The following is a 110,323-nucleotide window of genomic DNA, read 5'->3' on the forward strand; positions in this document are numbered from 1 at the left end:
GCCAAGATCGCGCTCGACCGCGGCCTTTCCGGCGTCATCGACCCGGCCAGCGCCTATTTCTGCAAGCATCCGCGCGAGCAGATGACCGACGATCTGGCCAAGGCCGCGGTCGAGCGGTTCATCGAGGCAGCCTGAGGTGATCCGCACCGCGGTGATCCTGGCCGCAGGGGAGGGGAGCCGCCTTCGTCCGGCGGCGCGCTCCAAGCCACTTTGCCCCGTCGCCGGCCGTCCGCTGATCGACCACGCGCTCGCGGGGCTCGCCACGGCGGGGTTCGAGCGTGCGATCGTCGTGCTCGGCTATCGCGGGGACGAGGTGGCGCAGCATCTCGCCGCACGGCCACAGCCGCTGGCGGTCGAGATCGCGTGGTCCGACTCGTGCTTGCCGAACGGCGCGTCGGTTCTGGCGGCGGCGCCGCTGCTCGGCGAGGACGACGCGGTCCTGACGATGTGCGACCATCTGGTCGATCCGGCGCTCTATCGGCGCGTCGCGGATTGTGGGGCCGGGCGCGGCCTGGTGCTCGCGATCGACCGCAGGATCGGGCATCCGTGGATCGATCCGCTCGACGTCACGCGTGTCGAGACGTGCGGCGACCGCATCGTCGCGATCGGCAAGGAACTGGTGCCGTACGACGCCTATGACACCGGCGTGTTCGCGATCGGCGGAAAGCTGGTCGCCGCGCTGCGGTCGGACCGCCCGCTCAGCCTGAGCGAGGGTGTCCGCGTACTCGCCGATCGCGGGGAAGCGGGCGTGATCGACGTCAGCGATCTCGACTGGATCGATGTCGACGATCCGCGCGCGCTCGACCTGGCCGAAGCGGCGTGGCGAGCCCGCGTCAGGCCGGCGCCGGCGATCCGTCTGGGTGGGCCCACAACCGCGCCAGCACGCGCCGGAAGCGATCGAGCTGTGCTGCCGATCGCTCGGTCTTCATCCGCAACAGCGTACCGTGCCACGCCGCCAGGATAAACGCCGCGTCGTCGGCGGCGGTCGCGTCGTCGGGCGCGATCAGGCGCAACACCGCCTCGAACCGTTCGGTATGCGCCGCGAGTAGCCGGCACAGGCACTCGCGGATCAGGTCGCTGTGCATCGGCGCCTCGGCGGTCAGGTCGACGATCAGGCAACCCTGTTCCCAGCGGCCGGCCTCGACCAGGACATGGATGCGATCGAAATAGCGGGACAGGCGGTCGCGCGGCGCCAGCGCCTCGTTCCCCAGCGTTTCGTGCATGATCTCGTCGAGTGCCTCGGCATAACGCTCGAGCACCAGCACGCCGAACGCGTCCTTCGACCGGAAATGGTTGGTGAACGACCCCTGCGGCACCCCCGCGCTGGCGGCGATCTCTCGGACCCCGGTGGCGCCAAACCCGCGGCGGTGGACGATGGTGACGCCCGCATTCAGCAGGGCTTCGCGTTGATCTTCGGACATCGTCATCACTTAATACAACCGTATTGAACCCGCAAGATTGATGGCGTAGGAGCGTCTTCAGGCCGGCAGGAGCGATCGATCGATGATGAGCCGACGTGCGGTCGTGCAAGCGTTGGTCATCGCGGCGACCGTCGCCGGTCCCGCGATCGCCCAGGCCAGGAGGGACTCCGACGTGCCAGCATTCTTCGTCCACGGCGTGCCCGCGACGCATCATCTCTGGTCGCCGGTCATCGATCGGCTGAAGCGCAAGGACGTGATCGCGATCGACCTGCCCGGCTTTGGCATGCCCGTGCCGGCCGGGTTCGATGCGACCAAGGAAGCCTATGTCGCGTGGCTGATCGACCGGATCGAGGCGGTGGGGACTCCTGTCGACCTCGTCGCACACGATTGGGGATGCACGCTGGCACTCCGTGCCGCCTCGCTACGACCCGATCTCGTGCGGACCTGGGCGGCAGGCGGCGGCGCGATCGACGCCAGCTACGAGTGGCACGCGCTTGCCAGGGTCTGGCAGACGCCGGGGGCAGGGGAGGCGTTCTTCGCGGATCTCGACCGCGAGGCGATCCTGACGCGCTGGCAGGCGGAGGGGATGTCGGCCGAGCTCGCCGGCGCGATGGTGGCGCGGATCGACGCCACGATGGGCGAGTGCATCCTGCGCCTCTATCGCTCGGCGATCGAGGTCGGCCGCGAGTGGCAACCCGATCTTGCCAAGGTCAATGCGCCAGGCCTCGTCCTCCACGGCGCCGATGATCAGGCCGTCCCGATCGCCTTTGCCGAGCAGTTGCAGGCCGACACGCGGGCGCGCAAGCTGATCCGCCTCGACTGCGGGCACTGGTTCCCGGTCCTTCGTCCCGACGCGGTCGCGGCGGCGCTCGAGGCGCATTGGGCGGCCTAAAACACGCTGGAAAGGCGCTGAACCATGAAGCGAGTGACCTTCAAGAACCGCTCGGTCGACATCGTCGGCAACCTCCACCTTCCGGCCGGCTTCGACGAAGGCCGCCCCTATCCCACGCTCCTCCTGTCGACGCCGGGAAGCAGCGTGAAGGAACAGATCGGCGGCATCTATGCCAGCAGGCTGGCCGAACGCGGCTTCGTTGCGCTGACCTTCGACCCGTCGTTCCAGGGGGAGAGCGGCGGCGAGCCTCGCGATCTCGAAGACCCCGCCGTCCGGATCGAGGATATCCGCTGCGCCGTCGACTTCCTGATGACGCAGCCGTTCGTCGATGAGGAACGGCTCGGCATGCTCGGCCTGTGCGCCGGCGGTGGCTATGCGATCCATGCCGCGCTGACCGAGTATCGCTTCAAGGCGGTGGGCACGGTTGTCGCCAACGACCTCGGCGCGGCGTTCCGCGGCGCGCAGCCGCATGCGGAGCTCCTCGACAAGATCAGGGAGATCGGCCGCCAGCGCACGGCCGAAGCGCGCGGCGCCGCGCATCGGCGCGACCCCTGGATCCCCGACGGCATGAGCGAGGCCAAGGCGGCCGGCATCACCGATCCCGCGGTGCTGGAGGCGGTCGAGTTCTACCGCGAGAGCGAGTATCGCCACCCCAACTCGACCAACCGGCTGCTCTTCTCGAGCTGGGCACGCATCCTCAGCTTCGACGCCTTCGGCCTCGTCCCCGACCTGCTGATCCAGCCGCTACAGGTCGTGGTCGGCGGCCGGCGCGGCAGCACCGGGCAATATGAGGCGGGCGAACGCCTGTTCGAGCGCTCGCCCGCCACCGAGAAGGACTTCTTCGTCGTCGAGGGCGCGGGCCATTACGACCTCTACTACAAGCCCGAATATGTCGACCCGGCGGTCGAACGGCTCGCCGCCTTCTACCGACGCCACCTCGGCTGAAGGCGGCGTCGGCCAGGCTGAACGCTGCTTAGCGATCCCAACCCGGGTGCGGACCGACGATCGCCCGCCGGTCCTGGTCAGTTCGCCGGGAAGCCCCGCTTGCGCAGCAGCTCCGTCACGTCCGGATCGCGCCCACGGAACGCGCGGTACGCCTCCGCCCGATCCGTCTCGTTCCCGGTGGACAAGAGCGTGGTGCGGAAGCGATCCGCCGTCGCCTTGTCGAACGGGTTCCCGGTTTGCTCGAACGCGGCCCAGGTGTCGGCATCCATCGTTTCGGACCAGAGATACGAATAGTATCCAGCCGAATACGCGTCCGAGGAGAACAGGTGATTGAACTGCGGCAGGCGGTGCCGCATCACGATCTCCTTCGGCATGCCCAGGCGCGCCAGCGTCTCACGCTCGAACTTGTCGGGATCGATCACCCCGGTCGGCTCGGTGTGGAGCGCCATGTCGACCAGCGCGGACGACAGATATTCGACCGTCGCAAAGCCCTGGTTGAACTTCGACGACGCCTCGATCTTGTCGAGCAGCGCCTTGGGCATCGGTTCGCCGGTCTTGTAGTGCTTGGCGAAACGCGAAAGCACCTGCGGCGTCAGCAGCCAGTTCTCGTTGACCTGGCTCGGATACTCCACGAAGTCGCGCGGCGTTCCGCCCAGGCTCGGATAATAGACGTCCGACAGGAAGTAATGGATGGCGTGGCCAAATTCGTGGAACAGCGTCTCGGCATCGTCCAGGCTGATGAGCACGGGCTCGCCCGGTGCCGGCTTGACGAAGTTGTTGTTGTTCGAGCCGAGCACGATCCGGTCCTTGGTCAGCCCGGCGCGGCTGCGATACGTCGTCGCCCAGGCACCCGATCGCTTGCCCGTGCGGGCATAATCGTCGCGGTAGAAGACGCCGACCTGGCGCCCGTCCTTGCGATCGGTGACGCTATAGACGCGGATGTCCGGGTGCCACGTCGGCACGGTCCCCGTGACCTCCTTGAAGTCGAGCCCGTAGAGCTCGCCCGCGGCCCAGTAAGAAGCGGCGATGATATTATCGAGCTCGAAGTAAGGCTTCACCTCTTCCTGGCTCAGATTGTAGCGCTGCCGCCGGACCTTTTCCTGATAGTAGCGATAGTCCCAGGGCTCGATGGTGAGGGACGATCCGGCAATCGCCTGCTGGTCGCGAACCTCCTCCTTCACGCGGGCGACGGCGGCGGGCCAGACGCGCATCATCAGGTCCTGCGCTTTGGCCGGGGTTTTGGCCATCGTGTCCTGCATCCGCCACTCGGCGTGGCTGGCGAAGCCGAGCAGCTTGGCCCGGTCCGCCCGCAGCTTCAGGATCTCGGCGATCGTCGCGTTGGTGTCGTTCGCGTCGCCATTGTCGCCGCGATTGACGAATGCCCGCCACAGCTTCTCGCGAAGCGCACGATTGTCGCCATAGGTGAGGATCGGGTCGACCGCCGAGCGCGTGTTGACGATTGCGTAGCTGCCGGCGGGCAGGTTCCGGCTCTTGGCCGCGGCGGCGGCCGCTGCCTTGACGTCTGCGGGGACGCCGGCAAGCTCCGCTTCGGTCGCGGTGATGAACGTGCTCTCGTCGGCCAGCACCTTTTCGCTGAACACCGCGAACTTGCCGGCAAGCTGGGAATTATAGGTGGCGAGCTGCTGCTTCTGCTCGGGCGTCAGATTGGCGCCGCGACGCACATAACCCTCGTACAGCCGCGTCACGACGCGCTGCTGCTTGGCGTCCAGCCCGCTGCTGGTCCGCTTGTCGTAAACGGCCTTGATGCGGGCGAACAGGCGCGGGTCCAGCGTGATCGCGTCGGACGCAGCCGACAGCTTCGGCGACCATTCGCGCGACAGCGCCTGATAGGTCGGCGTCGCCATGTTGCTGGTCATGACGCTGAAGACGCTCAGCACGCGGCCCAGCCGGCGACCGGAGCGCTCCAGCGGCTCGACGGTGTTGGCGAAGGTTGGCTGGGCGGGGTTGTCACGGATCGCCGCGATCTCCCGGCGCTGCTCGTCGATGCCGAACTGGATCGCCGCCGGGAACAGCTCGGGCTTCACCTGATCGAACGGCGGCAGGCCGTCATAGGCGCCTTGCCAGTCGGCCAGCAGGACGTTGTCGGGGGTCACCGAATTCACGCCCGAGTTGCCGTTCGTTGCCGCCGCCGGCGGCTGCTGCGCAACGGCGGTACCCGCAAGAGCGATTGCCGAGGTGTACGCAAAAAACACAATTTTCATCGATCCTCCAGTCTGCCGCACCCACGTAATTGCCCCACTGGCGAGCGCAACCCGTCGAGTGTGCGTCCGTGGAGCTGGGCGTCCGGCGATCGCCGCTACCGGCGACTACGTCCGGGCGTCGGCGCGATTACACGCTTCCAGGATCAGCCGGCTGATCGCGGCCGGCTGAGAGATCATCGACACATGGCTGGCCGCCAGCTCAATCGTTGTGGCCTTCATCCGCTTGGCCATGAAGCGCTGGAGATCCGGATCGATCGTGCGATCGTTCGCCGGAATCGCGTAGAAGCTCGGCTTCGTGCGCCAGGCGGCTTGCGTGGTTCGGCCCGTCAAGAGCGACCGGTGAAACGGCTGCTGCACGGCGAACAGCGCCCGCGCCTCGTCACGAGGCAGGTCGCCGGCGAAATCGCGCAGGAAGGCCTCCTCGGACAGCTGGCCTTGATCGCCGTCGAAGATGATGCCCGACGCGGCAGGCGATTTCGGAAATCGAGCGGCGAGCGCCGGATAGTCCTCGCCTGCGTCCGGCGCGCGAGCGGCCACGTAGACGAGCGCAGCGACTTTCGGATCAACGCCGACCTCCGACACGATCGTCCCGGCGAAGGAGTGGCCGACGAGCACCGTGGGCCCTGCTTGCCGGATCAGAACCCGGCGAGTTGCCTCGATCGACTCCGGCAGGGTCGTCAGCGGGTTCTGGACGGAGACGACGTTGAGCCCGGCCTTTTGCAGCAGCGGGATCACCCCCGACCAACATGACCCATCGGCGTAGAGGCCGTGCACCAGAACGACGTTGCGCACAGAACCGATCAGCGTTCCGGCGCGGGCGCCTGTCGGTGCGATCGCAAAGGCTCCACCCGCGAGCGTGATCCCCATGAACCGTCGACGCGCTAACCCACTCTGGTAGAAGTGCATCGCTGATTTTCCTGCGGTTCGAGTTCAGCCATCCGTGTTGCGTACGGCGCGGTGGGCATCTGGCCCATGCCTATTCCCGGAAAACTGACGGCGCGACCTGAGCATCGCTTTCCTCTGGCGCGAGGTTGAGGTTCGCGCGAATCAGCGTAACCGATTGCCGGGCACAAGAAGGGGGCGGGCATGACATCCGAACGCAAGCGGCGGTACGCGGCGCCCGCGCTCGATAAGGCGTTCATGATTATCGAGCTGCTGGCGACCGCGCCCGGCGGCCTGCTCGCCAGCGAGATGGCGGCGGCGCTCGGCCAGTCCCTCGGCGGGCTGTTCCGGATCATCGTGGTGATGGAGGCGGCGGGCTATCTTCAGAAGTCGCCGATCACCGATCGCTATACCGTCACCTACAAGTTCCTCGACATCGCCTATCGCGCCACGCCGGCGCGCGAGCTGGTGCTGGCCACGCAGCCGGAGATGCAGCGGCTGGCGCTCGCCACCGGCCAATCCTGTCACCTGGTCGTGCCGAGCGGGGGCGAGGGACTGGTGATCGCGCGCGAGGAGAATCCCGGCGTGCGCGGTTTCGCGGTGCGCGTCGGTTCGTCGATCGACCTCACTCGAAGCTGCTCGGGCGGCGTGATCCTCGCCTTTTCGGCCCCACAGGCGGCCGACCGCATGCTCGACCGCGCAGAGGCGCTCGCCGCGTCACCGATCGGCCGCCAGGCGCTGGTCGAGCGCATGGAGACGATCCGCCGCGACGGCTTTCATGTCCGCCAGAGCCCGATCACCCGCGGCGTTACCGACATCAGCGCGCCGATCATCGGCTTCGGCGACACGTTCCTCGCGGCGCTGACGATCCCTTATCTCGAACTGATCGACGGCTCGCAGCTCGTCTCCATCGACGAGGCGCGCGTGTTGCTCATCGCCGCTGCTCGACGCATCTCCGCCACGCTGGGCGACCTCAACGATCACTTGCACGGATGAGAGCCGGGTTTTAGGTTTGCCGCCGTTCCAAGATCGCCTGTCCGGGTGATCCATGCCCAAGGCGTCTTTCATGTTAGCAGTCGAATGCACCCGGCCCTTGTCGTTGACGTTGATCGAACGTCCGGCGCCGGTCCGCGCCGCTGACGAGGTGCTCGTCCGCATCCGCCGCGTCGGTCTTTGCGGCACCGACTATCACATCTACGCCGGCAACCAGCCGTTCCTGAGCTATCCCCGGATCATGGGCCACGAACTCGCCGCGGAAGTCGTCGACGCGCCCGATGGGTCGAGCCTTCGCCCCGGCCAGGTCGTCACCATCAATCCCTATCTTGCCTGCGGAACGTGCATCGCCTGTCGGCGGGGCAAGCCGAACTGCTGCACGCGGATCACCGTGCTGGGCGTCCATGTCGATGGCGGCATGCAGGAGCTGATCGCCGTGCCCGAGCGCGCGATCGTACCCGTCGACGGGCTGACGCTGGACCAGGCGGCGATGGTCGAGTTCCTGGCGATCGGCGCTCATGCCGTCGCGCGCGCGCGGCTCAGCCCCGGCGACCGGGTGCTCGTCGTCGGCGCCGGGCCGATCGGCGTCGCGACCGCGATGTTCGCGCGCCAGGACGGCGCCGCGGTCACGCTGATCGACACCCGCGCGGCGCGCCTGGCCTACGCGCGCGACCGCCTCGGCATCGCCGGCACCGTCGCCGTCGACGACGACCTCGCGGCGGCACTCGCTGCGCGCACCGATGGCGAGATGTTCGACGCCGTGTTCGATGCGACCGGCAACATCCACGCGATGCGCGGCGGCCTTGCCTATGTCGCGCATGGCGGCACCTATGTGCTGGTCAGCGTGGTGCCGGGCGATCTCGTCTTCGCCGATCCCGAGTTTCACAAGCGCGAGACGACGTTGCTCGCCAGCCGCAACGCGCTGTCGACCGATTTTGACCGGGTGATCGCCGCGCTCAAGGACGGCACGATCCCCAGCGACGCAATCCGCACCCAGGCGCTGTCAGCGGTCGACGTCCCCGCGCGGGTGCCGGAATTGATCGCACAGGCGGATCACGTGCTGAAAGCGATCATCACCTTCTAGACGCCAACAGGCGCGAGGTTCCGACGAGAGAGGATAGAGCGGATGGCGACCCACGGCATGCTCAACGACGATCCGGTCGAAGCGGATCGCCACCGCGCGCCGTTCGATCGGCGGCTCCTGCCGGCGCTCGTCATCACCGTCTCGCTGTTCTTCCTCTGGGGCATGGCGAACAACCTCAACGACATCCTGATCGCGCAGTTCAAGAAGGCGTTCGCGCTTTCGGACTTCGGCACCAGCTTCGTCCAGCAGGTCTTCTATCTCGGCTATTTCGTGTTCGCACTGCCCGCCGCGGCGGTGCTCGGCCGGTTCGGGTACAAGGCGGGGATCGTCCTCGGCCTGGTCCTGTACGGCATCGGCGCGATCCTTTTCTATCCGGCGGCGCTGATCGGCACCTATCAGCTGTTCCTGTTCGCGCTGTTCGTGATCGCAGCGGGCCTCGCGTTTCTGGAGACCTCCGCCAATCCGCTGATGACCGAGCTCGGCGACCCGGCGACCGCGGCGCGCCGGCTGAACTGGGCACAGGCGGCCAATCCGTTCGGCGCGATCACCGGCATCCTGATCGGCCGCAACTTCATCCTGTCCGGCATCGAGCATGACGAGCAGGCGCTCCAGACCATGGATGCGGCTCAGAAAGCGGCCTTCTACCAATCGGAGGTGCAGGCGGTCGCCGCGCCCTATCTGGTGATCGCCGCGCTGGTGCTCGCCTTCGCGCTCGCCGCTGCCTTCTCGCGCTTCCCGCGCGCGCGGCAGGTCGCGGGAGCCGAGCGATCCGCACCGCTGGGGGAGGTGCTCGGCGACAAGCGGCTGCTCGGCGCCGTCTTCGCGCAGTTCTGCTATGTCGGCGCACAGGTGGGACTGTGGAGCTACACGATCCGCTACGCTGGCGGGGCGCTGGGCCTGTCCGAGCGAGCGGGCGCCGATATGCTGTTCACCTCGCTGGTGCTGTTCGCGATCGGGCGGTTCGTCGGATCCACGCTGATGGGCTGGATGGCGCCGGCACGCGTGTTGAGTGCGTTCGCGGCGGCGGCCGCGCTGCTGACCGCGGTGGCGGCGACGGTGGGCGGGTCGATCGGCCTCTACGCGCTGGTCGCGACGAGCTTCTTCATGTCGATCCAGTTCCCAACGATCTTTGCGCTCGGCGTCGAGCGGCTGGAGCAGGGGCGGGGCACCGGCTCGTCGCTCATCATCATGGCGATCATCGGCGGTGCGGTGTTCACCGGTCTGATCGGCTGGGCATCCGATCGCGTCGGAATCGCCGCCGCGATGCTGATCCCGGCGGCCTGCTTCGTCGTGGTGCTCGCCTTCGCCTGGCGGGTGGCACGACGTTAATCGAGCGCGTCGATCGCCGCCCAGAAGCCGGGCGGAATCGGCAGCCGGCAGCCCTCGATCGCGGCCTCCACCTGTCGTGGATCGCGCAGGCCCAGCAGCGTCTGCGTGACAGCAGGCGAGGTTCGGACGAAGCGGTGGGCAGCGACCGCCAGCGGAACGCCATGCGCCGCGCAGATCGCCTCGATCGCGGCGACCCGGCCCCTGATCTCTGGCGCGGCCTCGTCGTAGTCGAAGCGCGCCGGGCCGGCGCCGCTCGTGCCCGTCGCCAGGATGCCCGAGTTGAACACGCCTGCCGCCAGGATGCCGATGCCCGCCGCGGAGCATCGCTCGAAGAATGCCGCACCCTCGCGTTCGAGCAGCGTATAGCGCCCGGCGATCAGGAACAGATTCGGGTCGAACCGTTCGATCGCCGCCTCACAGACCGCCAGTTCGTTGACGCCCAGGCCGACGCCCCCGACCACGCCCTGATCGCGGAGCGCCGCAAGCGCGCGAAAGCCGCCATCGACCGCATCGCGCCAGTGCCGCTCATGCTCGCTCCGGTGCGTCGCCCGACCAATGTCGTGCATTAGAAGGAAGTCGATCCGGTCGACGCCGAGCCGCTCCAGGCTCGCCTCGAACGACCGCATCACCCCGTCATAGCCATAGTCGAAGACGGGCCTGAACGGCCGGGCGTCGCGAAAGCCATGGGCCGTGCCGCCGCCCTCGTCGGGCACGAGCAGCCGGCCGACCTTGGTCGAAAGCAGGTACGCGTCGCGCGGGCGGGAGGACAATGCGAGCCCCAGCCGATGCTCGCTGAGGCCGAAGCCATAGAAGGGGGCGGTGTCGAACAGGCGCACCCCGCCGTCCCACGCCGCGGCAACCGTCTCGAGCGCCTGTTCCTCGCTCATCGGCTCATAGAGGTTGCCGAGCGAGGAGGCGCCAAAGCCAAACGGCCCGCTGTCGCGAAGCCGCTGGAGCAGCGCACCGCGGCGTGCCGCGGGATCGGCGGGAACCGGGATCATCGTCATCTCTCCAGTCTCACCGCCCTTCACCAGCGGTATGCGCGGTTTGCATATGTGCAACCAAGCTCTCATACGCTAGGCCTCTGGCATGCGGATCGATGCTCATCATCACCTATGGACCTATGATCGACAGGCGTTCGGGTGGATTGACCCGAATGCCGCGATCGCGCACGATTACGACACCGATGATCTGACCGCAGCGCTCGCCGAACGCCAGATTGACGCCGCTATCGCGGTTCAGGCGCGTCAGACGCCGCTCGAAACCCAGGCGCTGCTCGCCGCAGCGGCCGATTGCCCCGGGATCATCGCGGTGGTCGGCTGGATCGACCTCAAGGCGCCCGACGTGGCCGAGCACATCGATGCGGAACGCACCCCCCGCCTCGTCGGCTATCGCCATGTCGTCCAGGACGAGCCCGATGCCGAGTTCCTGCTGGACGCCGACTTCATTCGCGGCGTTCGCGCGGTGGCGGCTGCGGGCCTCAGCTACGACCTGCTCGTTGATCATCGGCAATTGGCGCATGTGCCGGCGTTTCTCGATCGGGTAGGCGAGGGGCAATTCATCCTCGACCACGCCGCAAAGCCGTCGATCGCGGCCGGCGGCTGGCAGCCCTGGGCGGACCGGCTTGCCGCTGCCGCCGCCTGTCCCGACCTCTACTGCAAGGTCTCGGGCCTGGTGACGGAGGCCGATCACCGCAACTGGCGCGCCGATCAGGTCGAGCGCTATCTCGACCATGTCTTTGCGCTGTTCGGTCCCGATCGGCTGATCTGGGGATCGGACTGGCCCGTCTGCCTGCTCGCGGCCGGATATGGCGCGGTTTACGATCTCGTTGCCGACTATGTCGCACGCCATTGCCCAGACCAGGCAGCCGCGATCTTCGGCGGCAATGCGCTGAGCGCCTATGCGATCGGCGAGGTCGCGCCATGATCGTCCAGTTCGGCACCAGCCGCTTTCTCCAGGCGCATGTCGACCTGTTCGCGTCGGAGGCCCGCGCGGAGGGACAGGCGGTCCTGCCCATCACCATCGTCCAGACGACAGCGGATCCCGAACGCGCCCGGCGCCTCGCCGCCTTTTCGGACCCTGCCGGCTTCCCGGTGATCGTCCGCGGGCTGGCCAACGGGCAACCCGTCGATCGCACGACGATCGTCCAAAGCGTGTTCGGCGGGCTTCAGGCGGCGAGCGACTGGGACACGCTGGTCGAACTGCTCCGTGATGAGGCGAGCTACCTCGTCTCGAACACCGGCGATCTCGGCTACCGCGTCGACGCTGAGGATGCCGACATCGCGAACGACGATGTCGCACCGCGCTCGTTCGTGCCGATGCTCGTCGCATTGTTGCACGCGCGTTGGCAGGCGGGTCGACCGGGCCTGATCCTGCTGCCCTGCGAACTCGTCCAGCGAAACGGCGACACCCTCCGCGCCGCGGTCGTCGACCTGGCAAAACGCCAGCATCGCGACCCCGCTTACGTCGCCTGGCTGGTCGAAACCTGCACCTGGGCGAACACGCTTGTCGACCGTATCGTCAGCGAACCCCTAAACCCCGCCGGCGCGATCGCCGAGCCTTACGCGTTGTGGGCAGTGGAGCGGACGGCGGGTCTGGTTCTGCCGTTCACGCACCCGGCTGTCCGGCTGGTCGACGATCTCGAACCCTATGAAAGGCTGAAGTTGCACATCCTCAATCTCGGCCACAGCTGGCTCGCCGATCGCTGGGCGCGTGGCGATCAGGACGCGGCGGCAACCGTGCGGGCTGCAATCGCCGAGCCGACGACGCGGGCGGCGTTCGACCGCCTGTTCGCCGAGGAAGTCGTCCCCGGCTTCGGCGCGCACGGCCTTGCCGATGCCGCCACGACCTATGTCGAGCAGACGGTCGAGCGCTTCGCCAACCCGTTTCTCGACCACCGCATCGCCGACATCCACCAGAACCACGCCGCCAAGGTGGCGAGGCGCGTCGGCGGCTTCATCCAGTGGGTTGAGAATGCCCAAGGGCCGGTGCCGCTCATGCCCGAACTGCGCGCGCTGGCAGGAGAGGCCGCATGATCCCGGCGATCCGGCTGTCACCCGATGATGACGTCGCCGTACTCGTCGCCGCTGCCGGTGCGGGCGATCCGGTGCTCGACGTCGTGGCGCTGGGCCCGATCGCGGCCGGGCACAAGATCGCGGTCCGGCCGGTCGACGCAGGCTCGGTCGTCCACAAATATGGTGAGCCGATCGGCATCGCGACACAGGCGATCCGGCCGGGCGAGCACGTCCACGACCATAATCTTCAGCTTCCCACCGGCGGCATCCCGCATCGCGCGGTCGGCCGCGCGCATCGCGATCTGACGCCCGGGGCAGGGGCCTTCTTCGAGGGTTATCGCCGCGGCGACGGCCGGGTCGGCACGCGCAACGCGATCGGGATCGTCGCCAGCGTCAACTGCTCGGCCACCGTCGTCCGCCGCATCGCCCGCGCGTTCGAGGATGGGCTGCCCGAGGGGATCGACGCCATCGTGCCGCTGACCCACAGCGGCGGCTGCGGCATGGCATCGTCGGGCGAGGCGTTCGACACGCTCGCCCGCACGCTCTCGGGCTTTGCACGGCACCCCAATTTCGGCGGCGTGCTGCTGATCGGCTTGGGCTGTGAGGTGGCGCAAATCGAGCGGCTGGTGGCCGACGATTATCTTGCAACGAGCGAGCGGGTGCAGACGCTCAATATCCAGACGGCCGGCGGCACTGCCGAGGCGATCGAGGCGGGCACCAGGATCGTTCGCAACCTGATCGAGGCCGCACGCCACGACCGACGCGAACGCTGTCCGGCGAGCGACCTGATCCTCGGCCTGCAATGCGGCGGGTCGGACGGTTGGTCGGGGATCACCGCCAACCCCGCACTCGGCAATGCCAGCGACCGGCTGATCGCGGCCGGCGGGACGGCGCTCCTGTCCGAAACACCGGAGATATTCGGAGCCGAGCACCTGCTCTACGCACGATCGGCGCACGACGGTATCGCGGACGCGCTGGCCGAACGCGTCGCCTGGTGGGAGGCGTATGCGGCGAGCAACGGCGCCAGCCTCGACAACAACCCGTCCCCCGGCAACAAGGCCGGCGGGCTCACCACCATCTACGAAAAATCGCTCGGCGCCATCGCCAAGGCCGGCAGCGCGCCGCTGAACGAGGTGGTGCATTACGCCCAGCGGCCGACGCGGGCGGGCCTCGTGTTCATGGACTCGCCCGGCTACGATCCCTGCTCCGCGACGGGCCAGATCGCGTCCGGTGCCAACCTGCTGGCCTTCACCACCGGACGCGGATCGATCTTCGGATCGCAGCCGACGCCCTGCCTGAAGCTCGCGTCGAACGCCGCGCTGGCGGCGCGAATGACCAACGATATTGACATCGATTGTTCACCGATCCTGACCGGCACGGCGATCGAGGACGTCGGCGCATCGATCTTCGACCTGCTGCTCCAGACGGCATCCGGCCGTCGGACCAAGTCGGAACGTAACGGCCTGGGCGATTTCGAATTCGTGCCCTGGCGCCTGGGCGCCTGGCTTTAGCCTGGACTGAGTCACGCTCTGGTGAAGGCGATTGCCTGCAGGGATGCCGGCACCGCCGCCGGCGACCCATACCTCAGAGCCAGGTGTCAACTTTCGGCTCTGCCAGCGCGGCAAGATGCCGCGCTCCAACGCTGTCAGAAAATGGTGCCCAGAAGAGGAGCGTAGCAGGTCGAGAAAGCAGGGTCGGGCTGCGAGTTCGAGTTTTCTCCTGCCTTTTCAACGGCAGGCGGTTCGAGTCCCAGAAGAGCACTCGAACCGCTGCGGTCTTCATCGACATCGAGTGCTGTGGCGCACTCTGTGATATGGTCGGCCTTGGTCATGGACGGGGGCTCGGCGATAGATCGGCACAACGAGGGATGCTCGGACGACGAGGCCGAGCCGTGCCCGATCTGCCGGGGTGAAGAACTCAACCCGGACTTCCTCGCTCGCATCGAACAGGCAGCGGCGCAGCCGGGAATAACGATGACCTTCGATGAGGCGATAGCGTGGCTTCGCGCTCGTTGATCAGGCGGCGACCGCCATCTGCTGCTTCAGCCGGTGGACGGTCCCGACACCGACCTTGAGCTTCTTGGCCGTGGCGTTGATGCTGACGCCCTTGGTGAGGGAGCGCTTGATGCGCTCAACCTTCTCGGCGTCGAGGGGCGGTCGGCCAGACCGTTTCGTGGATCGAGCCAACCCGGCCTTGATCCGTGAGATGATCATCTCACGCTCGAAGTCCGCGAACACCGACAGCATACCGAACATGGCGCGTCCGCTGGGCGTGCTGGTGTCGAGCGCCTGCTGGTGGAGATAGAGGTCCACCCCCTTGGCGTTGATCTCGGTGAGGAAGGTGACGAGGTTCTGGAGGGAGCGTCCGAGCCGGTCCACGGCCCAGCTTGCCACCATGTCGATCTCGCGCCGCGCGACAGCCTTCATCAGCGCATCGTAGCCGGGGCGCTTGTCACGTCCCTTCGACCCGCTGATACCGTGGTCGGTGAACTCGGCGACGACTTCCCAGCCAAGTCGTTCGGCGACGGCCATGAGTTCTCGACGCTGGTTCTCGGTGGTCTGGCTGTCCTGTGAGACGCGGGTGTAGAGTGCGATGCGCTTGGTCATTCCAGAACGACTCGCTCCAGTTCTGGAACGGGTCAAGCAGTTCATTTAGTTCGATTATTTCTCATTCGTGTGAGAGCCTCGACCGTCATCACCATGGGGGCGAGTATGGCGCGAACGACGATCCGGGATCAGCGTGGTTTCATCATCGGGCACATCGAGGACATGACGCAGGGGCGGCAGCGGGCCTTCAACTTCGCGGGACGCATCCTCGGCACCTACGACCCCACCACCGGCAAGACGGTCGATGATACCTTCCGCATCGTCGGGACCGGCAACCAGTTAATGGGGCTCATTGAACGGGCGAAGTGAAAAAGGAGTGGTTGTCGGCGGTTGCCCAACTTTCCATTGAGCCGTGATTCAACGAGGCGCAAAGCGGTCGGGCTTCACCCGTCCAACGGTTGAGGAAGCGGATAGGCTGGTGGTCTCGATGCGCGGCCCCCTCCACAAGGGCAGCAGCCTCACCAGCCTATCCGCGACCTTCCTATCAGATGATGTAGCGGCGCGTCACTTGCGCGGCTTGCCCGCATCGCTGCGCTTCTCGCGCCAGCGGCCATCATCGTTCTTCGCGCGCGTCAGCCCTGCGTTGGGTCCGGTCTTGACCTTCGGGCCACCCTTCGTGCGGTCGTTGCCGTTGCTGTCGAACAGTCCCATCGGCGATACCTCCTTCGTGCTTCCAAGATATGCATGCCGGATGGTGGTGCCAGCTTCCGCCGCTCCATTTTCAACCGGTTCTGGAACAGGCGAAAGCGCGGTGCCGGATCGACGGAAACCCGGGCCGTTCTAACGGGTGAAGACGGGCAGGTTTCTGGAACGCCCACCATGTCCGTTCGCCGTTCCATCGGGGCTGTTGCCCCATCATCAGGTTGCCAGCGGTCGAGCAGGCACCATCACCCGTCGAGGTGAACTTGTCGTGCTCCATGAGGAACAGTGATCCGGGTCGGCACCCCGTGGTGTCGAGCCAGTGAAGCTGTTCGCGGTGGGCGCGGACGGGACCGCCAGAGCGGGACCGGCAAGGCCGACGCCTGACTGAAAGCATGATCGCTCATGCCGAACGGTGCCGCGCCTCGCGCGTCCCCGGCCCTTGTCGCTCGCCCGCCCCTTGCTGGCGCGGCACGGGGCCGCACCATCAAGCGTCGATCCAGCACCTGCGGGCACGCTCGGCAACCGACGCACGGCGACGGCGAGGCTGTCCGTGCGGAGCGAGCGCCAGACCTCGACCCGGTTCAGTATGCCTTGAGCGTCAACCGGGATGGTGTGGCGATAGTAGAGCTTGTGCCCCCGTCGAAGCACGCCACGGGGCAAATCCCGTAGCAGCTTACCGTAGCAAACGCCGCCCTCGACAAGGACGGTTTTCCGGGACTTTTGGCCTGACGATGAGCCGTTTTTACGTAGCAGTTTGCCGTAGCAAACGCTCTCCGGGGACCGTCTTTTCGACGATCCCCGTGCATTTTCAATGCTTTGAGAGTAGCTGGTGCCCAGAAGAGGACTCGAACCTCCACGCCGTTGCCAGCGCCAGCACCTGAAGCTGGTGCGTCTACCAATTCCGCCATCTGGGCACGGGGTAGGCCGGCGCCTCTAGTGGAGGGGCGGCGGGCTTGTCAACACGGGGTTGGCGAAAATTCGGGAGCCTTGGCTTTGGCTTGCCGTTTGGACCCGGAGGCGGCATGGCGGGCGCCGATCGACCGGGTTCGGACACCGGGTTCAGGCAGGGCGTTTATGCGAGACATGCGGAACAAGCTCATCACCCTTTTTGGCGGCGGCGGGTTCGTCGGCCGCTATGTGGCGCAGGAGCTGATGGCGACGGGCGCGCGCGTGCGCATCGCCCAGCGCGACCCGCGCCGCGCCTTTTTCCTCAAGCCGCTGGGCGGCCTAGGCCAGGTGCAGTTCGTCGGCGCCGACGTGACCCGGCCGGAGACGATCGCGCGCGCGGTCGACGGCGCCGATGCGGTGGTCAACCTGGTCGGCACCTTCACCGATTATCAGCGGATCCAGGTCCAGGGCGCGAAGCTCGTCGCGGAGGCGGCTGCCGCGGCGGGGGCAGGGGCGCTGGTCCACATCTCCGCGATCGGCGCCGATCCGGCGAGCGCGTCGCGCTATGGCAAGAGCAAGGCCGAAGGCGAGGCGGCGGTGCGCGCGGCGTTCGCAAACGCCACCATCCTGCGCCCCTCGGTCGTGTTCGGGCGCGAGGATCAGTTCGTCAATCGCTTCGCCGGCCTGATCGCCGGGCCGCTGCCAGTCGTCCCGGTGCTCAAGCCCGATGCCAAGTTCCAGCCCGTCCACGTCGTCGACGTGGCGCGCGCGGTGACGGCATCAATCGCCGATCCGAATGCGCATGGCGGGCACGTGTATGAACTCGGCGGGCCGGACGTGCTGACGATGCTCGACCTGCACCGCTGGATCGCCGAGGCGACGGGTCGCAACAAGACCTTCGCGCCGCTGCCCGATTTCGCGGGCGAGGCGCTGTCGAGCCTGGGCTTCCTGCCCGGCGCGCCGATCACGCGCGACCAGTGGCTGATGCTTCAGAGCGACAATGTGGTCGCGGCCGATGCCGAGGGCTTCGAGGCGTTCGGCGTCACGCCGACGCCGCTCGCCGCGGTCGCGCCCGGCTGGCTGGTGCTCTATCGTCGCCAGGGCCGCTTCGGCCTCGCCAAGCCCGCCGCCGACCTGTGATCGACCTTCGCGAGTGGCTCGAGGCGGCGTTCCTCGGGCTGGTGCAGGGGCTGACCGAGTTCCTGCCGATCTCGTCGAGTGCGCATCTGCGGATCGTCGGCGCGTTCCTTCCTTCCGCGACAGACCCGGGCGCTGCATTCACCGCGGTGACGCAGATCGGGACCGAGGCGGCGGTCCTGCTCTATTTCCGCAAGGATATCTGGCGGATCGCCACTGCGTGGCTGCGCTGGCTGCGCACCAATCGGCCCGAGGATCGCGACGACGCGCGGATGGGCTGGCTGGTGATCGTCGGGACGGTTCCGATCGTGATCCTGGGCCTCTTGTTCAAGGACGCGATCGAGACGTCGCTGCGCAACCTGTGGATCACCGCGACGATGCTGATCGGCTTTGGCCTGCTGCTGGGGCTCGCCGATCGCGTCGGGGCCAAGCGGCTGACGCTCGACCGGCTGAGCTGGCGCGACGGCATCCTGTTCGGCTTTGCTCAGGCGATGGCGCTGATCCCCGGCGTCTCGCGGTCGGGCGGGACGATCACCGCGGGGCTGATGATGGGCTACACGCGGGAGGCGGCGGCGCGATACTCGTTCCTGCTCGCCATCCCGGCGGTGCTCGCCTCGGGCTTCTATCAGCTTCTGAAGAGCTGGGGACAGTTCGGGCCGTTCGGTCCCGGATCGACCGCGCTGGCGACGATCATCGCGTTCGTCGTCGGTTACGGCGTGATCGTCGTGTTCCTGCGCCTGGTTTCGACGCGCAGCTATATGCCGTTCGTCATCTATCGCGTGATCGCGGGCGGTGCGCTGATTGCGGCGCTATCGACCGGCCTGATCGCCGCAAGGTAGAAGGACCAGATCGGCCGTATCAGTGAGCATCCAGTTGGCGCGAGAAAGCTGAGAATGGCTCGCATGTACTTTATAGGTCAGTTAGCCTGACCTATTTGCTGTTTTGTGCGTGACTTGGGTCCGCGTTGAAATTATAGGCGCTCTCGAACCGAGAGGGACGCGCCATGACTGCCACGCTGAAGTTCGTGGGTGTCGCGCAGGATTATCCGTCCAAGCGCGCCGCCGACGACCGTAACCGCGATTTCCGCGAGATCGCCGACCGCTTTGCACCCGCCAAGGCGGACGAGCAGTCGGGGCGCTGCTCACAATGCGGCGTGCCCTATTGTTCGGTGCACTGTCCGCTGCACAACCACATTCCCGACTGGCTGCGCCTGACTGCCGAGGGGCGGCTGCGCGAGGCGTACGAGCTGTCGAACGCCACCTCGACCATGCCGGAGATCTGTGGCCGCATCTGTCCGCAGGATCGGTTGTGCGAGGGCAACTGCGTGATCGAGTTTTCGGGCCACGGATCGGTGACGATCGGCTCTGTCGAGAAGTACATCACCGACACCGCCTGGGAAGAGGGCTGGGTCGAGCCGCTGGTGCCGGGCCGCGCGCGTGGCCAGTCGGTCGGCGTGATCGGCGCGGGTCCGGCGGGGCTGACGACGGCGGAGTATCTTCGCGTCGCCGGCTATGAGGTGCACGTCTATGACCGGCACGACCGCGCCGGCGGGCTGCTGACCTATGGGATCCCCGGCTTCAAGCTGGAGAAGCACGTCGTCACCCGCCGCGTCGAGCGGCTGAAGGCCGGCGGCATCGTCTTCCATGAAGGATTCGAGGTCGGCCGCGACGCGACGCTGGACGAGCTGCGCTCGCGCCACGACGCGATCCTGATCGCCACCGGCGTGTACAAGCCGCGCGCGATCAAGGCGCCGGGCGTCGGTTCGACTGGCGTCGTCGACGCGCTAGACTATCTCATCACGTCCAACCGCAAGAGCTTCGGCGACCAGGTCGCGGCCTGGGACGACGGCAGCCTCAATGCCGCGGGCAAGGACGTCGTCGTGATCGGCGGCGGCGACACCGCGATGGATTGCGTCCGCACCGCGGTGCGTCAGGGCGCGAAGTCGGTGAAGTGCCTCTATCGCCGCGACCGCGCCAACATGCCCGGCAGCCAGCGCGAAGTTGCCAATGCCGAGGAAGAGGGCGTCGAGTTCGTCTGGCTCGCCGCCCCTGAGGCATTCGATGCCGCGGCCGAGGGCCATGTCGCGGGCGTGCGGGTGACCAAGATGCGCCTCGGCGCCCCTGACGCCAGCGGCCGCCGTGCACCCGAACCGGATCCGGGTAGCGAGGAGACGCTGAACGCCGACCTCGTCATCAAGGCGTTGGGCTTCGATCCAGAGGATCTGCCCGGCATGTTCGGCGCGCCCGAACTGGGCGTGAATCGCTGGGGCACGCTGCGCGTCGATTCCAAGTCGATGATGACCAGCCTGGACGGCGTTTTCGCCGCCGGCGACATCGTCCGCGGCGCGAGCCTGGTCGTCTGGGCCATCCGCGACGGCCGTGACGCGTCCGACCGCATGCACGCCTGGCTGCGCGCCAAGGCCAAGGCGGCGAAGGTGGCGGCGTGATCGCGCTCGCCGCGGCGCTGCTGCTTGCCCTGCCTCAGGCGACGACGGCGGCGGCGTTCGATCCCGCCCGGCTTGCCGCGGCGCGCGCCGTCGTCGAGCAGTTTTTGCCGGAGGCCGAGCGTGACCGCATGGTCGACGCGATGCTCGAACCGATCCACGCCAACACGATGGACGCGATCCTGAGCTCGGCCGAGCTGACGCCGGTGTTCGAGAAGGACCCGACGTTCAAGACGCGGTTCCGAGCGTTCATGAACGACGAGCAGAAGCGATCGATGGCGCTGCTCAAGACGAGCATGCCCGAGCTGAGCGATGCGATCGCCAAGGCCTATGCGCGCCGCTTTACCGAGGCGCAGCTCAAGGAGATCGGCGCCTTCTTCGCGACGCCGACCGGCCGCGCCTATGTCGGCCAGTCGATGACGATCATGAGCGACCCCGACGTTCAGGCGGCGCAGCGCACGATGATGACCCAATCGATGCAGGGGATGCAGACGCGCATCGCCGCCTTTGTTCGCGATGCGGCCACGGCCGCCGCCAAGGAATAAGCCGATGACCCTCGAAACCGAACGCCTCCGCCTCGCCACCCATGGCATGTACCGCCCCGAGTTCGAGGGCGATGCGTGCGGCGTCGGGCTGATCGCCGCGACCGATGGCAAGCCGTCGCGGCGCGTCGTGCAGTCGGCCGTCGATGCGCTGAAGGCCGTCTGGCACCGCGGCGCCGTCGATGCCGATGGCAAGACCGGCGACGGCGCCGGCATCCATGTCGACCTGCCGCACCGCTTCTTCGACGATGCCGTCGTCGCCAGCGGCCACCGCGCGCTGCCCAACCAGCTGGCGGTCGGCATGGTGTTCCTGCCGCGCACCGACCTTGGCGCGCAGGAGACGTGCCGCACGATCGTCGAGTCCGTCATCATCGAGGCGGGCTACACCATCTATGGCTGGCGCCAGGTGCCCGTCGACGTGTCGGTCATCGGTCAGAAGGCACAGGCGACCCGGCCCGAGATCGAGCAGATCATGATCGCCGGCCCGCTGCCCGACCAGCAGGACGAAAGCGAGTTCGAGAAGAACCTCTATCTCGTCCGCCGCCGGATCGAGAAGGCGATCATCGCCGCGCAGATCACGGGCTTCTACATCTGCTCGCTGTCGTGCCGCTCGATCATCTACAAGGGCCTGTTCCTCGCCGAGAGCCTGAGCGAATTCTATCCGGATCTCAACGACGAACGGTTCGAGAGCCGCGTCGCGATCTTTCACCAGCGCTATTCGACCAACACCTTCCCGCAATGGTGGCTGGCGCAGCCGTTCCGGTGCCTGGCGCACAATGGCGAGATCAACACGATCCGCGGCAACAAGAACTGGATGCTCAGCCATGAGATCAAGATGGCGAGCATCGCGTTCGGCGAGCATTCGGAAGACATCAAGCCGGTGATCCCGGCGGGCGCGAGCGACACCGCCGCGCTGGATGCGACGTTCGAGGCGATCTGCCGCTCGGGCCGCGACGCGCCCACCGCCAAGCTGATGCTGGTGCCGGAGGCGTGGCAGGACCGCGCCGACATGGCCCCCGCGCACAAGGCGATGTACACCTATCTCGCCAGCGTCATGGAGCCGTGGGACGGCCCCGCCGCGCTGGCGATGACCGATGGTCGGTGGGCGGTCGCCGGGCTCGACCGCAACGCGCTGCGTCCGCTTCGCTATACGCGTACCGCCGACGGGCTGCTGATCGTCGGGTCGGAGACGGGCATGGTCGTCGTGCCGGAGGCGAGCGTCGTCGAGAAGGGCCGGCTGGGGCCGGGCGAGATGATCGCGGTCGACCTGGCCGAAGGGCGCCTGTTCCACGATTCGGAGATCAAGGACCGGATCGCCGGCGAGTACGACTATGACTCGATGATCGCGGGCTATCTGTCGGTCGACGATCTGCCCCAGGCCGAGGCGGCCGAGACGCGCTACGACCGCGGCGAGCTTGCGCGGCGTCAGGTGGCGGCAGGCCAGACGCTCGAGGACATGGAGCTGATCCTGGCGCCGATGGTCGAGACGTCGAAGGAAGCCGTCGGCTCGATGGGTGACGATACGCCGCTTGCCGTCATCAGCGACAAGCCGCGCCTCATCAGCCAGTTCTTCCGCCAGAATTTCAGCCAGGTCACCAACCCGCCGATCGACCCGCTGCGCGAGCGGCATGTGATGAGCCTCAAGACGCGGTTCGGCAACCTTGCCAACATCCTGGATGTCGAAGCGGCGAAGGGCCGGGTGCTGATCCTCGAATCGCCGGTGCTGGTCGGCAGCGAATGGGCGCGGCTGAAGGCGCATTTCGGCGGCCAGGCGGCCGAGCTCGACGCGACCTTCGCGGCGGACAGCGGGCCGGAGGGGCTGCGCGCCGCGATCGCCCAGCTTCGCGCGCAGGCCGAACAGGCGGTGCGCGAGGGTCGGACGGAGCTGTTCCTGACCGACGAGCGGATCGACGAGGACCGCGTGGCGATCCCCGGCGTGCTCGCCGCGGCGGCGGTGCACACGCATCTCGTCCGGCGAGGCCTGCGCTCCTACGCCAGCGTCAACGTGCGGACGGCCGAGTGCCTGGACACGCATTATTTCGCGGTGCTGATCGGCGTCGGCGCGACGACGGTGAACGCCTACCTGGCCGAGGCGGCGATCGCCGACCGGCACGGCCGCGACCTGTTCGGCGACCTGAGCCTCACCGACTGCCTCAAGCGCTATCGCAAGGCGATCGACGAGGGGCTGCTCAAGATCATGTCGAAGATGGGGATCGCGGTGATCTCCAGCTATCGCGGCGGCTATAATTTCGAGGCGGTGGGCCTGTCGCGCGCGCTGGTCGCCGACCTGTTTCCCGGCATGCCCGCCAAGATCTCGGGCGAGGGCTATGCCTCGCTCTATGTCAACGCGACCGACCGGCATCAGGCGGCGTTCGACGCGGCGGTCGTCAATCTGCCGATCGGCGGCTTTTATCGCCAGCGCCATTCGGGCGAGACCCACGCCTATTCGGCCCAGCTGATGCACCTGCTGCAAAGCTCGGTGTCGACCGACAGCTACTCGACCTATCTGCAGTTCGCACGCGGCGTGCGCGACCTGCCGCCGGTCTATCTGCGCGACCTCCTGGAGTTCAACTACCCGCGTGAGGGCGTGAACATCGACGGCGTCGAGGCGATCACGGAGATCCGCAAGCGCTTCATCACACCAGGCATGTCGCTGGGCGCGCTCAGCCCCGAGGCGCACGAGACGCTGGCGATCGCGATGAACCGCATCGGCGCCAAGGCGGTGTCGGGCGAGGGCGGCGAGGACAAGGTCCGCTACACCCCCTATGACAATGGCGACAACGCCAACTCGGTCATCAAGCAGGTGGCATCGGGCCGCTTCGGCGTCACCGCCGAGTATCTCAACGCCTGTGACGAGATCGAGATCAAGGTCGCGCAGGGCGCCAAGCCCGGCGAAGGCGGACAGCTCCCCGGCTTCAAGGTGACCGAGTTCATCGCGCGGCTGCGTCACTCGACGCCGGGCGTGACGCTCATCAGCCCGCCGCCGCATCACGACATCTATTCGATCGAGGATCTGGCGCAGCTCATCTACGACCTGAAGCAGATCAATCCGCGCGCGCGGGTCTGCGTCAAGCTCGTCAGCTCGGCGGGTATCGGCACCGTCGCAGCGGGCGTGGCGAAGGCGCATGCCGACGTCATTCTCGTCTCCGGCCATGTCGGCGGCACCGGTGCTTCGCCGCAGACGTCGATCAAATATGCCGGCACGCCGTGGGAAATGGGCCTGTCGGAGGTCAACCAGACGCTGACGCTCAACGGCCTGCGCGGACGGGTCAAGCTGCGCACCGATGGCGGGCTCAAGACCGGCCGCGACATCGTCATCGCCGCGATCCTGGGCGCCGAGGAGTTCGGCATCGGTACGCTGAGCCTGGTCGCGATGGGCTGCATCATGGTGCGTCAGTGCCATTCGAACACCTGCCCGGTCGGCGTCTGCACGCAGGACGAGAAGCTTCGCCAGAAATTCGTCGGCACGCCGGAGAAGGTCATCAACCTGATGACCTTCATCGCCGAGGAAGTGCGCGAGATCCTCGCGCGGCTCGGCGTGCGCAGCCTGGACGAGGTGATCGGCCGCACCGAGCTGCTCCGCCAGGTCAGCCGCGGTGCCGAGCATCTCGACGACCTCGATCTCAACCCGATCCTCGCCAAGGTCGACGCGAGCGATGCCGAGCGGCGCTTCAGCCTGTCGACCTTCCGCAACGACGTGCCCGACAGCCTAGACGCGCAGATGATCAAGGATGCGGCGCCCGTGTTCGCGCGCGGTGAGAAAATGCAGCTCACCTATTCGGTGCGGAACACCCACCGCGCGGTCGGCACGCGCCTGTCGAGCGAGCTTACCCGCCGCTTCGGCATGGCGAGCCTGGCCGACGATCACGTCCATGTACGCCTGCGCGGCTCCGCCGGCCAGTCGCTGGGTGCCTTCCTGTGCAAGGGCGTGACGCTGGAGGTGTTCGGCGACGCCAACGACTATGTCGGCAAGGGGCTGTCGGGCGGCCGTATCGTCGTGCGGCCGATGGTGTCGTCGCCGCTCGCCAGCCACAAGAACACGATCATCGGCAACACCGTGCTCTACGGTGCGACGTCGGGCGAGCTTTATGCCGCGGGGCAGGCGGGCGAGCGCTTCGCGGTCCGCAACTCGGGCGCGAAGGTCGTGGTCGAGGGCTGCGGCGCCAATGGCTGCGAGTACATGACCGGCGGCATCGCCGTGGTGCTGGGCGCGACCGGCACCAATTTCGGCGCGGGCATGACCGGTGGCATGGCGTTCGTCTATGACGCGGAGGGCAAGTTCCCCGAACGCGCCAATGGCGAGAGCCTGATCTGGCAGCGGCTCGCCTCCTCCCATTGGGAAGGCGTGCTCAAGGACCTCGTTGCCGCGCATGCCGAGGCGACCGACAGCAAGTGGTCGACGGGCCTGCTCGACGATTGGGACCGCGTTCGCGGCGCCTTCTGGCAGGTCGTCCCGCGCGAGATGATCGAGCGGCTCGAAGTGCCGATCGACGACCGCACTGCGCCGGAGGTGGTCGCGGCCGAGTGAGCGGTCAGGCGGTGCGCGCGGCCTTGCGCCGGCGCACCGCCAGCCACCCGGCAAGGCCGAAGAGGGTGAGGGCGGGCCAGCCCCCATCGGTGACGAACAGATAGGCGACGGCGATCAGCGCGCATCCCGCCAGCGCCGCGAAGCGCCAACGCGGCGTTATCGGCACTGGCTGCCACAGCGCACCGATCGCCATCCCGCCGAGCGCGTTGACGGCGAGCCAGGCGTAGGAAGCATCGCTGCCGATCGACCCCGCCAGCGGCAGCTTGATCGTCGCATAGCCGCGCATCGCATTGGGGAAGCAGTCGGCGGCCAGATGGATGCCGATGCCGATCGCCAGTCCCGGCCCGATCGCCCGCCCGCCGCGCCACCAGGCAAGCAGTGCCACCGGCAACACGCTGTGCGTCAGCGCGCTGCGATGCGCGAGCCCCAGCGCGAAATCCAAGTCGGGCAGGGTGGTCCCGGCCACGCACGCCAGCAGCATCGCCCCCGCCTGAGCCCAGCCATCCGCTCGCCAGCGTGCCGTCAGCCATGCCGCCACCAGCCAGATCACGCACGCCACGCCACACGCCCCTTCCACTAACCCGGCGGCGTCGATAACAGACGGGCATGTGGCTCCTCTACCAGTTCCCGCTCTGCCCCTTTTCGCGCAAGCTTCGGCTGCTGCTCGCCGAGAAGGGCGTGGGGTATGAACCGGTCCGGGAATCACCCTGGCTGCGGCGCGACGAGTTCCTCGACATGAACCCCGCCGGCGAAACGCCGGTGATGGTGCACAGCGAACGGCCCGGTCGACCGATGATCGATTCGATGGCGATCTGCGAATATTTCGAGGAGACGGTCGAGAAGACGTCGCTCATCAACGGCACCGCCGCCGACCGCGCCGAGATCCGCCGGCTGGTCACCTGGTTCGACGTCCATTTCTATCGCGACATTACCAAGCCCCTGCTGTCCGAGCGAATGGAGAAGCGCCTCGTTCTGCGCACCGCGCCTGATGCGGGCCGGCTGCGCGAGGCGATGAAGGCGGCGGTCGCGCACCTCGATTATGTCGATTATCTCCTCGACCATCGTCAGTGGCTGGCGGGACCGACGATGAGCCTCGCCGACCTGGCCGCGGCGGCGCAGATCTCGGTCGCCGACTATCTCGGCGGAATCGACTGGAAGAGCCACGAACAGGCCAAGCGCTGGTATGTCGGCATGAAGTCGCGCCCCTCGTTCCGCCCCCTCCTTGCCGAGCGGATGGAGGTCATCGCGCCTCACGCCGACTATGAGAAACTGGATCTCTGACATGCTCGAACACATTCCAGGCTGGCTGGGCAAGGCGCTGAAGGGGGTCCGCGCGGGCGAGGAGAAGCTGGCGATCGTGCAGCCGGGACTCGGCAGCTTCGCGTCGCTCAATCTTGCGAGCCCCGCCTTCGCCAACGGTGCGCGGCTGCCGGAGCGGTTCACCGCCGATGGTGAGGGCGTTTCGCCGCCCCTGTTCTGGACCGGCGTGCCCGCCGAGGCGCGGCGGCTTGCGCTGATCGTCGAGGATGCCGATGCGCCGACGCCGTCGCCGCTCGTCCACGCGGTGATCTGGGACCTGCCGACGGGCGACGGCGAGCTCAAGGAAGGCGCGATCGTCGCCGACGAGGATCGCGAGGGCGAGGGCGGCGGCGATGTGGGTCGCAACAGCTATTTCTCCGAAGGCTGGCTGCCGCCCGATCCGCCCACCGGGCACGGCGTCCACCACTACGCCTTTCAGCTGTTCGCGCTGTCGGACGGGCCGGAGCTGAAGCGAAACCCGAGCCGCTCGGCGATGCTCAAGGCGATGAGCGGCCGCGTGCTGGCGGCGGGTGTGCTGACCGGCACCTATTCGCGCGGCGAGGAAAAGCCGGTGGGTCCCGTCGGCGCCGCGATCCCCGCCGCGGGCTGATCCACACACAACCGTCACATGCGCGTGCAAGGCTGATTCCGATGCGTTCGATTCTGATCCTGCCCGCCCTTGCGATGGCGGCGCCCGCCGCCGCGCAGATCGCGCCCGTGCCCCAGCAGCCCGCCTCCGCCGAGGCAGCGGGGCACGGGGTGACGGTGTTCTTCCCCAATGAAAGCGACGCCCCCGTCGACCCGCGCGCGCCCGACACGCTGGAGGTCACCGCCGCCGACGGCACACGGCTGACGCTGGTGCGTGACGGACCCGCCCTGCTACCCGTCGCGCCCGGTGGCTTCGGCCGCGCCCGCTATCGCGCGGCACCCGTCGATGTCGCCCGCGCCGCGCCCCCCTCCGTCGCCACGCCGGTCGAGGAAGCCGCGGAGGCGATCGCCGCCTCGCGCGAGACCGAGGTGCTGGGCTCCGCCGGCACCGCCTCCGCCATCGCGTCGCGGTTCGCGCCCTATCGTCCGACCTATGGCGCGTTCGGGCTCGACGATGCCGGCGCGAAGCTCCAGTTCAGCTTCGCGTTCCAGCCGTTCGACAGCAACGGCGCGCTCAACGGCCTGCGCTTTGCCTACACTCAGACGATGTTCTGGCGGCTCGACCTGCCCTCCGGACCGTTCCGGTCGACCAACTACAGCCCCGAAATCTATTACGAGATGCCGCTCGCGCAGGATGCGGTGGCGGCGGTCGGCTATGCGCATGATTCGAACGGGCGCGAGGAAGTAGGCTCGATCGACATCAACCGCATCTATGCCCGCCTCACGCGCCGCTTTGACCTCGGCGACCGCTGGTATGCCGAGGTCAGCCCGCAGCTCTGGTTGTTCGTCGGCAAGCAGGGAGTCGCCGACGATATCGAGCGGTACATGGGCTATGGCCAGATCGGCGGCACGATCGGCCGGACCGACGGGCTGAAGTTGCAAGCCGTCGTTCGCGGCAATCCCGGCACCGGGCGCGGTGCGGCCGAGCTGTTCGCTTCCTATCCGCTGGCGCCGATCGGCTACGGTTTCGGCATTTACGCCTTCGGCCAGCTCTTCACCGGCTATGGTGAGGCGATCGATGATTTCGACCGCCGCGACACGCACGCTCGGTTCGGGATCGCCCTAAGCCGGTAATCGACACCGGCCGCGCTTGGGCGTAGCGTCCGGCCAAAGATCCCTTGGGAGAGTTCCGATGCGCATCGTCCGCCACGCCGCCGTCCTTGCCGCCGCGCTGTTCGCGCTCCCCGCCGCCGCCGCGCTCGCGCCGGGAGTAAAGGCGCCCGACTTCACGACCCAGGGGGCGCTCGCCGGCAAGGTTTTCCGGGTCAATCTGGCGCAACAGTTGAAGAAGGGACCGGTGGTCCTTTATTTCTTCCCTGCGGCCTTTACCTCCGGCTGCAATGCCGAAGCCAAGGCCTTTGCAGAGGCGGTGCCGCAGTTCCGCGCCGCGGGCGCGCAGGTGATCGGGATGTCCGCCGATGCGGTGCCGCAGCTCCAGAAATTCTCGACCGAACATTGCGCGGGCAAGTTCCCCGTCGCCAGCGCCACGCCCGAGCTGCTCAAGCAGTATGACGTGCTGCTCAACCGGCCAGGCATGGCGCGGACGATGAGCGACCGGACGAGCTACGTCATCGCGCCCGACGGCAAAGTTGCCTTCGTTCACAGCGACATGAGCCCCGTCGATCACGTTCGCACGACGCTCGCCGCGGTGCAGGGGCTCAAGCGGCGCTGACCCGCTAGTTACGCGAGTATCGCTGACGGGTTGTTAGGCATTTCGCGCTAGCAACATGGCCATGTCGAGCCGGAGGGGCCGGATCGATGGGGGAGCCATGTCGCGCAGGATGCCGCCACTCGAGCAAGTGCCCGGGAATACCGGCGGCCATGACGCGCGAACGCTGTTCGGGCGGATCGGCGATTTCCTGTTCGCGCAGGCGCTCGCGCCGACGCCCGCCAATTTCGCGATCGCCTATGCCGTGCTCACCGACCCGTCGAGCGACGTGGCGATGGCGATCGCGCAGCGCACCGATGGCGGTGTGCGGCTGAACCAGCGGGACCTCGACGAACTCGGCCTCAGCATCGATCAGGCGGCGGCAGCGGCGACGCCCGCCGGCGCCGAGCCGCAAAAGGGCGAGACGCTCGCCGCGCGCGCACAGACGCAGATGGAGGGCTTCAACGACGTTGTCGTGCGGATGCACACGCACGCCCGCGATTTCGGCCGCGACCTGATCGCCAGCGCCGACGCGATCGAGCGTTCGCGAATCGAACAGGGCGCCTCGCGTCCCTTCGTGGACGACGTGGCGCGCATCACCGGCGCGATGATCGTCCGCGTTCGCGAGGCCGAGCAGCGGCTGGAGGCCGCTCGCGGCGAGGCCGAGGAGCTGCGCCAGGCGCTGGAGGAAGCGCGCGGCGATGCGCTCAGCGATCCGTTGACGGGCCTGCCCAATCGCCGCGCGTTCGAGGAAACCTTTGCGGCGCGAATGGCCGCTGGCGAACAGCTCTGCATCGCGGTGTGCGATGTCGACCACTTCAAGCTTGTTAACGATCGCTTTGGCCACGGTGTCGGCGATCGCGTGTTGCGGGCGATCGCGGTGGCGCTGGGCGAGGCGTGCGAGGGCCAGTTCGTCGCCCGCTATGGCGGGGAGGAGTTCGCGATCCTGTTCGACGGCGGCGTCGCCCGCGCGATCGCCACGATCGACGAGGCGCGGATCAAGATCGCGCGCAAGCGGCTGCGCGTCCGGGAAAGCGATGCGGTGATTGGGACCGTCACCTTCTCGACGGGCCTGAGCGAGGCGCATCGCGGCGAGCGGCTGGAGCAGGTGTTCGAACGTGCGGACGCGCTGCTCTATGCGGCAAAGGCGGCCGGCCGCGATTGCATTTTCTCGGATGGCGACATTCCCGCCTGATCGGCGTGTTACGCCAATCGAGTTGGCGCGGATTGCCAAGCCGGGCGACCGTGACAATGGAAACGACGGAAAAGCGCGACTTTTGCGAGTTGGCACGACCCCTGCAAAGTCCCTGGCATGGTTGGCGGAAGGGTTCGCCGACCGATCAAGGGAGATCCAGAATGTCGCTACGTCTTGCTTCGCTTCAGAACTCGGCCGTGTCGCTGGTCGGCGCGCTGTTCTTCACCGCGGTGCTCGTTGCCGCTTCCTCGCCCGCCGTGCCGCTCGCATGATCGGCACCGTCCGCACCGGCGGCAAGCCGGGGGCGATGATCGAAAGCCTCAGGATCGGTGCCGCATCGTTCGCGATGACGGCGGCGCTGATCCTCTTCCTCGGCGCCGGCGCCAGCCCGATCGGCTGACCCGGCCCGCCTCTTTCAGCCCACCGGCGCGATGTTGAGGCGCCGAAGCTCAATCGCCGGACAGCGATCCATCACGACCTTGAGGCCCGCCGCCTCGGCCCGCTCCGCCGCCGCCTCGTCGATGACGCCCAGCTGTAGCCACACCGCCTTCGCACCGATCGCGATCGCCTGATCGACGACCTCGCCCGCGGCGCTCGACCTGCGGAAGATGTCGACGATGTCGATCGAATCGCCGAGCTGGTCGAGCTCGCGGAACACGAACTCGCCATGGACGTGCTCGCCGGTGATCTGCGGATTGACCGGGATCGCGCGATAACCGTGCCGCTGAAGCGTCGCCATCACGCCATAGCTCGGCCGGTCCGGCCGGTCGCTTGCCCCCACCACCGCGATCGTGCGTGCGCTTTCCAGCAGCGCGCGGATGTCGTCGTCGGCGGTCAGCGGCATGGCCTTATCCCTGTCGGTCGATCCAGTCGGCCACACGGGCCGCGATCCCTTCGAACGCCGACCGCTCGGCCACGTTCCCCGCGTCGGAGGCTTCGCGGATCGCCATCTGAAGCGGGACGCGGCCCAGGAACGGGATGTCCATCGCCGCCGCTGCCGACTCTGCGCCGCCCGCGCCGAACGGGTCGGAGACCTCTCCGCAATGGGGGCAGGCATAACCGGCCATGTTCTCGACCAGCCCGATCACCGGCACGCCCGTCTGGCGGAACAGGTCGATCGCGCGCCGAGCATCGATCAGCGCCAGGTCCTGCGGCGTCGAGACGATGACGACACCCGCGGGCTTGTGCTTCTGGATCATCGTCAGCTGCACGTCGCCGGTGCCAGGCGGCATGTCGACGACGATCGCGTCCGTTCCTGCCCAGTCGCCATCGAGCAACTGCGTCAGCGCGTTGGTCGCCATCGGCCCGCGCCACGCCAGCGCCTTTTCGGGGCCGACCAGCTGCCCCACCGAGAGCAGCGGGACGCCGTGGGCGGTGGGGACGGGGACCAGTTTGTTGTCGCGAGCCTCGGGCTTGATGCCTTCGACACCCAGCAATCGCGGCTGCGACGGGCCATAGATGTCCGCATCGACCATCCCGACGCGGCGCCCCGCTGCAGCCAGCGCGGCGGCGAGGTTGGTCGAGACCGTCGACTTGCCGACGCCGCCCTTGCCGCTGGCAACCGCGATCAGCCGGCGGGTCGTGCGCTGGCTGGTCTGCGCGACGCGCACCGCCTTGATCCCCGGCACGCCCACGGCGGCCGCCTCGATCCCCGCCGCCAGTGCGTCGCGCGCCGCTTCCGAAAGGCCGGTCACGTCCAGGATGATGCTGGCCCGGCCACCGTCGACGCGCACCGTCGCGCGGCCGGCGGCAAGGGGGGCGAGCAGGGCGTCGAGCTGATCCTTGGGGTCCATGCGCGCCCATCTAGGGAATACGCCCTTTCGCGCCACTGTTAATCGCCGCGCGGCCCCCTATAAAGACGGTCATGATAGGATGGATGGGCCGGATCGTGCGTGCCGGCGTGCTTCGCAGCGACAACCCCAAGGGCCCATGGGGCAGCGGGACTGGCGGCAATGGCGGCGGCGGGAACGGCGGCGACGGCGGCCCGCGCAATCCCTGGGCATTCCCGCCCGAAGGTCGGCGCGGCAAGCCCAATGCGACGTCGCTGGACGAGTTCCTGAAGCGCGCGCGCGGCGGTGGCGGCGGGGGCGGTGGCTTTCCCGGCGGCAATTTCCAGATCCCCGGCGGCCAGAACATATGGTTCATCGCGATCGGTCTGCTCGTGCTCGTCTGGATCGCCTTCACCTCGATCCACTCGATCGCGCCCAACGAGAAGGGCGTGGTGTCGCTGTTCGGCAAATATTCGACGACGCTCAACCCTGGCATCCAGATGACGCTGCCCGCGCCTGTCGCGACCGTGCAGAAGGTCGACGTCCAAGAGGCGCGCGTCGAGGACTTTCCCCAGGCGGCGACCGAGAACCTGATGCTCACCGAGGATCAGAACATCGTCGATCTTGCCTATTCGGTGCGCTGGAACATCCAGAATGCCGAGGATTTCGCATTCCAGCTCGCCAACCCGCGCGATACCGTCCGCGCCGTGGCCGAAAGCGCGATGCGCGCCGCGGTCGCCAGCGCTTCGCTCAACCAGGCGATTGGCGCCGGCCGCACCAATATCGAGGCCGATGTGCAGCAGCGCATGCAGGTGATCCTCGACGAGTATAATTCGGGCGTCCGCGTGCTCGGCGTCGCGATCAAGCAGGCGGTCGCGCCGCAGGCCGTCGACGAGGATTTTAAGGCGGTCAGCGCCTCGCAGCAGCAGGCCCAGGCGAACATCAACCAGGCCCGCGCCTATGCGCAGCAGATCGTCGCGCGGGCGCAGGGTGAGGCTGCCTCGTTCGACAAGATCTACGAGCAGTATCGCCAGGCCCCCGACGTGACCCGCCGCCGCCTTTACTACGAGACGATGGAGGCGGTGCTCGCCAAGTCGAACAAGACGATCGTCGAGGCGCCGGGCGTCACGCCTTATCTGCCGCTGCCCGAAGTGAACGGCCGTCGTCGCGAGACGCCGCCTGCGGTTCAGGAGGGCACGCCCGCCCAGCCGCAAGCCACCAATCCGGCGCCGCAGGGAGGCCAGTGATGAATCTTCGCCTCTTTCGCAATCCGATGGCGATCGGCATCCTGCTGCTCGCCGCGGTCGTCCTGCTCGCCAACACGATTTCGATCGTGCCGGAGACCAAGCAGGCGGTGATCCTGCGCTTCCAGAACCCGATCCAGCTCGTCAACCAGTACCAGCGCGGCGAGCAGTTCGGTCGCACGGGCGCCGGCATCATCGCCCGCATCCCATTCGTCGATCGCATCGTCTGGATCGACAAGCGGGTGCTGGACATCGAACTCGACAACCAGCCGGTGCTGTCGACCGACCAGCTTCGTCTGGAGGTCGATGCGTTCGCGCGCTTCCGCGTCGTCAATCCGCTCCAAGCGGTGATCTCGACCGGCTCGACCGCCAACACCGAGGAGCGCGTCGCCGACCAGCTTCGCCCGCTCCTGTCTTCCGCGTTGCGCAACGAACTCGGCAAGCGCCGGTTCGCGACATTGCTCAGCCCCGAGCGCGGCCAGGTGATGGACAACATCCAGGTCGCGCTCGACCGCGTCGCCCGCCAGTACGGCGCCGAGATCGTCGACGTCCGCATCCGCAAGGCCGACCTGCCGAGCGGCAGCCCGCTCGAATCGGCACTCCGCCGGATGGCGACCGCACGCCGCCAGGAAGCGCTGACGATCGAGGCGCAGGGCCTTCGCGAGGCGCAGATCATCCGCGCCAATGCCGATGCAGAGGCCGCGCGCGTCTATGCCGCCAGCTTCGGCAAGGATGCCGAATTCTATGACTTCTACCGTGCGATGCAGTCCTATCGCTACAGCTTCGGCGCGGATGGGGATCAGGAGCGCGGCGGCACGTCGATCATCCTGTCGCCGCAGAACGACTATCTGCGCGCGTTCACCCGCGGCGGTCGCGGAAATTAAGGGACGGGAACCAAAGGGAGGGCGGGCGAGTCACGCAAGCTGACCGCTTCGTTCACATTCAAACGCAGTTCAGCATCGGTTTGCGAAAACAAATGTAAACCACAGTCTGGAAGGACCCGATTTCGTGCGTCACGCCTACGCAATCACCAGTGCGCTCCTCCTCGGCGGTGCCGCCGCCACGCTTGCCGTCCAGCCCTCGATCACCTCGGCGCAGACGGCGCAGAACGAACCCGGCTCGATCAGCGCCGCCGCGCCGCGCGCCGGCGCGCCGATGAGCTTTGCCGACATGGTCGCCAAGCTCCAGCCCGCGGTCGTCAACATCTCGACCACGCAGCGCGTGACGGTGCCGTCGAACCCGTTCGCGGGTACGCCGTTCGAGCAGTTCTTCGGCCAGCAGGGCGGCGGTGGTCGTCCTCGGACGCAGGAAGGCCAGTCGCTCGGCTCGGGCTTCATCATCTCGGCCGACGGCTATGTCGTCACCAACAACCACGTCATTTCGGCCGGCTCGCCGAACGCGACCGTCGAATCGGTGAAGGTGACGCTCGCCGACCGGCGTGAGTTTACCGCCAAGGTGGTGGGCCGCGACCCGACGTCCGACCTTGCCGTGCTCAAGATCGAAGGCGCGACCTTCCCGTTCGTGCGCTTCGGTAATTCGGCACAGGCGCGCGTCGGCGACTGGGTGGTCGCGATCGGCAATCCGTTCGGGCTCGGCGGATCGGTGACCGCGGGCATCATCTCGTCGGTCAATCGTGTGACCGGCGGCGGTCCGTTCGACCGCTTCATCCAGACCGATGCCTCGATCAATCGCGGCAACTCGGGTGGCCCGCTGTTCGACATGCAGGGCAACGTCATCGGCATCAACTCGCAGATCCTGTCGCCGACCGGCGGCAACGTCGGCATCGGCTTCGCGATCCCGGCCGAACAGGCCAAGCCGATCGTCGACACGCTGATGAAGGGCCGTGCGCCGCAGCGCGGCTATCTGGGCGTCGGCATCCAGCCGATCGACGACGATCTGGCCGGCGCGCTCGGCATCGAGCGCAACAAGGGCGAACTGATCGCCCGTGTCGAACCTGGCCAGGCGGCCGAGAAAGCGGGCATCCGCCAGGGCGACGTGATCGTCCGCGTCAACAATCGCGACGTGGATCCGGAGAATTCGCTGAGCTATCTCGTTGCGAACTCGGCGCCCGGGACGCGCATCCCGATCGAACTGATCCGCGACGGTCGCCGCGTCAACGTCACCGCGACGGTGGGCACGCGCCCGACCGACGAGGAACTCGCCGGCTTCCAGATGGACGAGCAGAACCAGGGTCAGGGCGGCGACGACGAGCGGACCCCGGCGGTGCCGTCGGCCGCGGCGGCGCTCGGCCTGACCGTCCAGCCGCTGACGCCCACGATCGCGCGATCGGTCGGTGTCGATGCGACGACCCGCGGCGTCGTCGTTGCGGCGGTCGATCCGTCGAGCGATGCGGCGCGCAAGGGCCTTCAGCGCGGCGACGTGATCCTGTCGGTCAACGGCCAGGCGGTGCTCACCGCCGCCGACATGACCCGCCAGGTCGCCGCCGCACGGTCGGCGCGTCGTCCCTCGGTCGTCGTCCAGATGCAGCGCCGGGCGGTCAACCGCTACCTCGCGCTGTCGCTCGACACGGCCAGCAACTGACCTGCTGACGCGGCCGCCATTCTCGCCTAAACCTGCGGCAGATCAGCAGGAGCGGCGGGAATGGCGGACGGGTCGATCTTCATCGGGGCGGGCGCGGGCGGTGCCGATCCACAGGCGCTGGTACTCAAGCGCGCCAACCGACACGGCCTGATCGCGGGCGCCACCGGCACCGGCAAGACCGTGACGCTGCAGGGGCTGGTCGAGGGGTTCTCCGACGCCGGCGTCCCCGTCTTCGTCGCCGACGTGAAGGGCGACCTGTCCGGCCTTGCCATGGCCGGTTCGCCGCAATCCAAGGGCCACGCGATCTTCGCCGAACGCGCGGCCGAGGTCGGCGAGACCGACTGGTCGTATCGCGAGTGCCCGGTCCAGTTCTGGGACCTGTTCGGTGAGCAAGGCCATCCGATCCGCACCACCGTCAGCGAGATGGGGCCGCTGCTGCTCGCGCGGCTGATGGGCCTCAACGAAACGCAAGAAGGCGTGTTGTCGATCGCCTTCCACCTCGCCGACGAGGAGGGGTTGCTGCTCCTTGACCTCGACGATCTTCAGGCGATGCTGGCGGAATGCGCCAACCGCGCCGACGAAATCTCCACCACCTATGGCAATGTCAGCAAGCCAAGCGTCGGCGCGATCCAGCGCCAACTGCTGCAACTGCGCGGGCAGGGCGGCGAGCATTTCTTCGGCGAGCCGGCGCTCGACATCGCCGACTTCATGAGCCTGGACGATGCGGGCCGGGGTATGGTCAACATCCTCGCCGCCGACAAGCTGATGGCGAGCCCGCGGCTCTACGCCAGCTTCCTCCTGTGGCTGCTGTCCGAATTGTTCGAGACGCTCCCGGAGGTTGGCGATCCCGATAAGCCCAAGCTCGTCTTCTTCTTCGACGAGGCGCATCTGCTGTTCGACGACGCGCCGCCTGCCTTGCTCGAGAAGGTCGAGCAGGTGGTGCGGCTGATCCGGTCAAAGGGGGTCGGCGTCTATTTCGTCACGCAGAACCCGATCGACATTCCCGAGAGCGTCGCGGGGCAGCTCGGGAATCGCGTCCAGCATGCGCTGCGTGCGTTCACCCCGCGCGACGAGAAGGCGGTGCGTGCCGCGGCAGAGACGTTCCGCGCCAATCCCGATGTCGACGTCGCGACCGCGATCACCGAGCTGAAGGTGGGCGAGGCGCTCGTGTCACTGCTCCAGCCGGATGGCGCGCCGTCGCCCGTGTCGCGCACGCTCATCAAGCCGCCGCGCAGCCGGGTGGGGCCGGTCACCGCGGTGGAACGCGGCGTGCTGATCCAGACCGACACCGTCGGCACCAAATATGATGAGCGGATCGATCGCGAGTCGGCCGAGGAACTGCTCGCCGCCAAGGCAGGCGAGGCGGCGGCCGCCGCCGCTCAGGCCAAGGCCGCGGTTGACGGCGAGAAGGCGAAGGCCGCCGAGGCGAAGGAACAGGCCCGCCTCGTCAAGGAAGCCGAGCGGACGCGCATCGCCGCGCAGAAGGACGCCGACCGCGCCGCGCGAGAGGAAGATCGCGCGCGCCGCGCTGCCGAGCGCGAAGCGGCGAACTCGCCCTGGAACAAGGCGGTGACCTCCGCCACGCGCGCGGCTTCGTCGACGGTCGGCCGGACGGTTGCCAACGAAGTGACCAAGGCGGTGTTCGGCTCCAGCCGCCGCGGCGGGGGCGGCGGCATCGGCGCGAAGATCCTGCGCGGCGTCCTTGGCGGGTTGTTCAGGGGCTAAGAAAGTTTGTACCCCGGCGAAGGAAGGAGTCCAGTCGCAGAACGTTCGAGAAGAGCGGGAGCGCGCTGCCGCTCACGAACTAAATCCGGCCTTCGCGGGACTACAAGCATCGTCATCCTGGACCAAGTCCGGGATGACGAAAGTGGAAGCTCTTAGGCCCAGCGGCGTCCATGCTCGTCGTCATGGCCCTCGCGGAGCATCGCTGCCTGCTCGCGCCACTGCTGCTGCGCGATCCGGCCGCGACCGAAGCCGAGGCGATCCTCCAGCGCCGCTTCGTCGGCGGGCGTCAGCGCCTCGATCGCGGCATAGGTCTTGATGCCTTCGTGGCGCAGCGCCTGCTCGGTGGGCTCGTCGATGCCGCGGATGCGCGACAGGTTGTCGCGGCCCCAGCCGAAGAAGCCACCACCGCGCGACGTCGAGCTGCTGGCCGCGCTCGCGGCTGCCGCGGTGCCGACTGCCGCCGTCGTCGCGGCGCCGGTGCCGCGATGGCGCAGCGCCTCGTCGCGCTCGCGCTCCAGTTCGCGGATGCGCGCGTCGCGCGTGGTCAGGCCCTCGCGAACGGTGCGATGCTCGGCCTCTTCGGCGCGGTACCGTTCCTTCCACTTCCGGCCGCCCGGATGGCTGGCAAGGCCGAACAGCCAGCCGGCAATCAGGCAGAGCGCAAGCACCGCAAACTGGGTGGGGGTGGTAAAGAGCATCACATCGCCTCCTGTTACGGAGGCAGAACGGCGCGCCCCGCACGCCGTTCCCTGAACCCGCTCAACCGGCCAAGAGGGCGTCGTTGATGTCGCAGGCCGCGGGGCCGAGGATGACGACGAACAGCGTCGGCAGGATGAACAGGATCAGCGGCACCGTCATGATCGCGGGGAGGCGGGCGGCCTTTTCCTCGGCGCGCATCATCCGCTCGTTGCGGAACTCGGCCGACAGGACGCGCAACGCGGAGGCGAGGGGGGTGCCGTATTTCTCGGTCTGGATCATCGTCGTGACCACGCCCTTCACCGCCTCCAGGTCGACACGCGTCGCGAGATTCTCGAACGCCTGACGCCGGTCGGTGAGGAAGCCCAATTCGATCGCGGTCAGCGAGAACTCCTCGCCAAGCTCGGGATAGGCGCGGCCGAGCTCGCGCGCGACGCGGTGGAAGGCGGCGTCGACGGTCAGGCCCGCCTCGGCACAGATGACGAGCAGGTCGAGCGCGTCGGGAAGCCCCTTGCGGATCGCGTCCGAACGCTTCTTGATCTTGTTCTGGAGGTAGAGGTCCGGCGCCTTGTACGCGCCGATGAAGGTCATCGCGACAAGGCCATAGGCCTTGAGCGGCGACCAGTCGGCAAAGCCGTCGGTACCATAGACCCAGTAGAGCATCGGTCCGCCGATGATGATCGGCATCACCAGCCGCCCGAAGATGACCGCGACCGCCCAATCCTTCGAGCGGATGCCCGCCTGGAGCAGCTTGCGCTGCGCGACCTTGAGCTGTTCGTCCTGAAGAACCTTGAGCGACTGGAGGAAGTCGCGGATCTTGTCCGCGGTCTCGTGCTTCTGGACGAGCTTCGCGCGGCGCTTGCTGGTGGAGGCGGTGATGCCCGCCTTGAGCTGTTCGCGGCGGTCGTTCAGTGCCTTGACGCGCTTGGCCATCGGGTCGCGGATGCTGACCGCGGCATAGATCGCCATTATCGTCGCAAGCGCGGCGACCGCGGACAGGAGCGTGGCGACGAGATAGACGTCGAAGCCGAGGAGCGTGGGGCCGGTTCCGGTTGGCATATCAGATCTCGAAATCAATCATCTTGGCCATGATGAAGGCGCCGATGCCCATCCAGCACATGCCGCCCAGACCCGCGACGATCAGCCGCTCGTCGATGAAGAAGCGCTGCATGTAGTTGCCGTTGATGAACCAGATCAGCCCGAACACGATGAACGGCAGCGACCCGACGATATAGGCCGACGCCTTGGATTCCGACGACATCGCCTTGATCTTGAGCTTCATCTGCCCACGCTTGCGCAGGACATCGGCCAGGTTGGCGAGCGTTTCGGCCAGATTGCCGCCCGTCTCGCGCTGGATCGCGATGGTGATGACAAAGAACTGGAATTCGGGCGTGCCGAGGCGATCGGCGGTTTCCTGAAGCGCGGCGTCGAGCGTGCGGCCGATCTTCATCTTGTCGGATACTGCGCGGAACTCCTCGCCGACGGGGCCGGGCACTTCCTGGCCGACGACGCCCATCGTCTCGGTGATCGGCAGGCCGGAGCGCAGGCCGCGGACGAGCAGCTCGATCGCGTCGGGGAACTTGGCGGTGAACTTGGCGATGCGGCGCTGAATTGCCTTGCCGACGATGAAGTGGGGGAGGAACGCCCCAAGGAACGCACCGAAGCAGAGCGAAAGGATGAAGGGCAGGCCCTGGAGCCAGACAAGGAACGTCACCGCGACGAACAGCCCGGCGGTGACCATGCCGTACTGACCGACGGTCCAGTCCTTGCCCGTCATCGCCAGCCGCTTGGCGAGCTGCGTGGGGTTGGGGAGGAAGCGCATGAACGCCTCGTCCATCCGCGTCGCCTTGGTGGTGGAGATGCGGCGCATCTGCGCCTCCATCACCCCGTCCAGGCCGGTGTGGCGTTCGCGGACCTGGGTCAGCCGGCGCCCGCTTGCCTTGGCCGCATTGGGTCCGGCAAAGGCAAAGGCGATCATGCCGAGGACGAGTGCCGCCCCCAGCATCAGGATCAGAACCGGCATCATCTCGGCGCCGATGGTCGCCTCCCATCCAAACATGGCTGCCCCGGCATCGCCGAGGCGGCGCGGGTTACTTCTTGCGCTTGATCGGCATCTTCGCCGTCAGCTTGGACATCAGCGAGCCGCCGCCGACAGGCTTCGCCGCCTTCTTGGGTGCGTCGCCCTCGGCGGCCGCATCGCCCGCGGCCAGCAGCGCGCGCGACAGCTCGCCGATCGGCGCGACCGTCTTCGATCCCTTACCGGCCTCGACCATCGGCTTGCCGAGCTTGGCCGCCTGAGCGCAGAGCTTCTGGTCATAGGGGATGACGTAATCGACCTTGCGCTCGATCGAGCTCTCGAAGTCCTTGCGCGTGATCTCCAGCGCCGCGGCGGCAGGCACGCGATTGGCGACGACGACGACATGGACGTGCGGCGCGTTGGACTTGAACCAGGACAACAGCCGGATCGCGTCGCGGGCAGCGGCCAGCGTGAACTCCGTGACGAGCACCGCGGCCTGAAGCTCCGCGACCAGGTGCGGGTACTGGACCAGCATCGCGCGCGGCAGGTCGACGACCGTGCATTCGAACGCCGAGCGGATCTCTTCCTGAAGCTGATAGAAGGCCGCGCCGTCGGTCATCACCGGCGAATGGATCGGCGCCTCGGCCGACAGGACCGCGAGCTTCTCCGACGCGCGGACCATCGCGCGCTCGATGAACAGCCCGTCGATGCGGCTGGGATTCTCGATCGCGTCGGTCAGGCCGCGGCCGGGCTCCAGGTCGAGCGCCAGCGCGCCGGTGCCGAAATGGACATCGAGGTCGAGCAGCGCGGTCGTGCGGCCGCCCTTCTCGCTCTTGAGCCAGGCCAGCGAAGTCGCCAACGTCGAGGCGCCGACACCGCCGCGGGTGCCGACGACGGCGACGCCGCAATGCGCGCGCTCGACCGCGCTCTCGACGACCTTGGGCGCGTTGAGCAGCGTGTGGGCGTGCGCGAACGTCTCGCGCAGCGAATCCGGGTTGAGCGGCTTCAGCAGGTAGTCATGAATGCCGCTGGCGACGAGGTCGCGATAGAGGCGCACGTCGTTGACCTGGCCGCACGCGATGACGACCGTTCCTGGTTCGCACACCTCGGCCAGCGCGTTGATGTCGTTGAGCGGATCGCCGCTTTCGGACAGGTCGACGAACAGGATCTGCGGGCTCGCGGACACCGACAGCGTCTGGACGGCGTTGCGAAGGCCGCCCTTGTTAACCTTTTCGGCTGCCCAGCCTTGCTCGCCGGCGACCTGACGCATCGTCTCGGCCGAATTCTCGTCACAGACGAAGGCGACGAACGGATCGCGGGTGCCGGCCCGCGCGGGGTTCCAGGGCGCGTTCATCTTACTCGGCTCCCGACTGGCTGGTGCGCACGGCTTGCAGCCCCTGATCGACCGCGGGCTTCTTGTCGCGAAGCGCCTGGACGGGCTTGGTCGCGGTCAGCGGATCGATGGTGCCGTCGCTGGTGCGCCCGCGGACCAGATCCTCGGGATGCGCGACCATCGCGGCGATGTTGCTGTTCACGCCGCATCCGAAATCGGACGAGGTGTGCGCGCCGAAATTGGGCTGATAGGTGCGGCTGTGATCGGGGCAGCCCGGCACGCTCGCGGTCATGCGCGTCACGACGACGCGGACGGCGCCCGGCGCGACGGCGCCCGGCGTGACCGGCGCACCCTCCACCAGCAGCAGGCCCTGACGGCCGGCAACCGCGGCGACATCCTCGCGCACGCGCGGATCGGGATTGCCGCCATCGTCGACCGCGATGCGATCGCCATAGCCCGCGTTCAGCGCGCCGAGCCAGCCGGCCAGCCGCTCCCGCTCACCGGGGGCGAGGCCATCGCCGCTGACGCCCATGTCGAGCGCATAGTCGGCGCGGCTGACCACCGGCTGATGGACGGATTCGAGGCTGCGGTTCTTGGTGCCCGAGCATGCCGTCAGCGCCGTGGCGGCGATCAGGATGGCGGCGGTCGAAAGGCGCATGGATCGCATCCTCAATTGCTGAAGCCGGGGGCCGCGACGGCGCCCTTGGCCTTCTTGTCGCGCTTCACCGGCTGGACGGGCGCGGCGGCGGCGGGGGCAGGGCTGGTGACGCCGATCGAAGGCACGGGCTCCGGTGCCGGCGCCATCGACGGCTTGGGTCGCGAGCCGCCCGAGCCGACGCTTTCGAGCTGGCCGAGCAGGACGCGTTCGACGTCGCTCGGCGTCTTGTAGCCGTCGGTCGGCAGCGCGATCTGGTTCGCGTCGACCGGCTTCACCAAATACGGCGTGACGACGATCACGAGTTCGGTCTCCTGGCGGCGGAAGCCGTTGGAGCGGAACAGCGCGCCGAGCACGGGCAGGTCGCCCAGGCCCGGGGCCTTCTCGATCTGGTTGTCGTGATCGTTGCGCAGCAGGCCGGCGATCATGAAGCTCTGGCCCGAACCCAGTTCGACCGTCGTCTCCGCGCGCCGCGTGGTCAGCGCCGGGATCTGCGTGCCGTCGACGACGACTGCGCCGGCGGCCGACAGCTGCGACACTTCCGGGCGGACACGCAGCGAGATGCGGCCGTCGGCGAGCACGGTGGGCGTGTAGGCGAGGCTGACGCCGTATTGCTTGTACTGCACGTTGGTGGCGCCCAGGCCGCTCTGCGTGACGAGCGGCACTTCGCCGCCGACCAGGAACGACGCGGTCTCGCCCGACAGCGCGGTCAGGTTGGGCTGCGCCAGCGTCGTCACCTGGCCGATCGTCTCGCCCAGGTCGATCGCGCCGAGGATGTCGACGCCCGCAAGCCGCCCGGCCAGGCCGAGCGCGGTGCGATCGGTACCCTTCAGGTTCGAGAAGTTGAACGCGGTGCCGGTGCCCGGCAGCACGAACTGGCCGCGGCGCGTGTCGAACGGCAGCGTCAGGGTGCCGGCGGGAAAGCCGTAGAGCGACGAGGCGTCGAGCCGCGGGAAGTTCGAGATGTCCGCCGGCCCGATCGAGCCGATCGAGCGGCCCGAGGCGACGTTGAACTGGAAGCCGCCGGTCGTGTCGCGCGTCTGAAGGTTCGAGCCGATGTTCTTGAGGAAGCTGCGGCTGACTTCGGCGATCTTGACCTGAAGGTTGACCTGAAGCGGCGTCGCGGTGCGAAGGCGCGAGACGACCTTGGTCTTCTCGCCCAGGAATGCCTGCGCCAGCCGCTCGGCCTCCGCCGCATCGGCGGGCTGGGCGACAGTGCCGGTCAGGAGGACGAGGCCGTTCATCGGCGTCGCGGTGATCGCCGCATCCGGCATCGCGGTGCGCAGCATCGAGCCAATCGAGTCGATGTTCTCGCCGACGCGCAGATTGCTGGAAAAGGCGACCTTGCCCGACTTGGTGACGGCATAGACCGTGGTCTCGCCCGCCGCCTTGCCGAACACCCAGAATTGGGTGGGCGAGCGCACCGTGACATCGGCGATCCCGTCGGCGGCGACGAACACGTCGCTGATTGGTTCGCGCACCGTCACCAGGCGGCCGCGGCCGGTGGCGAGCTGGAGCGTGCCTTCCGGCGCGCTGACGCTCTGGGCGGCGGCTGGCGCGGCACCGGCGGCGAGCGCGAGCGGCGCGGCGGCCAGGCCGAGCGCGACGATTGCCCGCTTGAGTGGCTTCATCCCGTTGGTCACTTCTTCCCCCCAACCTCAACCGCGGTCACCGCAGTGCCACGCGAAACCCTGACCACCGGTCCGGTCTGTACCGCCGGCGCGGGCGCGCCGGGGAAGCTCGGACCCGCCGCCGCAACCTGCGGCCCGGCGTTCACCCCCATGCCGCCGCGGCCCGGCACCGTCGAACGCTGGAAGCGCGAGACGTCGGCGCCGGTAGAATAGCTGGACTTGCCCTCGATCGGCCGCGCCGCCACCCGGGCGATCATCGCCTTCTCGGCGGCGGGATCATTGCCCTCAGGCACGTTGACCTCGCCAGATGCGATCGCTTCCTCAAGGTCCGCGGCGTTGTCGGCGATCGAGCGCAGCGACAGCGACAGCGTGCCCACGGTCTGTGCGACCGAAATCTTCTCGGCGATCCGCGGCGTCACCTCGACCGTGACCGTCGAATAGGTGTTCACGACGGTGTTGCCCTTGTCGTCGCTCTGCTTGTCGGCGCGCTGGTCGGTCGCGAGCACGCGCAGGTTGCGTAGCACCGTCTCCGAGGCCTTGAGCGGCGGGCCATCGCCGCCGCCCTGCACCGACTGGGTCAGGATCAGGTCGACGCGGTCGCCCGGAAAGACGAAGCCGGCGACCGCCGACTGCGCATTCACCGGCACGGTGACGGCGCGCATGCCCGGCCCCAGCGCGGCGGCAAGGAAGCCGCGGTCACCGGGCTTGACCAGCGCGCCCTGCGTCACCGGCTGACCGGCGGGGATCGCGAAGCGGACGACGGTACCCATCACCATCTTGGGATCGAACTTGTCGCCCTCGACGAAATAGGCGTTCTCGATCAGCTCCTCGGGCCAAGGCTGGAACTTGACCGCGTCGGGGCCGATGATCGTCCCGATCGGCAGCGCCTTGGTCGCGATCATCACCTTGGGTCCGGTCGGCACCGGCGGTGCGACCTGGGCCGTGGCGACGGGCGCGGGTGCGCCCATGAACAGGCTGCGTGCCATCACCGCGGTGATCGCCGCAACGATCAGTGCGCCCACCAGCAGTATGATCTTCCGTCCGTCCATGACGCTATTGGCCTTTCCGATTCGGGCCCGGTTTCCTGGAAGCTAACCAGTCACCGAAAATGGTTAAGGAGTGGTTCGTGAAAGGTGAGAAGCGCCGCGCAGGCAATCGCCACCCCATAGGGAACTTCGGGCGGCGCGGGGTCCCGACGCCATTTGCGGTCGATCATCATGATCGCGGCAATCACGCCGCCGATGATCGACATGAGCAGCAGCATCGCCATCACGGCGTCGGCCGGCACCCACAGCGCGAGCGCGCCGATCATCTTGACGTCACCGCCGCCCATCATGCGAACCGCAAATAAAAGGACGAAGAGGGCGAAGACCGCGAAGCCCAAGCCAAGCTGGATCGCCATTCCCGGCCAGACCGACAGCCCGATGACCCACCACCAGACCGGCGCGAGCAGCGCGATCGCCGCGTTCTTCCAGTTGGCGATCTCGCGCCGGCGCACGTCCTCGATCCCTGCCGAAACGAGCAGGCACAACAGCGCCACCGGCAATATCAAGGCAAAGCCCACCCCCATGTGCATCGACCCTAGACGACATGGCTTGCCAAAACGTAACCATCGCCCATGGCAGGAGAGTTGAGGTTGCGCCGCGCCTATCCGGCGGATGCGCGCATCGGTGAGTGGCTGGCACCCGATGGCTGGGCGCACCGGACGTTGATGTGGGACGCGCCCGCCGATGTGCCCGCGCGCGGCTCGATCCTGTTCCAGGGCGGGCGCGGCGACGTGTTCGAGAAGTATCTGGAAAGCTTCCATCATTGGCATGATTGCGGCTGGTCGATCGCCAGCTTCGACTGGCGCGGGCAGGGCGGGTCGGGCCGCTGCGGACCGCATGCGCATTGCGGCCATATCGAGCGGTTCGGGTTGTTCCACGACGACCTGCGTGCGTTCTGGCAGGGGTGGGCGGCGTCCGCTTCCGGACCGACCGTCATGATCGGCCATTCGATGGGCGGGTTTCTGACGCTGAAGGGGCTGGTCGACGGAGCCGTCGATCCAGTCGCGGCCGTGCTGGTCGCGCCGATGCTGGGATTGAAGGGCGTGATCCCTCCGGCCCTGGCAGGACGGCTGGCGCGCTGGATCCGCGATCGCGGCGATCCCGCGCGCCCCGCCTGGAAGGGCAACGAGCGGCCCGCGACGACCGAGACGCGCCAGAGCCTGCTGACGCACGATCCCGACCGCTATGCCGACGAGATCTGGTGGCAGCAGGCGGATGCCCGGCTGATGACGGGTCCGCCGAGCTGGGGCTGGGTCGCCGACGCCTTTGCCGAGACGCAGGCGCTGCGCGCCGACCCGCGCGTGGAGCGGCTGCGCGTGCCGCTGCTCGGCCTGATTGCCGAAGCCGACGGGCTGGTCGATGCGCGCGCAGCCAAGTCGGTGCTCGCGCGCGTGCCGTCGGCCCAAATGGTTGCGTTCGGGCGCGAGGCGGCGCACGAGTTGCTGCGCGAAGCCGATCCCGTGCGGGATCGCGCGCTGGCGGCGATCGACGCCTTCCTCGACGAAAAGGCCCCGGTTTGAACGCAACCTATGACATCGCCGTGGTCGGCGGCGGGATTGCGGGGGCGAGCGTGGCGGCGGAAGTGGCGCCGCACGCGCGCGTGCTGCTGCTCGAGGCCGAGGATCAGCCCGGCTATCACGCGACGGGCCGGTCGGCGGCGTTCTGGTCGGAGACCTATGGCGGACCGGGCGTCCAGCCGCTGACCACCGCATCGGGGCCGATCCTGCTCGACCCACCCGTGGAATTGGGCGGCGAGCCGTTCCTGAAGCCGCGCGGCGAACTGTATATCGGGCGTGAGGACGACACCGCGGCGCTGGACGCCTTCGTCGCCGATTTTGCCGAGACGGGGGTCGTGCTCGAGCGGGTCGATCCGCATGGCTATGTGCCCGGACTTCGCCCCGAATGGGTGCAGGCGGTCTATGAGCCCACGTGCCGCGACATCGACGTCGGCCGGCTGCACGGCGCCTATCTCGCCCTCGCGCGGCGTCGCGGCGTTCGCATCGAGACGCGCGCGCGATTGATCGCGGCCCGGCGCGAGGGCAGCGGCTGGTCGATCGAAACGACGGCAGGGTTGTTCGGCGCGGGTGTGATCGTCAACGCGGGCGGCGCCTGGGCCGATAGGGTCGCGGCTGCATCGGGCGTGGCGCCGATCGGCATCGCGCCGCTTCGCCGAACGATGGTCCAGCTTCGCGTCGATCCGCCGATGGCACCCGACGCACCGCTGGTGCGCGACGGCGCCGACCGCTTCTACTTCAAGCCCGAGACGGGCGGGCGGGTATGGCTGACGCCTTATGACGAGGTGCCGGACGAGCCCCGCGACGTGTCGCCGGAAGAGATCGACGTCGCGATCGCCGTCGATCGCTTTCAGGGCGTGGTCGACTGGCGGGTCGAGGCGGTCGAGCGGCGCTGGGCGGGGCTCAGGAGCTTCGCGCCCGACCGGCTGCCCGTCTACGGCTTCGATCCGGCTCACCAGGGCTTCTTCTGGTTCGCGGGGCAGGGCGGCTTCGGCATCCAGACCGCGCCCGCGGCAGCCGCGCTTGCCGCGTCGCTGCTGACGGGCAGCGATCGGCCGGCCTGGCTCGCCGCCGTCGATCCGGCACGCTACGCCCCTGGCCGTTTCCGTTAGCAGTGGCGGCGGGTCGATCGGCCCGCTAGGCTTTCCGTCATGATCGACCGGCTGTTCCTCCGTCACCCCACCTCGGTGGGGGAGAGCTATTTTGAGCATATGGGCGTGGCGTTCCGCTTCGGCGGGCGGCTGCTCGCGGCCGGCGGCGCCGCGATCGTTCACGGCCTCGTCCCCGCATTGTGCGAGCGGACCGCGAGCAAGGCGGTCAAGACGCTCCACGCCGAACTCGCCGCGCGTCAGCCCGCGCCGGCGCGGGACAATGCCTGGCTGCCCGAATACGAGATCTGACCACGCCCATGTCAATGCGGGAGCATGTGCTCGTGGTCGGGGGCGGCTTTTCGGGGACGCTGCTCGCCATCAACCTGATGCGTCATGACGGGCCGCGGGTGACGATGGTCGAGCGGCGTCCGGACCAGGTCGCTCGCGGCGTCGCCTATTCGGCGGCGGACGACAGCCACCTGCTCAACGTGCGCGCGGGCAACATGAGCGCGCTGCCCGACGATCCCGATCATTTCGTCCGCTGGCTGGCCGCCGAGGGCGAGGGCGGGCCGGGTAGCTTCGTGCGGCGAACGACCTATGGCCGCTATCTGGGTGCGCTCCTGGATGAGGCGCGGGTGAAGGCCGGCGACCGACTGGTCGTGGAGACCGGCGATGTCGACGCGATCCACGGCGACCGCGAAGGCGCCGCAGCGACGATCGATGGCGAGGACCGGCGGTTCGATCGGGTCGTGCTGGCGGTCGGCAACCTGCCGCCGCATGCGCCGCCGGGAATCGACGCCGACGCGTTGCCGCGCGACCTGTATTGCGACGATCCCTGGGCGGCGGACATCGCCGATGGCCTGACGGCGGACGATGCGGTGCTGCTGCTCGGCACGGGGCTGACGGCGATCGACGCGGCGTTGCTGCTCGACCGGCGCGGCTTTCGCGGGAAGATCGTCGCGATGTCGCGGCGCGGGCTGGTGCCGCGCGCGCATGTCGAAGGGCAAGCCAAGGCCACGCCGCTGGACGAGAAGCCGGCGCGCGCGCTGCCGGCGCTGGTGCATGCGGTGCGCGAACAGGCGGCGGCGGGCGAGTGGCGCGCGGCGGTCGATGCGCTGCGGCCGGTGACGCAGCTGATGTGGGCGGGGGCGGACCTGCCGACACGGCAGCGGTTCCTGCGGCATCTGCGCCCGTTCTGGGATGTGCATCGCCATCGGCTCGCGCCGCAGGTCGCCGCCCGGATCGAGACTATGGTGGACGAGGGACGCCTCGTCTTCCAGGCGGGCAAGCTTTCCGCGATCCGGCCTGAAGGGGAGGCAGCGACGGTCGAATGGCGGCTGCGCGGGGAGGAGGCGACCACCTCGGCACGGTTCCGCCGCATCGTCAATTGCACGGGGCCGCAGGGCGACCTGATGCGGGCCGCCGATCCGCTGCTGCGCCAGCTGATGGCGGCAGGGACGATCCGGCCGGATGCCGCGCGGCTGGGCATCGACGTCGCCGCCGACACCCGCGTCATCGGTGCCGCGGGCCAGCCTGCCGACCGGCTCTATGCGATCGGCCCGATGACGCGCGGGGCGTGGTGGGAGGTCGTGGCGGTGCCCGACATCCGCGTGCAGGCGTGGAACCTCGCCCGCGCCCTCGCCAACGCCCATTGGGTCGGTGGCGAGGGGCTATAGCGAGCCTTACTTGCCGCGCGCGACGCAGGCGCCGCCGTCCGGCCCCATGTCGCCGCGGCACGTCCGCACCGGCAGCAACTGCGCATCCGGCAGCTCCTTCAGCCGGTTGCGCCCATCGCGTCCGCGCAGCAGCTCGAACCCGTCATAGAGCTTGCCGCTCGCGGTATAGGTGCGGAAGCTCAGCTGTGCGTCGCTGACGTCGACGATCTGGTAGAGCTCGGTCGCTTCCGCCGTGCGGTCGGGCTGGGTGAGCGCACGGTCGTTGAGGCCGTACATCTTCGATCCCGTGACCGAGACTAGATAGACCGGCCCCTGCAAGCCGCCGTTTCGCGCACGCGCCTGTCGCCCGGCCTCGCGCCCCGCTTCCGCGGTCAGGCGGCTGTAGCAATGGTCGTGGCCCTGCAGCACGAGGTCGACGCGCCGCCGTTCGAAGATCGGCTTCCACGCCGCCTTCAGCTTGGCGGTGTCGTTGGGCCGCGCACAGGTGAAGATCGGCTGGTGGAACAGCACGACGTTCCAGCGCGCCTTGCTCGCCGCCAGCGTCGCGTCCAGCCACTTCGTCTGCTGATCGAGCGCGTCGAGATCGAGCGCGGCGGTGCCGTCGAGGATGACGAAACGCACGCCCTGATAATCGACGAAATATGTCGTCGGCTTCACCGGATCGACGCCGTTGCCGGGCAGCGCGAACTGGAGCGGCCAGTACGGCCCCAGCTTGCGGCTCTCGCTGCCATCGGGCTTCAGCGTGTCGACATATTCGTGGTTGCCGGTCGCGGGAAGCTGCGGAACCTGCGAGTAGTTATACCCGCCGGCCTGGTTCCACTCGCCCCATTCATCGTCATGGTCGAGGTCGTCGCGCTGCGCCGCCAGATCGCCGGCATGGACGGTGAGCGCAATCCGCCCCTCGCCGAACCCCTGTCGGATGACGCGGGAGGCGTAGGGGAGGATGCCGTTTTGCGTGTCGCCGAGATAGAGGAAGCGGAACGGCTTCGCCTGTGCGGCGGCGGTGCGGAACTGGAACCATTCGGTCCAGCCCGCCGCACCCTTGACGCGGTAGGCATAGGCCTGGTCGGGCTCCAGGCCGGTGAAGCGGACCTGATGGTAGTTGGCGCTGCCATTGGCGCTGTCGATCGCGCGCGTAGTGCCGCGGATCGTTCGCGCCTCCCGCTCGATCGTCGGGCCGTCGACGGCGATGGCGATCTGCGCCTCGGCCGCCGCTTGTGCGCGGTCGGTGCGGAACGCGACCGCCATCTCGCGCGAGGGATCGGCGCCGGGCGTCAGCACGACGCGATCGGGGATCGTCCGCGGCGCATAGGGCGTACCCGGCGTCCGCGGCACGGGGCCGGCCGCCTCCTGCGCCGCAAGCGGCGCGGCGAGGAGGGCGGTGGTGAGGAGAAGCATGCTCTTCATCAGAAATTCGCCCTCAGACCGAATTTCAGCGTGGGACCATATTCCTCATACTGGAGCAAGCGACGCGATCCGGGGCCGCTCTGATACGCCACATACTTGGCGTTGTTGATGTTGACCCATTCGCCGAACAGCTGGACGCTCTTGGTCAGCCGGAAGCGTGCGCTGGCATCGAGCTGGAAGTGATCGCGGACGTAGCGATCCTCCTCCGCCACCGCCTGGACCTCGTCGAGATACTTGTCGCGATAGGTGCCGGCCAGGCGGACGCTGATCGGGCCCTTCTCATACCCCAGCACCGCGTTGAGCGTGTGGCGCGACGAAGCGGGAAGCGGGATGTCGCGAAGCCCGCCGGTGTCGCCGTCGAACGTTTCGCCATCCGCATCGGTGAAGGTGTAGTTGAGGCTGGCGAGCAGGCCGCTGAGCGCCCCCGGCAGCATGGTGAAGCTCTGCGAATAGCTGACTTCCACGCCCTTGATCGTCGCCTTGCCGCTGTTGAGCGGAATGTCGGCCTCGGTAAAGGCGATGCCGCGATAGACACCGTTATAGGGCGCGTCATCCTCCTCGAAGGTGACGGTGACGATATAATCCTCGATATCCTTGTAGAAGAAGCCGGCCGACAGCACGCTCGACCTGGCGAAATACCATTCGGCGCCGGCGTCGATGTTCCACGCACGATAGGGCTTGAGATCGGGATTGCCGAAGGCGCCCTCACGGTCGTCGCCGTCCCGCTCGATCGCGAAGCGCGGGGCGAGCTGGCCGATGCTGGGCCGTACCAGACTCTTGAACACGCCCGCGCGCAGGATGAGGTCGTTGGTCGCCTCGAACCGGGCGACGGCGCTCGGCAGCCAGTCGGTATAGCTGCGACGGATGACGTTGGGGGTGGCGGCGACAGTTTCCTCGTCGCCGTCGAGGGTGACGGTGTTGCCCTCGATGACGTTCTCGGTTGCTTCCATGCGGACGCCGCCGATCAGGCGGAGCGGCCCGGCCTGGACGCGGCCGAGCAGATGCGCCGAGTAGATGTCCTCGCCGACGACATAGTCCTCGGCCAGGCTGGCGAACTCGCTGTCGAGCGCCGCAAGCTCGAAGCCGGTCGCGTTGGCATCTAGGAAGCCGCGCTCGCCGCGCTTGGCGACGACCGGGCCGAGATCGGCGAGGCGGTAGGTCTGCGTGCCGAGCACGTCGCCGAGGGTGAAGTCGCCGTCATAGCCGTCGAACGTGTCGACGTTGAGGTCGTAGCGCTTCTTGCGCCAGCGGCCCTTCACGCCCGCCTGGACGTCGAAGCTGCCGCCGTCGAACGCGAAGGTACGCGTGAGGTCGAGCCGCGTCGTCCACTCACGATCGGTCGAATCGCTGAGCACGGTCCGGTCGAAGCTGTCGAACCCGAACTCGCTGGGATCCGAGAAGGCGGCGGCATCGGCGCCGCCGACGGTGAAGCGCGGAAGGAGGTAGTTCGAATAGCCGAAGCCGACGGTCAGGTCGTCGCCTTCCTCCCCTTCGAAGTCGCGGCGGAAGACGATCGGGTCGATCGAGCCGGCCTCCTTCTCCTGCGCGCGGCTATAGGCGGCCGAGTAGAGGACGCGCCACGGACCCGTGTTGGTCTCGCCGCCCAGCGTATAGGACTGGATGGTCTGCACCTCGAACCGGTCCTTCAGGTCGCGCTCCACGCGGATGCGACCGTCCGCCGCGTCAAAGCTGGCGCTGCTGCCCGTCGAGGCGGCAGGATCCTCGTCGAGTTCGATCACCAGCCGGCGGCGATCCTCCTGGTCGGAGAAGCGGTTGTAGATGCCGCGGGCATAGAGCGTGGTCGTGTCGCTGGGCTTGAAGTCGAGCGACAGCGAGCCGCCGGTGCGCAGGCGGCGGACGTCATAGTCGCGATACTCGACGCTGTCGGCAAAGGCGTTGCCGTTGTCGTCGGTGCCCCAGCCGTCCATCTCGATATTGTCGGTCTCGAACTTGCGCAGATAGTAGCTCGCGCCGCCCGAGATGCCGAAATTGTCGGTAACGCGGGTCGAGAAGTTGACGCTGCCCTTCGGCGTCACCTGATCCGAATATTCGTTGTACGATCCCTCGATCGACCCGGCGAGCAGCGGCTTGACGCGGTCGAACGCGCTGGTCGTCTTGATCTCGACCGAGGCGCCGATCGTGTCGGCGTCCATGTCGGGGGTCAGCGACTTCTTGATCTCGATCGATTCGACGAGCTCGCTGGCGACGACGTCCAGCGCGACGCTGCGCGTGTCGGCTTCGGGGGCGGGCACGCGGACGCCGTTGAGGCTGGAGGCGTTGAGGCTGGGGTCGAGGCCGCGGACGGCGACGAAGCGGCCCTCGCCCTGGTCGTTGAGGACGTTGACGCCGACCGCGCGGCGGACGGATTCGGCGACGTTCTGGTCGGGGAACTGGCCGATCGAGTCGCGGGTCAGCACGCTTTCGACGCCATCGGCAGCACGCTGGCGGCTGATCGAGCTTGCCAGGTTGGCGCGCTGGCCGGTGACGAGGATGTCGTTAGGGCCGCCGATCGTCATGTCGACGGTCAGGTCGCCGGTCTGGTCGACGGTGATCGACCGCTCGACCGTGTCGGTACCGAAATAGGTGACCCGCAGCGTGTAGCTACCGGCGGGGACCTCGGGGAAGCGAAAGCGGCCGTCGCGATCCACCTCGACCTTGCGCGACAGTTCGACGATCTCGACCTCTGCGCCCGCCAGCGTGCGCGTGGCGGTGGCGTCGGTGACGGTGCCCGTCACCTGGCCGGCAAGCGCCGGCAACGGCAGCGCGAGAATGGCGGCGCCCAGCAGAAGGCGCACGCGCGAACGTGTCGAAACCATATTCCCCCCAAAAGGATGATTGACCGTGTTCGGTCGTGGGGGTGCGCATGACGCGCGTTGATGGCGCGGGCGCTTCGGTTCGGGGACGGTTCGGTTGCGCTTACAAGTCTATTTGATGACGGCGAGCGCCGCGTCGCTTGCCAGCTTGTCGGCCCGCTCGTTGTCGGGATGGCCGGCATGGCCCTTGACCCATTTCCACTCGACGCGATGCGGCGCGGCCGCCTCGATCAGCGCTTGCCACAGCTCGGCATTCTTGACGGGCTTCTTGTCTGCGGTCTTCCAGCCGTTCTTGCGCCAGCCGTGGATCCACTTGGTGAGGCCATCCATCACATAGCGGCTGTCGGTCGACAGCGTGACCCGGCACGGCTTCTTGAGCGCGTTGAGCCCCTGGATCGCCGCCATCAGCTCCATGCGGTTGTTGGTGGTCAGCTTCTCGCCGCCCGACATCTCCTTCTCGCGCGTACCATGGCGGATCAGCGCGCCCCAGCCGCCGGGCCCCGGATTGCCCTTGCACGCGCCGTCGGTGGCAATCTCGACATGCGGAAGCTCGGTCATGCGACGCTCGGCAGCTGGGCGGCGAGGTCGGGGTCGTAGACGCGCAGCCGGCGCCAGAAGGCGAGCGGGTCCTTGCGCGTGACGAGCGCGTCGGCGGGCGTGTTGAGCCAGTCCCACGCGCGCGACAGCGTGAACCGGATGCACGCGCCGACCGCGAGATCGCTGAACGCCGCATGCTCCTCGGGCGTCAGCGGGTGATGCCGCTCATAGCCTTCGATCAGCGCGTCGCCGACCTCGGCGTCATGCTCCCGCCCGGTCGCGTCGAAGCTCCAGGCGGCGTGCATGACGGCGAGGTCGTAGAGACGGAGGTCGGTGCAGGCAAAATAGAAGTCGATCAGGCCCGTCACCCGATCGCCGAGCATCAGCACGTTGTCGGGAAAGAGGTCGGCATGGATCGCGCAGGCGTCTAGCTGGCTCGGCCAGGTCGCACGAACGTCATTCAGTGCGAAGGCGATGTCGCGGTAGAGGCCCGGTACGATCTGGTCGAGGCTCTCGCCGCAGCGCTCCAGCAACGGCGCCCAGGTGTCGATCCCCATCGAGTTGGGACGATCGCCAGTGAAGTCGGCAACGGCCAGGTGCATCGCGCCCATCGCTTCGCCCGCGGCGAGCGCCTGCGCCGGCGTCGGATGCGAGAGGGACACGCCGGGCAGGAAGCGGATCAGGCAGGCGGGGCGGCCGGCGAGTTCGTGGATCGCGCGGCCGTCGCGATCCTTGATCGCGGGCGGCACGGGCAGGCCCTTGGCGGCAAGATGGTCGAGCAGCGACAGGAAATAGGGCAGGTCGCCCGCCGACACGCGCTTTTCGTAGAGCGTCAGGATGAAGCGGTCCGTCGTGGTCTCGACCAGATAGTTCGAGTTCTCCACGCCCTCGGCGATGCCCTTGGCGGACACGAGCTCGCCCGCGTCGAAACGCGCGAGGAAGTCGGACATCGCCTCGGCAGAGACTTGGGTATAGACGGCCATGCGCGTTCCGGTTGGGGTTGAGGACGGCGTCTTAGGAGCGGGTGACGCGCGCCGGGTCAAGGGTCAGCGTTGTGCCTTGGCCGGTGTCTCGACTTCGCCCGACACAAACGGGGGAGCTTTCACCAACTCCGTTCGTGCTGAGCTTGTCGAAGCACGTGTTCGGGGCGGCGCGCTTGTGACACGTCCTTCGACAAGCTCAGGACGAACGGGGAGGGGCGCGGTCGAGCGGCCAAGGGTGGCTTAGGTCCGGACCCGTATCTCGACTTCGCTCGACACGAACGGAGAATGCAAGGGCTGGCCACATAACCGGCGTTCGGTTCGAGCGAAGTCGGGAACCGGAACGAGAGGGTCAGGCCGCCTCCAACCCCCGCGGCAGCTTGAACGCGATCGTCTCGCGCGTCGTCTCGACCTCGCGCTCGACCACGTCGAAGCGTTCGGCGATGCGGGCGACGACTTCGCGCACCAGCACCTCGGGCGCGGAGGCGCCCGCGGTGATGCCAAGCGCGCCGACGCCCGCCAGCCACTCGAAATCAAGATCGTCGGCGCGCTGGATCAGCCGTGCGGGCGTGCCCTCGCGCTCGGCGACCTCAACCAGGCGGAGCGAATTGGAGGAGTTGGGCGCGCCGATCACCAGCATCAGGTCGACGCCGCTGGCGATCGCCTTGACCGCGGTCTGGCGGTTGGTGGTCGCGTAGCAGATGTCGTCGGCATGCGGCGCGACAATCGACGGATAGCGCGACCGAAGCGCTGAGAGGACCGCCGCCGTATCCTCGACCGACAAGGTCGTCTGCGTGAGGAAGGCGAGGTTATCCGGATCGGGCACGACGAGGGCTGCAACATCGTCGACATTCTCGACCAGCGTCATGTTGCCCTCGGGCACCTGACCAAAGGTGCCGATCACCTCGGGGTGGCCGGCATGGCCGATGAAGATGATGTGGCGCCCGGCCGCCACCAGCCGCTCGGCCTGACGATGCACCTTGGACACCAGCGGACACGTCGCGTCGAGATAGGAGAGGCCGCGCTCGGCCGCCTTGGCCGGCACCGCCTTGGGCACGCCATGCGCGGAGAAGACGACGGGCACATCGTCGGGCACCTCGTCCAGCTCGTCGACGAAGATCGCGCCCTGCGCCTTCAGCGTGTCGACGACATATTTGTTGTGGACGATCTCGTGCCGGACATAGACGGGCGCGCCATAGCGCTCGATCGCCAGCTCGACGATGCGGATCGCGCGGTCGACCCCCGCGCAAAAGCCGCGCGGGGCGGCGATCAGCAGGTCGAGCATCGGCTTGGCGGCATCGGTCATGCCCCGGGCTCTACGCGATTGCTTGCTTGTCCGAAAGGCGGTTCCTATGGCAATCCCCTTGGACGGGCCGGATCGCGGCCCGTTCGCGTATTCAGACGAAAAGGGTCCGCCCCCCGTGAACATCGCTCGCATTGCCGCCCCGCTTGCCGTCGTCGCCGCGCTCGCCGGCTGCTCGCGAGAGGGTGAGATCAGCGTCGAGGGCGGCGTCGGCATCCAGGCGACGCGCACCGCCTGTCCGATCGTGGGCGTGCCCGCGGGCACCGGCGACATCACGCTGTTCGACCCGCCGGCCAGCCGCGACGCGGCGGCGATCGACGTGGTCGCCAACCTCACCAACGTTCGCGCTGAGTGCGCCGATTCGGGCGACGACGTCGTCTCGACCGTCAGCTTCACCGTCCAGGCGCGCCGCCAGCGCGCCGATGGCGAGCGGACGGTGACGCTCCCCTATTTCGTCGCGATCGTCCGCGGCGGCACCAACGTCACTGCCAAGCGCATCGGCCAGGTGACGCTGACCTTCCCCGCCGGCCAGCTTCGCGCGCAGGCGCAGGGGCAGGGGACGAGCGTGATCGCGCGTTCCGCCGCGACGCTGCCGGCCGAGGTTCGCGAGCAGCTGACCAAGAAGCGCAAGGCCGGGCAGGAAGAGGCCGCGGTCGATCCGCTGACCGCCCCCGGCGTCCGCGCGGCGGTCGCTCGCGCGACGTTCGAGGCACTGGTGGGCTTCCAGCTGACCGACGAGCAGTTGCGGTACAACACGACGCGTTGATCCAAGTCGCGACGTCATCCCGGACTCGATCCGGGAGCCCGCTTCTTTCCTGTCAGCTTGAAGAGGCGGAACCCCGGAACAGGTCCGGGGTGACGCGTCCGTGTTAGACGCGCGTCAAACCACGTCGAGCACCAGCCCCTTTTCCTTGGCCTCCTCGGCCTCGATGTACCAATTCTCCGGCGCGCGGCGGACAAGTTCGTCGAAGTCGACGCGCGAGCCCGCGACGATCGCGCGAAAGCCTTCTTCCTCGATCCGGATTGAATGCTCGATCTCGTGCAGCGTCGCCTTGAGCACCGCGACGCAGGTCTTGAGCGGACCGCTCACCTCGACGGTCTTGTTCATGATCCGCTCGTGCAGCATCAGCCGCGTGCCGCGGGTCAGAAAGCGCTTGTCGACCGGAAACGCCGACATGAAGGTGGCGCCCGCCGAATAGACTGCCACCTTGCCGAGGAACAGCAGCTCACGCCCTTCCGCCTCGCGCAGCAGCCGCACCTCGTCGCCGATCAGCCGCGCGACTTCTGGATCGCCGCCCAGCGTTGAGATGGCGATGACGATCGCGCCCTCGCGCGGCGCCGACGACAGCTGGTCGCAGAAGCTGGCGTACATCGCGTGATCGACGGGGCCGGCCAGCTTGATGTGCGGATTGGCGAGCAGCGGGTACTGGTTGATCGCGCTCTTGTCCTCCGATCGGGGCGCCTCGTCCTGCGTGTCGGAGAGCGCGCCGAGACGCGCCTGGCTCATGATATCCTGGTCGAGCGGATTGGGAAGCGGCTGGGTAGGGGCTTCGGTCATGGCGGCGGGCAACCTTGGCTGAGGGTCAGGGATCTGGATGTCGTGGGATGCGCGGAACGGGCTGCCGGGCCGCCGCCCTTTGGGCTGGCGACCGGGGCCGAGGAGCGCGCGCAGCACGATGCCGACGCCCGCGGCCCCCAGGACCGCGAACGCCGCATAGACCAGCGCGTCACCGACCCCCGCATTCACGATGGACGCAATGCGGGGGCGGTTGCTTGGTTCCGCACGTCATCCAAATGAAAACGCGCCGCTTCCCGACGAAAGCGGCGCGTCGTCTCAACGCAGTCGAGGATATCGGAGGTCAGTACACCCGCTTCTTCGGCTTGATGTACTCGACGTCGTCGGTGAGCGTGTAGTCGTGGACTGGGCGGTAATCGAGCACGCACGCGCCGCCCTTGCCGCCCCAGCCGTCGAACGTCGCGGTGGTGTGCTTCATCCAGTTCGCGTCGTCGCGATCGGGGAAGTCCTCGTGCATGTGGGCGCCGCGCGATTCCTTGCGGTTCTCGGCACCGCGGATCGTCACGACGGCCTGGCCGATCAGATTGTCGAGCTCGAGCGTCTCGACCAGATCGGTGTTCCAGATCAGCGAGCGGTCGGTGACGCCGATGTCGCTCATGCCCTTGTAGATCGCGTCGAGCTTGGTCACGCCCTCGCTCAGCAGCGCGCTGTCGCGGAACACGGCGGCGTGCTTCTGCATCGTCCGCTGCATGTCGGCGCGAATCTGCGCGGTCGGGGTGCCGCCCTTGGCATTGCGGAAATGGTCGAGACGGCTGAGCGCCATCTCTTCCGAGCCGCCGGGCAGCGGATTGTGCGGCGCGCCGGGCTTCAGCGTCTCCTTGAGGCGCAGGCCCGTCGCGCGGCCGAACACGACCAGGTCGATCAGCGAGTTGGAGCCCAGGCGGTTGGCGCCGTGGACGGACACGCACGCCGCCTCGCCGACCGCGAACAGGCCGGGGACGACCGCGTCGGGATCCCCGTCGCGAAGGTGAACCACCTCGCCATGATAGTTGGTCGGGATACCGCCCATATTATAGTGGACGGTCGGAACCACCGGCAGCGGCTTGCGCGTCAGGTCGACGCCGGCGAAGATCTTGCCCGTCTCGGTGATGCCGGGCAGGCGCTCGGCCAGCACCTTGGGGTCGATATGGTCGAGGTGAAGGAAGATATGATCCTTCTCCTTGCCGACGCCTCGACCCTCGCGGATTTCCATCGCCATCGAGCGCGAGACGACGTCGCGGCTGGCGAGGTCCTTGGCGCTGGGGGCATAGCGCTCCATGAAGCGCTCGCCCTCGGCATTGGTGAGATAGCCGCCTTCGCCGCGCGCACCCTCGGTGATGAGGACGCCCGCACCGTAGATGCCGGTCGGGTGGAACTGCACGAACTCCATGTCCTGGAGCGGCAGGCCGGCGCGCAGCACCATGCCGTTGCCGTCACCGGTGCAGCTGTGCGCCGAGGTGGCCGACTGATAGACGCGGCCGCCGCCGCCCGTCGCGAGCACGACGGCGTGGGCGCGAAAGCGGTGGATCGAACCGTCGTCCATGCACAGCGCCATGACGCCGCGGCAGGCACCGTTCTCCATGATGAGGTCGAGCGCGAAATACTCGATGAAGAAGTCGGCGTCGTACTTCAGGCTCTGCTGATAGAGCGCGTGGAGCATCGCGTGGCCGGTACGATCGGCGGCGGCGCAGGTGCGCTGCACCGGCGGGCCTTCGCCCATGTTCTGCATGTGGCCGCCGAACGGGCGCTGATAGATGGTGCCGTTGTCGTTGCGGCTGAACGGCACGCCAGCATGCTCGAGCTCATAGACCGCGGCCGGCGCCTCGCGCACCATATATTCGATCGCGTCCTGGTCGCCGAGCCAGTCGGAACCCTTGACGGTGTCGTACATGTGCCACGACCAGTGATCGGGCGAGTTGTTGCCGAGGCTGGCGGCGATGCCGCCCTGCGCCGCGACGGTGTGGCTGCGCGTGGGGAACACCTTGGTGATGCAGGCGGTCTTCAGCCCCGCTTCGGCCGCGCCCATCGTCGCGCGAAGGCCGGAGCCGCCCGCACCGACGACGATCACGTCATAGCTGTGGTCGATGATCTTGTACGCGTCGCTCATCAGGAAACCGCTCCCGCCGCAAAGGCGAGCTTGAGGATCGAAACGACCGCCGTGGCGCCGGCCGCGACGACGAAGAAGTTGAGGAGGATCAGCAGCACGACGCGCGATTCGGCGTGGCTGTAATCCTCGATCACCACCTGAAGGCCCAGGCGGAAGTGCCAGAACACGCTGATGATGAGCAGCGCCATCGGGATCGCCGCCCACAGCGAGCCGAGCCAGGCGGTTACCGTGGCATGGTCATAGCCCGGCAGCATCGCGATCGAGGCGATGAACCACAGCATGAGGAGGAGGTTGCTGCCCGCGGTCAGACGGTGCGTCCACCAATGATGCGCGCCTTCCTTGGCGGCGCCCAGACCGCGGACGCGGCCGATGCTGGTGCCCGAACCCATCTTACTTCCCCAGGATCAGAAACGCCCAGAAGGCGATGGTGGCAAGCGTCGAGAACACGAAGGTCAACCGCGCGCCCAGCTTGTTGCGCTTGAGCTCGTACCCGGCGCCGGTGTCGAGCACGAGGTGGCGAACGCCCGACGCCGTGTGCTGAAAGAAGCTGAAGCTGAGCCCGATCCCGAACAGATAGCCGATCGCATTGAGCGAGCCGTCCGAGAAGGTGAAGATGTCGAGGAACGCGGCATAGCTCGCCTCGCCCGCCGCGGCGCTCGCCAGCCAGACGACCATCAGGATCGCGCCAATGGTCGCCATGCCGGTTCCGGTCACGCGATGCGCGATCGAGACCGCCATGTGCGGTCCCCATTTCCAGATCGACAGATGCGGCGACAGCGGCCGGCTCACGGGTTTGGTTGCCACGGGGCGTGTTCCTTTCAGCGGCGCTAATGGCCCCCGTTCTTCGCAGATGCAAGATCGGGCGATGGTCCATGAAGGGCGAACGAAGATGCGTGGCTAACCACCTCTTAATGGATGGGGCCGCATAGATCAGTGCAGGTGCGGGCCGGGGGGGCTCGATCACCTTGCTGGGACAAGAGGCGCGCAACGTCATGCAGAACAAGGAACTGCCCGAAGCGGGTTCGATCAGCCGGACGATCGAGATGGAGGCGCGGCTTCGCGTATTCGACTTCGACGGCGGGCTGGTGGAGGCGGCACGGCGCGTCTGGACGCTGCTGGAGCACGATGTCCGCGAGATTGCCGAAGCCTATTGGCGGCACTGGAAGCGCTGCTTTTCCGACGCGCGCAACTGGGCGCCGTACGAAACCGAGAAGATGATAGACGCGGGCGTCGTGTTCCTGCGCAATCGTTTCCTCGACACCGCGGGTTCTGCCTGGGTCGAGTCGATCGAGCGGTCGGTCGCATCCGCCTATGCCGGCGACGTGCCGCCGATGGCGCTGCTTTCCATGATCAACGCCAGCGACCGCGCGGCGCTGGACGTGCTGCTCAAGCGCGTGCCGCAGGGCGACCCGGAGCTCGCGACGCTGATCGATGCGCTGATGCGGCTGTCGGCGCTGGAGACCGACATCACCGTCGCGATCTATAGCCAGCATGTCGAGTTCGGCACCGATCGCGCGCGCGAGCGGCTGGCCGGCGAGTTCCGCGACAAGATCATCGCCAGCGTCGAGCGCGCGAGCCACGAGGGCTCGGCCCTGCGCGGCCAGGCACAGGCGGCGTCGGGGTCAGCGCGCGGCATGCTGGGCAAGGCGAGCGAAGTCGCAGCGGCCGCCGAGCAGTCGGCAGTGGCGATGCGCGAGGCGGCGCAGACCGCTGCCGGGCTGATCCGCGCGATCGAGGATGCGCGCGCCGAGGTCGAGGCGGCTGCCGAGATCGCGACGCGTGCCAGCGCGCAGGCGGGCGCCGCGGTCGAGACGTCGGGCACGCTGTCGGATCATGCCAAGTCGATCGAATCGATCCTAGGCCTGATCCGCGAGATCGCCGGGCAGACCAACCTCCTCGCCCTCAATGCCACGATCGAGGCGGCGCGGGCGGGTGACGCCGGTCGCGGCTTCGCCGTGGTCGCGCAGGAAGTGAAGAGCCTCGCCAACCAGACGGCGCGCGCGACCGACGACATCGCCGCCAAGATCGCGGCGATCCAGTCGGCGACGCGGCTGACGGTCGACACCTCCGCTTCGATCCGGACGACCGTGGACGAGGTGCAGGATTCGGCCAACCGCATCCGCCGGGCGATGGAGGCTCAGGCGCAGACGGTGACCGCGATCACCGCCGCGGTCGACGAGACCGCGCTTGCCGCTGATTCGATGTCGAACACCATCGCCGCGATCCGCGAGGATACCGAGGCAGTGGCAAGCGGCATCGACGCGGTCGGTCAGGGCGTGGTGGCGTTCGAGGGCGACCTCGACACGCTGAAGGGCAGCGCCAGCGACTTCGTCCGGCGGGTGGCGGCCTAACCGACCAGCCCCAGGCCCAGCACCAGCATCAGGAACAGCATCGCGATCACCTGCACGAAGCAGATGAGGACGATCGTCCGCGCGAGCGCCGAGGCGCGGCCGAGGCGATAGCCGCCGCGTAGCTGTCGATAGATGTGGAAGGGCGGGACGAAGGTGGCGACCGTCGCCAGGATCGCCATCGGCACGCCCAGCGATCCCAGGATCGTCAGGACGATGAACAATAGCGACATGAACGCCAGCGAATAGGTGACGAAGACCGCGTGGTCATAGGCGTGGAACTGCCGCTTCCAGGCGAACATGATCCAGACGAACGGCACCGACAGCGGGATCAGAAGCCACGAGAATTTGTAGCTGTTCGCCTGAAGCTTGTAGAGCGCGAGGCCGGGGTTCTTCGAGGCTTTTTCGATCCCGTAGTCGAGGCGTTTCCAGCCGGTCTTCAGGCCCGAGAATTCGTCATCCTGCACCTTGAACACGGGCTGGGCGTTGGCGATGACCTTCAGTTCGTTGTCGATCTCGGCAAGCCGTTCGCGCGCTCGCGCCTTGCGCGCCTCGTTGGTCTTGGGATCGGCCAGGCGCTCTGCCTGCACCGCCCGGCTGGAGACCAGCTCCTTCTTCGCTTCCTCCAGGCCGGCCGCGACCTTGCCGCTGGCGCCGCCAACATCGGCCGGCGGCGCGATTCCGAGGATCGACAGCACCGCGAACAGCGTGAAGACGGAGAACAGGAACATCGCCATCGGCGACACGAACTTGGCGCGCTCGCCCTCGATATAGCGGCGTGTCAGTTCGCCCGGCTTGGTGACGAGCAGCGGCAGCGTCGACCACATGCGCCCTTCGAAATGGAGGACGCCGTGGAGCAGGTCGTGCCAGATCGCGCCCACCGAGCGATGCAGATGCGCGGCCTGGCCGCAGGCGTGGCAGTGCTCACCGATCAGCGGTGTCCCGCAATTAAGGCAGGCGCCGTGCACCTCGTGCCCATGGCCGCCGCCGCCATGATGATCGACCGCGTGCGCCATAAAGGCGCCCGTCGCCAGATCACCGACCCCTTCGATTTCCCCCGACATGCCGGTCGTTTATCGCGATGCTTCAGTCGAGGCGAGTGCAACTTTGTTGCACGGCAGCGGGGCTTGGGCGACACGCACGGGCATGGACGAGCAGGATTGGCAGCTTTGGATCGCGGCGACCGGCCGCCGGGCACGCATCGCGGCACGCGTGCTGGCGCGTACGCCGACGGCCGCGAAACGCGCCGGCCTGGTCGCGGTCGCCGGCGCGATCCGCGCGCGGACCGAGGCGATCCTTGCCGCGAACGACGAGGATGTGGCGCGGGCCGAGGCGGCGGGGCTATCCGGTGCGATGCTCGATCGACTGCGGCTCGACGCCGGGCGGCTCGAGGGGATCGCCGCGGGCGTGGAGGCGGTGGCGGGCCTGGACGATCCGGTCGGCGCGGTGATCGATCGGCGCGAGCGGCCCAACGGCCTCGTCCTCAATCGCGTCCGAGTGCCCGTGGGCGTCATCGGCATCATCTTCGAGAGCCGGCCCAACGTCACTGTCGATGCCGGCGTGCTGGCGGCGATGGCGGGCAATGCCGCGATCCTGCGCGGTGGATCGGAGGCGATCGGCACCAATCGCGCGCTGCATGCGGCGCTGGTCGCGGGGCTGGAGGCAGGCGGGCTGCCGGGCGATGCGGTGCAACTGGTCGACACGACCGATCGCGCCGCCGTGGGCGCGATGCTTGGCGCGGCGGGAGCGATCGACCTCATCATTCCGCGCGGCGGCAAGAGCCTGGTCGCGCGCGTCCAGGCCGAGGCGCGGGTGCCCGTGCTCGCGCATCTGGACGGGCTCAATCACACCTACATCCACGCCGCCGCCGATCCGGACAAGGCGGTCGCGCTGGCGGTCAACGCCAAGCTGCGCCGCACGGGCGTTTGCGGCGCGACCGAGACGCTGCTGATCGACCGCGACTTTGCCGAGCCGGCGCGGGTGATCGCGGCGCTGGCCGACAAGGGCTGTGAACTGCGCGGCGACGCGGCGGCGCGGGCGCTCGATCCGCGCGTGCTCGCGGCGGAGGATGACGACTGGGACACCGAATATCTCGACGCGGTGCTGAGCGTCGCGATCGTCGACGGCCTCGACGCCGCGATCGCGCATGTCGAGCGGCACGGATCGCACCACACCGATGCGATCGTCACGGAGGACGAGGGTGCCGCCGAGCGGTTCCTGGCGGAGGTCGATTCGGCCATCGTCATGTGGAACGCCTCCACTCAGTTCGCCGATGGCGGCGAGTTCGGGCTGGGCGCCGAGATCGGCATCGCCACCGGCCGCCTCCACGCCCGCGGTCCCGTCGCATTGGAGGGGCTGACGACGTACAAATGGCAGGTCCGCGGCACCGGCCAGACGCGCCCTTGAAGCGCGGCGGGCGGGTGGATAGCTTGATGGTATGAACGAGCCTGCGAAGATCCGGATCGAGGCCGAGTTCGACCCGGAAACCTATGACTTGTTGCATGACCTGGCGGAGGCCGCTGGCCAGACCGACGCGGCGTTCGTTGCCGAGGTCGTTCGGCGCTTTTCGTTGAGCGAAGCCGACTTCCTGGCATCGATCGAAGAGGCCGAACGCGAAATCGAGGCCGGGCACTTCTATTCTCAGGAACAGATGGAGCGGTGGTACGAGGAACGCGTCGCGGCGGGGCGCAACGGTTGAGGGTCATCTGGGCGCCCGCGGCGCGGCAGGACCTTGGCCGCATCGACGATTATCTTGCCGATCGAGATGCGGAGTTCGCCCGCGTCGCGGGGCGAGCAGCGCTGACCGCGGCCGAGTTTCTGTCGGTCAATCCGTTTGCCGGAAGTCCGATAGCGCGCACCAGAAGGAAATGGCGCGTCAATGGCTCGCCCTATCTGCTGGTCTATCGGATCAGAGCTGACATCGTCGAAATCCTCCGCATCCGCCATGAGCGCGAAGATTGGCGTTCGCAGCCATGATGCGCCGCATCGGACTTATGGGCGGGTCGTTCAATCCCGCGCATGGCGGGCATCGCCACATCGCGCTCCAGGCGATCCGCGCGCTCGATCTGGACGAGATGTGGTGGATCGTGTCGCCGGGCAATCCGCTGAAGGACGCCGCGACCGACATGGCGCCCTATGCCGCGCGGGTGGCGTCCGCGCGGGCGATGGCGCGGCATGCGCCGATCCGGGTGTCGACGATCGAGGCGCGACTCAAGACGCGGTACACCGTCGACCTGCTCGAACGGCTGCCGGCGCTCTTCCCCAAGAAGCGCTTCGTCTGGGTCATGGGGGCGGACAATCTCGGCAGTTTTCATCAGTGGCGCCGATGGCGCGACATCGCGCGCGCGGTGCCGATTGCGGTGATCGCGCGTCCGGGCTATGATGGCGACGCCCTCGCAAGTCCCGCGATGGGTTGGCTGCGGCGCGGCGTGCGGCCCGCAGGCCAGGCAAGACGATGGGACGAGTGGAGATTGCCGGCGCTCGTGTTGCTGCGCTTTCGCCCCGACCGACGTTCGGCCACCCGCATTCGCGCCGCCGATCCTGCCTGGCACCGCCGTTATCTGAACGATCGGCGTTCCCCGTCATCACCCGTACGCCCCAAGGAGCCGCATTGAGCCAGACCCGTTCCGTCCCGTCCACGCCTGACGCCGATCCGGCGTCGGCACTGCACGCGCTCGTCCTCGCCTCGCTCGACGACGATCAGGCGCTGGAGACGGTTTCGATCCCGCTGTCGGGCAAGTCGAGCCTGGCGGACTTCATGGTCATCGCCTCGGGCCGGTCGACGCGCCAGGTCGCGTCGATGGCGCAGAAGCTGGCCGAGCGGATCAAGCGCGACTTCGGCGTTTCCTCGCGCGTCGAGGGGCTGCCGAATGCCGACTGGGTGCTGATCGACGCCGGCGACGTGATCGTCCACCTGTTCCGGCCGGAAGTGCGCAGCTTCTACAATCTGGAGCGGATGTGGGCGTTCGGCGATGCGCCGCCTGCGCCCGCCGCGCCGACGACCGCCGACTGATCCCGCAGCCTTGCTGCTCCACATCGTCGCACGGGGGCGGATCGGCCGCGGGCCGGAGGCCGAGCTGGTCGAGCGCTATCTGAAGCGCGTCGGCTGGCCCACCCGGGTGACCGAATTGCCCGACACCGGCGGCAAGCTGCCCGCGGTCGAACCCGGCACGCGGCTGATCCTGCTCGACGAGAAGGGCGACCAGCCGGGCAGCATAGCCTTTGCCGAGCGGCTGGGGCGCTGGCGGGATGAGGGCGTTCGCGAGGTGCGCTTCATGCTGGGCGCCGCCGACGGGTTCGGCGATGCCGAGCGGGCGGGGGCGGACTGGCTGATCGCGTTCGGGCGGATGACCTGGCCGCATCTGATGGCCCGTGCGATGCTGGCGGAGCAATTATGGCGCGCGACGAGCATCCTGTCCGGCCACCCCTATCACCGCGAGGGATGAAGGCCGCGCTCGCCCCCGCGGCGCTGCTGGCGCTGATCGTGCCCGCGGTCACGGGCGCGCAGCGGGCGGACGGCGACCAGCGCCAGCAACTCGTCCGCGCAAACCAGGCGTCGCGTGTCGCGCGCATCCGCGCCGAGGAACTCGAGCGGCAGGCGGCGGCGGCGAAGGGCGAGGCGGCGCGCGCCGGGCGCGAGCAGGCGGCCGTCGCGGCGCGCGCGGAAGCGGCGGAGGCTGATATCGCCGCGGCTCGCGCGCGGATCGCACTAGTCGATAGGGCGCTGACCGTTCAGCGTCGCCGGCTGGATGCGCAGCGCGCCCCCACGATGCGGCTGGTGGCGGCGCTTCAGTCGTTTGCGCGGCGGCCGGCGTCGCTGGCGCTGCTGCAACCCGGGTCGGCGCGCGATGCGGTGCACGTCCGCGCGCTCCTGGCGAGCGTGGTGCCGGCGGTGCGGGCGCGTAGTGCCGCGGTGCGCGCTGAGATCGCGCGGACGCGGCGACTGCGCGAAGGCGCCCGGCTGGCCGCCGCCAGCCTGCGCGACGGCCGCGTACGGCTGGAGCAGGAGCGGCTGCGCCTGGTGCAGCTCGAATCGGAAAGCCGCTTGCGCTCGCGTGAGCTGACGCGCGGCGCGCTCGTCGAATCGGATCGCGCGATCGCGCTGGGCGAGGAGGCGCGCGACATCGTCGATCAGATGGCCGTCGCTGATGCCGCGGGCGAGACGCGCGCCCGGCTGCTGACGCTCGGTGAGCCGCTGCCGCGCCCGGATGACCCGGCGGGCGCGCGGACGGCGCGGGCGCCGGCCTATCGGCTACCGGCGGCTGGACGGATCGTCGCGGGCCTGGGCGAAGTCAGCGAAAGCGGCGTGCGGTCGCGCGGGCTGACACTCTCGGTCGCGCCCGGTGCGATCGTCACGGCCCCTGCGGCCGGCCGGATCGTCTTCGCGCGCCGGTTCGGCGGCTATGGCACCGTGGTCATCATCGATCATGGCGAGGGTTGGACCAGCCTCATTTCCGGCTTGGCCGAGGCGCAGGTCGCGCGCGGCGCGGCGGTGGGGCAGGGGATGCCGATCGGCCGCGCCGGCAACGATGCCGAGCCGAGGATCACGACCGAACTGCGCCGCCGCGGCATGCCCTTCGATCTTGTCGGGCTGATGCGATAATCTCGGCCGACCCGCTTTTATGGCACGCAGCTTGCCGCTATCTTCACCCAAAGCGTTCAAAGGATCCGCGTACCATGGCCCGCCCGCTGCTTCAGGCTCTCGCCGCCACCGCCGCCATCGCGATGGTGCCGCTCGCCACGGGTGCGATGGCGCAGGTCGACACCAACAGCTATCGCGAACTCGACCTGTTCATGGACGTCTATAACCGCGTGAAGGGCGAGTATGTCGACAAGGTCGACGACAAGACGCTGGTCAAGGGCGCGATCCAAGGGATGCTGGCCGCGCTCGATCCGCACAGCTCCTATGTCGACGCGCTCGATTTCGAGAATATGCGCATCCAGACTGAAGGCAATTACGGCGGCCTGGGCCTGACGGTCACGCAGGAGGACGGCGCGGTCAAGGTGATCGCCCCGACCGAGGACACACCCGCCTATCGCGCGGGGATCAAGGCCGGCGACTATATCACCCACATCAACGGCAAGCTGATCTTCGGCGAGGCGCTGGACGACGCGATCGAGGACATGCGTGGCCAGCCGGGGACGAAGGTCACGCTGACCGTCGTCCGCCCCGGCCGCGACAAGCCGATGGAACTCACCATGGCGCGCGAGATCATCGTGCAGAAGCCGGTGAAGTGGGAGGTCAAGAACGGCGTCGGCATCATCAACATTAACACCTTCTCGGCCTCGACCGGGGCCGACACGCGCGCGGCGATCCTGGCGATCGACAAGTCACTGGGGCGCAAGCCGACCGGTTACATCGTCGACCTGCGCTCGAACGGCGGCGGGTTGCTGACGCAGGCGATCGAAGTGTCCGACGCCTTCCTCGAGCGCGGCGAGATCGTGTCGCAGCGCGGGCGTGAGAAGGCGGATATCGAGCGCTATTATGCGCGCGCGGGCGACCTAGCTGGCGGGCTGCCGATCATCGTGCTGGTCGATGCGGGCACCGCCTCGGCCAGCGAGATCGTCGCCGGCGCGCTCCAGGACCACCACCGCGCGATCGTCATGGGCGAGCGCACCTTCGGCAAGGGATCGGTGCAGACGCTGCTCCAGCTCGGGCCGGCGAACGCGCTGCGGCTGACGACGGCGCGCTACTATACGCCGTCGGGCCGGTCGGTGCAGGAGGGCGGGATCGAGCCCGACCTGAGCGTGCCGCAGATCAGCGACGAGGATTACAAGTCGCGCCCGGTCTTCCGCGAGGCGGACCTGCGCCGCCACCTTATCAACGAGGCCAAGGTCGACAACAAGGTGCTTGAGGAAGACGCCAAGACCGACCCGCGCTTCGCCGCCACGCCCGAGCAGCTCAAGAAGCAGGGGATCGAGGACTTCCAGCTCGATTATGCGGTGAAGACGCTCGCCCGGCTGGGCGCGCCGCAGCAGGTCGCGGCGTCCGCGACGCCGGCCAAGGCCGCGGCAAAGCGCTGACGCCCGTGCCGCGCTCGCTTGTCACCGCGCGGGCGCTTGCGCTCGCGCTACCTGCCGCGCTGCTTGCCGGCGCGTGGGCGTCGCAGCTGATCGGCGGATTGGTGCCATGCGAGATGTGCCACTGGCAGCGCTGGCCGCATTACGCCGCGTTGGTGCCGGCGCTGCTCACCTTCATCATTCCGGGCACGGCGGCGAAGCGGGCGATGGTGACGCTGGCGGCGCTGGCGATCGCGGTCAGCGGCGCGATCGGCGTGTTCCACGCGGGCGTCGAATATCACTGGTGGGAGGGGATCACCGCCTGCACCGCGCCGGCGCCGCGCGGCGGCGACCTTCTCGCCGACATCCTCTCGCGCCCGATCATCCGCTGCGACGTGGCGCAATGGACGTTGGTCGGGGTTTCATTGGCGGGGTTCAACGCCATCTTCTCGCTGGGCGGCGCGGCGATCGTCGCGGCGCTGGCATGGAGGAAGGCGCGATGAGCGAGTTGGGCTGGCGGCCGGGCGACCGGCGCGAAGCGATCCGGTCGATGATCCGCGTCGATCAGGCGGGCGAATATGGCGCGACGCGTATCTATGCCGGCCAACTCGCGATCCTGGGCGACCACGGCCCGCACGCGGCCGAGATCGCCGGCATGGCGCAGCAGGAAGCGCGCCACCGCGCCTATTTCGACCGGCTGATCGCCGAACGCGGCGTGCGGCCGACGTTGCTCCAGCCGTTCTGGAACGTCGCCGGCTTCGCGCTCGGGGCGGTCACGGCGGCGATCGGGCCGGCGGCGGCGATGGCGTGCACCGCCGCGGTCGAGACCGAGATCGACAAGCATTACGACCAGCAGCTCGCCGACCTGGGCGACGACGATCCGGAGCTGGCCGCGCATGTCCGCGAATTCCAGGCCGAGGAATTGGAGCACAAGGAGGCGGCGATCGCCGCGGGCGCGGAGCAGGCGATCGCCTATCCGCTGATGAGCGCCGTCATCCGTGTCGGATGCCGCGCCGCCATCGCCATATCCAAGCGCATCTGATAGCCTTGGCACCCAATTGCGTGCCGGGCGTTCCTACCGGCAGGAGATAGCCCCATGTCGCTGAAGTCGTTCGCCATCGTCGCTGCCGCCACCGCCGGAGCCGCGCTTCTGCCCGCCCCCGCCGCGGCGCAGAGCGCGCTGCAGAACGGCGTCCTCTACATCTATGGCAATGACAAGTGCCCGACCAACGCCGATGGCGAAGAGATCGTCGTCTGCGTGCGCAAGAGCGAGGCGGAGCGCTTCCGCATCCCGCAGGAGCTGCGCGAGCTGGAGATCACCCCGCAGAACGAGGCGTGGGCCGCGCGCGCAGAGGGAACGCTGCGTGCCGGCGAGTCGGGGATCGGCAGCTGCTCGGCAGTCGGGATCGGCGGCGCGAGCGGCTGCTTCGGCCAGGCCGCGACGGTCAACAAGGCCGACCGCCGCCAGCGCCGCGACGCCCAGAACGTACTCGAGGATTAAGGCTTAACATTCTGGAAATAGGGCGTTGATCCGCCGTCCGCTTACGTTATCCTCGACCGGTCCGGTCGGGAGAGATGGCGATGCGCGACGTCGGTGTGTTTCTCATTCTAAGCTTGGTGGCGACGCCGTGTTGGGCGCAGGTCGATCCGTCGGCTGAGGAAGAGGCGGACAAGGATATCGTCGTCACCGGCATACCCCTGACGCGTGCGGAAGCGCGTCGTCAGGCGGCCGCTTTCATCCGGGGCGTCGGCGTTGCTCAAAACGGCCGTCCGGTCGCGCGATGGAAGGATCCGGTCTGCCCGCGCGTCGTCGGGCTGCAACCCGCTCACGCCTCGATGGTGGAGTCACGCCTTCGCGCGATCGCGCGCGAAGCGGGCGTCCCCGTCGCCGCAAAAGCGACGTGCAGGGCAAACATCGCCGTCAGCTTCGTCGATGGCGCGGCGCCCGTGGCCAAAAGCGACGAGGCGCGCCAATTGCGTTCACTCGCCAAGATGGACGCCGAAGAGCGGGCGCGGTTGATCGAGGGCAGAGCGCCGATCCGCTGGCGGTACACCACCGCCCTTCGTGGTCGTGACAACGAGCCGCCTGCACCCAGTCCGGCGACATGGGCCGGCAATGTCGAGGGCGGGGGTTCGGCCATCCCGGACACCGGCGGGTCGGTGCAATCCTATGGATCGAGCATCGTCAGTACCATGGCGATCCGCGTCATCACGTCGGCGGCCGTGGTCGTGGACGTCAAACAGGCGGAAGGCCGCAACCTCGAAACCGCAGCCGATTACGCCGCGTTGGTGGCGTTCGCAGAGATCGGCGGCGATGGCTATGCGCCGCAGGGGTCGATCCTGGGTGCGTTCGAACCCGGTGGCATCAAATCGCTGTCCGAGTGGGACAGGCGGTTCCTGCGCACGCTGTATCGTCTGCCGCTCGACCGGCAGGCGCGGCTTCAGCGTTATAGGATCATCAACGAGCTCGCCTCCGCCTCACCGCCGCGTTAGGCGATTAGCCGCCGGCGATTGGCCGCCACCTTTCGGCGGTAATGCTGGACGGTGCGCTGCGAGGCGGCAAGCGGCGTCGAGCCCATGCCGCCGGTCATGAAGCGCCATTGCAGTTCCATGAGCGCGGTCATCTTCTCGCTGACCATCCGCGTCGCTTCGCGGTCCGACCCGGGCGTCTGCCACGCGAAGCCGTGGAGGCGGGTGGCGATCACTGCCGACGCCTCCAGCCCCAGCATCCAGGTCTGTAGCCCGAGCATCGCCCAGTCGGCATAGGACGGCGTGCGTGCAGTCATCGGCTCAGGATCCTTCGCTTGGCTTGAAGGCGCTTTAACAGCCTTTGCTGCACTGCACCATCGCTGGTTGCACGTTGCGCGGTTTTTCCGGTAGCGCTGGGGTCATGGCCCGCCCGTCCGTCCTGCTGTTCGCGCTCGTGTGGCTTTCGGCGGCGTGGTTCGGATCGTGGCACTGGAACCCCAACAGCGCCGTCCGGCTGTTCGCCGCGATCTCGATCGTCGAGGAGGGGCATGCGGCGATCAACCGGTACGAGCATCTGACGATCGACAAGGCGCGGTTCGGGCCGGACTTCTTCATGGACAAGGCACCGGGCATGACGCTGATGGCGCTGCCGGTCGTTGCCGCCACCGACCTCGCGACCGGCGACCGTGCGGCCGGCAAGGTGATGGCCGCCGAGGATCCGACCTTCGACCGCTACCTGAAGCTTCGCCAGTGGCTCGCGGCCGCGGCAATCAACGCGACGCTGCTGGCGCTGGCGGCGGTGGCGCTGATGGATGTGGGTCGGCGGGTGACGGGATCGGCGGGGGCGGGTGCGTTCGCCGGGCTGGCGTTCGCGCTCGGGACGCCGCTCTGGGGCTGGGCGACGACGCTCTTCGGGCATTGCGCGGTCGCGTCGTTGCTGGTGATCGCCGTGCGGCTGGTGCTCAAGGGGACGAGCGATGATCGCGGCCGATGGGAGGCGCCGCTGGCCGGGCTGGCGCTCGGCTGGGCGCTGGTGATCGAACACAGCGCGCTGGTCTTCGCGCTGCCGATCGGGCTGTTCGCGCTGTGGCGGATGCGGACGCTGCCGCGCGAGGCGGCGGTGCGCGCGGCTGTGGGCGCAGTGATCGCGGGCATGGCGGCGATGGTGCCGCTGCTCGGCTACAATCTGCTCGCGTTCGGGACGCCGTTCCGGCTCGGCTATTCGGGCGTGGTCGGTTGGGACGGGATGGACCAGGGGCTGTTCGGGCTCACCTATCCGCATCCGGCGGTGCTGGCCGAGATCCTGTGGGGCGCGAAGCGGGGGATGATCTGGGTCGCGCCGGTGCTGCTGGCGGCACTGCCCGGCGTGTGGCTGCTCTGGCGGCGCGGCGTGCGCGATCTGGCGGTACTGGTGGTGGCCGGGACGGTCGCGGCGTTCCTCTACAACGCTTCCTATGTCTATTGGGACGGGGGCAATTCGACCGGGCCGCGTCATGCGATGCCGGCCGCCGCGTTCCTCGCCCTTGCTTTGCCGATGGTCTGGGCAGCGGCTGGCAGGGCGGCGCGCGCGGGGCTGGCGCTGCTCCTCGGCGCCAGCGTCGCGATCAATCTAACCATCGCGGCAGCGGAGATCACCGCGCCGTGGAGTGCCGAGAACGCGCTCGTCGATGGCGTGTGGAACGGCCGCTTCCTGCCCGGCTATCTGCGCACCATCCCCAACGAGTTCTTCGGCTTCTCACCCTGGACGGGCCTTGCCATGTGGGCCGTCGCGGCGGCGATGCTGTTCATCTGCTTATGGTTTTCGCTCTCTCGACAGTCGCACGCGACGAACATATATCGAACGGATGGCGCAGCTCGACGTCCGTGAAAAGCTAGAGATCCTCGCCGACGCGGCGAAGTATGATGCGTCCTGCGCCTCGTCGGGCACGACTAAGCGCAACTCGGCGGGCGGCAAGGGGATTGGCTCGACCGAGGGGATGGGCATCTGCCACGCCTATGCGCCCGATGGTCGCTGTATTAGCCTGCTCAAGATCCTGCTGACCAACAGCTGCATCTTCGACTGCCATTACTGCATCAATCGCAAGAGCTCGAACGTCCGCCGTGCGCGCTTCACCGCGCAGGAGGTCGTTGCGCTGACGCTCAGCTTCTACAAGCGCAACTATATCGAGGGGCTGTTCCTCTCCTCCGGCATCATCCGCTCGCCCGATTACACGATGGAGCAAATCGTCGAGGTCGCGCGATCGCTGCGCGAGGATCATCAGTTCCGCGGTTATATCCACCTCAAGACCATCCCCGATGCTGATCCCGAGCTCGTCCGCATGGCGGGGCTGCATGCCGATCGTGTGTCGATCAACGTCGAGCTGCCCACGGTACCCGGCCTCACCCGCCTCGCGCCCGAGAAGTCGTCGACGCGGATCGAGGGGGCGATGCGCGACATGAAGAGCGCGATCGTCGATACGGCCGACGCGCGAAAGAAGTATCGATCGGCGCCGCGCTTCGCGCCGGCGGGCCAGTCGACGCAGATGATCGTCGGCGCCGATGCCGCCACCGATCGCGACATCGTCGGCAAGGCCGCGACGCTCTACGACCGCTTCAACCTGCGCCGCGTTTATTATTCCGCGTTCAGCCCGATCCCGGAGGCAAGCGCGGTGCTGCCGCTCCAGCGTCCGCCGCTGATGCGCGAGCACCGGCTGTACCAGTCCGACTGGCTGATGCGCTTCTACGACTATGCCCCGGCGGAGGTCGCGTCGGCGGCTGATCCGGCAACGGGCATGCTGCCGCTCGACATCGATCCGAAGCTCGCCTGGGCGCTCAAGTTCCGCGAGCGGTTCCCCGTCGACGTCAACCGAGCGCCGCGCGAGGATCTGCTGCGCGTGCCGGGCCTGGGGGTGAAGGCGGTCAACTCGATCCTCAAGGCGCGGCGCTGGCGGCGGCTGGCGCTGGAGGATGTCGGCCGGCTGACCGCCTCGATCGCCAAGGTGCGGCCGTTCATCGTTGCCGAGAATTGGCGGCCGATTGCGCTCGCCGATCGGGCGAACCTCAAGCCGCTGGTGGCGCCCAAGCGCGAGCAGCTCGAGCTGTTTGCGGCATGATAGCCATTCGCAGGTGAAACGGGCGGGCGGGATGCGGGTTGGATCGCGGCACCGTTCAGAGGAACCCGCCATGGCCGACGCCCGCATCTTTGCCGACCTCAAGCAGGACCACGACCTGCATCGCAAGCTCCTGAAGGACATCGACGCCGCCGACGAGGGACAGCGCGCCGACCTGTTCGAACAGTTTCGCGTCGAAGTGACCGCGCACGCCGCTGCGGAGGAGGAATCGCTCTACGCGACGATGCTCGCCAACCCGGAACTGCGCGACGAGGCGCGCCATTCGGTCTCCGAGCACAAGGAGATCGATGACTTCTTCGAGGAGATGGTCGAGCTCGATCCCGCCACGTCCGAGTGGAAGGAGAAGTTCGACGCAATGCGGCACCGCTACGAGCATCACATCGACGAGGAAGAGGAGGAGATGTTCCCCGAGGCGGCCAAGGACCTGCCCGACGACGAGGTCGCACGCCTCGCCAAGGTGTTCGAGGCGCGCAAGCCGAAGGAGCTGGAGCTCGCCGAGCAGACCCAGCCTGGCGACGAGCGCGAGTAAGCGCCGCCGATGGGCATCCGCGTCGCACGCCTGGACGCCCCCGACGACTTCGAGGGCTGGCGCGACGCAGCGCGGGAGCTGGCGGCCGATCGGGTGCCGCCGGACCGCGTGATCTGGCAAGTGGCGGGGCATGCGGCGGACCTGTTCGCCGAGACCCCGCCGCCGATCGACCCGCCCGCGGACCCCGCGCCGCCGCCCGCCTTCCGGGTGCCGCGCGGCTTCGTCGACCTGGCGCGCGACGTCGTGCTTCACGCCGATCCGGAGCGGTTTGCGCTCCTCTACACGATGCTGACGCGGCTGCTCGATCAGCCTCGACTGATTGACGACCGTGCCGATCCGCTCCGCCGCCGGCTGGACGAGATGGCCAAAGCGGTGCGCCGCGACATCCACAAGATGCGCGCGTTCCTGCGCTTTCGCGAGGTCGCCGATGACGCGGGCGAGCGCTTCGTCGCGTGGTTCGAGCCCGAGCATCATATCGTCCGCGCCAACGCTGCCTTCTTCGTCAATCGCTTCAACACGATGCGTTGGTCGATCCTGACGCCGGAAGTGTCGCTGCATTGGGACAGCGAGACGCTGAGCGAGGGGCCGGGTGCAGTGAAGGGCGATGCGCCCGACGGCGATCCGATCGAGGCGGTGTGGAAGACCTATTACGCGTCGATCTTCAACCCCGCGCGGCTGAAGGTCGGGGCGATGCTGCGCGAGATGCCGCGCAAATACTGGAAGAACATGCCCGAGACCGCGCTGGTCGGCGAACTGGTGGCAGGCGCGCGGGCGCGGGAGACGGCGATGATCGAGACGGCACGGTCGGCGGCGCCCGGCGGCAATGTCGAGGGCGCCTGGGCGGCGCTGCGCGAGGAGGCGATGGGCTGCACCCGCTGCCACCTCTACAAGCCCGCGACCCAGACCGTGTTCGGCGAAGGGCCGCTGGACGCGCGAATGATGTTCGTCGGCGAGCAGCCGGGCGATCAGGAGGATCTGGCCGGTCAGCCCTTTGTCGGGCCGGCGGGGCAGGTGTTCAACCGCGCGATGGACGAGGCGGGGATCGACCGCGAGACGGTCTATGTCACCAATGCGGTCAAGCACTTCAAGTTCGAGCCGCGCGGCAAGCGGCGGATCCACGCCAAGCCAGACGCGGGCGAGATCGAGGCATGCCGCTGGTGGATCGAGCAAGAGCGGATGCTGCTGACGCCCAAGCTGACCGTGGCACTGGGCGCGACGGCGGCACGGTCGCTGACCGGCAAGACGGTGACGATTTCGCGAGAGCGGGGACGCGCGTTCTTGCTGCCGGATGGCGGCGAGGGGTGGATCACCGTCCACCCGAGCTTCCTGCTGCGCATCCAGGACAAGACCCAGGCGGACGAGGAGTATGCGCGGTTCGTGGAGGATTTGCGAAACGCGGCGGCGCATGTTGGGTGATCGACCGCGTGGGGCACGTGGTTCGACAGGCTTAGCACGAACGGGTTTTTAGCGCGGGACCTATGCCCCGTTCATCCTGAGCTTGTCGAAGGACGTGTGTCGGGCGGCTCCTCAGGCGGGGAGCACGCCGAACCCCCGCGCAATGCTGCGCCGATGCTGCACGCTCGCGCCAAGCGCTTCCGCCAGCACCTCGAGCGCCGCATCCGGATCGCACCGCCGGCCGCAGACGAAGATATCGACCGCCGCATAGCCATGCTCCGGCCAGCTATGGATCGAGATGTGCGATTCCGCGAGCAGCGCGACGCCGGTGATCCCCTGACCCGGCCCGAAGGCGTGGAGGCGCAAATCGATCAGCGTCGCGCGCGCGGCGGTCGCTGCCGATCGCAGCGCGTGCTCGATGCGCGGCAGATCGTCGAGACCGTCCGCCTCGACCAGTTCGGCGATCAGATGGACACCGTCATAGGCGGGCGGGCTCATGTCAGCGCCTCGTGCGCGTGGCCGGCGCGTGCCATCACCGCCTCGGCCGCGCGCGTGCCGTGAAAATGCGCTTCCTCGAACAGCGACAGGCCCGACAGGTCGCTGTGCGCGAGGTACATCGGCGGCTCGACGGCAAAGGCGGGCGCCGCGCCCCAGACATAGCCTGGCGTCGGACGGATCATCGCATGTCCCCACCGCCACAACGCGATCTCGCCGATGTCGAGGTCCGGGTGCATGGCAAGCAGGTCGTCGCGAACGATGCGCTTCCATTCGTCGGCGGGGCGCTCGAGCAGCAGCCGGCGGGCGTTCGCGGGCGCCATCGATGACAGCGGCATGTACCAGCTCAGCACCGTGGGGCCGGCCGAGGCGGCGCGGTCCTGATGCGTTGCGACGACATAGCCGAGCGAGTCGCCGGTCGAGGACACATTGTCCCAGGCAAGCGGGACGCCGGGCCCCTGCGGCGGCTGCGCGACGGTGACGTTGGCGACGATCCAGGGCGCATAGCTGCACGGGCGAACGTCAAGGCCGGAGATCAGCCGCGCGGTGACGAACAGCGGCGTCGCCAGGATCGCGGCGTCGGCGAGCGTGCGGACGCTCTCGCCCCGGGCAACGTCGAAGCTGTCGATCGCGACGCCGTTTGCAGTGCGGGCGACGGCATGGACGATCCGTCCGGGCCGCACGCGCTCGCCCAGCCGCCGGGCCATCAGCCGCGCCAGATGACCATTGCCGCCGGGCCAGGTGAGGACATTGTCCGCTACCCCGGCCGCCGCATGGCCACGCCGCCCCGCCCAATAATGGACGCCGGCCCAGGCGGAGACATGCTCCGGCTCCGTCCCGTAATCGTCGCGCATCGCGTAGCGGACATGCGCGCACAGCACCGGTGATGTGAGGCCCCGCGCATCCAGCCAGGCGGCGAACGTCTCGCCGTCAAGCGCGCGCCAGGCGGGATCGGCCGAGCTATAGGCGATCGGCGTCGCAAAGGCGGGCCTGCCGTCGTTGCCGACCGCCCGCTTCGCGCGTGCCATCTCCGCATCGAAGGTGGCGAGGTCGGCGCGGTCCTTGGCCGACAGGCCGGTGCGCGGCACCAGCCCCTCCTGCCACTTGCCGCGCCACAGCAATCGCTCCTGAAGGTCGGCGCAGAGTTGCATCGGGTCATAGGTCGGCACGCCGTCCGCCTCGCCAGTGACGATGCCCATCCGCTGGAGCATCCGCCTGAGCGCTGTCGCCTCGCGATTGGGGATCGGCAGGTAATGGGCGCCGAGCGGATAGGCCGAAACGGCATTGGCGCCGCTCCGGGCATTGCCGCCGGCCTCGTCCTCCAACTCCAGCAGCGCGAAATCGTAATAGCCAGCCTCGGCCAAGGTCCAGCCCGCCGACAGCCCGGATATGCCCCCTCCGATGATAGCGGTGCCGACGTGCTCTTCGCGGGTCGGCGCGGGAAACTTGCCCTGCCGCAGGCGATGGCCGCGGGCGAGGTCGGCGCCGGCGAGTGGACCGGGCGGCAGCGGCGGCTCGCGAAACGCGAGCGCCGCGCCGCCACCCGCCAGCGCCGCTGCGCCCGCGCCCAGGCCGAGCAGCGCGCGCCGGTCAGCTTTCATAGCGGCTCCAGGCGGCATCGAAGACGCGCACCAGCGACTGGTTGTCCAGGCGGTTCACCTCGACCGGGCGGCGCGCCATGTCTGGCGGAAAGGCGAACAGCGGCGCCTCGCTCGCCGCGGTCAGGAAGCGGCCGGCGGGGAAGCTGGCATGAAGCGGGATGGGGCGCAGCGCCGCGAGGGTGAAACCCCATTCGCCGAAGCTCGGCACATAGGCGTGATAGCCCTTGGTCGCGAACCCCACCGCCTCCAGCGTCGTCGCGACGGTCCAATAAGCGTCGGGCGCGACCAGCGGCGACGTCGACTGGACGACCATCATTCCGCCGGGCGCGAGCAGGCGGCGCACCTGTGCGTAGAAGCTGTCGGTGTAGAGCTTGCCGACCGAGTAATCGACGGGGTCGGGAAAATCGACGATGATCGCGTCGTACTTCGCCTTGGCCTCGCGTGCCCATCGGAACGCGTCGGCGTTGATGACGGTCATGCGGGGGTCGGAGAGCGAACCCTTGTTGAGTGCGGCAAGGGCCGGGGTGTCGCGGAAAAGCGCGGTCATTTCCGGGTCGAGATCGACGAGCGTGACGCGGCGGACGCCGGGGTGGCGGAAGACCTCGCGAGCGGCCAAGCCGTCGCCGCCGCCGAGGATGAGGATGTCACGCGGACTGGCGACGCGGCCGAGCGCGGGATGCACCAGTGCCTCGTGATAGCGATATTCGTCGCGCGAACTGAATTGGAGATTGCCGTTGAGATAGAGGCGCAGGTCGTCGTCCTTGCGCGTCAGGACGAGGCGCTGGAAGCGGCTGGAGCGGGCATAGACGACGGGCTCGCCATAGCCGGCCTGCTCGCCCCAGCGCTGGAGCCGGTCGGCGGCGACGAAGCCGGCGGTCAGCAGCGCCAGGATGACGATCGCGGCGACGACCTCCCCGCGCATCCGCCGTCCGCGCGGGAGCGCGAGGAGGAGCGCGAGCGCCACCGCCGCGTTGGCGATGCCGAAGGCGAAGCCCGTGCGGATCATCCCGAGATGGGGCATCAGGACGAGCGGGAACAAGAGCGACGCGGCCAGTGCGCCGACATAGTCAAAGGTCAGGACGCTCGACACCGTTTCGCGGAAATCGAAGTCCTTGAGGATGCGGATGAGGAGCGGGATTTCGAGCCCGACGAGGAAGCCGATCGCCAGGACGATGCCATAGAGCGCGATGCGGAAATGCTCGACCAGCGGGAAGAGGAGGAAGAGCAGGGCCGCCGAGCAGCCGCCGATGATCGCGATCAGCAATTCGGTGCGGACGAACAACCGAAGCTCGCCGCGCTTCACATAGCGCGAGCACCACGAACCGATGCCCATCGCGAACAGATAGGTGCCGATGACGGTCGAGAACTGGGTGACGCTGTCGCCCAGCAGATAGCTCGCGATCGTCGAGGCGAGCAGCTCGTAGACCAGTCCGCAGGTCGCGACGACGAAGGCCGAGACGAGCAGCGCGCCCGCCGGTGCCGTGACCTTCGTTCGCGCCGCGGGATCGGCTTCAGCCATGGATTGCCGCGGCGACGATGATCGCCAGGCCGAGCGTCATCGCGGCGGCGACGATCGCCACGCCGATGTTGCGCTGGTCATGGATTTCCGACCACAGACGACCCGGCGTCAGCAGGTCGAGGATGAAAAAGCCGATCATGAACACGAACACGCCGACGCCGGCATAGAGCAACGTGTTGAGGAAGGTTGCGAGCGAGGTGACCATCCGAAATCCCCTTATTTGTGGTTGGGTCCGCCGACGAAGATGACGCCGCCGCCGCCGCGCGGGCCGCTGCGCCCGTCGGCGAACGGCGACCAGGCATAGCTGTTGGCAAGCATGAACAGCCCGACGATGCCGAGGCACCAGAGGCCATAGAGGAAGGTCGAGGTGCGCATGGATCAGTCGTCCTCGTCGCCGGCGCCGGTGAAGTCGCTTTCGCCGCGACGTGCACTCTCGAACTGCGCATGGAAGATGAGCGCGACGCCCAGCGGCAGCAGGATGAGCAGCAGCATCAGAAAGAAGATGCCGAACCCGGCACCGCCGCGGCTGACGACGCGCAGATTGGCTTGCGGCGCGTTGATGCCCCCGCGGCGCCAGTCGGACGTTTGCTCTTCGGCCCCGAAGGTCCAGAAGTTCGAGCCCGATTTCGACGGATCGACCCAGTTGTTGCCCTTGTAATCGACGACCAAGTCATAGGTGCCCGACGGCAGCGCGGCGAAATCCGCGGTGGCACCGCGGTCGCCCTCGCTCCAGTCACCGTCGGAATCGCGGCCGGAATAGCGCTCGGCCGCCTTGGACGCGGTGAAGCTCCGCTGGTTCTTGCGATCGACGAGCGTGTAGTCGAGGTCGACCCAGCCGTTCGACAGCGCCGGCACCTCCGCGACGACGCGGACGCGCTGATAGGGGCGGGTGAGCTCGATCGGGCCGACGGTCACTTCCTGGTCGCGGCCATCGGCGGCGATGTCGACCGATCCCTGCCACAGGGTCCGGCCGCCCGTCGTCAGCACCGCGCCGACGATCAGCGCCGCAAGCGCGAGCAGGGCTATGACGATCGCACCCTTGAGGAAGGGGCGGACGGGCGAGGGCTGGTGCGGCAGCGGCGGCCACGGCTTGCCTTGCGCAGAAACCCCGAACGCTGCGGCAATTTCCGCCGCGGGCAGGTAGCGCGACCGCGACCAGCTCACCTCGCGGTCGTCGACCTCGCGCGAGAGCATCTCGCCCGGGCGAACCCAGTCGTCGGTGCGGACGCTGTCGCCGCGCTTCACCCGCCAGTAAAATTCGCCGACCACGTCGGTGACCACCGCGCGCCCCTCGGCGAAGAACGGCTGATAGCGTTCGCCGTCGACGGTGACGCCGCCCCAGCCGCCGGTCGGGGTGACGTTCAGCTGCTCGCCCAGGCTCCAGCCGCCGCGCTGCTCGATCAGCCAGCGATAGCCATGATAGGGATTGAACAGCAGGAACTCCTGCCACGGATAGCCGCTGTCCTCGCGCGCCATCCAGCCGACGGTTTCCCACTCGGTCCCGTCCAGCGTGCCCCGGGTACCGAGCGGGATCGCAAGCCGCGACGCCTTTTCGTTGTAGCGCGTGACCAGTCGCACCTCGGGCTGGCTGACGTCGAGGATGCTGGCGCAGTATTCGCATGCGACGGTGACGGAATGGCCCGCCGCGCGCAGCGTGATCGTGCCGCCGCAATTGGGGCAGGACAGCGCCCGGGCGGCGGGGGCGGCATCAGCCATAGCGCGGCACCGTCCATCCCTCGATCGCCCGCAGGTTGGTCGCGCCGAGGTCGGCGAGCGTCACGTAGCGGCCGTCATAGAACCAGGCCTCGTTCCCCTCGCGCTGGAGGCTGGCGGCGCGGCCCGATCCCGCCTTGAGGTCGACCGAGTAGATCGTCCAGCCGGGTAGCGCGGTGAACGGAAGCTCGCCCTCCGCGGCGATGCACGACACTTCGCGCGCATCGGCGATCGTCAGTTCCTCGTCGTCGATCTCGGCCTTGCGGCCGGGGATCGCGGGGGCGCCGCGCGCGATGCGGTCGAGTTCGGCCGAGCCGATCTCGGCCAGCGGGCGCTCGAAGGTCATCATGAAGTCGCCCATCGCCTCGCCCAGCCAGCCGTGGCGACCGCCCTCGAACAGGCACAGCCACTCGTTCCAGGAGCCGTCGGTCCAGGACCAGCGGACGCGCCCGATCACCTCGAAGGACGCGCCGGCAAAGCGGCCACGCGTGCCGATCTGGATCGGCGACACGTCGAACGGCAGCGCTGCCTCCTGACCCGCCACGCCGACGCCCGCGTCGCTGCGCACGAGCATCGAGCGGCAATGGTCGCAGACGCGATTGGGCAGCGAGGCCGACCGGAAGGTGACGGGCGCGCCGCAATTTGGGCAGTCGAGGGTCAGCATGGTTCAGTCATGGCCGTTCGTACCGGGTCGGCATCTTCAATACCCGTTCGTGCTGAGTAGCGGCCGAGTAGCTTGCGTGAGCAAGCGGATCGAGGTCGCGTATCGAAGTACCGCCCCGCCGACCAACGTCCTTCGATACGGTACCTCGATACGCTGCTGCGCAGCTACTCGGCACCTACTCAGGACGAACGGAAGGGGATGGGGCGATCAAGGCCATTTTACCGGATCCGCCCGAGCAGCTCGGCCTTCTTCGCGTCGAAGTCGGCCTGCGTGATCGCGCCGATCGTCAGCAGCTTGTGGAGCTTTTCGAGCTGGGCATAGGGATCGTCGCCGGCGCCCGCCACGACGCCCGCACCGCTCGCCTGGCCGCCGCCGGAAAGGCCCGCGGCCATCGCCTGGCCCAGCGCCATGCCGGCACCCGCGCCGACGCCAAGGCCCGCGACGCCGCCGTCTGCACCCGCCGCCTTCTCGATCGCGTCGGCGCTCTGGAACTTCACGAAGCGGTCAAGGTCGCCGACGACGCGCATCGACGATGCCTTGTCGAGATACTTCTGCACCTCGTCGGGGAGCGACAGGCTCTCGACGAAGAAGGTCTGGCAGCTGAGACCCCATTGCGTGAAGGCGGGCTGAACCATCTCGCGCAGCCGCTCCGACATGGCGGCCTGATCGGCGGCCATGTCGACGAAGCCGAATTCGCTGCGGCCGAGCGAGGTGGCGAGCTGCGTCGCGATCGCCGAGCGGAGCTGGGGCTCGACATCGCCGACTCGGACATGGCCGAGCGTGCCCATCAGCTTGGCCTGGAATACCGGCGGCTCTTCGATGCGGAAGCTGTAGCCGCCGAACGCGCGGATGCGCAGCGGACCGAACTCCTTGTCGCGCACCGTGACGGGCTGCGACGTGCCCCATTTCAGGCCGGCCTGCTCCTTTTGCGTGAAGAACAGGACGTCGGCCTTGAACGGCGACTGGAAGCCCTTGTCCCAGTTCTGGAGCGCGGTGAGCAGCGGCAGGTTCGCGGTGGTGAGCGTGTGCTGGCCGGGGCCGAACGCGTCGGCCATCTGCCCTTCGTTATAGAAGAACGCGACTTGACCCTCGCGCACCGTCAGCGCGCCGCCGTTCTGGATCTCGCGATCCTCCATCGGATAGCGGATGGCGAGGTCGCCGGGCTCTTCCACCCAGTCGATGACGTCGACGAACTGCTTCTTCAGGAAATCGAGAATGCCCATGAGGTCCTCCGGTTGTCCGCCGAGTGTAATGGCGAACCATCACACTTGAAAGCGAAACCGGAGGATCGGGGGCGCTATTCCTCGCGAACGCGGAGCATTGCAGCGGCGGCAAGGATCATGACGCCTGCGCCGATCGCCATCGTCCAGACGGGGGCGCCGGGGAAGAAGGCGTTGATGACCGCGCCCATAACCGTCGCCACGATCAGCTGTGGCACGACGATGAAGATGTTGAACAATCCCATGTAGATGCCGTATTTTCGCGGATCGAGACTGCCGGCCAGGATCGCGTAGGGCATGGTCAGGATCGATGCCCAGGCGATGCCGATGAACACCATCGCCACGAGCAGCGTTTGCGCGTCGCGCGTCACCAGGATCGTCGCGAAGCCGGCCGCGCCGCTGAGCAGGCCGATGACGTGCGTTCGCACCTTGCCGATACGTCCGGCAAGCCAGGGGAGCAGGAACGCGCCGATCGTGGCGACGCCGTTGTAGCTGGCGAACAGCACGCCGACCCAGTTCGCACCCTGGTTATAGGCGGCGCTGGTCGGGTCGGTGGAGCCGAACACGACCTGCGTCACGACGGGCGTGGTGTAGATCCAGAGGATGAACAGCGCCGACCAGGTGAAGAACTGGACGAGCGCGAGGCGGCGCATCGTCGGCGGCATCTGCGCCAGGTCGGAGTTGATGAGGACGAGCGCGCCGCGGCTGCCGCCCGCTGCCATCGCTCGCGCCGCGACGCGTGCCAGCCCGAACGCGACCAGCGCGCCGCCCAGAACATAGACCGCCTTGTCGAGCGCGAGCGCATAGACCGCGCCGCTGAGGACCACGCCCGCGAGTGCCCAGAGTGGGCCGTTGGCGGGCGCGACGACCTGACCCTCATGCTCGGACGCGGCGCGGCCGGCGAACGTGGCCATCTGCTCGGGCGGGTATTCGCGGGTGGTGAGGACGGTCCACAGCACCGCGATCAGGATCGCCGCCGCTCCGATGTAGAAGGCAAAGCGGACCGAGGGCGGGATGATCCCGGCCGGCGCAGTGTTGGCGACGCCCGCCATGTTGAGGAGCTCCGGCGCCAGCGAGCCGACCACCGCCCCCGCGCCGATGAACGCGGTCTGGAAGGCGTAGCCCGCGGTCTGCTGATCCTTGCCCAGCATGTCGCCGACAAAGGCGCGGAACGGCTCCATCGAGATGTTGAGCGAGGCGTCGAGCAGCCACAGCATGATCGCCGCCGTCAGCAGCACGCCCGCATGCGGCATCCCGACCAGCGCGAGCGCGGCGAGGATCGCGCCGCCCAGGAAAAAGGGGCGACGACGACCGAAGCGGCTCCAGGTGCGATCCGAATAATGGCCGATGATCGGCTGGACGAGCAGCCCCGTCACGGGTCCGGCGATCCACAGGAAGGCGAGCTGGTCGATCTCGCCGCCCAGCGACTGGAAGATGCGGCTGACATTGGCGTTCTGGAGCGCGAACGCGATCTGGATGCCGAAAAAGCCGAACGAGATGTTCCAGAGAGCGGCCATGCTCTGGCGCGGCTTGTCCATTCATCCTCCCCACCGGACTGAGGTGCCGGGTAGGAGCCGTGTAGGCAGCGGAGGGACGCGGCGCCTCACGTATTCGTATGCGCGCCGCAGCTAGAGCGGACGATCAGCCGGACGGGGAGGGGGCCGGTCGCGGGCTCGCGTCCGGCGATGCGGTCGAGGAGCGTGGTGACCAGGCGCTCGCCCGCGCCGCGCGCATCCTGCTGGACGGTGGTGAGCGGGGGCGAGGCTTGCTGGGCGGCGGGGATGTCGTCGAAGCCGACGACGGAGACGGCGCGAGGCACGTCATATCCGCGCCGCTCCAGCGCCTGCATCGCGCCGATCGCGATCAGGTCGGACGCGGCGACGACGCCATCGAACGCGACGCCGCGGTCGAACAAGGCCGCGACCGCGTCGGCACCCGCCTGTTCCAGCGTGATCGCATCGACCTGAAGCGCGGAATCGGCCGTTATCCCCGCCGCCGCCAGCGCGTCGCGATAGCCGAGATAGCGGTCGCGAAACTCGGGGTAATGGTCGTTGCCGGCACCCAGGAACGCGATGCGGCGGCGGCCGTGGGCGATCAGGTGCTCGGTCGCCATTCGCCCCCCGGCGCGATTGTCGCAGCCGATCGTCGCACCGCCGTCGCCGGGCTCTGGCGAGCCCCAGCGGACATAGTGCGTCCCTTGTGCATGCAATTGTTCGAGGCGCGGGCGATAGAGCGCATAGTCGCCGTATCCAAGCAGGATGATCCCGTCCGCCTTGCGGCTGTCCTCATACGCCTTGTGCCAGTCGCCCGACAGCTGCTGGAACGAGATGAGGAGGTCGTAGCCGGCATTGGCGGTGTGCCGCGTGATCCAGCCGAGCATCGACAGGAAGAACGGGTTGATGAGGCTCGCATCCGCCGTCGGATCCTCGAAGAAGAGGAGCGCCAGCGTATGCGACTGCTGGCTGCGCAGCGACGAGGCGTTCTTGTCCACCGCATAGCCCAGTTCGCGCGCGATCGCCTCGATCCGGGCGCGCGTTTCGGCGCTGACCGACGTCGATCCGCGCAGCGCCCGGCTGACCGTCGGCTGAGAGACGCCGGCGCGATAGGCGATGTCGAAGGAGGTGGGGCGCTGTGACGCCGGGCGGTTCATCGGCTTCCTGTCCCCTGTGCCAGCAAGTCTGCGCTCGCCTGACGAGCAGCCTAGATCAACCCCGACAGGGCGTAAAGCGGGGGGGAGTGTGGCGCGAAGAGCACAGGCGCGGCGCTGCTGCACCGCATGACATACGTATGCCTTCTGTTCGCCCGGGCCGGGGACACGGTACGAAGCTGCCACAGGGTAGGCACCGCCATACCCGATTTCGGAACAGTCGAGCCTACGGTCACAAGCGGGCGAGGGGGAGGAACATGAAGACTCGATCGACGATGCGTGCCGCGCTGCTGGGCGCCACCGGGCTTTCGCTGGCGGCGTTCGCTGCCCCCGCCATGGCGCAGGACGCCGGCGACACCACCGATCCCGCCGCGCAGGAAGCGCCCGCCGACGACATCGTCGTGACCGGCTTCCGCGCCAGCCTGGAGAGCGCGGTGAATGCCAAGAAGTCGCGCGACCAGGTCGTTGAATCGGTGTCGGCCGAGGATATCGCCCGCCTGCCCGACGCCTCGATCGCGGAATCGATCGCGCGCCTGCCGGGCCTGACGTCGCAGCGTATCTCGGGCCGCTCGTCGGGCGTCTCGATCCGCGGCTTCGCGCCCGATTTCTCGACCACGCTGCTGAACGGCCGCGAGCAGACCTCCACCGGCGACAACCGCGCGGTCGAGTACGACCAGTATCCGTCTGAAGTCGTCAACCAAGTGCTCGTCTACAAGACGGCCCAGGCGACGCTGATTGGCCAAGGCCTGTCGGGCACCGTCGATCTTAAGACGATCCGCCCGCTCGAATATGGCAAGCGCACGCTCGCGGTCGGTGGCCGCGGCGTCTATACCGACCTCGGCAAGCTCAATGCGGGCTCGAAGGAATATGGGTACCGCGTGTTCGGCACCTATGTCGATCAGTTTGCGGACGACACGATCGGCGTCGTCCTGTCGGCCAACTACCTCAACGAGCCGTACCAGATCCAGGAATTCAACGCGTGGGGCTATGCCGATGCCGGCGCGATCGCGCCCAATGCCGGCGTGATCGGCGGGTCGAAGTCCTACGTCACCTCGACCAACCTCAAGCGCCTGGGCCTTCAGGGCACGGTGCAGTGGCGGCCGGTGCCCAACTACACGATCACGCTCGACGGCTTCTATTCGGACTTCGACGATCCGCAGATCAAGCGCGGCATCGAGCTGCCGCTGGCGTTCGGCAACGCCACGCTGACGCAGGCGAACGTCGAGGGCGGCTTCGTCACCTCCGGCACCTTCTCGGGCGTGGAGGGCGTGATCCGCAACGACAGCTTCAGCCGCAAGGCCAAGCTCTATTCGTTCGGCATGAACCAGCGCTGGGAGGGCGACGATGGCTGGAACGCCATGTTCGACCTCAGCTATTCGAAGACCGATCGCAGCGAGACGATCATCGAGACCTATGCCGGCACCGGCTATGGCGCCAACGTCGGCGCACGCGACACGATCGGCTTTACCAGCGGGTCGACGGGCACCGTCTTCTCGCCGACGCTCAACTATTCCGACCCGGGCCTCATTCTGCTCACCGACCCGCAGGGTTGGGGCGGCGCCAACCTTCAGGCGGGCTATTACAACGACCGCATCGTCAAGGACGAGATCCAGCAGTATCGCGGTGAGGTCGAGAAGGAGATGGAGGGCTTCCTCCGCTCGGTGCAGTTCGGCCTCAACTATACTCGCCGCGAGAAGTCGCTGACGCCGGACGAGGCGCTGATCCAGCTGACCGGCGGGCTGCGCGAGCGGCGCATCCCGGCCGAGTATCTGCTCGAGCCGACCAACCTGTCCTATCTGGGGCTGGGGCCGATGGTCAGCTACGATCCGGCCGAACTGCTGGCGGGCGGCATCTATCAGCTCTCGCCCAACACCAGCCTCGACATTCCGGCCAAGGCGTTCCGCGTCAACGAGGACGTGATGAGCGCGTATCTTCAGGCGAACATCGACCACGAGATCGGCGCGTCGGTGCTGACCGGCAATGTCGGCGTCCAGTTCGTGTCGACGGTGCAGAAGTCGTCGGGCCTGGTCGCCGCGGGCGGCGTGCTCCAGCCGGTGACGGAGGGCGACGACTATATCGACGTGCTGCCCGTCGTGAACCTGTCGCTGCGCTTCCCCAGCGACTTCGTCATCCGCGTCGGTGCCGCGCGGCAGATGCAGCGTGCGCGGCTGGACGACATGCGTGTCGCCATCGCCTATGGCTACAACACCGCGCTCGACCTCTACACCGGCAGCGGCGGCAACCCCGTGCTGCGGCCGATCCGGTCGAACTCGTTCGACCTGACGCTGGAGAAGTATTTCGGCACGCGCGGCTATATCGCGCTCCAGGGGTTCTACAAGGATCTCAAGAGCTTCGTGTACAATCTCGAGGTGCCGTTCGACTATAGCGCCTACCCCAAGCCCGCCGGCCTGCGCCCGCCGACGGACCTGGGTCTGCTGACCCAGCCGATCAACGGCGAGGGTGGCAACATCTATGGCGCGGAGCTTGCCGCGACGCTGCCGCTCGGCGAGTTCGTCGGTGCACTGGACGGCTTCGGCGTGACCGGCGGCGTCAGCTATACGCAGACGGAGATCCAGCCGACGCCGGGCGCGCCGGCCGAGGACATCCCCGGTTATTCGAAGTGGGTCGCAAACGGCACTGCCTATTTCGAGAAGTGGGGCTTCAACCTGCGCGGCTCGGTCCGGTACCGCTCGACCTTCGTCGGCGAGCTGTCGGGCTTCGGCGGCAACCGCGTGCGTCGCCGCGCGCTGGACGAGACGATCGTCGATGCGCAGGTCGGCTACGACTTCCAGGAGGGATCGGCGCTGGAGGGCGTTTCCCTCTTCATCCAGGGCCAGAACCTGACCGACGAGCCGTTCGTGACCGTCGATCCGCGCGACGACCGCGCGATCATCGACCACCAGCAGTTCGGACGCCGCTTCCTGGCGGGTGCGACGCTTCGCTTCTGAGTTAAAGGGGGCGCGTGGACCTGTGCCGGCAACGATCGGCACAGGTCCCCCGCTCGCTTCGCGCGATCGGCGCCAATCATGAGGGTCCTGCCATGAAGCGACTTGTCGCTGCGCTTTCGCTCGCCTGCATGGCGTCGCCCGCTGCCGCCCAGCAGCTTCCGCTGCGCGAGCGGTTGCCGAGCGAAGAAGTCATCTACTTCGTGCTGCCCGACCGCTTCGACAATGGCGATCCCGGCAACGACCGCGGCGGCATTCGCGGCGACCGGCTGGCGCACGGCTTCGACCCGACCGACAAGGCGTTCTTTCAGGGCGGCGACCTCAAGGGCGTGATGAAGCGCCTCGACTATATTCAGGCGCTGGGCGTCACCGCGATCTGGCTGACCCCGGTTTTCAAGAACAAGGCGGTGCAGGGCGGGCCGGGGCAGGAGTCCGCTGGCTACCACGGCTATTGGGTTACGGACTTCACGACAGTCGATCCGCATTTGGGCACCGATGCCGAGTTCAAGGCGCTGGTCGACGCGGCGCATGCGCGGGGCATGAAGGTCTATATGGACATCATTGCCAATCACACGGCGGACGTCCTCTATTTCGCCGAGTGCGAGGGGAAGCCGGCATGCCCCTATCGCAGCCGCGCCGACTATCCCTATTCGCGCCGCGGCGGGATCGGCGGCAAGGCGATCAACAGCGGCTTTGCGGGCGATCAGGTGCAGACGGCGGCGAATTTCGCGCGGCTGACCGACCCCAACTACGCCTACACGGTCAAGGTGAAGCCGGCCGAGCGGAACGTGAAGGTGCCTGCCTGGCTGAACGATCCGATCTATTACCATAACCGCGGCAACACGACCTTCTCGAACGAGAGTTCGACGATGGGCGACTTTGTCGGCCTCGACGACCTGATGACCGAGAACCCGCGGGTCGTCTCGGGCATGATCGACATCTTCGGCGGGTGGATCGACCGGTTCGGCATCGACGGCTATCGCATCGACACCGCGCGGCACGTGAACCCGGAGTTCTGGGCGGCGTTCGTGCCGGCGATGCTGGAGCGTGCCAGGGCCAAGGGCATTCCCAACTTCCACATCTTTGGCGAGGCGGCCTGGTCCGAGCTCGAGATCGGGCTGCTCCAGCGGCATACGGTCGTCGACAAGCTGCCCGCGGTGCTCGACTTCGCCTTCGCGACGGCGGTGCAGCAGGTGGTGGCGGAGGGCAAGCCGACCGCCGCGCTCGCCAAGCTGTTCATGGGCGACGCCATGTACGCCGGCGGCGAGGCGACGGCGCTGCAACTGCCGACCTTCATCGGCAATCACGACCAGGGCCGCTTCGCGATGTTCGTGATGAAGGCCAACCCGTCTGCCGCCGACGCCGAGCTGCTAGCGCGGACGCGGCTGGGGCACGAGATGCTGCTGACACTGCGCGGCGTGCCGACGATCTATTATGGCGACGAGCAGGGCTTTGCCGGGAAGGGCAACGACCAGGCCGCACGCCAGACGATGTTCGCGAGCAAGACGCCCGCCTATCTGGACGACAAGCTCGTCGGCACGGCGCGCACGCATGGCGAGCCGCATTGGGGCACCGATCACCCGCTGTTCGGGACGATCGCGACGCTCGCGAAGCTGCGCCGCGCGACGCCGGCGCTGTCGCACGGGCGGCAGGTAACGCGCGCGTACCTCGACGACAAGCCGGGGCTGTTCGCCGTCAGCCGCTTCGATCCCGGCACCGATGCCGAGGTGGTGGTCGCCTTCAACAGCTCGCCCGCGCCGATCACCGCCAATGTCGAGGTCGAGACGCGATCGATGCGCTTTCGCCCGCTCTATGGCGCCGGCTGCCCCGCCGCCGCGAGCGCGCCGGGAAGCATGCGCGTGACGATCGCGCCCTTCTCCACAATCGTCTGCGCCGCGGAGCCGGCGCGATGAGCAGCGCGCCGCTTGCCATTCCGGCCGCCGCCGAACCCTGGTGGAAGGGGGCGGTGATCTATCAGATCTATCCGCGAAGCTTCGCCGACGCGAACGGTGACGGGATCGGCGACCTGCCGGGGATCACGTCGCGGCTCGGCCATGTCGCGGACTTGGGCGTGGACGCTATCTGGATCTCGCCCTTCTTCACCTCGCCGATGCGCGACTTCGGCTATGACATCGCCGATTTTTGCGGCGTCGATCCGGTGTTCGGGACGATTGCGGACTTCGACGCGCTGGTGGCGCGCGCGCACGATCTGGGCCTCAAAGTCATGATCGACCAGGTCTATTCGCACTCGTCGGACCAGCATCCCTGGTTCGCCGAGAGCCGGTCGAGCCGCGACAACCCAAAGGCCGACTGGTATGTCTGGGCCGATCCCAAGCCCGACGGCTCGCCGCCGTCGAACTGGCAGTCGGTGTTTGGCGGCCCGGCGTGGCAATGGGATGCACGGCGCGGTCAATATTATCTGCACAACTTCCTGGTCGAGCAGCCCGACCTCAACCTCCACAATCCGGCGGTGCAGGACGCGATCCTGGGTGCGGCGCGCTTCTGGCTGGAGCGGGGGGTGGACGGGTTTCGCCTAGACGCGCTCAACTTCGCGATGCACGACCCGTTGCTGCGCGACAATCCGCCGCTGCCGCCGTCCAACCGCGCCCGCTCGCGGCCGTTCGACTTCCAGGACAAGATCCACAACCAGAGCCATCCCGACATTCCCCGCTTCATCGAGCGGCTGGCGGGCGAGATGCGCAGCCACGGCGCGATCTTCTCGATGGCGGAGGTGGGCGGTGACCATTGGGCGCGGGAGATGGCGCTCTATACCGCGGGCGACCGGCGGCTCGACAGCGCCTATGGCTTCAACTTCCTTTATGCCGAGCGGCTGACGCCGGGGCTGATCGTCGATGCGCTGGCGGCATGGCCGGACGTGCCGGGCCATGGCTGGCCGAGTTGGGCGTTCGAGAATCACGACGCGCCGCGCGCGATCTCCCGCTGGACCACGCCGGAGCATGCCGCTGGCTTCGCGCGGCTCAAGATGCTGCTGCTCTTGTCGCTGCGCGGCAACGCCATCCTGTACCAGGGCGAGGAACTGGGGCTGACGCAGGTCGACATTCCGTTCGACCGGCTGGTCGACCCGGAGGCGATCGCCAACTGGCCGATGACGCTGTCGCGCGACGGCGTGCGCACGCCGATGCCTTGGGCGGCGGAGGCGCCGGACCATGATTTCGGCTCGGCAGAGCCGTGGCTGCCGCACGGCCCCGACCACGGTGCGCTGGCGGTCGACGTCCAGGCGGCCGATCCGCGCTCGCTCCTCCATTGGACGCGGCGGCTGATCGCGCTGCGCCATGCCGAGCCGAGCCTGGCGCATGGCAGCATCGAGGTGCGGCAAGCCGAGGGCGAGGTGATCGTGTTCGAGCGTCGGGCACCGGGCGCCGCGCCGATCCTCTGCGCGTTCAATCTCGGCACCGAGCCGGTTCGGACCGCGCTGCCGCCGCACCGCGTGCTCGCCGCGACCGGCGAGATCGAGGGCGATCGGCTAGGACCGCACGCGGCGCTGGTGGCGCGGCTCGCTTAGCGCAACCAAGCCATCGCTGACGCATTGGGGCGGCGACCTCTCAAGACAGGACGCCTCATGCTCGACCTCAACGACGGCAACCGCATCCCCGCGCTCGGCTTCGGCACCTGGCAGATCGCCGATGCGGTCGCGCCGCTGATCGTGCGCAAGGCGGTGGATATCGGCTACCAGCTGATCGACACCGCCGCGATCTATGGCAACGAACGCGGAGTGGGCGAGGGGCTCGCCAGCATCGACGACTTGTTCCTGACGACCAAGCTCTGGAACGACCGGCACGAGGATGCCGAGGCGGCGCTAGACGAGAGCTTGGCGCTGCTGGGGCGCGACAGCGTCGACCTTTATTTGATCCACTGGCCGGTGGCGGGTAGCGACACCTACCTCGGTGCTTGGGAAGCACTGATCCGGCTGCGCGAGGCGGGCAAGACGCGGTCGATCGGCGTGTCCAACTTCCTGCCCGAGCAGATCGACCGGCTGATCGAGGCGACGGGCGTCACGCCGGCACTCAACCAGATCGAGCTGCATCCGCGTTTCCAGCAGGTCGAGGCGCGCGCTTTTCATGCCGAGTGCGGGATCGTCACGCAGAGCTGGAGCCCGCTGGGCAAGGGCGGGCTGCTGTCCGATCCGGCAATCGTCCAGATCGCCGAGAAGCAGGGGGCGACACCGGCGCAGGTGGTGCTGGCGTGGCACCTGGCGCTCGGTTTGTCGGTGATCCCCAAGGCGTCCGACGAGGCGCATGCCCGCGACAATTTCGGTGCGACCGGGGTGACGCTGGACGAGGACGACTTGGCGGTGATCGCGGCGCTGGATGACGAGGATGGCCGGACGGGCCCTGATCCGCGGACGATGGGGGTGTGAGTTGTACCCCGGCGAAGGCCGGGGTCGAGTTGGGATGCAGACGAAGCAGGCGCTCCGCTAACCAACCAGCGCTGCGGAACTGGACCCCGGCCTTCGCCGGGGTACAAAGTCAGATCACCTGCATGTCGCTGCGATAATGGTGCCAGGTGAAGATCGCTGCGGCACCGCGATGCGGTTTCCACGCTTCGGCGATCTCGCGGGTCAGCTTCTCGCTCGGCCGTTCGGGCAGGCCCATGATGCGGCCGACCTCGATCTGGACGGCAAGGTCGCCGGCCGGCCAGATATCGGGCCGCCCCTCGGCGAACAGCAGGTAGATCTCCGCCGACCAGCGGCCGATCCCCTTGACCTTGACGAGCTCCGCCACCGCCGCTTCGTCATCGGAGGGCAGGTTGGCGAGGTCGAGCTCGCCGCTCTCGACCAAACCCGCCAGGCTGCGCGCATAGCCCATCTTCTGACGCGACAGCCCGGCGCCGCGGAGCGTCTCGTCGCTCGCCGCAGCCCAGGCGCTGGTGTCGGTCGCGTCGCCGCCCAGCGCCGCCTCCAGCCGCCGCCACACCGCCTCGGCCGACTGGGTGCTCACCTGCTGGCCGACGATGGTGCGCAAGAGCGTCGCCACGCCGCGATTGCTGATGCGGGGCGCGGGATAGCCCACGCGCCCGATCGCCGCGGCGTATGCGGGCTCGATCGCGGCCAGCGCATCCAGATGCTCGCGCAGCTGCTCGGCGCTCAACCCCATCGTCCGATCCCTTGAAAGTCGCACGGACACGCGGCAAGTCGCCGCCATCCGCAGGAGAATATGATGCCGCAGCTTATCGTCGTCGATCGCAAGGGGGAAGAACGCGCCGTCGAGGGCGAGGTCGGCCTGTCGGTGATGGAGGTCATTCGCGACAACGGCTTCGACGAGCTGCTCGCGCTGTGCGGCGGCTGCTGCTCTTGCGCGACGTGCCACGTCCATGTCGACGAGGCGTTTCTCGACCGCCTGCCGCCGATGAGCGAGGACGAGGACGACCTGCTCGACAGCTCGTCCGGCCGCGACGCGACCTCGCGCCTGTCCTGCCAGCTTCAGTTCACGGGCGCGCTGGACGGGCTGAAGGTGCGGATCGCAGACGAAGATTGAGGTTCGTGGCGAGCCTATCGCCATGAACACGTGCTTCGACAGGCTCAGCACGAACGGGGAGGGTGGGGCCAGCTAAGGCAAACCAACCGTTCGTCCTGAGCTTGTCGAAGGACGTGTAACAGGCGCAACCCGTCGACTAGCCTAGGACCAACTAAAGCTTCGCCGCCGCCACCGCGTAGAGCGCGATCGCCGCGGCGTTCGAGACGTTGAGGCTCTCGACGCGCGGGCTGATCGGCAGCTTGGCGAGGATGTCGCAATGCGTCTCGGTGTTCTGGCGCATGCCTTCGCCCTCGGCACCCAGCACCAGCGCGGTCTTCGCCGAACCCTCCAGCGCGGCCGACAGCAACGTCTCGGTATGGCCGGTCAGGCCGACGCGCCAGAAGCCGGCCTCGGCGATCTCCTCCAGCGCGCGGGCGAGATTAACGACGCGGACCCACGGCACGACCTCCAGTGCGCCCGACGCGGCCTTGGCGAGCGCGCCGCTTTCGGGCGGAGCGTGGCGATCCTGCGTGACGATCGCCAGCGCATCGAACGCCGCCGCCGAACGGAGCACCGCGCCGACATTATGCGGGTCGGTGACCTGGTCGAGCACGACGAGTGGCCGCTGATCGTCCGCGCCGCGCTCCAGCACCTCGCCCAGCCACAGGTCGTCGAGCGGATCGACCTCGATCACCAAACCCTGATGCGGCGCGTCACCGGGGACCAGCCGGCCGAGATCGGCGGCGTCGGCATAGGTGATCGGGATGACCGGCGGCAGATCGAGCGCGCCGATCGCCTCGCGCGTGCCCCACAGCTTTCGCACCTGGCGATCCGGATTGGCGAGCGCGGCAAGCACCGCGTGCCGGCCCCAGAAGCGGGGCCGGTTGCCGGTCGATTGGGAAGGGCGGTGTCCGCGGCGGGCCATGAGCTTACTCGGCGTTGGGGTCGGGGGTCTGGAACGGGTCGGTCGGCAGCGGCTGGCGCGGGATCGGGTTGCGCGGCAGCGGCGCGTCCGCGTTTGCGGCCTTGAGCAGCATCCAGGCGAGCACCATCGCACCCTGTCGCATGTCCGCCGCCTTCAGATGGTCGAACGTGTCCGCGCCCGAATGGTGCGTCACGCTCGAATAGTCGAGCGGGTCCTGGACGAACTGGAAGGCGGGGAGGCCGATGGCGGCCATGAACTGGTGATCGGTGCCGCCGGTGCGGCCGAACACGACGCTTCCAGAGCCCATCGGCGCGAACGGCGACAGCCACTCGCGCAGGATCGGTGCTGCCGCCGAGTTGTTCTCGGCATAGATGCCGCGCAGCTTGCCCGAGCCGTTGTCGATGTTGAAATAGGCGGCAAGGTCGCGATAGCCGGGCAGCGGCGTCACCGGGAAACGCTGGGTCTGGCCGTAGTACATCTGGTTCGAGTTCTGGGGGCCGGCCGGGGCGGGCCGCTTCGCCAGATACTTCTCGATATAGGCGATGCTGCCGTAGAGCGCCTGCTCCTCGCCGTTCCACAGCGCGAAGCGGATCGTCCGCTTGGGCCGGACGCCCAGCGCGCGAATGATGCGGGCGGCCTCCATCACCATCGCCGAGCCCGCGGCATTGTCGGTGGCACCGTCGCCCGCGACCCAGCTGTCGAAATGCGCGCCGGCCATGACATAGCTGCCCGAGCGATCGGTGCCGGGGATGTCGGCGAGGATGTTGTAGGCCTGGGGATTGCTGTCATCGAACTTGACGTCGCTGACGATCTCCAGCGTCGGGGCGGGTCCCATGACGGCGAGGCGGGCGAGGCGGCGATAATCCTCCGCGGCGATCTCGACACCGGGCGTCTGCGCGCCGGTGCGATGCTGATAGCCTTCGCCATGCAGCAGCTTGTTGTCACGATAGCTGATCCGCGCGAGGGCGACGGCGCCCTCGGCCTTGAGGAAGGCGTCCAGATCCTCCTCGAACGTCAGCGCCGGCGCGCGGCGGGCGACGCGGGCGGGATCCCAGGGGCGCTCGCGATAGGTGTCGAGCTTGCCGATATCCTCACCCGACAGGCGCTTGAACGGCGCCTCGTTCGCTTCCTCCGGCTGGCCCGGCGGGGAGACGAGAACGATCTTGCCGGCGAGCTTGCCGCGCCAGGCGGCGAAGTGCGACTGCTTGGTCATCGGCGCGACGACGATCGGCGCGGTCGCGTTGACGGGCGGCGTCCAGGCGATCGGGATGGCGGTGAGCTGGACCGGGCGCGGCGTCACCATCCGAACGCTCGACCGCTCGATCGACCAGCCGCGGCCGAAGTCGAACCCGTCCTTGCGCACGTTGGTCAGGCCCATGCGCTGGAACTCGGCGACCGCCCAATCCTCGGCCTTTCGCATGCCGGGGGAATTGGTGAGGCGAGGCCCGAGCACATCGGTCATCTGCTGCGCGATCACCATCACCTGGCTGCGCTCCGTCCCCTCGTCGAGGATGCGCGCGAATTCGGGGGCAGGCGGCGGCGTGTCCTGTGCCGAGAGCGGCGCGGCGACCAGCGCGGTCGCGGCAAGCAGATGGATCAGGCGCATGAAGGTCCCCCCGGAATGACGTGTCGTTGCCCGCGTGACTATTGCGGCACGCGCATTCGCGCAACGGCGTTGACAAGCCAATCTTGCGGAGGCAATGGGCGCGCTCGCTTTTCGAAGCGGCCCCATGGAAGGGTGGCCGAGTGGTTAAAGGCAGCAGACTGTAAATCTGCCCGTGCAAGCGTACGCTGGTTCGAATCCAGCCCCTTCCACCATCCGTCACAAACGGGTGCAGCATGACGATCCCCCACTTTCGGTTCGCTACCCTGGACAACGTGCCGGCGCTGCACGCGCTGGTCGAGCGCGCGTATCGCGGGAAGGCGGCGCGAGGCGGGTGGACGCATGAGGCGGATCTGCTCGACGGTCAGCGCACCGACGCGGCGGCGCTCTCGGCGATGATCGGCGACGCGTCGCAGCGGATCGTGATCGCCGAGATAGGCGGTGAGGTCGCGGGCTGCATCGCGGTGCAGGCCAAGCCACCCGCGGCGGCGTATCTCGGCATGGTGACGGTGGCGCCTGACCGGCAGGCGGCGGGGCTCGGCCGCTCGCTGCTGGCCGAGGGCGAACGGGTGGCGGCGGTGATGTTCGGCGCGACACTCGCCGAGATGACGGTGATCTGCCAGCGAGCTGAGCTCATCGCCTGGTACGAGCGGCGCGGCTATCGCGCGACGGGCGAGCGGCGGCCGTTTCCCTATGGCGATACGCGATTTGGCGAGCCGCGGACGGACGCGCTCGAATTCATGGTGTTGGCGAAACCGCTCTGATCGGGCGTGCGCGGCACGTGCTTCGACAAGCTCAGCACGAACGGAGTGGGCGAAGCGGCGCTAAACAACCACCGTTCGTCCTGAGCTTGTCGAAGGGCGTGCGTCGCGCTCAGCCCGGAAAGCGCGAGAGATAGTCGTACAGTGCGTCGACCTCCGCCGGCTTCAGCGCGTGGAGGCGCACTTGCGAGGCTTTGGTCATCTCGCCGACCTTCCGATCGCCTGGTGCCAGCCCCGTCTTCATCAGTGTCGCGAACGCGACGCGGTCATAGCCGGCGACCACCGACAGGCTTGGCGGATCGCCGGGCTGCGCATCCTCGACCCCCTTCAGCGACGACGCGTGGCAGCCGGCACAGACGGTGCGCGCCAGATAGCGGCCGCGCGCCGTGGCAGGGCCGAGATCAGAGGGCGGGTTGGCGAGGTCGCGGGCGAGCGTCGCCGATTCGAGCTTCACCCGCCCCGCCTCGACGGCTGCCTTGAAGCGCGGACCCATGGCGATGCGCGGATGCTCGGGGCCGCTCGGCCGCTGCGCGCGGAGCCAGGCGAACAGCGCGCGCTTGTCGGCGCGGCTCATGACCGCATAGGGGGCGGCATCCATGTACCATAGCCGCGTGCCGTCCGGCCGCTCACCGGTCGAGAGCACATGGTCGAGCTGCTTATCGGTATATCGCGGCAGCGCGCGCGTCAGGTTCGAGCTGTAGAAGACGGCGATCTTGGGATCGGTCAGCATCGCCTTGCCCTCGAGCGTCGCGCCGTGACAGTCGCGGCAGCCGAGGATGGTCGCAAGCCGCTCGCCCTCGGTAAGCTGCGACGGTGGTGCGGCAGCGGCGATCGATGCGGCCGCCACGCCGATGGCGATGAAAAGTCCCGCGCGCATGGTCCTGTCCCCCCGGATGTCCCCGGGGATCAGGTTAGCCGATCGGACCGCCCGCGCGAAGGGACGTTCAGACCGACGCCGGTTCCTGCTCGTACTGCTCGAGCACCCAATCCTCTTCCTGCGCGCCGGCGATCCAGTCCTGCATGTGCGGGTGGGCGATCACCGACTGGATGTAGCCGGTGGCAAAGCGTGCGATCGGAAGCGAATAGGTGATGATGCGCGTCACGACCGGCGCGAACATCATGTCGGCGGCGCTCCACTGGCCGAACAGGAAGTCACCGTCGCCGCCAAAGCGGGCGCGCGCCTGTGCCCAGAGCTCCATGATGCGGGTGAGGTCGGCGAGCACGTCGTCGTCGGGGCGCTTGGCCTCATAGACCTGGCGCACGTTCATCGGGTGCTTCTTGCGCAGCGCGGCATAGCTGGCGTGCATTTCCGCCGCCATCGACCGCGCCATCGCGCGCGCGGCGGGGTCGGTCGGCCAGTAGCGATCGTCGCCCGTCTTCTCGTTGAAATACTCGACGATGGCCAGGCTGTCCCAGACGACGACGTCGTCGCCGTCCCACAGGATCGGCACCTTGCCCGAGGAGGGGGCGAACTCGTCGCCCTCGCGCCGCGCTTCCCATTCGGCGTCATAGAGCGGCACCACGACCTCCTCGAACGGAAGCCCCGAATGCTTCGCCGCGAGCCAGCCGCGCAGCGACCACGAGCTATAGGCCTTGTTGCCGAGAATGAGCTTGAGCATGGCGCGTGGCTTAGCCGCGGGGCGGCGGCCGGGCAACGCGCAACTCGTCTTTCGGGACAGTGGCGTTTCGCACAAAGCCGCGATAAACAGGCGCTATCGTGCTGCACGCCTATGCGAACCCCACCCGTTTCCTGAAGATCGCGCGTCCGCTGACGCCGCTGCTCGTCTGGGGCGGGATCGCGCTGGCGGTGTTCGGTGCCTGGGCGGGGCTGACGCAGACGCCGCCCGACTATCTTCAGGGCGAGACGGTGCGGATCATGTACCTGCACGTACCGGCCGCGTGGCTCGGCATGGGCGGGTGGAGCGGCATCGCCATCGGCAGCATCGCCTATCTCGTCTGGCGCCACCCGCTGGCGAGCCTGTCGGCGCGCGCGTGCGCGGTGCCCGGCGCGCTGTTCGCGGCGGTGTGCCTGGTCACCGGATCGATCTGGGGCCGGCCGACCTGGGGCACGTGGTGGCAGTGGGACGGGCGGCTGACCTCGATGCTGCTGCTGTTCTTCGTCTATCTGGCCTATATCGCCCTGTCGCGCGCCGATGCGCAGCGAGGCGGCGATGGGCGCATTCCGGCGCTGTTCGGGCTCGCCGGGACGGTGCTCCTACCCATCATCCGCTATTCGGTGGTGTGGTGGAACACGCTGCACCAGGGGCAGAGCCTGACGCTGACCAAGTCGACGATCGACAACGCGATCCTGTGGCCGCTGCCGTTCACGCTGGCGGGGTTCACGCTTCTGTTCGCAGGCATCGTGCTGATGCGGATGCGGGCAATGCTGGCGGAGGGCAAGGTCGAGGCACGGATGCGGCGGATGGCGGCGGCATGAACCAGTGGAGCTTCGTGATCGCGGCCTATGCCGTCACCATCGCGGCGACGCTCGGCATTGCGCTGCACAGCTGGCAGGCGATGCGCCGCGCCGAGCAGGCGGCCGAAAAGCTGCGCCGTAAATGAAGGCCAAGCATCAGCGGCTGGCGCTCGTCGCGCTGGGGCTCGTCGCCGTGATGGGCGCGAGCGGCCTGGCGCTGTCGGCGCTCAAGGACGAGGCGGCGTTCTTCTACGCACCCGCCGATGTCGCCGGGAAGGCGCCGCCGGTCGGCCGCGCGGTCCGGCTGGGCGGGATGGTCGAGGCCGGATCGATCAAGCGTGAGGGGGACGGCGTCACCATCGCCTTCACCGTGACCGATGGAAAGGCGACCGTGCCCGTGACGTTCAGCGGCATCGCGCCCGACTTGTTCAAGGAAAATTCGGGCGTCGTCGCCGAGGGGCAGTTCCGCCCCGACGGCAGTTTCGCCGCCGACAATCTGCTCGCCAAGCATGACGAGCGTTACATGCCGCCCGAGATGGCGGGCAAGATGGCCGCGGCCAAGACGCTGGAGCAATGATCGCTGAAGCCGGTCTGGCCGCGCTGTGGCTCGCCGCAGCGCTCGCGCTCCTTCAGCTTGCGCTGGCGGCCGGCGGGCTGTGGACCGCGCGGCCCGGCCGCGCCGATCGCCAGGACCGCGCGAGCATCGAAGCCGCGGCGCAGCTGATGGGGGGCGTGCGGCCTGTCGCGGTGGTGCAGGGGCTGCTGACCGCAATCGCCTTCGGCATGCTGATCCTCGTCTTCGTCCGGTCGGACATGTCGGTGCTGCTGGTCGCGACCAACAGCCACTCGATGAAGCCGCTGATTTACAAGATCGCGGGCGCATGGGGGAACCATGAGGGCTCGATGCTCCTGTGGGTCACCGTGCTGGGGCTGGCGGGCGGCGCGATCGCATTGGTCGAGCGGCAACTGGCGCAGCGGACGCTGGTCGCCACGCTGGGCGCGCAGGCGGCGATCGCGCTTGGCTTCTACGCGTTCCTGCTGTTCGCCTCGAACCCGTTCGCGCGGGTGGTGCCGGCGCCGGCGGACGGCAACGGGCTCAACCCGCTGCTTCAGGACCCCGGCCTCGCCTTTCACCCCCCGACGCTTTATTTCGGCTATGTCGGGCTGTCGGTCGCGTTCAGCTTCGCCGTCGGCGCGCTGGTGACGCGCGATGTCGGGCCGGCCTTCGCCCGCGCGATGCGGCCGTGGGTGCTGGGCGCCTGGATCTTCCTGACGATCGGCATCACCGCCGGCAGCTACTGGGCCTATTACGAGCTCGGCTGGGGCGGCTGGTGGTTCTGGGACCCGGTCGAGAACGCCTCGCTGATGCCGTGGCTGGCGGCGACGGCGTTGCTCCATTCGGTGACGGTGCTGGCGACGCGCGACGGCCTGCGCGCGTGGACGGTGATGCTGGCGGTGGTCGCCTTCTCGATGTCGATGATCGGCACGTTCCTGGTGCGGTCGGGCATTCTGACGAGCGTGCACGCCTTCGCCGTCGATCCGACGCGCGGCAGCTTCATCCTCGCGTTGCTCGTCCTTTACATCGGCGGCGCACTCGCGTTGTTCGGCGCGCGCGTCGGCACGGTCAAGCAGGGCGCGACCTTCGAGCCGCTGAGCCGCGAGGGCGGGCTGGTGTTCAACAACCTCTTGCTGTCGGTCATCCTCGGCATCGTGCTGATCGGCACGCTCTACCCCATTCTGGCGCAGGCGATGGGGACGCAGCTGTCGGTCGGGCCGCCCTTCTTCAACAAGACGATCGTGCCGATCACGCTGATCCTGATGGCCGGCATCGCAGTGGGGCCGATGATCCGCTGGCGGCGGGACGAGGGGCAGGCGCTCATCAACCGCGTCACCGTGCCGGTGGCGGTCGCGGTGTTCGTCGCGGCGGGCTTCTTCGCCTTCGCGTCGGAGGCGGGAGCGTTCCCGATCCTCGGCCTCGGCATGGCCGCGGGGCTTGCGGTCGCGAGCGTTGCGCCCTTGTGGAAGCGCAATCTCCTGCGCACGCCGCTGTTCACCTGGGGCATGGTCGTCGCGCATCTGGGCGTCGCGGTCAGCGTTGCCGGGGTCGCGAGCGAGCGCGCCTTCACCACCGAGAAGCTGGTCGCCGCGCGTGTCGGCGATGCCTTCTGGGTCGGGCCGTACCGCGTGGAGATGCGCGGCATCCGGCCGGAGATCGGCCCGAACTGGTCGGCGATCGAGAGCGTCTTGTCGGTGCGCCGCGGGGATGGCGCCAGCTTCTGGATGCACCCGCAGAGCCGCTACTTCGCCGATCCGCCGACCAACACGAGCGAGGCGGACATCCTGACCGCTTGGGACGGTCAGCTTTATACGGTGGTCGGCCAGCCCGACGGGCAGGGACGGTGGCAGCTTCGATTGTGGTGGAAGCCGTTCGTGACGCTGATCTGGGCGGGCGGCGCCCTGATCGGCCTTGGCGGTCTGTTGAGCCTGATCGGCCGCGTCCGGCGTGAGCGGCGACAGGGTCGGCGGGAGCTTGCCGCGGCATGAGGCGGATGCTGATCTGGGTCCCGCTGGCGGTGTTCGCGGCGCTCGCGGGGGTGGCGCTCTATGGTCTGTACCGCCCCGACAACACGACGATACGCTCGGCTTTGGTCGGCAAGCCGCTCCCCGATTTCCGCCTCGCGCCGATCGCGCCGGGCAAGCCGGGCCTCGCCGCCGCCGACCTGAAAGGCGGCGGCGTCCGGTTGCTCAACGTGTTCGGCAGCTGGTGCATCCCCTGCATCGCCGAGGCGCCGCAGCTAATGGCGCTCAAGCAGCGGGGCGTCGAGATCGACGCGATCGCGATTCGCGATACGGCGCCCGCAGTGCAGCGCTTCCTGACCGAAAATGGCGATCCCTATGCGCGCGTCGGCGACGATCCGCGTAGCCAGGTCCAGCTCTCTCTCGGCTCGTCGGGCGTGCCGGAGACCTTCGTCATCGACACGTCTGGCAAGATCGCGCACCAGCATATCGGCCCGATCAACGCGGGCGACATCGACGACATCATGAAAGCGATCGAGGACGCCAAGTGAAGCGGCTGGCGCTGCTCCTTGCGCTCGTCGCCGCGCCGCTGTTCGCCCAATCGAACCAGGGCTCGGCGCCGATGGCCAACGTCCAGCTTCCCGACCCGGCCAAGGAGCGGGATGCCAAGGCGCTGATGGAGACGCTGCGCTGCGTCGTTTGCCAGGGTCAGTCGATCGCCGATTCGGATGCCGAGATGGCGGGCGACATGCGCTCGCTGGTCCGCGAACGCATCGCCAAGGGCGAGACGCCGGATGCGGTCCGCAACTGGCTGATCGAGCGCTACGGCGATTATGTGAGCTACGATCCGCCACTCAGTGCCGCGACCGCGCCGCTCTGGATGACGCCGCTGCTGCTGCTCGTGATCGGCGGTGTCGTCGCGACGCGGAGCTTCAAGCGGCGACGGCGCTGACCCGCGGGCGGACGTCGCCCGCCGTATCGGGAACCCCGTCACCTAGCGCCAGCAGGCGGTGCGCCTCGAACGGGCCGGGCAGGCGCCAGCGCCCGGTCCGCTCGGCCGTGAAGCCGAAGAAGCGGCCGTAATAATCGGGATCGCCGATCAGCATCAGCGCGTCGCCGCCCTCAATCCCGTTCGCCGCAGCGATCGCCGCGCGGGTGAGCGCACGACCGATCCCGACATCCTGGTGCGCCGGGCTGACCGCGATCGGCCCGACCAGCACCATCGGCGTTCGCCCGCCATCGTCGCGGTCGAGCAGCACCGGCCAGCACTGAATACTGCCGACAAGCTCGTCGCCCTGCACCGCCGCCAGGCTCATCGCCGCGATCGGCAGCATGCCGTCGCGCAGGCGATAGGCGGTGCGGCCATGGCGATCGGTGCCGAAGGCGGCATCGAGCAGCGCCTCGATCCGGTCGGGCGCAATGGTCTGAATGGGGACGAGGTCGAACAAGTCGGTCGAAAGCTCCTGACCCGCAACGATGCGGGCGGGGCGCCATAACGCCGTTTGGTGACAAGACAAGGGCGACCGCAATCTGCTACCCGCCCGCGCATCCACTCCATCCAGAGGCGCGCTCCCCTTGCCCGACAGTCTGAAGCTCCAGGTCCGCGATCTCGAGGTCGACGTGCTGACCGGCGTCTATTCCGAAGAGACGCACCTGCCCCAGCCGCTGCGCATCTCGATCACCGTCGATCTTCGCATGCCCGAGCGGTTCGAGCCCGACACGCCGCTGTCCGCGTCGAAGAGCTATCTCGACCTCAAGGCGGCGGCGCAGCAGCTTCCCGCCGGCGTCCACTTCACGCTGATCGAGGCGGTGGCCGAGCATATCGCCGACACGCTCTTCATCGGCGACGATCGCGTGACCCGCGTCGAGGTCGAGATCGTCAAGCTCGCGATCGCCGAGGCGGGTGAGCGGATCGGCATCAACATGGTGCGCGAGCGCCGATGAGCGCTCGCCCGCTCGCGCTCGTCACGGGAAGCTGTCGGCGGCTCGGCGCCTATATCGCCGCGGCGCTGGGGCAAGCGGGATACGATCTCGCGCTCCACGGCAGCACCAAGGCCGAGCCCGAGGCGTGGCTGACGGAGCGGCTGGAAGCGGCGGGGGCGGCGTTCGGGGCGTTCGCCTGCGACCTCGGCGATCTCGATGCGGCCGAGGCGCTGGTCCCCCGCGTCGCCGCGACCTTTGCGCGCGCGCCGGTGCTGCTCGTCAACAACGCCTCGCGCTTCGCAGCCGACGAGCAAGGCTTGCCGGGCGGTGACGCGCTGATCGATCATTTCCGCGTCAATGCGGCGGCGCCAGTGCTGCTCGCGCGCGCGCTGTGTGCCGGACTGGGACAGGGCGGAGAGGGCGCCGTCGTCAACATCCTCGACCAGCGGATCGCGCATCCCCCTGCCGACCAGCTCGCCTATACGCTGTCGAAGCAGGCGCTGGCCGAGGCGACGCGGACGCTCGCGCGGGTGCTGGCGCCGCATGTGCGTGTCAACGCGGTGGCGCCGGGGCTGACCATTCCCACCGACGATTATGGTCAGGCGCAGCTCGAGCGGCTGACGCGGTCGATGCCGCTCGGGCGATTGTCACGCCCGGAGGACGTGGCGGCGGCCGTCGTCTATCTGGCCGGTGCCGCGGCGAGCACGGGCCAGACGCTGTTCGTCGACGGCGGCGCGGGCCTTCACGACTTCGCCCGCGACTTCGTCCATCTCGAGCGCGATTAGGCGCCCGAGCCGCACCGGCCGAGCGCCGACACGACGAAGGCGTAGTCTTCCGTCGCGAGTGCCGCGCGTGCGGGTTCCTCGTTGGCGACCGCACTGGCGGGGAGCGTGCGGGGCAAGCCGCAAGCGAGGCGATACCAGAGCAGCGTGTCGCGCGGCGGCGGACCGGCGGCCTCGTCGACGATCTCGCCAAGCGCAACCGCCCAGCGCCGCTGCTCGCCCGGACGACGCAGGACCAGAAGCGAGACCGGGTCGCCGCTTGCGGTCTGGAGGAACACCTGGGTCTCGCCTTCGCCCGGCAGCGTGCCTGGTACGTGGAAGGCATTACCGACGCCGGTGATCGCGGGCGGCGCATCAGGGGCGAGCACGTCGCGAACGACGCGGCGGATCTGCGCCTCGTCGCCGGAGTTCCAGGCGATCTGCGATTCGGGTGTCACCAGCTGGATCTGGTCCGCGCGATTAGCCACTGTGCGGCCAAACGCGATAACGCGCATTTTCTGTAACTTAGGTGCTTTTCCGCGCGCATCGAGCGGGACGTCGGCAAGCCAGCCGAGCCGCGGCGCAACCGCGCTGGGGCCGCGAATCAGTGCGACGACGTCTGCCTCTACATAAAATCGTGCACGATTCGTTGGCACCGTGGCCGCTTCGGCTCCTTTTATCCGAACGGCGCTTCGGATTGTCGCATCGACGATCAGAGTTGATTGCAGGACGCGCCCGACTGTGTCGGCATAGCCGAGCGTGGGCGCAGCCGCCGTTGGCGACGCCTGCCCGTTTTCCGCCACGATCCGGGCGTTTTGCGCCGCAAAGGCGCTGGTGGCCGGGGTTGCGAGGGAAAGCGATGCTACCGCTAGCAAAAGGGTCGGGTTCATGGCTCGAGGTCCTAGGCGAACGGGGCGGGGGGTTACAGAAATAATTCTGCCATACGTCGTTTATACGTTTGTTGCGTCCGACAAACCGTTTGCGTCACGTCGGATGCGACGATAACAATCCGGGCTCCGGACAGGCCGCGTGCCGCAGCGGAGCAGCGGGCTTGGCGTGCCGCCGCAATTTGGGCACAATGTGTCCAACAATGCGGGGCCGGATGAGCTACGCGCGGGAATTGAGGAGTGTCGTTACTGAATGGCCTATGCTGACCAAAAAGCAGGCTCCGGCAGGATCATCGCCATCGTCATCGTGGCGGCGATCCATGCGGTGTTGGGCTACGCCTTCATAACCGGCTTGGCGTTCCAATACATCAAGCAGGCCACCGAGAAGATGGACGTCTTCGACGTGCAGGAAGAGCCGCCGCCGCCGCCGGACGAGCCGCCGCCGCCGCCCCCCGAGCAGCCGACGCAGCCGCCCCCGGTTGTGACGCCGCCGCCCATCGTCAAGACCAACACGCCGCCGCCGGTGGTGGTGCAGTCGGTCCAGACGCCGCCGCCGGTCTATGTGCCGGTGCCAATCGCCGCGCCGCCGGCGCCGCCTGCGCCCGTCGCGCCCCCTGCGCCGCCCGCGCCGGTGGTGAACAAGGCCGCGGGTGCGAAGGGTAACCCCGCCGATTGGATCTCGCAGGACGACTATCCGCCTAGCGCGATCCGTGCCGAGGAGCAGGGTACGACCGGTATCGCGTGGACGATCAGCACGCAGGGCCGTGTCGAGAACTGCCGCGTGACCTCGTCGAGCGGTTCCAAGGCGCTGGACGATGCCGCCTGCCGCGCGATCACGCGTCGCGGTCGTTACTCGCCCGCGCTCGACCAAAGCGGCAATCCGATCGCGTCGACGGCATCGCGCCGCGTCGTGTGGCGCCTGCCTGAAAGCTGACGACCTTCGGGTCCGGGCTTCGGCCCGGACCGGCCCCAACACCTTTTCCAGAGGATCTACCTGAACATGCTCACCACCATCCTTGCCGCCGCGCCCGCGGCCGAAGGCGAAAACCCCTACGGCCTGATGGCCGCGCTCGAGCAGGGCGGCTTCATCGCGCAGGGCACGTTCGCGATCATGGTCATTATGTCGGTCGTGTCGTTCTACATCCTGTTCACCAAGCTGTTCGAGCAGCAGAAGATCATGAACCAGGCGAAGCGCGTCCGCGCCGAGTTCTGGCGCACGAACAGCCTGCGTGAAGGCGCGGCGAAGCTCGACAAGAACTCGGCCTATCGCCAGCTCGTCGACGACGGCATCGAGGCGCAGGAGCAGCACTCGAAGCTGACCGATCCGGTCGAGGCGCATGACTGGCTGCACGGCTCGCTCGCGCGTTCGGAAGCGGCGATCAACTCGAAGCTGGGTGGCGGTCTCGCCTTCCTGGCGACCGTCGGTGCGACCGCGCCGTTCATCGGTCTGTTCGGTACCGTGATCGGCATCTACCGCGCGCTCATCAAGATCGGCATGTCGGGTCAGGCGTCGATCGACGCGGTCGCCGGTCCGGTCGGTGAGGCGCTCATCATGACCGCGCTGGGTCTGGCCGTCGCCGTTCCCGCCGTGCTTTCGTACAACTGGCTGCAGCGCCGTAATAAGGCGATCGCCGAGGACCTGTCGGCCTTCTCGACCGCCGTGCTCGGCTACCTCGCGTCGAACGGTGCGGTTCGCCCGTCGCTGACGACGGCGGCCGGCACGCCGAAGGCTTCGCCCGCGGCTGCTCCGAAGGCCGCTGCGCCTTCGGCCACCGCCGGCCAGGTCGGCGGCGCGCAGACCCGCGGCTAAGAACGATCGGGTTCGGGCGGCGTCCGTTTCCTCTGGAACGGGCGCCGCACCCCCGGCCGCTCGAGCCGCCGGAGTTGAGACAAGGATAGGAATGCGCAAATGGCGATGAGCGTAGGCGACGGCGGCGACGAACGGCCAATGTCGGACATCAACACCACGCCGCTCGTGGACGTGATGCTGGTGCTCCTCATCATCTTCCTGATCGCGGTGCCCGTGGTGCTGCAATCGGTTGAGGTGGAACTGCCCAAGGTCGAATTCGAGCCGACCACGACCAAGCCCGAAAACATCAACCTCGCCGTCCGCGGTGCGGCCGACGGCACGTGCGAGGTCTATTGGAACCTCACGCGCGTCAACAGCCAGGAACTGCTCGATCGCGCCGTCGCGAACCTCAAGGGCGTCGTCGACCGGCTCGGCAGCAACATCACGCCGGACGACATTCCCGAGGTGCATATTCGCGGCGACGTGAACACGCCGTACAAGTGCATCGGCGGCACCGTCTATCAGATGCAGCAGGCCGGTTTCGTGAAGGTCGGCTTCATTTCAGAGCCCCCGGCGGGCACGAACTTCCGCCGCGCGTAATACGGCGGAAGCTTCAGGAGATTAGACCATGGCAATGAGCGGCGGCTCCGAAGACGGTGAGCCGATGGGTGAAATGAACACGACGCCGTTGATCGACGTCATGCTCGTTCTGCTCATCATGTTCATCATCACCATCCCCATTCAGACGCACGCGGTGAAGGTCGACCTGCCGCAGAACTCTGACAACCAGAACCAGCCCGAGGTTGACCCGGTCAAGAACAAGATCGTGATCGACCCGCAGGGCGGCACGACCTGGAACGGCGCGCCGGTCAACGACGTCACGCTGACCCAGTATCTCGACCAGACGGCCCAGATGTCGCCCCAGCCGGAGCTGCACTTCCAGCCTGACGCGGCGGCTAAGTATGAGCGCGTCGATCAGGTTCTGGCGATCGTGAAGCGCGCGAACGTGACCAAGCTCGGCTTCATCGGCAACGAGCAGTATCGCGAGTTCTGATCCGTCAGGATTGGCAACGAGACAGAGGCGGCTTCGGCCGCCTCTTTTTTGCGCCTGCGAAATGCGCGTTCTGCAATCGTACTGATCCAGGATCGCTGAACGCTCTCAGCCTATTGCGTCATCAAACCGAAACGCGCATGTCATGGAAGTGTCACAGAAGTGACGCGGAACAGACACGAGGAGGATGACGACATGCGCGCGCTCAAGGTGATCATTGTCGCGGCGATGCTGGGGGTTCCGGCGGTATCGGCCGCTGCGCAGGACCGGCCAGATCCCTATTCGCACAACGCCATCGAGGCCGGCCAGTTTGCAGAGGCCGAGACGTCGCTGCGCGCTCAGCTCGCGCTGGAGCCGACCAAGCCCGAACTGCTCATCAACCTGGCCGCGATCTACGCGCGCACCAACCGGCTCGACGCCGCGCAGACGATGTACGATCGTGCGCTCGCGGCCGAGAACGTGTCGCTGCTGCTGCGTCCCGACTTCGCGCAGGATTCGCATGTCATCGCCAAGCGCGGGATGGTGAAGCTCGAACGCCAGCGAATGGCGATGCGGTGAGCCTAA

At 68.1% G+C, this 110,323-nt stretch carries 113 protein-coding genes, 2 tRNA genes and 1 pseudogene (1 of these 116 cut by a window edge); 68 read left to right on the forward strand and 48 right to left on the reverse strand.

The window, feature by feature from the left end:
* Both RS883_RS08610 and RS883_RS08615 read left to right on the forward strand, forming a co-directional pair.
* On the forward strand, positions 1–135 hold the 3' end of the coding sequence (locus tag RS883_RS08610; protein WP_315759800.1) for an inositol-3-phosphate synthase. It extends 957 nt beyond the left edge of the window; the window shows 135 of its 1,092 coding nt (coding positions 958–1,092); its start codon lies beyond the left edge, outside the window; it ends in the stop codon at positions 133–135.
* 1 nt (position 136) lies between these two features.
* Positions 137–964, forward strand: coding sequence for an NTP transferase domain-containing protein (locus RS883_RS08615; protein WP_315759801.1), 828 nt, complete (start codon positions 137–139; stop codon positions 962–964).
* Here RS883_RS08615 and RS883_RS08620 read toward each other — a convergent pair.
* Positions 948–1,427: pseudogene (locus RS883_RS08620) on the reverse strand (TetR/AcrR family transcriptional regulator); the annotation flags it as partial. The gene RS883_RS08615 and the pseudogene RS883_RS08620 sit on opposite strands and share 17 nt — an antisense overlap.
* Before the next feature lie 79 nt (positions 1,428–1,506).
* Here RS883_RS08620 and RS883_RS08625 point away from each other — a divergent pair.
* Positions 1,507–2,313, forward strand: coding sequence for an alpha/beta fold hydrolase (locus RS883_RS08625; RefSeq protein WP_315759802.1), 807 nt, complete (start codon positions 1,507–1,509; stop codon positions 2,311–2,313).
* A gap of 24 nt (positions 2,314–2,337) precedes the next feature.
* Positions 2,338–3,258 carry an alpha/beta hydrolase gene (locus tag RS883_RS08630; RefSeq protein ID WP_315759803.1) on the forward strand — a complete coding sequence of 307 codons (921 nt, stop codon included), beginning with the start codon at positions 2,338–2,340 and terminating at the stop codon, positions 3,256–3,258.
* A gap of 77 nt (positions 3,259–3,335) precedes the next feature.
* On the opposite strand, the gene RS883_RS08635 is transcribed toward RS883_RS08630, so the two are convergent.
* Together RS883_RS08635 and RS883_RS08640 are read right to left on the reverse strand one after the other, a co-directional pair.
* Positions 3,336–5,480: a M3 family metallopeptidase gene (locus RS883_RS08635; RefSeq protein ID WP_315759804.1), complete on the reverse strand. Its 2,145-nt coding sequence runs from the start codon at positions 5,478–5,480 to the stop codon at positions 3,336–3,338.
* A 105-nt stretch (positions 5,481–5,585) separates the two neighbouring features.
* A complete protein-coding gene (locus tag RS883_RS08640; RefSeq protein ID WP_315759805.1) occupies positions 5,586–6,347 on the reverse strand; it encodes an alpha/beta hydrolase in 762 nt (253 codons plus the stop codon).
* A 219-nt stretch (positions 6,348–6,566) separates the two neighbouring features.
* Between RS883_RS08640 and RS883_RS08645 the strand changes: the two genes are divergently transcribed.
* The 3 genes from RS883_RS08645 to fucP all read left to right on the forward strand — a co-directional run bounded on the left by RS883_RS08645 (position 6,567) and on the right by fucP (position 9,768).
* Positions 6,567–7,358 (forward strand): IclR family transcriptional regulator, encoded by a 792-nt coding sequence (locus RS883_RS08645; protein ID WP_315759806.1) that lies wholly within the window; start codon positions 6,567–6,569, stop codon positions 7,356–7,358.
* 103 nt (positions 7,359–7,461) lie between these two features.
* A complete protein-coding gene (locus RS883_RS08650; protein WP_315759807.1) occupies positions 7,462–8,439 on the forward strand; it encodes a zinc-binding alcohol dehydrogenase family protein in 978 nt (325 codons plus the stop codon).
* A gap of 42 nt (positions 8,440–8,481) precedes the next feature.
* Entirely contained in the window at positions 8,482–9,768 is a 1,287-nt protein-coding gene (fucP, locus tag RS883_RS08655; RefSeq protein ID WP_315759808.1) for an L-fucose:H+ symporter permease, read from the forward strand.
* Here fucP and RS883_RS08660 read toward each other — a convergent pair.
* Positions 9,765–10,769 (reverse strand): aldo/keto reductase, encoded by a 1,005-nt coding sequence (locus RS883_RS08660; RefSeq protein ID WP_315759809.1) that lies wholly within the window; start codon positions 10,767–10,769, stop codon positions 9,765–9,767. The two genes, fucP and RS883_RS08660, sit on opposite strands and share 4 nt — an antisense overlap.
* An 88-nt stretch (positions 10,770–10,857) precedes the next feature.
* Here RS883_RS08660 and RS883_RS08665 point away from each other — a divergent pair, with 88 nt between their 5' ends.
* Genes RS883_RS08665 through RS883_RS08675 form a run of 3 tightly spaced genes read left to right on the forward strand, consistent with a single transcriptional unit; the run spans position 10,858 to position 14,293 of the window.
* Positions 10,858–11,694, forward strand: a complete 837-nt coding sequence (locus RS883_RS08665) for an amidohydrolase family protein (protein ID WP_315759810.1) — start codon at positions 10,858–10,860, stop codon at positions 11,692–11,694.
* Positions 11,691–12,803 carry a mannitol dehydrogenase family protein gene (locus RS883_RS08670; protein WP_315759811.1) on the forward strand — a complete coding sequence of 371 codons (1,113 nt, stop codon included), beginning with the start codon at positions 11,691–11,693 and terminating at the stop codon, positions 12,801–12,803. Before RS883_RS08665 ends, RS883_RS08670 begins: the two co-directional genes overlap by 4 nt.
* Complete coding sequence (locus RS883_RS08675; protein WP_315759812.1) at positions 12,800–14,293, forward strand: altronate dehydratase family protein; 1,494 nt, start codon at positions 12,800–12,802, stop codon at positions 14,291–14,293. Before RS883_RS08670 ends, RS883_RS08675 begins: the two co-directional genes overlap by 4 nt.
* A gap of 134 nt (positions 14,294–14,427) precedes the next feature.
* Here the strand turns inward: RS883_RS08675 and RS883_RS08680 are convergent, their stop codons facing one another.
* Complete coding sequence (locus tag RS883_RS08680) at positions 14,428–14,613, reverse strand: hypothetical protein (protein ID WP_315759813.1); 186 nt, start codon at positions 14,611–14,613, stop codon at positions 14,428–14,430.
* Between the two features lie 184 nt (positions 14,614–14,797).
* Positions 14,798–15,388 (reverse strand): recombinase family protein, encoded by a 591-nt coding sequence (locus tag RS883_RS08685; RefSeq protein WP_315759814.1) that lies wholly within the window; start codon positions 15,386–15,388, stop codon positions 14,798–14,800.
* Positions 15,389–15,493: 105 nt separating this feature from the next.
* On the opposite strand from RS883_RS08685, the gene RS883_RS08690 reads away from it, so the two are divergent.
* Complete coding sequence (locus RS883_RS08690) at positions 15,494–15,697, forward strand: hypothetical protein (protein ID WP_066691670.1); 204 nt, start codon at positions 15,494–15,496, stop codon at positions 15,695–15,697.
* A gap of 195 nt (positions 15,698–15,892) precedes the next feature.
* Here the strand turns inward: RS883_RS08690 and RS883_RS08695 are convergent, their stop codons facing one another.
* The 3 genes from RS883_RS08695 to RS883_RS08700 form a co-directional block, all read right to left on the reverse strand.
* The gene (locus RS883_RS08695; RefSeq protein WP_183953131.1) at positions 15,893–16,039 is read right to left on the reverse strand and encodes a hypothetical protein; all 147 of its coding nucleotides are present in this window, start codon (positions 16,037–16,039) and stop codon (positions 15,893–15,895) included.
* 207 nt (positions 16,040–16,246) lie between these two features.
* Positions 16,247–16,678: a DUF6538 domain-containing protein gene (locus tag RS883_RS17145; protein ID WP_409977340.1), complete on the reverse strand. Its 432-nt coding sequence runs from the start codon at positions 16,676–16,678 to the stop codon at positions 16,247–16,249.
* A gap of 179 nt (positions 16,679–16,857) precedes the next feature.
* A tRNA-Leu gene (locus tag RS883_RS08700) sits at positions 16,858–16,944 on the reverse strand.
* A gap of 169 nt (positions 16,945–17,113) precedes the next feature.
* On the opposite strand from RS883_RS08700, the gene RS883_RS08705 reads away from it, so the two are divergent.
* From RS883_RS08705 to gltB, 5 genes are all read left to right on the forward strand, one after another.
* On the forward strand, positions 17,114–18,058 hold the full coding sequence (locus tag RS883_RS08705; protein ID WP_315759815.1) for a complex I NDUFA9 subunit family protein: 945 nt from the start codon (positions 17,114–17,116) through the stop codon (positions 18,056–18,058).
* Entirely contained in the window at positions 18,055–18,894 is an 840-nt protein-coding gene (locus RS883_RS08710; protein ID WP_315759816.1) for an undecaprenyl-diphosphate phosphatase, read from the forward strand. Before RS883_RS08705 ends, RS883_RS08710 begins: the two co-directional genes overlap by 4 nt.
* Positions 18,895–19,058: 164 nt before the next feature.
* Positions 19,059–20,501 carry an NAD(P)-dependent oxidoreductase gene (locus RS883_RS08715; protein WP_315759817.1) on the forward strand — a complete coding sequence of 481 codons (1,443 nt, stop codon included), beginning with the start codon at positions 19,059–19,061 and terminating at the stop codon, positions 20,499–20,501.
* A complete protein-coding gene (locus tag RS883_RS08720) occupies positions 20,498–21,043 on the forward strand; it encodes a DUF2059 domain-containing protein (RefSeq protein ID WP_315759818.1) in 546 nt (181 codons plus the stop codon). Before RS883_RS08715 ends, RS883_RS08720 begins: the two co-directional genes overlap by 4 nt.
* Before the next feature lie 4 nt (positions 21,044–21,047).
* Complete coding sequence (gene gltB, locus RS883_RS08725) at positions 21,048–25,568, forward strand: glutamate synthase large subunit (protein ID WP_315759819.1); 4,521 nt, start codon at positions 21,048–21,050, stop codon at positions 25,566–25,568.
* Between the two features lie 4 nt (positions 25,569–25,572).
* Here gltB and RS883_RS08730 read toward each other — a convergent pair whose 3' ends face one another.
* On the reverse strand, positions 25,573–26,127 hold the full coding sequence (locus RS883_RS08730; RefSeq protein WP_315759820.1) for a hypothetical protein: 555 nt from the start codon (positions 26,125–26,127) through the stop codon (positions 25,573–25,575).
* A 47-nt stretch (positions 26,128–26,174) separates the two neighbouring features.
* On the opposite strand from RS883_RS08730, the gene RS883_RS08735 reads away from it, so the two are divergent.
* From RS883_RS08735 to RS883_RS08760, 6 genes are all read left to right on the forward strand, one after another.
* Positions 26,175–26,849, forward strand: a complete 675-nt coding sequence (locus RS883_RS08735; RefSeq protein ID WP_315759821.1) for a glutathione S-transferase family protein — start codon at positions 26,175–26,177, stop codon at positions 26,847–26,849.
* Between the two features lies 1 nt (position 26,850).
* Complete coding sequence (locus tag RS883_RS08740; protein WP_315759822.1) at positions 26,851–27,477, forward strand: YbhB/YbcL family Raf kinase inhibitor-like protein; 627 nt, start codon at positions 26,851–26,853, stop codon at positions 27,475–27,477.
* Positions 27,478–27,518: 41 nt separating this feature from the next.
* The gene (locus RS883_RS08745) at positions 27,519–28,589 is read left to right on the forward strand and encodes a phospholipase A (protein WP_315759823.1); all 1,071 of its coding nucleotides are present in this window, start codon (positions 27,519–27,521) and stop codon (positions 28,587–28,589) included.
* Between the two features lie 58 nt (positions 28,590–28,647).
* A complete protein-coding gene (locus RS883_RS08750) occupies positions 28,648–29,187 on the forward strand; it encodes a peroxiredoxin (RefSeq protein WP_315759824.1) in 540 nt (179 codons plus the stop codon).
* 97 nt (positions 29,188–29,284) lie between these two features.
* The gene (locus tag RS883_RS08755) at positions 29,285–30,358 is read left to right on the forward strand and encodes a GGDEF domain-containing protein (RefSeq protein ID WP_315759825.1); all 1,074 of its coding nucleotides are present in this window, start codon (positions 29,285–29,287) and stop codon (positions 30,356–30,358) included.
* 268 nt (positions 30,359–30,626) lie between these two features.
* Complete coding sequence (locus RS883_RS08760; RefSeq protein ID WP_315759826.1) at positions 30,627–30,758, forward strand: hypothetical protein; 132 nt, start codon at positions 30,627–30,629, stop codon at positions 30,756–30,758.
* A 15-nt stretch (positions 30,759–30,773) separates the two neighbouring features.
* Here RS883_RS08760 and RS883_RS08765 read toward each other — a convergent pair whose 3' ends face one another.
* On the reverse strand, positions 30,774–31,202 hold the full coding sequence (locus RS883_RS08765) for a CoA-binding protein (protein ID WP_315759827.1): 429 nt from the start codon (positions 31,200–31,202) through the stop codon (positions 30,774–30,776).
* 4 nt (positions 31,203–31,206) lie between these two features.
* Complete coding sequence (locus RS883_RS08770) at positions 31,207–32,151, reverse strand: Mrp/NBP35 family ATP-binding protein (protein WP_315759828.1); 945 nt, start codon at positions 32,149–32,151, stop codon at positions 31,207–31,209.
* An 83-nt stretch (positions 32,152–32,234) separates the two neighbouring features.
* Here RS883_RS08770 and RS883_RS08775 point away from each other — a divergent pair, with 83 nt between their 5' ends.
* From RS883_RS08775 to RS883_RS08790, 4 genes are all read left to right on the forward strand, one after another.
* Positions 32,235–33,374, forward strand: a complete 1,140-nt coding sequence (locus RS883_RS08775; protein WP_315759829.1) for a protease modulator HflK — start codon at positions 32,235–32,237, stop codon at positions 33,372–33,374.
* Positions 33,374–34,255, forward strand: coding sequence for a protease modulator HflC (locus RS883_RS08780; RefSeq protein WP_315759830.1), 882 nt, complete (start codon positions 33,374–33,376; stop codon positions 34,253–34,255). Before RS883_RS08775 ends, RS883_RS08780 begins: the two co-directional genes overlap by 1 nt.
* A gap of 124 nt (positions 34,256–34,379) precedes the next feature.
* Positions 34,380–35,912: a Do family serine endopeptidase gene (locus RS883_RS08785; RefSeq protein ID WP_315759831.1), complete on the forward strand. Its 1,533-nt coding sequence runs from the start codon at positions 34,380–34,382 to the stop codon at positions 35,910–35,912.
* A 60-nt stretch (positions 35,913–35,972) separates the two neighbouring features.
* The gene (locus tag RS883_RS08790) at positions 35,973–37,637 is read left to right on the forward strand and encodes a helicase HerA-like domain-containing protein (protein ID WP_315759832.1); all 1,665 of its coding nucleotides are present in this window, start codon (positions 35,973–35,975) and stop codon (positions 37,635–37,637) included.
* Between the two features lie 152 nt (positions 37,638–37,789).
* On the opposite strand, the gene RS883_RS08795 is transcribed toward RS883_RS08790, so the two are convergent.
* From RS883_RS08795 to RS883_RS08830, 8 genes are all read right to left on the reverse strand, one after another.
* The gene (locus RS883_RS08795) at positions 37,790–38,335 is read right to left on the reverse strand and encodes a hypothetical protein (RefSeq protein WP_315759833.1); all 546 of its coding nucleotides are present in this window, start codon (positions 38,333–38,335) and stop codon (positions 37,790–37,792) included.
* Positions 38,336–38,396: 61 nt separating this feature from the next.
* Positions 38,397–39,392 (reverse strand): type II secretion system F family protein, encoded by a 996-nt coding sequence (locus tag RS883_RS08800; RefSeq protein ID WP_315759834.1) that lies wholly within the window; start codon positions 39,390–39,392, stop codon positions 38,397–38,399.
* 1 nt (position 39,393) lies between these two features.
* Positions 39,394–40,392 (reverse strand): type II secretion system F family protein, encoded by a 999-nt coding sequence (locus tag RS883_RS08805; protein WP_315759835.1) that lies wholly within the window; start codon positions 40,390–40,392, stop codon positions 39,394–39,396.
* Positions 40,393–40,423: 31 nt separating this feature from the next.
* Positions 40,424–41,704, reverse strand: coding sequence for a pilus assembly protein CpaE (locus RS883_RS08810; RefSeq protein ID WP_315759836.1), 1,281 nt, complete (start codon positions 41,702–41,704; stop codon positions 40,424–40,426).
* 1 nt (position 41,705) lies between these two features.
* Positions 41,706–42,341 (reverse strand): CpaD family pilus assembly protein, encoded by a 636-nt coding sequence (locus RS883_RS08815; RefSeq protein ID WP_315759837.1) that lies wholly within the window; start codon positions 42,339–42,341, stop codon positions 41,706–41,708.
* An 11-nt stretch (positions 42,342–42,352) separates the two neighbouring features.
* Positions 42,353–43,969: a type II and III secretion system protein family protein gene (locus tag RS883_RS08820; protein ID WP_315759838.1), complete on the reverse strand. Its 1,617-nt coding sequence runs from the start codon at positions 43,967–43,969 to the stop codon at positions 42,353–42,355.
* A gap of 8 nt (positions 43,970–43,977) precedes the next feature.
* A complete protein-coding gene (gene cpaB / locus RS883_RS08825; RefSeq protein WP_315759839.1) occupies positions 43,978–45,018 on the reverse strand; it encodes a Flp pilus assembly protein CpaB in 1,041 nt (346 codons plus the stop codon).
* Between the two features lie 50 nt (positions 45,019–45,068).
* Positions 45,069–45,539 (reverse strand): A24 family peptidase, encoded by a 471-nt coding sequence (locus tag RS883_RS08830; RefSeq protein WP_315759840.1) that lies wholly within the window; start codon positions 45,537–45,539, stop codon positions 45,069–45,071.
* Between the two features lie 60 nt (positions 45,540–45,599).
* On the opposite strand from RS883_RS08830, the gene RS883_RS08835 reads away from it, so the two are divergent.
* The 4 genes from RS883_RS08835 to RS883_RS08850 are packed head-to-tail and all read left to right on the forward strand — an operon-like array spanning position 45,600 to position 49,296.
* A complete protein-coding gene (locus RS883_RS08835; protein ID WP_315759841.1) occupies positions 45,600–46,535 on the forward strand; it encodes an alpha/beta hydrolase in 936 nt (311 codons plus the stop codon).
* A complete protein-coding gene (locus tag RS883_RS08840; protein WP_315759842.1) occupies positions 46,532–47,641 on the forward strand; it encodes an FAD-dependent oxidoreductase in 1,110 nt (369 codons plus the stop codon). Before RS883_RS08835 ends, RS883_RS08840 begins: the two co-directional genes overlap by 4 nt.
* Before the next feature lie 39 nt (positions 47,642–47,680).
* Positions 47,681–47,929: a DUF6356 family protein gene (locus RS883_RS08845; protein WP_315759843.1), complete on the forward strand. Its 249-nt coding sequence runs from the start codon at positions 47,681–47,683 to the stop codon at positions 47,927–47,929.
* 14 nt (positions 47,930–47,943) lie between these two features.
* A complete protein-coding gene (locus RS883_RS08850) occupies positions 47,944–49,296 on the forward strand; it encodes an FAD/NAD(P)-binding protein (RefSeq protein WP_315765038.1) in 1,353 nt (450 codons plus the stop codon).
* A 6-nt stretch (positions 49,297–49,302) separates the two neighbouring features.
* Here the strand turns inward: RS883_RS08850 and RS883_RS08855 are convergent, their stop codons facing one another.
* From RS883_RS08855 to ispH, 5 genes are all read right to left on the reverse strand, one after another.
* Positions 49,303–50,703 carry a metallophosphoesterase family protein gene (locus tag RS883_RS08855; protein ID WP_315759844.1) on the reverse strand — a complete coding sequence of 467 codons (1,401 nt, stop codon included), beginning with the start codon at positions 50,701–50,703 and terminating at the stop codon, positions 49,303–49,305.
* On the reverse strand, positions 50,703–53,498 hold the full coding sequence (locus RS883_RS08860; RefSeq protein ID WP_315759845.1) for a TonB-dependent receptor: 2,796 nt from the start codon (positions 53,496–53,498) through the stop codon (positions 50,703–50,705). The genes RS883_RS08855 and RS883_RS08860 overlap by 1 nt, the downstream gene beginning before the upstream one ends.
* Positions 53,499–53,627: 129 nt before the next feature.
* Positions 53,628–54,074, reverse strand: coding sequence for a ribonuclease HI (gene rnhA / locus RS883_RS08865; protein WP_315759846.1), 447 nt, complete (start codon positions 54,072–54,074; stop codon positions 53,628–53,630).
* Positions 54,071–55,036, reverse strand: coding sequence for a homoserine kinase (thrB, locus tag RS883_RS08870; RefSeq protein ID WP_315759847.1), 966 nt, complete (start codon positions 55,034–55,036; stop codon positions 54,071–54,073). Before thrB ends, rnhA begins: the two co-directional genes overlap by 4 nt.
* Before the next feature lie 349 nt (positions 55,037–55,385).
* Positions 55,386–56,339, reverse strand: a complete 954-nt coding sequence (ispH, locus tag RS883_RS08875) for a 4-hydroxy-3-methylbut-2-enyl diphosphate reductase (protein WP_315759848.1) — start codon at positions 56,337–56,339, stop codon at positions 55,386–55,388.
* A 115-nt stretch (positions 56,340–56,454) separates the two neighbouring features.
* Here ispH and RS883_RS08880 point away from each other — a divergent pair, with 115 nt between their 5' ends.
* Positions 56,455–57,102 (forward strand): hypothetical protein, encoded by a 648-nt coding sequence (locus RS883_RS08880; RefSeq protein ID WP_315759849.1) that lies wholly within the window; start codon positions 56,455–56,457, stop codon positions 57,100–57,102.
* A gap of 114 nt (positions 57,103–57,216) precedes the next feature.
* Here RS883_RS08880 and RS883_RS08885 read toward each other — a convergent pair whose 3' ends face one another.
* From RS883_RS08885 to sdhC, 4 genes are all read right to left on the reverse strand, one after another.
* On the reverse strand, positions 57,217–57,843 hold the full coding sequence (locus tag RS883_RS08885; protein WP_315765040.1) for an ATP-dependent Clp protease proteolytic subunit: 627 nt from the start codon (positions 57,841–57,843) through the stop codon (positions 57,217–57,219).
* A 352-nt stretch (positions 57,844–58,195) separates the two neighbouring features.
* The gene (gene sdhA, locus RS883_RS08890; RefSeq protein WP_315759850.1) at positions 58,196–59,998 is read right to left on the reverse strand and encodes a succinate dehydrogenase flavoprotein subunit; all 1,803 of its coding nucleotides are present in this window, start codon (positions 59,996–59,998) and stop codon (positions 58,196–58,198) included.
* Complete coding sequence (gene sdhD, locus RS883_RS08895) at positions 59,998–60,387, reverse strand: succinate dehydrogenase, hydrophobic membrane anchor protein (RefSeq protein ID WP_315759851.1); 390 nt, start codon at positions 60,385–60,387, stop codon at positions 59,998–60,000. Before sdhD ends, sdhA begins: the two co-directional genes overlap by 1 nt.
* 1 nt (position 60,388) lies before the next feature.
* Positions 60,389–60,802, reverse strand: a complete 414-nt coding sequence (gene sdhC / locus RS883_RS08900) for a succinate dehydrogenase, cytochrome b556 subunit (RefSeq protein WP_409977341.1) — start codon at positions 60,800–60,802, stop codon at positions 60,389–60,391.
* Between the two features lie 188 nt (positions 60,803–60,990).
* Between sdhC and RS883_RS08905 the strand changes: the two genes are divergently transcribed.
* Positions 60,991–62,349 (forward strand): methyl-accepting chemotaxis protein, encoded by a 1,359-nt coding sequence (locus RS883_RS08905; RefSeq protein WP_315759852.1) that lies wholly within the window; start codon positions 60,991–60,993, stop codon positions 62,347–62,349.
* On the opposite strand, the gene RS883_RS08910 is transcribed toward RS883_RS08905, so the two are convergent.
* Entirely contained in the window at positions 62,346–63,410 is a 1,065-nt protein-coding gene (locus RS883_RS08910) for a DUF3667 domain-containing protein (RefSeq protein ID WP_315759853.1), read from the reverse strand. The two genes, RS883_RS08905 and RS883_RS08910, sit on opposite strands and share 4 nt — an antisense overlap.
* Positions 63,411–63,492: 82 nt before the next feature.
* Here RS883_RS08910 and RS883_RS08915 point away from each other — a divergent pair, with 82 nt between their 5' ends.
* From RS883_RS08915 to RS883_RS08970, 12 genes are all read left to right on the forward strand, one after another.
* Positions 63,493–64,752 carry a glutamate-5-semialdehyde dehydrogenase gene (locus tag RS883_RS08915; RefSeq protein ID WP_315759854.1) on the forward strand — a complete coding sequence of 420 codons (1,260 nt, stop codon included), beginning with the start codon at positions 63,493–63,495 and terminating at the stop codon, positions 64,750–64,752.
* Between the two features lie 31 nt (positions 64,753–64,783).
* Positions 64,784–65,044, forward strand: coding sequence for a hypothetical protein (locus tag RS883_RS08920; RefSeq protein WP_315759855.1), 261 nt, complete (start codon positions 64,784–64,786; stop codon positions 65,042–65,044).
* Positions 65,041–65,322, forward strand: a complete 282-nt coding sequence (locus RS883_RS08925) for a type II toxin-antitoxin system RelE/ParE family toxin (protein ID WP_315759856.1) — start codon at positions 65,041–65,043, stop codon at positions 65,320–65,322. The genes RS883_RS08920 and RS883_RS08925 overlap by 4 nt, the downstream gene beginning before the upstream one ends.
* Complete coding sequence (locus RS883_RS08930) at positions 65,322–65,960, forward strand: nicotinate-nucleotide adenylyltransferase (protein WP_315765044.1); 639 nt, start codon at positions 65,322–65,324, stop codon at positions 65,958–65,960. The genes RS883_RS08925 and RS883_RS08930 overlap by 1 nt, the downstream gene beginning before the upstream one ends.
* Positions 65,957–66,358 carry a ribosome silencing factor gene (gene rsfS / locus RS883_RS08935; RefSeq protein WP_315759857.1) on the forward strand — a complete coding sequence of 134 codons (402 nt, stop codon included), beginning with the start codon at positions 65,957–65,959 and terminating at the stop codon, positions 66,356–66,358. The genes RS883_RS08930 and rsfS overlap by 4 nt, the downstream gene beginning before the upstream one ends.
* 10 nt (positions 66,359–66,368) lie before the next feature.
* The gene (locus RS883_RS08940; protein ID WP_315759858.1) at positions 66,369–66,791 is read left to right on the forward strand and encodes a 23S rRNA (pseudouridine(1915)-N(3))-methyltransferase RlmH; all 423 of its coding nucleotides are present in this window, start codon (positions 66,369–66,371) and stop codon (positions 66,789–66,791) included.
* Positions 66,788–67,948: a murein hydrolase activator EnvC family protein gene (locus tag RS883_RS08945; protein WP_315759859.1), complete on the forward strand. Its 1,161-nt coding sequence runs from the start codon at positions 66,788–66,790 to the stop codon at positions 67,946–67,948. Before RS883_RS08940 ends, RS883_RS08945 begins: the two co-directional genes overlap by 4 nt.
* Before the next feature lie 74 nt (positions 67,949–68,022).
* Entirely contained in the window at positions 68,023–69,369 is a 1,347-nt protein-coding gene (locus RS883_RS08950; protein ID WP_315759860.1) for a S41 family peptidase, read from the forward strand.
* Positions 69,370–69,374: 5 nt separating this feature from the next.
* Positions 69,375–69,848 carry a disulfide bond formation protein B gene (locus RS883_RS08955; RefSeq protein WP_409977342.1) on the forward strand — a complete coding sequence of 158 codons (474 nt, stop codon included), beginning with the start codon at positions 69,375–69,377 and terminating at the stop codon, positions 69,846–69,848.
* Positions 69,845–70,387 carry a demethoxyubiquinone hydroxylase family protein gene (locus tag RS883_RS08960; protein WP_315759861.1) on the forward strand — a complete coding sequence of 181 codons (543 nt, stop codon included), beginning with the start codon at positions 69,845–69,847 and terminating at the stop codon, positions 70,385–70,387. Before RS883_RS08955 ends, RS883_RS08960 begins: the two co-directional genes overlap by 4 nt.
* Before the next feature lie 54 nt (positions 70,388–70,441).
* A complete protein-coding gene (locus RS883_RS08965) occupies positions 70,442–70,846 on the forward strand; it encodes a hypothetical protein (RefSeq protein WP_315759862.1) in 405 nt (134 codons plus the stop codon).
* Between the two features lie 80 nt (positions 70,847–70,926).
* Entirely contained in the window at positions 70,927–71,838 is a 912-nt protein-coding gene (locus RS883_RS08970; RefSeq protein ID WP_315759863.1) for a hypothetical protein, read from the forward strand.
* On the opposite strand, the gene RS883_RS08975 is transcribed toward RS883_RS08970, so the two are convergent.
* Complete coding sequence (locus tag RS883_RS08975; RefSeq protein WP_315759864.1) at positions 71,835–72,131, reverse strand: hypothetical protein; 297 nt, start codon at positions 72,129–72,131, stop codon at positions 71,835–71,837. The genes RS883_RS08970 and RS883_RS08975 overlap by 4 nt on opposite strands.
* A gap of 104 nt (positions 72,132–72,235) precedes the next feature.
* Between RS883_RS08975 and RS883_RS08980 the strand changes: the two genes are divergently transcribed.
* From RS883_RS08980 to RS883_RS08995, 4 genes are all read left to right on the forward strand, one after another.
* Positions 72,236–73,681, forward strand: a complete 1,446-nt coding sequence (locus tag RS883_RS08980) for a hypothetical protein (RefSeq protein ID WP_315759865.1) — start codon at positions 72,236–72,238, stop codon at positions 73,679–73,681.
* Positions 73,659–74,906, forward strand: coding sequence for a putative DNA modification/repair radical SAM protein (locus RS883_RS08985; protein ID WP_315759866.1), 1,248 nt, complete (start codon positions 73,659–73,661; stop codon positions 74,904–74,906). The genes RS883_RS08980 and RS883_RS08985 overlap by 23 nt, the downstream gene beginning before the upstream one ends.
* A 70-nt stretch (positions 74,907–74,976) precedes the next feature.
* Complete coding sequence (locus tag RS883_RS08990) at positions 74,977–75,453, forward strand: hemerythrin domain-containing protein (protein ID WP_315759867.1); 477 nt, start codon at positions 74,977–74,979, stop codon at positions 75,451–75,453.
* Between the two features lie 15 nt (positions 75,454–75,468).
* The gene (locus tag RS883_RS08995; RefSeq protein WP_315765047.1) at positions 75,469–76,869 is read left to right on the forward strand and encodes a UdgX family uracil-DNA binding protein; all 1,401 of its coding nucleotides are present in this window, start codon (positions 75,469–75,471) and stop codon (positions 76,867–76,869) included.
* 111 nt (positions 76,870–76,980) lie between these two features.
* On the opposite strand, the gene speD is transcribed toward RS883_RS08995, so the two are convergent.
* The 10 genes from speD to RS883_RS09045 form a co-directional block, all read right to left on the reverse strand.
* Positions 76,981–77,346 carry an adenosylmethionine decarboxylase gene (gene speD / locus RS883_RS09000; RefSeq protein ID WP_315759868.1) on the reverse strand — a complete coding sequence of 122 codons (366 nt, stop codon included), beginning with the start codon at positions 77,344–77,346 and terminating at the stop codon, positions 76,981–76,983.
* Positions 77,343–78,944 (reverse strand): FAD-dependent oxidoreductase, encoded by a 1,602-nt coding sequence (locus tag RS883_RS09005; protein WP_315759869.1) that lies wholly within the window; start codon positions 78,942–78,944, stop codon positions 77,343–77,345. The genes speD and RS883_RS09005 overlap by 4 nt, the downstream gene beginning before the upstream one ends.
* Positions 78,934–80,463, reverse strand: a complete 1,530-nt coding sequence (locus tag RS883_RS09010; RefSeq protein WP_315759870.1) for a polyamine aminopropyltransferase — start codon at positions 80,461–80,463, stop codon at positions 78,934–78,936. Before RS883_RS09010 ends, RS883_RS09005 begins: the two co-directional genes overlap by 11 nt.
* Positions 80,456–80,668: a DUF350 domain-containing protein gene (locus RS883_RS09015; protein ID WP_315759871.1), complete on the reverse strand. Its 213-nt coding sequence runs from the start codon at positions 80,666–80,668 to the stop codon at positions 80,456–80,458. Before RS883_RS09015 ends, RS883_RS09010 begins: the two co-directional genes overlap by 8 nt.
* A gap of 11 nt (positions 80,669–80,679) precedes the next feature.
* Entirely contained in the window at positions 80,680–80,838 is a 159-nt protein-coding gene (locus RS883_RS09020; protein WP_315759872.1) for a hypothetical protein, read from the reverse strand.
* Between the two features lie 3 nt (positions 80,839–80,841).
* The gene (locus tag RS883_RS09025) at positions 80,842–82,179 is read right to left on the reverse strand and encodes a DUF4178 domain-containing protein (RefSeq protein ID WP_315759873.1); all 1,338 of its coding nucleotides are present in this window, start codon (positions 82,177–82,179) and stop codon (positions 80,842–80,844) included.
* Positions 82,172–82,840: a DUF4178 domain-containing protein gene (locus RS883_RS09030; protein WP_315759874.1), complete on the reverse strand. Its 669-nt coding sequence runs from the start codon at positions 82,838–82,840 to the stop codon at positions 82,172–82,174. The genes RS883_RS09025 and RS883_RS09030 overlap by 8 nt, the downstream gene beginning before the upstream one ends.
* A gap of 218 nt (positions 82,841–83,058) precedes the next feature.
* Positions 83,059–84,063 carry an SPFH domain-containing protein gene (locus RS883_RS09035; RefSeq protein WP_315759875.1) on the reverse strand — a complete coding sequence of 335 codons (1,005 nt, stop codon included), beginning with the start codon at positions 84,061–84,063 and terminating at the stop codon, positions 83,059–83,061.
* A gap of 74 nt (positions 84,064–84,137) precedes the next feature.
* On the reverse strand, positions 84,138–85,598 hold the full coding sequence (locus RS883_RS09040; RefSeq protein WP_315759876.1) for an MFS transporter: 1,461 nt from the start codon (positions 85,596–85,598) through the stop codon (positions 84,138–84,140).
* 65 nt (positions 85,599–85,663) lie between these two features.
* A complete protein-coding gene (locus RS883_RS09045; RefSeq protein WP_315759877.1) occupies positions 85,664–86,710 on the reverse strand; it encodes a LacI family DNA-binding transcriptional regulator in 1,047 nt (348 codons plus the stop codon).
* A gap of 254 nt (positions 86,711–86,964) precedes the next feature.
* On the opposite strand from RS883_RS09045, the gene RS883_RS09050 reads away from it, so the two are divergent.
* From RS883_RS09050 to RS883_RS09065, 4 genes are all read left to right on the forward strand, one after another.
* Positions 86,965–89,655 carry a TonB-dependent receptor gene (locus RS883_RS09050; RefSeq protein WP_315759878.1) on the forward strand — a complete coding sequence of 897 codons (2,691 nt, stop codon included), beginning with the start codon at positions 86,965–86,967 and terminating at the stop codon, positions 89,653–89,655.
* Between the two features lie 92 nt (positions 89,656–89,747).
* On the forward strand, positions 89,748–91,565 hold the full coding sequence (locus RS883_RS09055; RefSeq protein WP_315759879.1) for an alpha-amylase family glycosyl hydrolase: 1,818 nt from the start codon (positions 89,748–89,750) through the stop codon (positions 91,563–91,565).
* Complete coding sequence (locus tag RS883_RS09060) at positions 91,562–93,175, forward strand: alpha-amylase family glycosyl hydrolase (protein WP_315759880.1); 1,614 nt, start codon at positions 91,562–91,564, stop codon at positions 93,173–93,175. Before RS883_RS09055 ends, RS883_RS09060 begins: the two co-directional genes overlap by 4 nt.
* 57 nt (positions 93,176–93,232) lie before the next feature.
* On the forward strand, positions 93,233–94,030 hold the full coding sequence (locus tag RS883_RS09065; protein ID WP_315759881.1) for an aldo/keto reductase: 798 nt from the start codon (positions 93,233–93,235) through the stop codon (positions 94,028–94,030).
* 109 nt (positions 94,031–94,139) lie between these two features.
* Here the strand turns inward: RS883_RS09065 and RS883_RS09070 are convergent, their stop codons facing one another.
* On the reverse strand, positions 94,140–94,766 hold the full coding sequence (locus RS883_RS09070; protein WP_315759882.1) for a DNA-3-methyladenine glycosylase 2 family protein: 627 nt from the start codon (positions 94,764–94,766) through the stop codon (positions 94,140–94,142).
* A gap of 63 nt (positions 94,767–94,829) precedes the next feature.
* Here RS883_RS09070 and RS883_RS09075 point away from each other — a divergent pair, with 63 nt between their 5' ends.
* Positions 94,830–95,147 carry a 2Fe-2S iron-sulfur cluster-binding protein gene (locus tag RS883_RS09075; RefSeq protein ID WP_315759883.1) on the forward strand — a complete coding sequence of 106 codons (318 nt, stop codon included), beginning with the start codon at positions 94,830–94,832 and terminating at the stop codon, positions 95,145–95,147.
* Positions 95,148–95,298: 151 nt separating this feature from the next.
* Here RS883_RS09075 and rlmB read toward each other — a convergent pair whose 3' ends face one another.
* Both rlmB and RS883_RS09085 read right to left on the reverse strand, forming a co-directional pair.
* A complete protein-coding gene (gene rlmB / locus RS883_RS09080) occupies positions 95,299–96,051 on the reverse strand; it encodes a 23S rRNA (guanosine(2251)-2'-O)-methyltransferase RlmB (RefSeq protein ID WP_315759884.1) in 753 nt (250 codons plus the stop codon).
* Positions 96,052–96,055: 4 nt separating this feature from the next.
* Positions 96,056–97,657, reverse strand: coding sequence for a M20/M25/M40 family metallo-hydrolase (locus RS883_RS09085; RefSeq protein WP_315759885.1), 1,602 nt, complete (start codon positions 97,655–97,657; stop codon positions 96,056–96,058).
* 126 nt (positions 97,658–97,783) lie between these two features.
* On the opposite strand from RS883_RS09085, the gene RS883_RS09090 reads away from it, so the two are divergent.
* Positions 97,784–97,869, forward strand: a tRNA-Tyr gene (locus RS883_RS09090).
* A gap of 21 nt (positions 97,870–97,890) precedes the next feature.
* Positions 97,891–98,418, forward strand: a complete 528-nt coding sequence (locus RS883_RS09095; protein WP_315759886.1) for a GNAT family N-acetyltransferase — start codon at positions 97,891–97,893, stop codon at positions 98,416–98,418.
* Between the two features lie 109 nt (positions 98,419–98,527).
* On the opposite strand, the gene RS883_RS09100 is transcribed toward RS883_RS09095, so the two are convergent.
* A complete protein-coding gene (locus tag RS883_RS09100; RefSeq protein WP_315759887.1) occupies positions 98,528–99,292 on the reverse strand; it encodes a c-type cytochrome in 765 nt (254 codons plus the stop codon).
* Between the two features lie 67 nt (positions 99,293–99,359).
* A complete protein-coding gene (locus RS883_RS09105; protein ID WP_315759888.1) occupies positions 99,360–100,034 on the reverse strand; it encodes a glutathione S-transferase family protein in 675 nt (224 codons plus the stop codon).
* Between the two features lie 98 nt (positions 100,035–100,132).
* On the opposite strand from RS883_RS09105, the gene ccmC reads away from it, so the two are divergent.
* From ccmC to RS883_RS09135, 6 genes are read left to right on the forward strand one after another with little or no spacing between them, the layout of a single operon-like run.
* Complete coding sequence (gene ccmC, locus RS883_RS09110; RefSeq protein ID WP_315759889.1) at positions 100,133–100,852, forward strand: heme ABC transporter permease CcmC; 720 nt, start codon at positions 100,133–100,135, stop codon at positions 100,850–100,852.
* Positions 100,849–100,977 (forward strand): hypothetical protein, encoded by a 129-nt coding sequence (locus RS883_RS09115; protein WP_315759890.1) that lies wholly within the window; start codon positions 100,849–100,851, stop codon positions 100,975–100,977. The genes ccmC and RS883_RS09115 overlap by 4 nt, the downstream gene beginning before the upstream one ends.
* Entirely contained in the window at positions 100,974–101,408 is a 435-nt protein-coding gene (gene ccmE, locus RS883_RS09120) for a cytochrome c maturation protein CcmE (protein ID WP_315759891.1), read from the forward strand. Before RS883_RS09115 ends, ccmE begins: the two co-directional genes overlap by 4 nt.
* Positions 101,405–103,375, forward strand: a complete 1,971-nt coding sequence (locus RS883_RS09125) for a heme lyase CcmF/NrfE family subunit (RefSeq protein ID WP_315759892.1) — start codon at positions 101,405–101,407, stop codon at positions 103,373–103,375. The genes ccmE and RS883_RS09125 overlap by 4 nt, the downstream gene beginning before the upstream one ends.
* Complete coding sequence (locus tag RS883_RS09130; protein ID WP_315759893.1) at positions 103,372–103,899, forward strand: DsbE family thiol:disulfide interchange protein; 528 nt, start codon at positions 103,372–103,374, stop codon at positions 103,897–103,899. The genes RS883_RS09125 and RS883_RS09130 overlap by 4 nt, the downstream gene beginning before the upstream one ends.
* Positions 103,896–104,300 (forward strand): cytochrome c-type biogenesis protein, encoded by a 405-nt coding sequence (locus RS883_RS09135; protein ID WP_315759894.1) that lies wholly within the window; start codon positions 103,896–103,898, stop codon positions 104,298–104,300. Before RS883_RS09130 ends, RS883_RS09135 begins: the two co-directional genes overlap by 4 nt.
* Here the strand turns inward: RS883_RS09135 and RS883_RS09140 are convergent.
* Positions 104,281–104,796 (reverse strand): N-acetyltransferase, encoded by a 516-nt coding sequence (locus RS883_RS09140; protein ID WP_315759895.1) that lies wholly within the window; start codon positions 104,794–104,796, stop codon positions 104,281–104,283. The two genes, RS883_RS09135 and RS883_RS09140, sit on opposite strands and share 20 nt — an antisense overlap.
* A 127-nt stretch (positions 104,797–104,923) precedes the next feature.
* Here RS883_RS09140 and RS883_RS09145 point away from each other — a divergent pair, with 127 nt between their 5' ends.
* Both RS883_RS09145 and RS883_RS09150 read left to right on the forward strand, forming a co-directional pair.
* Entirely contained in the window at positions 104,924–105,292 is a 369-nt protein-coding gene (locus RS883_RS09145; RefSeq protein WP_315759896.1) for a dihydroneopterin aldolase, read from the forward strand.
* Positions 105,289–106,056 carry an SDR family oxidoreductase gene (locus RS883_RS09150; RefSeq protein ID WP_315759897.1) on the forward strand — a complete coding sequence of 256 codons (768 nt, stop codon included), beginning with the start codon at positions 105,289–105,291 and terminating at the stop codon, positions 106,054–106,056. The genes RS883_RS09145 and RS883_RS09150 overlap by 4 nt, the downstream gene beginning before the upstream one ends.
* Here RS883_RS09150 and RS883_RS09155 read toward each other — a convergent pair.
* The gene (locus RS883_RS09155) at positions 106,053–106,922 is read right to left on the reverse strand and encodes a hypothetical protein (RefSeq protein ID WP_315759898.1); all 870 of its coding nucleotides are present in this window, start codon (positions 106,920–106,922) and stop codon (positions 106,053–106,055) included. The two genes, RS883_RS09150 and RS883_RS09155, sit on opposite strands and share 4 nt — an antisense overlap.
* A 250-nt stretch (positions 106,923–107,172) precedes the next feature.
* Here RS883_RS09155 and RS883_RS09160 point away from each other — a divergent pair, with 250 nt between their 5' ends.
* The 5 genes from RS883_RS09160 to RS883_RS09180 all read left to right on the forward strand — a co-directional run bounded on the left by RS883_RS09160 (position 107,173) and on the right by RS883_RS09180 (position 110,317).
* Positions 107,173–107,853, forward strand: coding sequence for a TonB family protein (locus RS883_RS09160; RefSeq protein WP_315759899.1), 681 nt, complete (start codon positions 107,173–107,175; stop codon positions 107,851–107,853).
* Positions 107,854–107,919: 66 nt separating this feature from the next.
* On the forward strand, positions 107,920–108,729 hold the full coding sequence (locus RS883_RS09165) for a MotA/TolQ/ExbB proton channel family protein (protein ID WP_315759900.1): 810 nt from the start codon (positions 107,920–107,922) through the stop codon (positions 108,727–108,729).
* A gap of 99 nt (positions 108,730–108,828) precedes the next feature.
* Entirely contained in the window at positions 108,829–109,308 is a 480-nt protein-coding gene (locus tag RS883_RS09170; RefSeq protein ID WP_315759901.1) for a biopolymer transporter ExbD, read from the forward strand.
* Between the two features lie 28 nt (positions 109,309–109,336).
* Positions 109,337–109,762 carry a biopolymer transporter ExbD gene (locus RS883_RS09175; RefSeq protein WP_315759902.1) on the forward strand — a complete coding sequence of 142 codons (426 nt, stop codon included), beginning with the start codon at positions 109,337–109,339 and terminating at the stop codon, positions 109,760–109,762.
* A gap of 192 nt (positions 109,763–109,954) precedes the next feature.
* Positions 109,955–110,317, forward strand: a complete 363-nt coding sequence (locus tag RS883_RS09180) for a tetratricopeptide repeat protein (protein ID WP_315759903.1) — start codon at positions 109,955–109,957, stop codon at positions 110,315–110,317.
* Positions 110,318–110,323: the final 6 nt, after the last annotated feature.

The organism is Sphingomonas sp. Y38-1Y (assembly GCF_032391395.1).
Taxonomy (GTDB): domain Bacteria; phylum Pseudomonadota; class Alphaproteobacteria; order Sphingomonadales; family Sphingomonadaceae; genus Sphingomonas.

What these genes read in the sequence shown, in the direction of transcription:
- RS883_RS08975 (WP_315759864.1), bottom strand. Translation starts at nt 72,131, where the DNA reads ATGACTGCACGCACGCCGTCCTATGCCGACTGGGCGATGCTCGGGCTA.
- RS883_RS08920 (WP_315759855.1), top strand. Translation starts at nt 64,784, where the DNA reads ATGAACGAGCCTGCGAAGATCCGGATCGAGGCCGAGTTCGACCCGGAA.
- RS883_RS08805 (WP_315759835.1), bottom strand. Translation starts at nt 40,392, where the DNA reads ATGTTTGGATGGGAGGCGACCATCGGCGCCGAGATGATGCCGGTTCTG.
- rlmB (WP_315759884.1), bottom strand. Translation starts at nt 96,051, where the DNA reads ATGGCCCGCCGCGGACACCGCCCTTCCCAATCGACCGGCAACCGGCCC.
- RS883_RS09085 (WP_315759885.1), bottom strand. Translation starts at nt 97,657, where the DNA reads ATGCGCCTGATCCATCTGCTTGCCGCGACCGCGCTGGTCGCCGCGCCG.
- RS883_RS09055 (WP_315759879.1), top strand. Translation starts at nt 89,748, where the DNA reads ATGAAGCGACTTGTCGCTGCGCTTTCGCTCGCCTGCATGGCGTCGCCC.
- RS883_RS09155 (WP_315759898.1), bottom strand. Translation starts at nt 106,922, where the DNA reads ATGAACCCGACCCTTTTGCTAGCGGTAGCATCGCTTTCCCTCGCAACC.
- RS883_RS09015 (WP_315759871.1), bottom strand. Translation starts at nt 80,668, where the DNA reads ATGGTCACCTCGCTCGCAACCTTCCTCAACACGTTGCTCTATGCCGGC.
- rnhA (WP_315759846.1), bottom strand. Translation starts at nt 54,074, where the DNA reads ATGACCGAGCTTCCGCATGTCGAGATTGCCACCGACGGCGCGTGCAAG.
- RS883_RS08705 (WP_315759815.1), top strand. Translation starts at nt 17,114, where the DNA reads ATGCGGAACAAGCTCATCACCCTTTTTGGCGGCGGCGGGTTCGTCGGC.
- RS883_RS08765 (WP_315759827.1), bottom strand. Translation starts at nt 31,202, where the DNA reads ATGCCGCTGACCGCCGACGACGACATCCGCGCGCTGCTGGAAAGCGCA.
- RS883_RS08750 (WP_315759824.1), top strand. Translation starts at nt 28,648, where the DNA reads ATGCGCATCGTCCGCCACGCCGCCGTCCTTGCCGCCGCGCTGTTCGCG.
- RS883_RS08910 (WP_315759853.1), bottom strand. Translation starts at nt 63,410, where the DNA reads ATGTCGGGGGAAATCGAAGGGGTCGGTGATCTGGCGACGGGCGCCTTT.
- RS883_RS09065 (WP_315759881.1), top strand. Translation starts at nt 93,233, where the DNA reads ATGCTCGACCTCAACGACGGCAACCGCATCCCCGCGCTCGGCTTCGGC.
- RS883_RS08950 (WP_315759860.1), top strand. Translation starts at nt 68,023, where the DNA reads ATGGCCCGCCCGCTGCTTCAGGCTCTCGCCGCCACCGCCGCCATCGCG.
- RS883_RS08945 (WP_315759859.1), top strand. Translation starts at nt 66,788, where the DNA reads ATGAAGGCCGCGCTCGCCCCCGCGGCGCTGCTGGCGCTGATCGTGCCC.
- RS883_RS08715 (WP_315759817.1), top strand. Translation starts at nt 19,059, where the DNA reads ATGACTGCCACGCTGAAGTTCGTGGGTGTCGCGCAGGATTATCCGTCC.
- RS883_RS08905 (WP_315759852.1), top strand. Translation starts at nt 60,991, where the DNA reads ATGCAGAACAAGGAACTGCCCGAAGCGGGTTCGATCAGCCGGACGATC.
- RS883_RS08680 (WP_315759813.1), bottom strand. Translation starts at nt 14,613, where the DNA reads ATGACCAAGGCCGACCATATCACAGAGTGCGCCACAGCACTCGATGTC.
- RS883_RS09095 (WP_315759886.1), top strand. Translation starts at nt 97,891, where the DNA reads ATGACGATCCCCCACTTTCGGTTCGCTACCCTGGACAACGTGCCGGCG.
- sdhA (WP_315759850.1), bottom strand. Translation starts at nt 59,998, where the DNA reads ATGAGCGACGCGTACAAGATCATCGACCACAGCTATGACGTGATCGTC.
- RS883_RS08855 (WP_315759844.1), bottom strand. Translation starts at nt 50,703, where the DNA reads ATGAAGAGCATGCTTCTCCTCACCACCGCCCTCCTCGCCGCGCCGCTT.
- RS883_RS09105 (WP_315759888.1), bottom strand. Translation starts at nt 100,034, where the DNA reads ATGCTCAAGCTCATTCTCGGCAACAAGGCCTATAGCTCGTGGTCGCTG.
- RS883_RS08795 (WP_315759833.1), bottom strand. Translation starts at nt 38,335, where the DNA reads ATGCTCTTTACCACCCCCACCCAGTTTGCGGTGCTTGCGCTCTGCCTG.
- sdhD (WP_315759851.1), bottom strand. Translation starts at nt 60,387, where the DNA reads ATGGGTTCGGGCACCAGCATCGGCCGCGTCCGCGGTCTGGGCGCCGCC.
- RS883_RS09125 (WP_315759892.1), top strand. Translation starts at nt 101,405, where the DNA reads ATGATCGCTGAAGCCGGTCTGGCCGCGCTGTGGCTCGCCGCAGCGCTC.
- RS883_RS08915 (WP_315759854.1), top strand. Translation starts at nt 63,493, where the DNA reads ATGGACGAGCAGGATTGGCAGCTTTGGATCGCGGCGACCGGCCGCCGG.
- RS883_RS08850 (WP_315765038.1), top strand. Translation starts at nt 47,944, where the DNA reads ATGCGGGAGCATGTGCTCGTGGTCGGGGGCGGCTTTTCGGGGACGCTG.
- ccmE (WP_315759891.1), top strand. Translation starts at nt 100,974, where the DNA reads ATGAAGGCCAAGCATCAGCGGCTGGCGCTCGTCGCGCTGGGGCTCGTC.
- RS883_RS08800 (WP_315759834.1), bottom strand. Translation starts at nt 39,392, where the DNA reads ATGCCAACCGGAACCGGCCCCACGCTCCTCGGCTTCGACGTCTATCTC.
- RS883_RS08670 (WP_315759811.1), top strand. Translation starts at nt 11,691, where the DNA reads ATGATCGTCCAGTTCGGCACCAGCCGCTTTCTCCAGGCGCATGTCGAC.
- RS883_RS09060 (WP_315759880.1), top strand. Translation starts at nt 91,562, where the DNA reads ATGAGCAGCGCGCCGCTTGCCATTCCGGCCGCCGCCGAACCCTGGTGG.
- RS883_RS09180 (WP_315759903.1), top strand. Translation starts at nt 109,955, where the DNA reads ATGCGCGCGCTCAAGGTGATCATTGTCGCGGCGATGCTGGGGGTTCCG.
- RS883_RS08980 (WP_315759865.1), top strand. Translation starts at nt 72,236, where the DNA reads ATGGCCCGCCCGTCCGTCCTGCTGTTCGCGCTCGTGTGGCTTTCGGCG.
- RS883_RS09075 (WP_315759883.1), top strand. Translation starts at nt 94,830, where the DNA reads ATGCCGCAGCTTATCGTCGTCGATCGCAAGGGGGAAGAACGCGCCGTC.
- RS883_RS09115 (WP_315759890.1), top strand. Translation starts at nt 100,849, where the DNA reads ATGAACCAGTGGAGCTTCGTGATCGCGGCCTATGCCGTCACCATCGCG.
- RS883_RS09165 (WP_315759900.1), top strand. Translation starts at nt 107,920, where the DNA reads ATGCTCACCACCATCCTTGCCGCCGCGCCCGCGGCCGAAGGCGAAAAC.
- RS883_RS09150 (WP_315759897.1), top strand. Translation starts at nt 105,289, where the DNA reads ATGAGCGCTCGCCCGCTCGCGCTCGTCACGGGAAGCTGTCGGCGGCTC.
- RS883_RS08885 (WP_315765040.1), bottom strand. Translation starts at nt 57,843, where the DNA reads ATGAGCCAGGCGCGTCTCGGCGCGCTCTCCGACACGCAGGACGAGGCG.
- RS883_RS08810 (WP_315759836.1), bottom strand. Translation starts at nt 41,704, where the DNA reads ATGAACGCGCCCTGGAACCCCGCGCGGGCCGGCACCCGCGATCCGTTC.
- RS883_RS08775 (WP_315759829.1), top strand. Translation starts at nt 32,235, where the DNA reads ATGGGCCGGATCGTGCGTGCCGGCGTGCTTCGCAGCGACAACCCCAAG.
- RS883_RS08755 (WP_315759825.1), top strand. Translation starts at nt 29,285, where the DNA reads ATGTCGCGCAGGATGCCGCCACTCGAGCAAGTGCCCGGGAATACCGGC.
- RS883_RS09175 (WP_315759902.1), top strand. Translation starts at nt 109,337, where the DNA reads ATGGCAATGAGCGGCGGCTCCGAAGACGGTGAGCCGATGGGTGAAATG.
- RS883_RS08685 (WP_315759814.1), bottom strand. Translation starts at nt 15,388, where the DNA reads ATGACCAAGCGCATCGCACTCTACACCCGCGTCTCACAGGACAGCCAG.
- RS883_RS09050 (WP_315759878.1), top strand. Translation starts at nt 86,965, where the DNA reads ATGAAGACTCGATCGACGATGCGTGCCGCGCTGCTGGGCGCCACCGGG.
- RS883_RS08745 (WP_315759823.1), top strand. Translation starts at nt 27,519, where the DNA reads ATGCGTTCGATTCTGATCCTGCCCGCCCTTGCGATGGCGGCGCCCGCC.
- RS883_RS08770 (WP_315759828.1), bottom strand. Translation starts at nt 32,151, where the DNA reads ATGGACCCCAAGGATCAGCTCGACGCCCTGCTCGCCCCCCTTGCCGCC.
- RS883_RS08690 (WP_066691670.1), top strand. Translation starts at nt 15,494, where the DNA reads ATGGCGCGAACGACGATCCGGGATCAGCGTGGTTTCATCATCGGGCAC.
- RS883_RS08645 (WP_315759806.1), top strand. Translation starts at nt 6,567, where the DNA reads ATGACATCCGAACGCAAGCGGCGGTACGCGGCGCCCGCGCTCGATAAG.
- RS883_RS09160 (WP_315759899.1), top strand. Translation starts at nt 107,173, where the DNA reads ATGGCCTATGCTGACCAAAAAGCAGGCTCCGGCAGGATCATCGCCATC.
- RS883_RS08960 (WP_315759861.1), top strand. Translation starts at nt 69,845, where the DNA reads ATGAGCGAGTTGGGCTGGCGGCCGGGCGACCGGCGCGAAGCGATCCGG.
- RS883_RS09010 (WP_315759870.1), bottom strand. Translation starts at nt 80,463, where the DNA reads ATGGCTGAAGCCGATCCCGCGGCGCGAACGAAGGTCACGGCACCGGCG.
- thrB (WP_315759847.1), bottom strand. Translation starts at nt 55,036, where the DNA reads ATGGCCGTCTATACCCAAGTCTCTGCCGAGGCGATGTCCGACTTCCTC.
- RS883_RS08635 (WP_315759804.1), bottom strand. Translation starts at nt 5,480, where the DNA reads ATGAAAATTGTGTTTTTTGCGTACACCTCGGCAATCGCTCTTGCGGGT.
- RS883_RS09040 (WP_315759876.1), bottom strand. Translation starts at nt 85,598, where the DNA reads ATGGACAAGCCGCGCCAGAGCATGGCCGCTCTCTGGAACATCTCGTTC.
- RS883_RS09035 (WP_315759875.1), bottom strand. Translation starts at nt 84,063, where the DNA reads ATGGGCATTCTCGATTTCCTGAAGAAGCAGTTCGTCGACGTCATCGAC.
- RS883_RS08630 (WP_315759803.1), top strand. Translation starts at nt 2,338, where the DNA reads ATGAAGCGAGTGACCTTCAAGAACCGCTCGGTCGACATCGTCGGCAAC.
- RS883_RS08695 (WP_183953131.1), bottom strand. Translation starts at nt 16,039, where the DNA reads ATGGGACTGTTCGACAGCAACGGCAACGACCGCACGAAGGGTGGCCCG.
- RS883_RS08780 (WP_315759830.1), top strand. Translation starts at nt 33,374, where the DNA reads ATGAATCTTCGCCTCTTTCGCAATCCGATGGCGATCGGCATCCTGCTG.
- gltB (WP_315759819.1), top strand. Translation starts at nt 21,048, where the DNA reads ATGACCCTCGAAACCGAACGCCTCCGCCTCGCCACCCATGGCATGTAC.
- RS883_RS09170 (WP_315759901.1), top strand. Translation starts at nt 108,829, where the DNA reads ATGGCGATGAGCGTAGGCGACGGCGGCGACGAACGGCCAATGTCGGAC.
- RS883_RS09070 (WP_315759882.1), bottom strand. Translation starts at nt 94,766, where the DNA reads ATGGGGTTGAGCGCCGAGCAGCTGCGCGAGCATCTGGATGCGCTGGCC.
- cpaB (WP_315759839.1), bottom strand. Translation starts at nt 45,018, where the DNA reads ATGGACGGACGGAAGATCATACTGCTGGTGGGCGCACTGATCGTTGCG.
- RS883_RS08790 (WP_315759832.1), top strand. Translation starts at nt 35,973, where the DNA reads ATGGCGGACGGGTCGATCTTCATCGGGGCGGGCGCGGGCGGTGCCGAT.
- RS883_RS08675 (WP_315759812.1), top strand. Translation starts at nt 12,800, where the DNA reads ATGATCCCGGCGATCCGGCTGTCACCCGATGATGACGTCGCCGTACTC.
- RS883_RS08970 (WP_315759863.1), top strand. Translation starts at nt 70,927, where the DNA reads ATGCGCGACGTCGGTGTGTTTCTCATTCTAAGCTTGGTGGCGACGCCG.
- RS883_RS08965 (WP_315759862.1), top strand. Translation starts at nt 70,442, where the DNA reads ATGTCGCTGAAGTCGTTCGCCATCGTCGCTGCCGCCACCGCCGGAGCC.
- RS883_RS09020 (WP_315759872.1), bottom strand. Translation starts at nt 80,838, where the DNA reads ATGCGCACCTCGACCTTCCTCTATGGCCTCTGGTGCCTCGGCATCGTC.
- RS883_RS08660 (WP_315759809.1), bottom strand. Translation starts at nt 10,769, where the DNA reads ATGATCCCGGTTCCCGCCGATCCCGCGGCACGCCGCGGTGCGCTGCTC.
- RS883_RS08640 (WP_315759805.1), bottom strand. Translation starts at nt 6,347, where the DNA reads ATGGGGATCACGCTCGCGGGTGGAGCCTTTGCGATCGCACCGACAGGC.
- RS883_RS08740 (WP_315759822.1), top strand. Translation starts at nt 26,851, where the DNA reads ATGCTCGAACACATTCCAGGCTGGCTGGGCAAGGCGCTGAAGGGGGTC.
- ispH (WP_315759848.1), bottom strand. Translation starts at nt 56,339, where the DNA reads ATGACCGATGCCGCCAAGCCGATGCTCGACCTGCTGATCGCCGCCCCG.
- RS883_RS08815 (WP_315759837.1), bottom strand. Translation starts at nt 42,341, where the DNA reads ATGCGCCTTTCGACCGCCGCCATCCTGATCGCCGCCACGGCGCTGACG.
- RS883_RS09100 (WP_315759887.1), bottom strand. Translation starts at nt 99,292, where the DNA reads ATGCGCGCGGGACTTTTCATCGCCATCGGCGTGGCGGCCGCATCGATC.
- RS883_RS09130 (WP_315759893.1), top strand. Translation starts at nt 103,372, where the DNA reads ATGAGGCGGATGCTGATCTGGGTCCCGCTGGCGGTGTTCGCGGCGCTC.
- RS883_RS08625 (WP_315759802.1), top strand. Translation starts at nt 1,507, where the DNA reads ATGAGCCGACGTGCGGTCGTGCAAGCGTTGGTCATCGCGGCGACCGTC.
- RS883_RS08930 (WP_315765044.1), top strand. Translation starts at nt 65,322, where the DNA reads ATGCGCCGCATCGGACTTATGGGCGGGTCGTTCAATCCCGCGCATGGC.
- RS883_RS08665 (WP_315759810.1), top strand. Translation starts at nt 10,858, where the DNA reads ATGCGGATCGATGCTCATCATCACCTATGGACCTATGATCGACAGGCG.
- RS883_RS08760 (WP_315759826.1), top strand. Translation starts at nt 30,627, where the DNA reads ATGATCGGCACCGTCCGCACCGGCGGCAAGCCGGGGGCGATGATCGAA.
- RS883_RS08820 (WP_315759838.1), bottom strand. Translation starts at nt 43,969, where the DNA reads ATGAAGCCACTCAAGCGGGCAATCGTCGCGCTCGGCCTGGCCGCCGCG.
- RS883_RS09030 (WP_315759874.1), bottom strand. Translation starts at nt 82,840, where the DNA reads ATGCTGACCCTCGACTGCCCAAATTGCGGCGCGCCCGTCACCTTCCGG.
- RS883_RS08830 (WP_315759840.1), bottom strand. Translation starts at nt 45,539, where the DNA reads ATGGGGGTGGGCTTTGCCTTGATATTGCCGGTGGCGCTGTTGTGCCTG.
- speD (WP_315759868.1), bottom strand. Translation starts at nt 77,346, where the DNA reads ATGAGCCCGCCCGCCTATGACGGTGTCCATCTGATCGCCGAACTGGTC.
- RS883_RS09005 (WP_315759869.1), bottom strand. Translation starts at nt 78,944, where the DNA reads ATGAAAGCTGACCGGCGCGCGCTGCTCGGCCTGGGCGCGGGCGCAGCG.
- fucP (WP_315759808.1), top strand. Translation starts at nt 8,482, where the DNA reads ATGGCGACCCACGGCATGCTCAACGACGATCCGGTCGAAGCGGATCGC.
- RS883_RS08985 (WP_315759866.1), top strand. Translation starts at nt 73,659, where the DNA reads ATGGCGCAGCTCGACGTCCGTGAAAAGCTAGAGATCCTCGCCGACGCG.
- RS883_RS09045 (WP_315759877.1), bottom strand. Translation starts at nt 86,710, where the DNA reads ATGAACCGCCCGGCGTCACAGCGCCCCACCTCCTTCGACATCGCCTAT.
- RS883_RS09025 (WP_315759873.1), bottom strand. Translation starts at nt 82,179, where the DNA reads ATGGCTGATGCCGCCCCCGCCGCCCGGGCGCTGTCCTGCCCCAATTGC.
- RS883_RS08845 (WP_315759843.1), top strand. Translation starts at nt 47,681, where the DNA reads ATGATCGACCGGCTGTTCCTCCGTCACCCCACCTCGGTGGGGGAGAGC.
- RS883_RS08990 (WP_315759867.1), top strand. Translation starts at nt 74,977, where the DNA reads ATGGCCGACGCCCGCATCTTTGCCGACCTCAAGCAGGACCACGACCTG.
- RS883_RS08735 (WP_315759821.1), top strand. Translation starts at nt 26,175, where the DNA reads ATGTGGCTCCTCTACCAGTTCCCGCTCTGCCCCTTTTCGCGCAAGCTT.